Annotated in this window: 102 protein-coding genes (2 of these 102 only partly in view); 30 read left to right on the forward strand and 72 right to left on the reverse strand. The window is 69.7% G+C overall.

Annotation, left to right across the window (positions count from 1 at the left end; all coding sequences use genetic code 11):
- Positions 1-65, forward strand: partial view of an MFS transporter gene (locus ACZ6ZD_RS04795; RefSeq protein WP_465668387.1) — the 3' portion only. 1,306 nt of this gene lie to the left of the window's left edge; 65 of the gene's 1,371 nt are visible here — the last part of the coding sequence; the start codon falls outside the window, past its left edge; its stop codon occupies positions 63-65.
- A 53-nt stretch (positions 66-118) separates the two neighbouring features.
- On the opposite strand, the gene ACZ6ZD_RS04800 is transcribed toward ACZ6ZD_RS04795, so the two are convergent.
- The 17 genes from ACZ6ZD_RS04800 to ACZ6ZD_RS04880 form a co-directional block, all read right to left on the reverse strand.
- Positions 119-1,141, reverse strand: coding sequence for a polyprenyl synthetase family protein (locus tag ACZ6ZD_RS04800; protein ID WP_465668388.1), 1,023 nt, complete (start codon positions 1,139-1,141; stop codon positions 119-121).
- Positions 1,138-2,664 (reverse strand): NADH-quinone oxidoreductase subunit NuoN, encoded by a 1,527-nt coding sequence (nuoN, locus tag ACZ6ZD_RS04805; RefSeq protein WP_465672616.1) that lies wholly within the window; start codon positions 2,662-2,664, stop codon positions 1,138-1,140. Before nuoN ends, ACZ6ZD_RS04800 begins: the two co-directional genes overlap by 4 nt.
- 59 nt (positions 2,665-2,723) lie before the next feature.
- Positions 2,724-4,247 carry an NADH-quinone oxidoreductase subunit M gene (locus ACZ6ZD_RS04810; protein WP_465668390.1) on the reverse strand — a complete coding sequence of 508 codons (1,524 nt, stop codon included), beginning with the start codon at positions 4,245-4,247 and terminating at the stop codon, positions 2,724-2,726.
- Entirely contained in the window at positions 4,244-6,112 is a 1,869-nt protein-coding gene (gene nuoL / locus ACZ6ZD_RS04815; protein ID WP_465668392.1) for an NADH-quinone oxidoreductase subunit L, read from the reverse strand. The genes ACZ6ZD_RS04810 and nuoL overlap by 4 nt, the downstream gene beginning before the upstream one ends.
- 12 nt (positions 6,113-6,124) lie before the next feature.
- Positions 6,125-6,424: an NADH-quinone oxidoreductase subunit NuoK gene (nuoK, locus tag ACZ6ZD_RS04820; RefSeq protein WP_171674986.1), complete on the reverse strand. Its 300-nt coding sequence runs from the start codon at positions 6,422-6,424 to the stop codon at positions 6,125-6,127.
- Positions 6,414-7,187, reverse strand: coding sequence for an NADH-quinone oxidoreductase subunit J (locus ACZ6ZD_RS04825; protein WP_465672618.1), 774 nt, complete (start codon positions 7,185-7,187; stop codon positions 6,414-6,416). The genes nuoK and ACZ6ZD_RS04825 overlap by 11 nt, the downstream gene beginning before the upstream one ends.
- Before the next feature lie 35 nt (positions 7,188-7,222).
- Positions 7,223-7,777 (reverse strand): NADH-quinone oxidoreductase subunit NuoI, encoded by a 555-nt coding sequence (gene nuoI / locus ACZ6ZD_RS04830; protein ID WP_465668395.1) that lies wholly within the window; start codon positions 7,775-7,777, stop codon positions 7,223-7,225.
- Positions 7,770-9,095, reverse strand: coding sequence for an NADH-quinone oxidoreductase subunit NuoH (gene nuoH / locus ACZ6ZD_RS04835; RefSeq protein ID WP_465668397.1), 1,326 nt, complete (start codon positions 9,093-9,095; stop codon positions 7,770-7,772). The genes nuoI and nuoH overlap by 8 nt, the downstream gene beginning before the upstream one ends.
- Positions 9,092-11,521, reverse strand: a complete 2,430-nt coding sequence (locus tag ACZ6ZD_RS04840; RefSeq protein WP_465668398.1) for an NADH-quinone oxidoreductase subunit G — start codon at positions 11,519-11,521, stop codon at positions 9,092-9,094. The genes nuoH and ACZ6ZD_RS04840 overlap by 4 nt, the downstream gene beginning before the upstream one ends.
- Positions 11,518-12,819, reverse strand: a complete 1,302-nt coding sequence (gene nuoF, locus ACZ6ZD_RS04845) for an NADH-quinone oxidoreductase subunit NuoF (protein ID WP_465668400.1) — start codon at positions 12,817-12,819, stop codon at positions 11,518-11,520. Before nuoF ends, ACZ6ZD_RS04840 begins: the two co-directional genes overlap by 4 nt.
- Before the next feature lie 2 nt (positions 12,820-12,821).
- Positions 12,822-13,649, reverse strand: a complete 828-nt coding sequence (nuoE, locus tag ACZ6ZD_RS04850) for an NADH-quinone oxidoreductase subunit NuoE (RefSeq protein WP_465668402.1) — start codon at positions 13,647-13,649, stop codon at positions 12,822-12,824.
- Positions 13,650-14,987, reverse strand: coding sequence for an NADH-quinone oxidoreductase subunit D (locus ACZ6ZD_RS04855; RefSeq protein ID WP_465668404.1), 1,338 nt, complete (start codon positions 14,985-14,987; stop codon positions 13,650-13,652). It lies immediately after the preceding gene.
- Positions 14,987-15,694, reverse strand: coding sequence for an NADH-quinone oxidoreductase subunit C (locus ACZ6ZD_RS04860; protein ID WP_465668406.1), 708 nt, complete (start codon positions 15,692-15,694; stop codon positions 14,987-14,989). Before ACZ6ZD_RS04860 ends, ACZ6ZD_RS04855 begins: the two co-directional genes overlap by 1 nt.
- Positions 15,691-16,245, reverse strand: a complete 555-nt coding sequence (locus ACZ6ZD_RS04865; RefSeq protein ID WP_171674995.1) for a NuoB/complex I 20 kDa subunit family protein — start codon at positions 16,243-16,245, stop codon at positions 15,691-15,693. Before ACZ6ZD_RS04865 ends, ACZ6ZD_RS04860 begins: the two co-directional genes overlap by 4 nt.
- 1 nt (position 16,246) lies before the next feature.
- The gene (locus ACZ6ZD_RS04870; RefSeq protein ID WP_171674996.1) at positions 16,247-16,606 is read right to left on the reverse strand and encodes an NADH-quinone oxidoreductase subunit A; all 360 of its coding nucleotides are present in this window, start codon (positions 16,604-16,606) and stop codon (positions 16,247-16,249) included.
- A 95-nt stretch (positions 16,607-16,701) separates the two neighbouring features.
- The gene (locus ACZ6ZD_RS04875; RefSeq protein ID WP_465668409.1) at positions 16,702-18,015 is read right to left on the reverse strand and encodes a geranylgeranyl reductase family protein; all 1,314 of its coding nucleotides are present in this window, start codon (positions 18,013-18,015) and stop codon (positions 16,702-16,704) included.
- A gap of 153 nt (positions 18,016-18,168) precedes the next feature.
- A complete protein-coding gene (locus ACZ6ZD_RS04880; RefSeq protein ID WP_465668411.1) occupies positions 18,169-18,867 on the reverse strand; it encodes a demethylmenaquinone methyltransferase in 699 nt (232 codons plus the stop codon).
- Positions 18,868-18,939: 72 nt separating this feature from the next.
- Here ACZ6ZD_RS04880 and ACZ6ZD_RS04885 point away from each other — a divergent pair, with 72 nt between their 5' ends.
- Entirely contained in the window at positions 18,940-20,211 is a 1,272-nt protein-coding gene (locus ACZ6ZD_RS04885) for an isochorismate synthase (RefSeq protein WP_465668413.1), read from the forward strand.
- 2 nt (positions 20,212-20,213) lie between these two features.
- Positions 20,214-20,831: an MBL fold metallo-hydrolase gene (locus tag ACZ6ZD_RS04890; protein WP_465668415.1), complete on the forward strand. Its 618-nt coding sequence runs from the start codon at positions 20,214-20,216 to the stop codon at positions 20,829-20,831.
- Here ACZ6ZD_RS04890 and ACZ6ZD_RS04895 read toward each other — a convergent pair whose 3' ends face one another.
- Positions 20,832-21,671: a GNAT family N-acetyltransferase gene (locus ACZ6ZD_RS04895; protein WP_465668416.1), complete on the reverse strand. Its 840-nt coding sequence runs from the start codon at positions 21,669-21,671 to the stop codon at positions 20,832-20,834.
- Complete coding sequence (locus tag ACZ6ZD_RS04900) at positions 21,668-22,492, reverse strand: GNAT family N-acetyltransferase (RefSeq protein ID WP_465668418.1); 825 nt, start codon at positions 22,490-22,492, stop codon at positions 21,668-21,670. The genes ACZ6ZD_RS04895 and ACZ6ZD_RS04900 overlap by 4 nt, the downstream gene beginning before the upstream one ends.
- A gap of 55 nt (positions 22,493-22,547) precedes the next feature.
- Here ACZ6ZD_RS04900 and ACZ6ZD_RS04905 point away from each other — a divergent pair, with 55 nt between their 5' ends.
- The 4 genes from ACZ6ZD_RS04905 to mptB all read left to right on the forward strand — a co-directional run bounded on the left by ACZ6ZD_RS04905 (position 22,548) and on the right by mptB (position 26,662).
- Positions 22,548-23,165 (forward strand): PadR family transcriptional regulator, encoded by a 618-nt coding sequence (locus ACZ6ZD_RS04905; RefSeq protein WP_465668420.1) that lies wholly within the window; start codon positions 22,548-22,550, stop codon positions 23,163-23,165.
- An 82-nt stretch (positions 23,166-23,247) separates the two neighbouring features.
- Complete coding sequence (locus ACZ6ZD_RS04910) at positions 23,248-24,225, forward strand: ABC transporter ATP-binding protein (protein ID WP_465668422.1); 978 nt, start codon at positions 23,248-23,250, stop codon at positions 24,223-24,225.
- Positions 24,226-24,445: 220 nt separating this feature from the next.
- Entirely contained in the window at positions 24,446-25,210 is a 765-nt protein-coding gene (locus tag ACZ6ZD_RS04915; RefSeq protein WP_465668424.1) for an ABC transporter permease, read from the forward strand.
- A 39-nt stretch (positions 25,211-25,249) separates the two neighbouring features.
- Positions 25,250-26,662, forward strand: a complete 1,413-nt coding sequence (gene mptB, locus ACZ6ZD_RS04920; RefSeq protein WP_465668426.1) for a polyprenol phosphomannose-dependent alpha 1,6 mannosyltransferase MptB — start codon at positions 25,250-25,252, stop codon at positions 26,660-26,662.
- Here mptB and menD read toward each other — a convergent pair.
- From menD to menE, 3 genes are read right to left on the reverse strand one after another with little or no spacing between them, the layout of a single operon-like run.
- Entirely contained in the window at positions 26,610-28,250 is a 1,641-nt protein-coding gene (gene menD / locus ACZ6ZD_RS04925; protein WP_465668428.1) for a 2-succinyl-5-enolpyruvyl-6-hydroxy-3-cyclohexene-1-carboxylic-acid synthase, read from the reverse strand. The genes mptB and menD overlap by 53 nt on opposite strands.
- On the reverse strand, positions 28,247-29,173 hold the full coding sequence (locus ACZ6ZD_RS04930) for an o-succinylbenzoate synthase (RefSeq protein WP_465668430.1): 927 nt from the start codon (positions 29,171-29,173) through the stop codon (positions 28,247-28,249). The genes menD and ACZ6ZD_RS04930 overlap by 4 nt, the downstream gene beginning before the upstream one ends.
- Positions 29,170-30,234 (reverse strand): o-succinylbenzoate--CoA ligase, encoded by a 1,065-nt coding sequence (gene menE, locus ACZ6ZD_RS04935; protein WP_465668432.1) that lies wholly within the window; start codon positions 30,232-30,234, stop codon positions 29,170-29,172. Before menE ends, ACZ6ZD_RS04930 begins: the two co-directional genes overlap by 4 nt.
- A 63-nt stretch (positions 30,235-30,297) precedes the next feature.
- Between menE and ACZ6ZD_RS04940 the strand changes: the two genes are divergently transcribed.
- Positions 30,298-31,170 carry a 1,4-dihydroxy-2-naphthoate polyprenyltransferase gene (locus ACZ6ZD_RS04940; RefSeq protein ID WP_465668434.1) on the forward strand — a complete coding sequence of 291 codons (873 nt, stop codon included), beginning with the start codon at positions 30,298-30,300 and terminating at the stop codon, positions 31,168-31,170.
- Here ACZ6ZD_RS04940 and cds1 read toward each other — a convergent pair.
- Together cds1 and ACZ6ZD_RS04950 are read right to left on the reverse strand one after the other, a co-directional pair.
- Entirely contained in the window at positions 31,167-32,279 is a 1,113-nt protein-coding gene (gene cds1, locus ACZ6ZD_RS04945) for an L-cysteine desulfhydrase Cds1 (protein WP_465668436.1), read from the reverse strand. The genes ACZ6ZD_RS04940 and cds1 overlap by 4 nt on opposite strands.
- 67 nt (positions 32,280-32,346) lie before the next feature.
- Positions 32,347-32,934: a M23 family metallopeptidase gene (locus ACZ6ZD_RS04950; protein WP_465668438.1), complete on the reverse strand. Its 588-nt coding sequence runs from the start codon at positions 32,932-32,934 to the stop codon at positions 32,347-32,349.
- 140 nt (positions 32,935-33,074) lie between these two features.
- Here ACZ6ZD_RS04950 and ACZ6ZD_RS04955 point away from each other — a divergent pair, with 140 nt between their 5' ends.
- Positions 33,075-34,094: a M48 family metallopeptidase gene (locus tag ACZ6ZD_RS04955; protein WP_171675011.1), complete on the forward strand. Its 1,020-nt coding sequence runs from the start codon at positions 33,075-33,077 to the stop codon at positions 34,092-34,094.
- A 70-nt stretch (positions 34,095-34,164) separates the two neighbouring features.
- On the opposite strand, the gene ACZ6ZD_RS04960 is transcribed toward ACZ6ZD_RS04955, so the two are convergent.
- The 9 genes from ACZ6ZD_RS04960 to hemL form a co-directional block, all read right to left on the reverse strand.
- Positions 34,165-35,715, reverse strand: a complete 1,551-nt coding sequence (locus tag ACZ6ZD_RS04960) for an MFS transporter (RefSeq protein ID WP_465668440.1) — start codon at positions 35,713-35,715, stop codon at positions 34,165-34,167.
- Positions 35,716-35,767: 52 nt separating this feature from the next.
- Positions 35,768-36,373, reverse strand: a complete 606-nt coding sequence (locus ACZ6ZD_RS04965; protein ID WP_465668442.1) for a TetR/AcrR family transcriptional regulator — start codon at positions 36,371-36,373, stop codon at positions 35,768-35,770.
- 165 nt (positions 36,374-36,538) lie between these two features.
- Positions 36,539-36,790, reverse strand: coding sequence for a DUF4229 domain-containing protein (locus tag ACZ6ZD_RS04970; protein WP_465668444.1), 252 nt, complete (start codon positions 36,788-36,790; stop codon positions 36,539-36,541).
- A gap of 1 nt (position 36,791) precedes the next feature.
- Positions 36,792-37,979 carry a c-type cytochrome biogenesis protein CcsB gene (ccsB, locus tag ACZ6ZD_RS04975; RefSeq protein WP_465668446.1) on the reverse strand — a complete coding sequence of 396 codons (1,188 nt, stop codon included), beginning with the start codon at positions 37,977-37,979 and terminating at the stop codon, positions 36,792-36,794.
- Positions 37,976-39,547 (reverse strand): cytochrome c biogenesis protein ResB, encoded by a 1,572-nt coding sequence (resB, locus tag ACZ6ZD_RS04980; protein ID WP_465668448.1) that lies wholly within the window; start codon positions 39,545-39,547, stop codon positions 37,976-37,978. Before resB ends, ccsB begins: the two co-directional genes overlap by 4 nt.
- Position 39,548: 1 nt before the next feature.
- Positions 39,549-40,292: a cytochrome c biogenesis CcdA family protein gene (locus ACZ6ZD_RS04985; protein WP_465668450.1), complete on the reverse strand. Its 744-nt coding sequence runs from the start codon at positions 40,290-40,292 to the stop codon at positions 39,549-39,551.
- Between the two features lie 3 nt (positions 40,293-40,295).
- Entirely contained in the window at positions 40,296-40,862 is a 567-nt protein-coding gene (locus ACZ6ZD_RS04990; RefSeq protein ID WP_465672620.1) for a TlpA family protein disulfide reductase, read from the reverse strand.
- Positions 40,862-41,485, reverse strand: a complete 624-nt coding sequence (locus ACZ6ZD_RS04995) for a histidine phosphatase family protein (protein WP_465672622.1) — start codon at positions 41,483-41,485, stop codon at positions 40,862-40,864. The genes ACZ6ZD_RS04990 and ACZ6ZD_RS04995 overlap by 1 nt, the downstream gene beginning before the upstream one ends.
- Before the next feature lie 40 nt (positions 41,486-41,525).
- The gene (gene hemL / locus ACZ6ZD_RS05000; protein ID WP_465668452.1) at positions 41,526-42,848 is read right to left on the reverse strand and encodes a glutamate-1-semialdehyde 2,1-aminomutase; all 1,323 of its coding nucleotides are present in this window, start codon (positions 42,846-42,848) and stop codon (positions 41,526-41,528) included.
- Positions 42,849-43,048: 200 nt separating this feature from the next.
- Between hemL and ACZ6ZD_RS05005 the strand changes: the two genes are divergently transcribed.
- Positions 43,049-44,419 carry a lytic transglycosylase domain-containing protein gene (locus ACZ6ZD_RS05005; RefSeq protein WP_465668454.1) on the forward strand — a complete coding sequence of 457 codons (1,371 nt, stop codon included), beginning with the start codon at positions 43,049-43,051 and terminating at the stop codon, positions 44,417-44,419.
- 96 nt (positions 44,420-44,515) lie between these two features.
- Here the strand turns inward: ACZ6ZD_RS05005 and ACZ6ZD_RS05010 are convergent, their stop codons facing one another.
- Both ACZ6ZD_RS05010 and ACZ6ZD_RS05015 read right to left on the reverse strand, forming a co-directional pair.
- The gene (locus tag ACZ6ZD_RS05010; RefSeq protein ID WP_465668456.1) at positions 44,516-48,007 is read right to left on the reverse strand and encodes a S8 family serine peptidase; all 3,492 of its coding nucleotides are present in this window, start codon (positions 48,005-48,007) and stop codon (positions 44,516-44,518) included.
- 120 nt (positions 48,008-48,127) lie between these two features.
- Entirely contained in the window at positions 48,128-49,090 is a 963-nt protein-coding gene (locus ACZ6ZD_RS05015; RefSeq protein ID WP_465668458.1) for a TIGR03560 family F420-dependent LLM class oxidoreductase, read from the reverse strand.
- A 107-nt stretch (positions 49,091-49,197) separates the two neighbouring features.
- On the opposite strand from ACZ6ZD_RS05015, the gene ACZ6ZD_RS05020 reads away from it, so the two are divergent.
- On the forward strand, positions 49,198-49,950 hold the full coding sequence (locus tag ACZ6ZD_RS05020) for a hypothetical protein (protein ID WP_465668459.1): 753 nt from the start codon (positions 49,198-49,200) through the stop codon (positions 49,948-49,950).
- Positions 49,951-50,055: 105 nt separating this feature from the next.
- Positions 50,056-53,220: a glycoside hydrolase family 3 N-terminal domain-containing protein gene (locus ACZ6ZD_RS05025; protein ID WP_465668461.1), complete on the forward strand. Its 3,165-nt coding sequence runs from the start codon at positions 50,056-50,058 to the stop codon at positions 53,218-53,220.
- 42 nt (positions 53,221-53,262) lie between these two features.
- Here ACZ6ZD_RS05025 and ACZ6ZD_RS05030 read toward each other — a convergent pair whose 3' ends face one another.
- Genes ACZ6ZD_RS05030 through ACZ6ZD_RS05045 form a run of 4 tightly spaced genes read right to left on the reverse strand, consistent with a single transcriptional unit; the run spans position 53,263 to position 56,798 of the window.
- Positions 53,263-54,618, reverse strand: coding sequence for a glycosyltransferase family 4 protein (locus ACZ6ZD_RS05030; protein WP_465668463.1), 1,356 nt, complete (start codon positions 54,616-54,618; stop codon positions 53,263-53,265).
- A complete protein-coding gene (locus ACZ6ZD_RS05035; RefSeq protein WP_465668465.1) occupies positions 54,608-55,252 on the reverse strand; it encodes a hypothetical protein in 645 nt (214 codons plus the stop codon). The genes ACZ6ZD_RS05030 and ACZ6ZD_RS05035 overlap by 11 nt, the downstream gene beginning before the upstream one ends.
- Before the next feature lie 18 nt (positions 55,253-55,270).
- Positions 55,271-56,194 carry a GlxA family transcriptional regulator gene (locus tag ACZ6ZD_RS05040; RefSeq protein ID WP_465668466.1) on the reverse strand — a complete coding sequence of 308 codons (924 nt, stop codon included), beginning with the start codon at positions 56,192-56,194 and terminating at the stop codon, positions 55,271-55,273.
- Positions 56,195-56,198: 4 nt separating this feature from the next.
- A complete protein-coding gene (locus ACZ6ZD_RS05045; RefSeq protein ID WP_465668468.1) occupies positions 56,199-56,798 on the reverse strand; it encodes an isochorismatase family protein in 600 nt (199 codons plus the stop codon).
- A gap of 152 nt (positions 56,799-56,950) precedes the next feature.
- On the opposite strand from ACZ6ZD_RS05045, the gene ACZ6ZD_RS05050 reads away from it, so the two are divergent.
- Positions 56,951-58,231 (forward strand): aldose epimerase family protein, encoded by a 1,281-nt coding sequence (locus tag ACZ6ZD_RS05050; RefSeq protein WP_465668470.1) that lies wholly within the window; start codon positions 56,951-56,953, stop codon positions 58,229-58,231.
- Positions 58,232-58,295: 64 nt separating this feature from the next.
- On the opposite strand, the gene ACZ6ZD_RS05055 is transcribed toward ACZ6ZD_RS05050, so the two are convergent.
- From ACZ6ZD_RS05055 to ACZ6ZD_RS05110, 12 genes are all read right to left on the reverse strand, one after another.
- The gene (locus tag ACZ6ZD_RS05055; protein ID WP_465668472.1) at positions 58,296-59,687 is read right to left on the reverse strand and encodes a hypothetical protein; all 1,392 of its coding nucleotides are present in this window, start codon (positions 59,685-59,687) and stop codon (positions 58,296-58,298) included.
- 215 nt (positions 59,688-59,902) lie between these two features.
- Entirely contained in the window at positions 59,903-60,976 is a 1,074-nt protein-coding gene (locus tag ACZ6ZD_RS05060) for a Gfo/Idh/MocA family protein (protein ID WP_465668473.1), read from the reverse strand.
- A 60-nt stretch (positions 60,977-61,036) separates the two neighbouring features.
- A complete protein-coding gene (locus tag ACZ6ZD_RS05065) occupies positions 61,037-61,414 on the reverse strand; it encodes a hypothetical protein (protein WP_465668474.1) in 378 nt (125 codons plus the stop codon).
- Between the two features lie 42 nt (positions 61,415-61,456).
- Positions 61,457-62,239, reverse strand: coding sequence for a hypothetical protein (locus tag ACZ6ZD_RS05070; RefSeq protein WP_465668476.1), 783 nt, complete (start codon positions 62,237-62,239; stop codon positions 61,457-61,459).
- The gene (locus ACZ6ZD_RS05075; protein ID WP_465668477.1) at positions 62,236-62,373 is read right to left on the reverse strand and encodes a hypothetical protein; all 138 of its coding nucleotides are present in this window, start codon (positions 62,371-62,373) and stop codon (positions 62,236-62,238) included. The genes ACZ6ZD_RS05070 and ACZ6ZD_RS05075 overlap by 4 nt, the downstream gene beginning before the upstream one ends.
- A gap of 54 nt (positions 62,374-62,427) precedes the next feature.
- Positions 62,428-63,393 carry a porphobilinogen synthase gene (gene hemB / locus ACZ6ZD_RS05080; protein WP_465668479.1) on the reverse strand — a complete coding sequence of 322 codons (966 nt, stop codon included), beginning with the start codon at positions 63,391-63,393 and terminating at the stop codon, positions 62,428-62,430.
- Positions 63,394-63,416: 23 nt separating this feature from the next.
- A complete protein-coding gene (locus ACZ6ZD_RS05085) occupies positions 63,417-65,072 on the reverse strand; it encodes a bifunctional uroporphyrinogen-III C-methyltransferase/uroporphyrinogen-III synthase (RefSeq protein WP_465668481.1) in 1,656 nt (551 codons plus the stop codon).
- Between the two features lie 62 nt (positions 65,073-65,134).
- On the reverse strand, positions 65,135-66,016 hold the full coding sequence (gene hemC / locus ACZ6ZD_RS05090) for a hydroxymethylbilane synthase (RefSeq protein WP_465668483.1): 882 nt from the start codon (positions 66,014-66,016) through the stop codon (positions 65,135-65,137).
- Entirely contained in the window at positions 66,013-67,296 is a 1,284-nt protein-coding gene (locus tag ACZ6ZD_RS05095; RefSeq protein ID WP_465668485.1) for a glutamyl-tRNA reductase, read from the reverse strand. The genes hemC and ACZ6ZD_RS05095 overlap by 4 nt, the downstream gene beginning before the upstream one ends.
- The gene (locus tag ACZ6ZD_RS05100; protein WP_465668487.1) at positions 67,293-68,051 is read right to left on the reverse strand and encodes a redox-sensing transcriptional repressor Rex; all 759 of its coding nucleotides are present in this window, start codon (positions 68,049-68,051) and stop codon (positions 67,293-67,295) included. Before ACZ6ZD_RS05100 ends, ACZ6ZD_RS05095 begins: the two co-directional genes overlap by 4 nt.
- 138 nt (positions 68,052-68,189) lie before the next feature.
- Positions 68,190-68,468 carry a glutaredoxin family protein gene (locus tag ACZ6ZD_RS05105; protein ID WP_465668488.1) on the reverse strand — a complete coding sequence of 93 codons (279 nt, stop codon included), beginning with the start codon at positions 68,466-68,468 and terminating at the stop codon, positions 68,190-68,192.
- A complete protein-coding gene (locus tag ACZ6ZD_RS05110; RefSeq protein WP_465668490.1) occupies positions 68,465-69,910 on the reverse strand; it encodes a class I adenylate-forming enzyme family protein in 1,446 nt (481 codons plus the stop codon). Before ACZ6ZD_RS05110 ends, ACZ6ZD_RS05105 begins: the two co-directional genes overlap by 4 nt.
- A 375-nt stretch (positions 69,911-70,285) precedes the next feature.
- Here ACZ6ZD_RS05110 and ACZ6ZD_RS05115 point away from each other — a divergent pair, with 375 nt between their 5' ends.
- Together ACZ6ZD_RS05115 and ACZ6ZD_RS05120 are read left to right on the forward strand one after the other, a co-directional pair.
- The gene (locus ACZ6ZD_RS05115) at positions 70,286-70,858 is read left to right on the forward strand and encodes a sigma-70 family RNA polymerase sigma factor (RefSeq protein ID WP_238355311.1); all 573 of its coding nucleotides are present in this window, start codon (positions 70,286-70,288) and stop codon (positions 70,856-70,858) included.
- A 253-nt stretch (positions 70,859-71,111) separates the two neighbouring features.
- Positions 71,112-72,152, forward strand: coding sequence for a DUF5667 domain-containing protein (locus ACZ6ZD_RS05120; protein WP_465668492.1), 1,041 nt, complete (start codon positions 71,112-71,114; stop codon positions 72,150-72,152).
- Between the two features lie 66 nt (positions 72,153-72,218).
- Here ACZ6ZD_RS05120 and ACZ6ZD_RS05125 read toward each other — a convergent pair whose 3' ends face one another.
- The 4 genes from ACZ6ZD_RS05125 to ACZ6ZD_RS05140 form a co-directional block, all read right to left on the reverse strand.
- Positions 72,219-73,211 (reverse strand): hypothetical protein, encoded by a 993-nt coding sequence (locus ACZ6ZD_RS05125; protein WP_465668494.1) that lies wholly within the window; start codon positions 73,209-73,211, stop codon positions 72,219-72,221.
- A 26-nt stretch (positions 73,212-73,237) separates the two neighbouring features.
- Positions 73,238-74,404, reverse strand: coding sequence for a lysophospholipid acyltransferase family protein (locus ACZ6ZD_RS05130; RefSeq protein ID WP_465668496.1), 1,167 nt, complete (start codon positions 74,402-74,404; stop codon positions 73,238-73,240).
- Positions 74,397-75,404: an NAD-dependent epimerase/dehydratase family protein gene (locus ACZ6ZD_RS05135; RefSeq protein ID WP_465668498.1), complete on the reverse strand. Its 1,008-nt coding sequence runs from the start codon at positions 75,402-75,404 to the stop codon at positions 74,397-74,399. The genes ACZ6ZD_RS05130 and ACZ6ZD_RS05135 overlap by 8 nt, the downstream gene beginning before the upstream one ends.
- 66 nt (positions 75,405-75,470) lie before the next feature.
- Positions 75,471-75,572 (reverse strand): 30S ribosomal protein bS22, encoded by a 102-nt coding sequence (locus ACZ6ZD_RS05140; RefSeq protein WP_008356322.1) that lies wholly within the window; start codon positions 75,570-75,572, stop codon positions 75,471-75,473.
- Between the two features lie 109 nt (positions 75,573-75,681).
- Between ACZ6ZD_RS05140 and ACZ6ZD_RS05145 the strand changes: the two genes are divergently transcribed.
- The gene (locus ACZ6ZD_RS05145; RefSeq protein ID WP_465668500.1) at positions 75,682-76,359 is read left to right on the forward strand and encodes a class I SAM-dependent methyltransferase; all 678 of its coding nucleotides are present in this window, start codon (positions 75,682-75,684) and stop codon (positions 76,357-76,359) included.
- A gap of 2 nt (positions 76,360-76,361) precedes the next feature.
- Positions 76,362-76,574, forward strand: coding sequence for a hypothetical protein (locus ACZ6ZD_RS05150; RefSeq protein ID WP_465668502.1), 213 nt, complete (start codon positions 76,362-76,364; stop codon positions 76,572-76,574).
- An 88-nt stretch (positions 76,575-76,662) separates the two neighbouring features.
- On the opposite strand, the gene ACZ6ZD_RS05155 is transcribed toward ACZ6ZD_RS05150, so the two are convergent.
- On the reverse strand, positions 76,663-78,462 hold the full coding sequence (locus ACZ6ZD_RS05155; RefSeq protein ID WP_465668504.1) for an AfsR/SARP family transcriptional regulator: 1,800 nt from the start codon (positions 78,460-78,462) through the stop codon (positions 76,663-76,665).
- A gap of 55 nt (positions 78,463-78,517) precedes the next feature.
- Between ACZ6ZD_RS05155 and ACZ6ZD_RS05160 the strand changes: the two genes are divergently transcribed.
- Entirely contained in the window at positions 78,518-79,384 is an 867-nt protein-coding gene (locus tag ACZ6ZD_RS05160) for an alpha/beta fold hydrolase (protein ID WP_465668506.1), read from the forward strand.
- Between the two features lie 45 nt (positions 79,385-79,429).
- On the opposite strand, the gene ACZ6ZD_RS05165 is transcribed toward ACZ6ZD_RS05160, so the two are convergent.
- Entirely contained in the window at positions 79,430-79,645 is a 216-nt protein-coding gene (locus ACZ6ZD_RS05165) for a helix-turn-helix domain-containing protein (protein ID WP_012923942.1), read from the reverse strand.
- Positions 79,646-79,781: 136 nt separating this feature from the next.
- Positions 79,782-80,957, reverse strand: a complete 1,176-nt coding sequence (locus ACZ6ZD_RS05170) for an acetoin utilization protein AcuC (RefSeq protein ID WP_465668508.1) — start codon at positions 80,955-80,957, stop codon at positions 79,782-79,784.
- A 113-nt stretch (positions 80,958-81,070) separates the two neighbouring features.
- Here ACZ6ZD_RS05170 and ACZ6ZD_RS05175 point away from each other — a divergent pair, with 113 nt between their 5' ends.
- On the forward strand, positions 81,071-82,195 hold the full coding sequence (locus ACZ6ZD_RS05175; RefSeq protein ID WP_465668510.1) for a GDSL-type esterase/lipase family protein: 1,125 nt from the start codon (positions 81,071-81,073) through the stop codon (positions 82,193-82,195).
- On the opposite strand, the gene ACZ6ZD_RS05180 is transcribed toward ACZ6ZD_RS05175, so the two are convergent.
- Complete coding sequence (locus ACZ6ZD_RS05180; RefSeq protein ID WP_465668512.1) at positions 82,192-82,680, reverse strand: GNAT family N-acetyltransferase; 489 nt, start codon at positions 82,678-82,680, stop codon at positions 82,192-82,194. The genes ACZ6ZD_RS05175 and ACZ6ZD_RS05180 overlap by 4 nt on opposite strands.
- Before the next feature lie 331 nt (positions 82,681-83,011).
- Between ACZ6ZD_RS05180 and trpS the strand changes: the two genes are divergently transcribed.
- From trpS to ACZ6ZD_RS05195, 3 genes are all read left to right on the forward strand, one after another.
- Positions 83,012-83,977 carry a tryptophan--tRNA ligase gene (gene trpS, locus ACZ6ZD_RS05185; RefSeq protein WP_465668514.1) on the forward strand — a complete coding sequence of 322 codons (966 nt, stop codon included), beginning with the start codon at positions 83,012-83,014 and terminating at the stop codon, positions 83,975-83,977.
- A 13-nt stretch (positions 83,978-83,990) separates the two neighbouring features.
- A complete protein-coding gene (locus ACZ6ZD_RS05190; RefSeq protein WP_465668516.1) occupies positions 83,991-84,734 on the forward strand; it encodes an endonuclease/exonuclease/phosphatase family protein in 744 nt (247 codons plus the stop codon).
- Between the two features lie 63 nt (positions 84,735-84,797).
- The gene (locus ACZ6ZD_RS05195; RefSeq protein ID WP_465668518.1) at positions 84,798-87,542 is read left to right on the forward strand and encodes an AfsR/SARP family transcriptional regulator; all 2,745 of its coding nucleotides are present in this window, start codon (positions 84,798-84,800) and stop codon (positions 87,540-87,542) included.
- 12 nt (positions 87,543-87,554) lie between these two features.
- Here ACZ6ZD_RS05195 and ACZ6ZD_RS05200 read toward each other — a convergent pair whose 3' ends face one another.
- From ACZ6ZD_RS05200 to proC, 5 genes are all read right to left on the reverse strand, one after another.
- Positions 87,555-93,089 (reverse strand): RHS repeat-associated core domain-containing protein, encoded by a 5,535-nt coding sequence (locus ACZ6ZD_RS05200; RefSeq protein ID WP_465668520.1) that lies wholly within the window; start codon positions 93,087-93,089, stop codon positions 87,555-87,557.
- A gap of 96 nt (positions 93,090-93,185) precedes the next feature.
- Positions 93,186-97,832 (reverse strand): LamG domain-containing protein, encoded by a 4,647-nt coding sequence (locus ACZ6ZD_RS05205; RefSeq protein ID WP_465668522.1) that lies wholly within the window; start codon positions 97,830-97,832, stop codon positions 93,186-93,188.
- Positions 97,833-97,958: 126 nt separating this feature from the next.
- Positions 97,959-98,861, reverse strand: coding sequence for a TIGR03560 family F420-dependent LLM class oxidoreductase (locus ACZ6ZD_RS05210; protein ID WP_465668524.1), 903 nt, complete (start codon positions 98,859-98,861; stop codon positions 97,959-97,961).
- An 18-nt stretch (positions 98,862-98,879) separates the two neighbouring features.
- On the reverse strand, positions 98,880-99,458 hold the full coding sequence (locus ACZ6ZD_RS05215; protein ID WP_465668526.1) for a hypothetical protein: 579 nt from the start codon (positions 99,456-99,458) through the stop codon (positions 98,880-98,882).
- Between the two features lie 71 nt (positions 99,459-99,529).
- Positions 99,530-100,333, reverse strand: coding sequence for a pyrroline-5-carboxylate reductase (proC, locus tag ACZ6ZD_RS05220; RefSeq protein WP_465668527.1), 804 nt, complete (start codon positions 100,331-100,333; stop codon positions 99,530-99,532).
- Between the two features lie 99 nt (positions 100,334-100,432).
- Between proC and ACZ6ZD_RS05225 the strand changes: the two genes are divergently transcribed.
- Positions 100,433-100,918, forward strand: a complete 486-nt coding sequence (locus ACZ6ZD_RS05225) for a hypothetical protein (protein ID WP_465668529.1) — start codon at positions 100,433-100,435, stop codon at positions 100,916-100,918.
- Here ACZ6ZD_RS05225 and ACZ6ZD_RS05230 read toward each other — a convergent pair whose 3' ends face one another.
- Positions 100,919-101,848 carry a proline dehydrogenase family protein gene (locus ACZ6ZD_RS05230; protein ID WP_465668531.1) on the reverse strand — a complete coding sequence of 310 codons (930 nt, stop codon included), beginning with the start codon at positions 101,846-101,848 and terminating at the stop codon, positions 100,919-100,921.
- A gap of 167 nt (positions 101,849-102,015) precedes the next feature.
- On the opposite strand from ACZ6ZD_RS05230, the gene ACZ6ZD_RS05235 reads away from it, so the two are divergent.
- From ACZ6ZD_RS05235 to ACZ6ZD_RS05245, 3 genes are all read left to right on the forward strand, one after another.
- Positions 102,016-103,050 carry a DUF695 domain-containing protein gene (locus ACZ6ZD_RS05235; RefSeq protein ID WP_465668533.1) on the forward strand — a complete coding sequence of 345 codons (1,035 nt, stop codon included), beginning with the start codon at positions 102,016-102,018 and terminating at the stop codon, positions 103,048-103,050.
- 64 nt (positions 103,051-103,114) lie between these two features.
- On the forward strand, positions 103,115-103,618 hold the full coding sequence (locus tag ACZ6ZD_RS05240) for a SigE family RNA polymerase sigma factor (RefSeq protein ID WP_465668535.1): 504 nt from the start codon (positions 103,115-103,117) through the stop codon (positions 103,616-103,618).
- An 11-nt stretch (positions 103,619-103,629) separates the two neighbouring features.
- Positions 103,630-104,718 (forward strand): hypothetical protein, encoded by a 1,089-nt coding sequence (locus ACZ6ZD_RS05245; protein WP_465668536.1) that lies wholly within the window; start codon positions 103,630-103,632, stop codon positions 104,716-104,718.
- Positions 104,719-104,811: 93 nt separating this feature from the next.
- On the opposite strand, the gene ACZ6ZD_RS05250 is transcribed toward ACZ6ZD_RS05245, so the two are convergent.
- The gene (locus ACZ6ZD_RS05250) at positions 104,812-105,231 is read right to left on the reverse strand and encodes a very short patch repair endonuclease (protein ID WP_465672624.1); all 420 of its coding nucleotides are present in this window, start codon (positions 105,229-105,231) and stop codon (positions 104,812-104,814) included.
- A 121-nt stretch (positions 105,232-105,352) separates the two neighbouring features.
- Here ACZ6ZD_RS05250 and ACZ6ZD_RS05255 point away from each other — a divergent pair, with 121 nt between their 5' ends.
- On the forward strand, positions 105,353-106,516 hold the full coding sequence (locus ACZ6ZD_RS05255) for a DNA cytosine methyltransferase (RefSeq protein ID WP_465668538.1): 1,164 nt from the start codon (positions 105,353-105,355) through the stop codon (positions 106,514-106,516).
- Complete coding sequence (locus ACZ6ZD_RS05260; protein ID WP_465668540.1) at positions 106,509-107,282, forward strand: GIY-YIG nuclease family protein; 774 nt, start codon at positions 106,509-106,511, stop codon at positions 107,280-107,282. The genes ACZ6ZD_RS05255 and ACZ6ZD_RS05260 overlap by 8 nt, the downstream gene beginning before the upstream one ends.
- 55 nt (positions 107,283-107,337) lie before the next feature.
- Here ACZ6ZD_RS05260 and ACZ6ZD_RS05265 read toward each other — a convergent pair whose 3' ends face one another.
- From ACZ6ZD_RS05265 to ACZ6ZD_RS05290, 6 genes are read right to left on the reverse strand one after another with little or no spacing between them, the layout of a single operon-like run.
- Positions 107,338-108,063, reverse strand: coding sequence for an ABC transporter permease (locus tag ACZ6ZD_RS05265; RefSeq protein ID WP_465668542.1), 726 nt, complete (start codon positions 108,061-108,063; stop codon positions 107,338-107,340).
- Positions 108,060-108,782, reverse strand: coding sequence for an ABC transporter ATP-binding protein (locus ACZ6ZD_RS05270; RefSeq protein WP_465668544.1), 723 nt, complete (start codon positions 108,780-108,782; stop codon positions 108,060-108,062). Before ACZ6ZD_RS05270 ends, ACZ6ZD_RS05265 begins: the two co-directional genes overlap by 4 nt.
- A 40-nt stretch (positions 108,783-108,822) precedes the next feature.
- Positions 108,823-109,392 carry an HD domain-containing protein gene (locus ACZ6ZD_RS05275; protein ID WP_465668546.1) on the reverse strand — a complete coding sequence of 190 codons (570 nt, stop codon included), beginning with the start codon at positions 109,390-109,392 and terminating at the stop codon, positions 108,823-108,825.
- Positions 109,389-110,003 (reverse strand): TetR/AcrR family transcriptional regulator, encoded by a 615-nt coding sequence (locus tag ACZ6ZD_RS05280; RefSeq protein ID WP_465668548.1) that lies wholly within the window; start codon positions 110,001-110,003, stop codon positions 109,389-109,391. The genes ACZ6ZD_RS05275 and ACZ6ZD_RS05280 overlap by 4 nt, the downstream gene beginning before the upstream one ends.
- Entirely contained in the window at positions 110,000-110,851 is an 852-nt protein-coding gene (locus ACZ6ZD_RS05285; protein WP_465668550.1) for a sugar phosphate isomerase/epimerase family protein, read from the reverse strand. Before ACZ6ZD_RS05285 ends, ACZ6ZD_RS05280 begins: the two co-directional genes overlap by 4 nt.
- Positions 110,851-111,783: a Ppx/GppA family phosphatase gene (locus ACZ6ZD_RS05290; protein WP_465668552.1), complete on the reverse strand. Its 933-nt coding sequence runs from the start codon at positions 111,781-111,783 to the stop codon at positions 110,851-110,853. Before ACZ6ZD_RS05290 ends, ACZ6ZD_RS05285 begins: the two co-directional genes overlap by 1 nt.
- Before the next feature lie 87 nt (positions 111,784-111,870).
- Here ACZ6ZD_RS05290 and ACZ6ZD_RS05295 point away from each other — a divergent pair, with 87 nt between their 5' ends.
- Together ACZ6ZD_RS05295 and ACZ6ZD_RS05300 are read left to right on the forward strand one after the other, a co-directional pair.
- Positions 111,871-112,614 (forward strand): DUF3109 family protein, encoded by a 744-nt coding sequence (locus tag ACZ6ZD_RS05295; protein WP_465668554.1) that lies wholly within the window; start codon positions 111,871-111,873, stop codon positions 112,612-112,614.
- A gap of 62 nt (positions 112,615-112,676) precedes the next feature.
- Positions 112,677-113,244, forward strand: the 5' portion of a protein-coding gene (locus tag ACZ6ZD_RS05300; RefSeq protein WP_465668556.1) for a VOC family protein. Its footprint extends 65 nt past the window's final position; only the first 568 of its 633 coding nucleotides appear in the window; its start codon is at positions 112,677-112,679; its stop codon lies off the right edge, out of view.

Below are 113,244 nucleotides of genomic sequence, written 5' to 3' on the forward strand. Positions count from 1 at the left end.
TGCTCCTCACCGCAGCCCTGGCCCTGACCACGCACCGCCGTACCCGAACTCCCGTCGCCGTCTGAACGAGCAACGCCCGGCAGGTTCTCCTGGCCGAGCGTTTTGACGTGTGGTGCGACTAGACCGAGCGGGCTACGACGAGGTCGCAGAGGGAGTCGAGGGCTTGGCGGGCGGGGGTGTTGGGGAGGGAGGCGAGGAGGCGGCGGGCGTCGGCGGCTCGGCGGCGGACGTCGTCCTCGGCTTGGGCGAAGGCGGGGTGGGCGCGGAGCAGGTCGAGGGTTTCGGCGAGGCGGGCGTCGTCGGAGAGGTCCGATTCGAGGAGCTCGAGGAGACGGGCGTCGTCGGGGTTGGTCGGGTCGGCCTGGGCGCGGAAGATGAGGACCGGGAGGGTCGGGACGCCTTCGCGCAGGTCGGTGCCGGGGGTCTTACCGGACTGGCCGGAGTCGCCGGCGATGTCGAGGATGTCGTCGGCGAGCTGGAAGGCGACGCCGATCTCCTCGCCGAAGGCGCGCAGCGACTCCTGGATCTCGGCCGAGGCGCCGGCGAACCGGGCGCCGAAGAGGGCGGACGTCGCGATCAGCGAGCCGGTCTTGTCGGCGACCACCGAGAGGTAGTGCTTGAGCGGGTCCTGACCCTCGCCGACGCCGAGCGTCTCGCGGATCTGGCCCTCGACCAGCCGGCCGAAGGTGCGGGCCTGGATGCGGACCGCCTCCGGGCCGAGGTCGGCGACCAGGTCGGACGCGCGGGCGAACAGCCAGTCACCGGACAAGATGGCGACCGAGTTGTCGTAGCGGGCGTTCGCGGTGGCCGAGCCGCGGCGCAGCGCCGCCTCGTCCATCACGTCGTCGTGGTGCAGCGTCGCGACGTGGGTCAGCTCGACCACGACGGCGGACTTCACGACGTCATCGGACGCCGGGCGGTCGCCGAACTCCGAGGAGATCAGCACCAGCAGCGGCCGGAACCGCTTGCCGCCGGCCACCATGACGTGCTGGGCGGCGGCGGTGACGAACGGCGCCTCGGACTCGGTGGAGTCGCGCAGCGCCTGCTCGACCACCTCCAGCCCAGCGCGAACCCGGGCTTCGAGCGCCTCGTCGGCGAACGCGAAGCCCAGGCTCTCGGCCGGCAGCGGAGTCGGACTCAACGGATGAACTCACCCGCGCGGGCCGCCAGCTCGAGCACCGGTCCGGGGACCAGGCCGAGCAGCACAGTGGCGGCGAGACCGAGGGCGACCGCGGTCGTGGTCTGCCAGCCCGGCAGCACCACGTCGGGGGCGTCGGCCGGCAGATCCGAGAAGAACATCAGCACGATCACGCGGACGTAGAAGAACGCGGCGATCAGGCTGGACAGCACGGCGACGACCACCAGCGGCCAGGCGCCACCCGTCCACGCCGCGCTGAACACGGCCCACTTGCCGGTGAAGCCCGCGGTCAGCGGGATCCCGGCGAAGGACAGCAGGAAGAACGCGAAGATCCCGGCCAGCAGCGGCGACTTCTTGCCCAGCCCGGCCCAGCGGGACAGGTGGGTGGCCTCGCCGCCGGCGTCCCGGACCAGGGTGACGACCGCGAAGGCGCCGATGGTCGAGAAACCGTAGGTGACCAGGTAGAAGAGCACCGCCTGGGTCGAGGTGACGCCGTTGGTGACGCCGCTCCCGGCCTGCGCCAGCCCGACGAACGCGGTCAGCAGGAAACCCGCGTGCGCGATCGAGGAGTAGGCCAGCATCCGCTTCACGTCGCTCTGGGTGATCGCGACGATCGAGCCGACCACCATGGTGAGGATCGCGACGACCCACATCATCGGCGCCCAGTCCCAGCGGGTGCCGCCGAGGGCGACGTAGAAGACGCGCATCAGCCCGATGAACGCGGCGACCTTGGTACAGGCCGCCATGAAACCGGTGACCGGCGTCGGGGCGCCCTGGTAGACGTCCGGCGTCCAGGAGTGGAACGGCACCGCGCCGACCTTGAACAGCAGGCCGACCGCGACCAGGCCCGTCCCGGCCAGCAGGATCGCGTCGCCGCCGGTCTGGGTGGCCAGCGCGTCGGCGATCCCGCCGAGCGACATCGTCCCGGCGTACCCGTAGAGCAGTGCGATCCCGAACAGCAGGAACGCGGAGGCGAACGCGCCGAGCAGGAAGTACTTCATCGCGGCTTCCTGCGAGATCAGCCGGCGACGGCGCGCCAGCCCGCACAGCAGGTACAGCGGCAGCGAGAAGACCTCGAGCGCGACGAACAGCACCAGCAGGTCGTTCGCCGAGGCGAACAGCATCATGCCGCCGACCGCGAACAGCGTCAGCGGGAAGATCTCGGTGTGCTCGAGCCGGGCCGCCGTACCTTCACGCTCGGCCTCGGACCCCGGGACGGCGGCCGCCTGGCCGGCGAACGCGGACAGCCCGCCGTCCAGCGAGCGCTCGGCGAACAGCAGCACGCTGACCAGCGTCAGCGCCAGCAGGATCAGCCAGGTGAACAGCGCTGGGCCGTCGACCGAGATCGCGCCCAGCGCCGCGACCAGCTCCTTCTCGTCGGCGATCAGGAAACCGGTCAGCACCCCGGCGGCGATGATCGCCACCAGCGTGATCGCGAGCTGGACCAGGTGCCGCCAGGCCCGCGGCAGAAACGCCTCGACGATGACGCCGACACAGGCCGCGCCGAACACGACGAACAACGGCATCAGCTCGTTGTACTCGATCTTCGGCGCCACGAAGTCCGCCGAAGGCAGGATCAGGCCGATCACTTCTGTCCCTCCGTCACGGGGATCTGCGGAGCCTTGTCAGTGACACCGACACGCTGCATGGTCGACTCGACCGCGGGTTTGATGATGTCGACCACCGGCTTGGGGAAGATCCCGAGCCCGATGATCAGGACCACCAGCGGCACGATCGCGAAGATCTCCCGCTTGTTCAGGTCCGTGAGCTTCTCGATCCCGTCGCGGACCGGTCCGGTCATCGTGCGTTGGTACATCAGCAGGATGTACAGCGCGGCCAGGACGATACCGACGACCGCGATCACCGCGATCACCTTGTGCTTGCTGAAGACACCGGCCAGCACCATGAACTCGGAGATGAACGGCGACAGCCCGGGCAGCGCGAGGCTGGACAGACCGGCGAACAGGAACGTGCCGGCCAGCACCGGGGCCACCTTCTCGACCCCGCCGTAGTCCGCGATCCGGGCCGAGCCGCGCCGCGAGATCAGGTACCCGGCGACCAGGAACAGCGCCGCCGTGGAGAGCCCGTGGTTGAACATGTAGAGCGTCGACCCGACCAGGCCCTGCGACGTCAGCGCGAAGATACCCATCACGATGAAGCCGAAGTGCGAGATCGAGGTGTACGCGATCAGCCGCTTGATGTCGGTCTGGCCGATCGCCAGCAGCGCGCCGTACAGGACCGAGATCAGCGCCAGTACCAGGACCACCGGGGTGGCCCACTCGGACGCGTTCGGGAACAGGCCCAGGCAGAACCGGATCATCCCGAAGGTGCCGATCTTGTCCAGGATGCCGACCAGCAGCACCGAGGTGCCCGGCGTCGCCTCACCGGCGGCGTCCGGCAGCCAGGTGTGGAAGGGCACCATCGGCGCCTTCACCGCGAAGGCGAAGAAGAAGCCGAGGAACAGCCAGCGCTCGGTGTTCTCGCTCATGTCCAGCTTGACCAGGTCGGTCAGCAGGTACGACGGGTCGCCCGCGCGGGCCGACAGCACGTAGAGGCCGACCACCGAGGCCAGCATCAGCAGACCGCCGAGCAGCGAGTAGAGCAGGAACTTCACCGCGGCGTACGAGCGCTGCGCCCCGCCGAAGCCGCCGATCAGGAAGTACATCGGGATCAGCGTGGCCTCGAACAGCACGTAGAACAAGAAGACGTCGGTCGCGGCGAAGACGCCGATCGACAGCGCCTCCAGCGCCAGGATCCAGGCGAAGAAGGACTTCGAGGACCAGCGGCCGTTGTCGGCGTCGTTCCAGGAGGCGATGATCACGATCGGCGTCAGCAGCGCGGTCAGCACCACCAGGACGATCCCGACGCCGTCCAGCCCGAGCGCGTAGTTCGCGCCGAAGGCCTTGATCCAGGTGTGCGACTCGGCGTACTTCTCGGCGCCGTTCTGGTGGTAGCCGACGGCGACGATCGCCGTCAGCACCAGCGTCACCAGCGAGAACGCGAGCGCGACCTGCTTGGCCACCAGGGCCTTCGCCTTCGGCACCAGCATCGTCGCCAGTGCGCCCACGAAGGGCAGCAGCAGTAAGAGGGTCAGCCAACCGATTTTCACGACAACCTCACCGCGAGGAGGGCGACGACCACGAATGCGGCGCCGAAGACCATGCTGAGTGCGTAGGAACGGACGAAGCCCGTCTGGAACCGGCGCAACCGGCCGGACAGCCCGCCGAACAGCGCGGCCAGCCCGTTCACCAGGCCGTCCACACCGCGGTTGTCCAGCCAGACCAGCGTCCGGGTGAGGTACTGGCCCGGGCGCATCAGGACCGCCTCGTTGAGCGCGTCGCCGTACAGGTCACGACGCGCCAGGACCGTGAGCGGCGAGCCGGCCGGAGCCTCCCGCGGGATGTCCCGCCGGTACTTGGCCACCGCGATGACGATGCCGAGAGCAACAACCGCCAGGGTGATCAGCGTCATCACGATGATCGGCAGCGGCGGGTGGTGCTCCTCGTGCGCGCCGACGACCGGCTCCAGCCAGTGCTCCAGCCAGCCGCCGAGGGCCAGGACGCCGCCGACCAGCGACAGCAGCGCCAGGATGACCAGCGGCACCGTCATCACCTTCGGCGACTCGTGCGGGTGCACGTCCTTGGCCCAGCGCTTCTCGCCGAGGAACGTCATCAGCATCACCCGCGTCATGTAGAACGCGGTGATGCCGGCGCCGAGCAGCGTGCAGAGCCCGATCACCAGGTTGTCCGCGAACGCGGCCTCGATGATCTTGTCCTTGCTGAAGAAGCCCGAGAACGGCGGGATGCCGAGGATCGCCAGGTAGCCGAACGCGAAGGTGACGAAGGTGATCTTCATCGGCGTCCGCAGGGCGCCGTAGTGGCGCATGTTCACGTCGTCGTTCATCCCGTGCATGACGGAACCGGCGCCGAGGAACATGTTGGCCTTGAAGAAGCCGTGCGTGATCAGGTGGAAGATCGCGAACACGTACCCGGCCGGGCCGAGGCCCGCGGCCAGCATCATGTAGCCGATCTGGCTCATCGTGGAGCCGGCCAGCGCCTTCTTGATGTCGTCCTTGGCGGTACCGATGATCGCGCCGGCCAGCGCGGTGACGGTACCGACGATGACGACCGCGGTGGACGCCGCCTCGCTCTGCTCGAAGATCGCGTGCGAGCGGACCACCAGGTAGACGCCCGCGGTGACCATGGTCGCCGCGTGGATCAGCGCCGACACCGGGGTCGGGCCCTCCATCGCGTCCAGCAGCCAGGACTGCAGCGGCACCTGCGCGGACTTACCGCAGGCGGCCAGCAGCAGCATCAGGCCGACCAGCGTCGCCCAGGTGGAGCTCATCGACTCGGCGCCGGAGTTCACACTCACGAACGCCGAGGAGCCGAACAGCGCCCACATGCTCATCACGGCCAGCGAGAGGCCGATGTCACCGACCCGGTTCACCACGAAGGCCTTCTTGGCGGCGACCGCGGCGGAGTCCTTGTGCTGCCAGAAGCCGATCAGCAGGTACGACGCCAGACCGACGCCTTCCCAGCCGACGAAGACCAGCAGGTAGTCGGCGGACAGCACCAGCAGCAGCATCGCCGCGACGAACAGGTTCAGGTACGCGAAGAACCGGCGCCGCCGCGGGTCGTGCTCCATGTAGCCGATCGAGTAGATGTGGATCAGCGAACCCACACCGGTGATCAGCAGCACGAACAGGATCGACAGCGGGTCGATCAGCAGCGTGAAGTCGACCTTCACACTGCCCACCTGGAACCACTCGAACAGGCGGACCGTCTCGGACCGCTCCTCGCCGTGCTGCCCCTGCATCTGGACGAACAGCAGGACGCCGCAGACGAATGCGGCCAGCGACGCCGCGGTGCCGAGCAGGTGACCCCACGCGTTGGTGGCCTTGCCACCGAGCAACAGGATCGCCGCGGACACCGCCGGGATCGCGACCAGCAGCCACGTCAGCTCATGACTCATCGGTTTCAGACCTCAGTACTTGAGCAGGTTGGCGTCGTCGACCGAGGCCGAGCGACGGGTGCGGAAGATGGCCATGATGATCGCCAGGCCGATCACGACCTCGGCCGCGGCCACCACCATCACGAAGAAGGCGGCGATCTGGCCGTCGAGGTTGCCGTGCTGGCGGGCGAACGTCACGAACGCGAGGTTGGTCGCGTTCAGCATCAGCTCGACACACATGAACACGACGATCGCGTTCCGCCGGACCAGCACGCCGAGCGCGCCGATACTGAACAGGATCGCCGCGAGCACGATGTACGGCTCAGTCGTCACTGTTCTTCTCCTCCTTCACCACATGGTCCTCGCCCTCGGCGATCTCACGGACGGTCTCGACGTCCGCGCGCTCCTCGGACTCGGGGAACACGGTGCCACGAGCCTGCAGCACCCGGGACACCGAGGTCGGCGCGATCGAGCCGTCCGGCAGCAGGGCCGGGGTGTCGACGGCGTTGTGCCGGGCCAGGACGCCGGGCGTCGGCAGCGGGCCGGGGTGGACCCCCTGCTCGGCGTACTTACGCATCCGGTCCTCGGCGTGGTCGCGCTGGGTGCGCTTCTTGGTCAGCCGCTCGCGGTGCGCCAGCATCATCGCGCCGAGCGCCGCGGTGATCAGCAGCGCCGAGGTCACCTCGAAGACGAACACGTACTTACCGAACAGCAGCTGCGCGATGCCCTTGGGGTTGCCGTCCGGCTGCGCGTCGGCCAGGCCGACCGGGTTGCCGTAGATCGCGTTCCCGACCGCGGCGACCAGCAGGACGCCGAAGCCCAGGAAGGCCAGGCCGGCCAGCAGCCGCTGACCGCGGATCGTCTCGACCAGCGAGTCCGAGGCGTCGACGCCGACCAGCATCAGCACGAACAGGAACAGCATCAGGATCGCGCCGGTGTAGACGATGATCTGGACGGCGAACAGGAACGGCGCGTCCAGCGCGGCGTACTGAACGGCCAGACAGATCATCACGGTGGCCAGCAGCAGCGCCGAGTGGACGGCCTTGCGGACCAGGATCATCGCGATCCCGGCCAGCACCATCACCGGCGCCAGCATCCAGAACGCGACCTGCGGTCCGGTCACCAGGGAGATCACTTCTCGTCACCCCCGGGCGCTGCCGCCGCGCCGGTCAGGCCGCGGTAGTAGTCCTTCTCGGTGGTGCCCAGCTGCATCGCGTGCGGCGGCTCCTGCATGCCCGGGAGCATCGGCGCCAGCAGGTCCTTCTTCTCGTAGATCAGCGAGGCGCGGCTGGTGTCGGCCAGCTCGTACTCGTTGGTCATCGTGAGCGCCCGGGTCGGGCAGGCCTCGATGCACAGGCCGCAGAGGATGCAGCGCAGGTAGTTGATCTGGTAGACGCGGCCGTACCGCTCACCGGGTGAGAAGCGGGCGGAATCGTCGCCGTCGACGTTGTCCGCGCCTTCGACGTAGATCGCGTCCGCCGGGCAGGCCCAGGCGCACAGCTCGCAGCCGATGCACTTCTCCAGACCGTCCGGCCAGCGGTTCAGCTGGTGACGGCCGTGGAAGCGAGGCGCGGTCGGCTTCTTCTCGAACGGGTACTGCTCGGTGAAGACCTTGCGGAACATCGTCCGGAAGGTCACCCCGAACCCGGCTACCGGATCCCAGAGGGACTCTTTGACACTAGCCACGACGTGCTTCCTCGCTTCGGCTCGGAGTGTTGACGAGCGGTGGTGGCACCGGGAAGCCGCCGGCGAAGGCGTCGAACTCCTTGCCGTCGGTCTCGTCGGTCGTCTTGTCGGACTTCGGCTTCCCCGGGAAGGCCAGTGAGATCACCGCGAGGACGACGGCGATCGCGGCCGCGACCAGCAGCGTCGTCCGGCTGAAGGTGGTCTCCCGGCCGACCGCGCGGACCGTGGCGACGAGCAGGATCCAGCCCAGGGAGACCGGGATCAGGATCTTCCAGCCCAGCTTCATGAACTGGTCGTAGCGCAGTCGCGGCAGCGTTCCGCGCAACCAGATGTAGAAGAAGATGAAGGCCATCAGCTTGCCGAAGAACCAGAGCACCGGCCAGTAGCCGGTATTGGCCCAGTCGAACTGCGAGATCGGCCAGGGCGCCTGCCAGCCGCCGAGGAACAGCGTGGTGGCCAGCGCCGAGACGGTCGCCATGTTGATGTACTCGGCCAGGAAGAACATCGCGTACTTGATCGAGGAGTACTCGGTCAGGAAGCCCGCGACCAGCTCGCCCTCGGCCTCCGGGAGGTCGAACGGCGCCCGGTTGGTCTCACCGACCATCGAGACCACGTAGATCACGAACGACGGGAACAGCAGGAACGCGTACCAGCCCGGGATCGGGATGTCCGCGCCCAGGATGTTGACGCTCTGCGCCGAGGCCTGCGCGGCGACGATCTCCGAGGTGGACATCGAGCCCGCGAACAGGAAGACCGTGACCAGCGCGAGGCCCATCGCGACCTCGTAGGAGATCATCTGCGCGCTCGAGCGCAGCCCGCCGAGCAGCGAGTACGTCGAGTTCGACGACCAGCCGCCGAGCACGATGCCGTAGATACCGATCGAGGCGATCGCCATCACGTACAGCACCGAGACCGGCAGGTCGGTGAGCTGCAGCCGGGTGTAGGTGTCGGTGAACGGGATCTTCACCGTCGGCCCGAACGGGATGACCGCGAAGGTCAGGAAGGCCGGGACGGCGACGATCACCGGCGCCAGGACGTAGACGAACCGGTCCACGCCCTTCGGCATCAGGTCTTCCTTGAGCATCAGCTTCACGCCGTCGGCCAGCGACTGCAGCAGACCCGCGGGGCCGTGCACGTTCGGGCCGACCCGGTGCTGCATCCGCGCGACGACGCGGCGCTCCCACCAGATGTTGAACAGCGTCAGCACGACCAGCAGCACGAAGATGATCAGCACCTTGAGGCCGATCACCCACCACGGGTCGTTGCCGACGCCCGCATCCGGCGGCGGCGCCATCGGAATCGAGAGCAGCGAGGTCATGCGGTCCCTCCGGCGATCGTCACGATCGAACCGTGATCGGCGTGCAGAGAACGACGGACGTGCGAGTCGGCCGAGTTCGTCGGCAGCCAGACCACGTTGTCGGTCATCGGGGTGATCAGGACCGGCAGCCGGACCGAACCGGCGTCGGTGCTGACCACGAGCTCGTCGCCGTCGGTGACGCCGGCCCGGTGCGCGGTGGTCGGCGAGATCCGGGCGACCGGCTTGCGCGCGGTGGCCGTCAGGTGCGGCTCACCGTCGTTCGCGCGGCTGTCGTCGATCAGCATCCGCCAGGTCGCGAGCCGGGTGGAGTCGAACGCGCCGAGGGCCGGACCGGCCTGGTACGTCGGCTCCTGCGCGCGGTCGCCGTCCCAGCGGCCGAGCTCGTCGTACTCGCGCTTGGCGCCGGCCGGCGTGGTGAAGCCGAGCGCGGCGTCCATCTCCTGGGCCAGGGCGGCCAGGGCGCGGACGTCGGGCATCGCGGCCGGCACCTTGAGCACGACCGGGAACGGCCGCTCGCGACCCTCCCAGTTCACGAAGGTGCCGTCCTTCTCGGCCGGCGGGACGACCGGGAACACGACATCCGCGTGCTCGGTCACCTGCGAGTTGCGGACCTCGAAGCTGACCACGAACGGCGCGGCGGCCAGGGCGGCCAGCGCGGCGGCCGGATCCGGCAGGTCGTCGATCTCGACACCCGCGACGAGCAGCGCGCCCAGCGAGGCGGCCGACGCGAGGATCTCGCCGGCGTCCTTACCCGGCGTGGCCGGCAGGCTGTCGACACCCCAGGCGGCCTGCAGGTCGACGCGGGCCTGGACGTCGGAGACCAGGCGGCCACCGGGCAGCAGACCCGGCAGGCAACCGGCCTCCAGCGCACCGCGGTCACCCGCACGGCGCGGGATCCAGACCAGCTGCGCGCCGGTGTCGAGCGCCAGCCGCAGCGCGGCCGAGTAACCGCCCGGCACGCTCGCCAGCCGCTCGCCGACGATGATGACCGAGTTCGCGCCGAGGGCGGCCCGGGCCGCGGCCCCGGTCGCACCCGCGCCGGCGAGGTCGGCCAGGACGACCGTCTCCGTCCCCGGAGCAGCCTGGACGACGACGCCGTTCAGCTTCTCGACACCGCGCGACGCGAACGGCGCGACGGTGAAGACCTGCAGGCCGTTGGCCTTGACGCCCTTGCGCAGCCGCAGGAAGACCGACGGCGCCTCCTCCTCGGGCTCGAACCCGGCGAACAGCACCGAGCCGGCCTTCTCGAGGTCGGCGAACGTCGTCCCGAGACCGGTACCGGCCACCGCGGCGGCCAGGAAGTCGGCCTCCTCGGCGGAGTACGGCCGGGCGCGGAAGTCGATGTCGTTGGTGCCGAGCGCGACCCGGGCGAACTTCGAGTACGCGTAGGCGTCCTCGAGGGTCAGCCGGCCGCCGGTCAGCACGGCGGCGTTCCCGCGGGCCGCGGTCAGCTTGGCCGCGGTGTAGCCCAGCGCCTCCGGCCAGGAGGCGGGCCGCAGCACGCCGTCCTCGCGGATCATCGGGTGCGTCAGCCGGTCACCGGTGCTCGCGTAGTTGAACGCGAACCGGTCCTTGTCCGAGATCCACTCCTCGTTGACCTGCGGGTCGTCGCCGGCCAGCCGGCGCATCACCTTGCCGCGCCGGTAGTCGACGCGGATCGCCGCGCCGGAGGCGTCGTGCTCGGCCACCGACGGCACCGAGACCAGGTCGAACGGGCGGGAGCGGAACCGGTACGCCGCGCTGGTCAGCGCGCCCACCGGGCAGATCTGGATGGTGTTGCCGGAGAAGTAGCTCTCGAAGGGCTCCTTCTCGTAGATACCGACCTGCTGCAGCGCGCCGCGCTCGATCAGCGCGATGAACGGGTCACCGGCGATCTGCTCGGAGAAGCGGGTGCAGCGCGCGCAGAGGATGCAGCGCTCGCGGTCCAGCAGCACCTCCGAGGAGATGTTGATCGGCTTGGGGTAGGTCCGCTTCACCTCGGTGAAGCGGGTCTCGCCCTGGCCGTTCGTCATCGCCTGGTTCTGCAGCGGGCACTCGCCGCCCTTGTCGCAGACCGGGCAGTCCAGCGGGTGGTTGATCAGCAGGAATTCCATCTGACCGTGCTGGGCCTTGTCGGCGACCGGCGAGCTCACCTGGGTCCGGACCACCATGCCGTCGGCGACGGTGATCGTGCAGGAGGCCTGCGGTTTCGGCATCCCGCGGCCGTTACCGGCGTCGGTGATCTCGACCAGGCACTGGCGGCAGGCGCCGACCGGGTCGAGCAGCGGGTGGTCGCAGAACCGCGGGATCTGGATCCCGATCTGCTCCGCGGCCCGGATCAGCAGGGTGTTCTTCGGAACCTTGACCTCGATGTCGTCGATGGTGACGGTGATCAGGTCGGTCCGCTCCACCTCCGCGCCGGCCGGTGGGTTCGCTTGGATTGTCATGCGCTAGCTCCAGCGGTCGCGAAGACGGTGCTTGCCATCGGGTCGAGCGGGCAGCCGCCGTGCTCGAAGTGGGCCAGGTAGTCGTCCTTGAAGTGCTGGATCGAGCTGGTGATCGGCGCGGTGGCGCCGTCGGCGAGTGCGCAGAACGACCGGCCGGTGATGTTCTCGCTCAGGTCGAGCAGCTTCACCAGGTCGTCCTCGCTGCCCTTGCCGTGCTCCAGGCGCTCCAGGATCTGCACCAGCCACCAGGTGCCCTCACGGCACGGGGTGCACTTGCCGCAGGACTCGTGCTTGTAGAACTCCGTCCAGCGCAGCACCGCCCGGACCACGCAGGTGGTCTCGTCGAAGATCTGCAGCGCCTTCGTCCCGAGCAGCGAGCCGGCCGCGCCGACGCCCTCGTAGTCCAGCGGGACGTCGAGGTGCTCGTCGGTCAGCAACGGCGTCGACGAACCGCCCGGCGTCCAGAACTTCAGCCGGTGCCCCTCGCGGACGCCGCCGGCCAGGTCGAGCAGCTGCCGCAGGGTGATCCCCATCGGCGCCTCGTACTGGCCCGGGCGGGTGACGTGCCCGGACAGCGAGTACAGCGTCATGCCCTTGGACTTCTCGGTCCCCATCCCGGAGAACCAGTCCGCGCCGTTCTTGATGATGGCGGGAACAGAAGCGATCGACTCGACGTTGTTGATCAGTGTGGGGCACCCGTACAGACCGGCGACGGCCGGGAACGGCGGGCGCAGCCGCGGCTGGCCGCGACGCCCTTCGAGGGAGTCGAGCAGCGCGGTCTCCTCACCGCAGATGTACGCGCCGGCGCCGGCGTGCACGATCACGTCGAGGTCGTACCCGGTGCCGAGGATGTTCGTGCCGATGAAACCGGCGTCCTTGGCCTCCTGGACGGCCTGCTGCAGCCGGCGGACGACGTGCAGCACCTCGCCGCGGACGTAGATGAACGCCGTACTCGCGCGGATCGCGTAGGACGAGATGATCACGCCCTCGACCAGCGTGTGCGGCGAGGCCAGCATCAGCGGGATGTCCTTGCAGGTGCCCGGCTCGGACTCGTCCGCGTTCACCACGAGGTACTTCGGCTTCGGGTTGTCCTGCGGGATGAACGACCACTTCATCCCGGTCGGGAAGCCCGCGCCGCCGCGGCCGCGCAGACCGGAGTCCTTGACCGCGGTCACGACGTCGGCCGGCTGCATGGCCAGCGCCGTCCGGAGGGCTTCGTACCCGCCGGTGCGCTGGTACGAGGACAGCTGCCAGGCGTTGATCTGGTCCCAGTTGTCGGACAGTACCGGGGTCAGCATGGTCAGTCCTCCTTCCGGGAGTCGTCGCCGTTGACCGCCTGGGATTCCTTACCAGGCTGGTCGGAGGGGCGCGGACCGGCCGCGGCCTCCGGGGAGACCGTCGTCTCGGCGGCGCGGCCGTTACTGGCGCTGCTGCCGTTCGGGGCGGTCCAGTTCCGCTCGCGGGCCAGCCGGAGACCGGCCAGCGACGCCTTGCCGCCGGTCGGGCCCTCGTCGGCGCGGCCGTCCGGGAAGCCGGCCAGCACCCGCTCGGCCTCGCGCCAGGTGCAGATGGTGGCGCCGCGCGGCGACTTCACCTCGGCGCCTTCGCGCAGGTCGTCGACCAGCTGGGTCGCCGACTGCGGCGTCATGTCGTCGAAGAACTCCCAGTTCACCATCATCACCGGCGCGTAGTCGCAGGCGGCGTTGCACTCGAGGTGCTCGAGGGTGATCTTGCCGTCCTCGGTGGTCTCGTCGTTCCCGACGTCGAGGTGCTCCTTGAGCCGCTCGAAGATCAGGTCGCCGCCCATCACCGCGCAGAGCGTGTTGGTGCAGACCCCGACGTGGTAGTCGCCGACCGGGCGGCGCTTGTACATCGTGTAGAAGGTCGCCACCGCGGAGACCTCGGCGCCGGTCAGCCCGAGCACCTCGGCGCAGGCCTCGATGCCCTCGGGGGTGACCCGGCCTTCGACCGACTGCACCAGGTGCAGCATCGGCAGCAGGGCCGAGCGGCCGACCGGGTACCGGGCGGCCAGCTCGCGCATCTCCGCGATCGTGGTCTCGGTGATGTTCGAGTCACCGGTGCTGTACGGCACCGGCTTGTCGGTAGCTGTTGCGTGGTTCTCGGCCATCTATCGGTCCACTCCGCCCATTACCGGGTCCAGACTGGCGACGGCGACGATCACGTCGGCGACCTGGGAGCCCTCGCACATGATCGGCATCGCCTGCAGGTTTGCGAACGACGGGTCACGGAAGTGCACCCGGTACGGCTTGGTGCCGCCGTCGGAGACGACGTGCGCGCCCATCTCGCCGCGCGGCGACTCGATCGGCACGTAGGCCTGACCGGCCGGCACCCGGAAGCCCTCGGTGACGAGTTTGAAGTGATGGATCAGCGCTTCCATCGACTCGCCCATGATGTGCTTGATGTGGTCGAGCGAGTTGCCCATACCGTCGGCGCCGACCGCGAGCTGGCTCGGCCAGGCGATCTTCTTGTCGGCGATCATCACCGGCTCGCCGTCCATCTTCTCCAGCCGGTCCGCGCACTGCTCGACGATCTTCAGCGACTCCCACATCTCCTGCAGGCGGACGCGGAAGCGGCCGTACGAGTCCGAGGTGTCCCAGGTCGGGACGTCGAAGTCGTAGGTCTCGTAACCGCAGTAGGGCTGCGACTTGCGCAGGTCCAGCGCGTAGCCGGTCGAGCGCACCGTCGGGCCGGTGATACCGAGCGCCATACAGCCGGCCAGATCCAGGTAGCCGACGTCGTTCAGCCGGGCCTTGAAGATCGGGTTCGCGTTGCAGAGCTCGGCGTACTCCGGGAGGTGCTTGTTCATCCAGGTGATGTACTCGCGGATCTTGTCCAGCGCACCGGCCGGCAGGTCCTGCGCGACGCCGCCGGGCCGGACGAACGCGTGGTTCATCCGCAGGCCGGTGATCAGCTCGAACAGGTCCAGCGTCATCTCCCGCTCGCGGAACCCGATCGTCATCACTGTCAGCGCGCCGATCTCCATCCCGCCGGTCGCGATACAGACCAGGTGGCTGGAGATCCGGTTCAGCTCCATCAGGAGCACCCGCAGCACATTGGCCTTCTCCGGGATCTGGTCCTCGATCCCGAGCAGCCGCTCGACCGACAGGCAGTACGCCGTCTCGTTGTAGAACGGCGACAGGTAGTCCATCCGGGTGACGAAAGTGACGCCCTGCGTCCAGGAGCGGAACTCCATGTTCTTCTCGATACCCGTGTGCAGGTAGCCGATGCCGCAGCGGGCCTCGGTGACCGTCTCACCCTCGAGCTCGAGGATCAGCCGGAGCACGCCGTGCGTCGACGGGTGCTGCGGGCCCATGTTCACCACGACGCGCTCTTCGGGCTCCTCGCCGAGGCCGGCGACGACCGAGTCCCAGTCCTGACCGGTGACGGTGAAGACCTTGCCCTCGGTGGTGGAACGAGCGTCCGCGTACGGATCTGTAGTGGTCATCAGTTGTACGACCTCCGCGTGTCGGGCGGCGGGATGACGGCGCCCTTGTACTCGACGTCGATTCCGCCGAGCGGGTAGTCCTTGCGTTGCGGGTGACCGGGCCAGTCGTCCGGCATCTGGATCCGGGTCAGGGCCGGGTGGCCGTCGAAGACGATCCCGAAGAAGTCCCAGGTCTCGCGCTCGTGCCAGTCGGCGGCCGGGTAGACCGAGCAGACCGACGGGATGTGCGCGTCGCCGTCCGGCGCCGACACCTCGAGGCGGATCCGCCGGTTGTGGGTGATCGAGGCCAGGTGGTAGACCGCGTGCAGCTCGCGCCCGGTCTCCTGCGGGTAGTGCACCCCGCTGACGCCGGAGAACAGCTCGAACCGCAGGGTCTCGTCGTCCCGCAGGTGCTGGGAGACGCTCACCAGGTGCTCGCGCGCGACGTGCAGCGTGAGCTCGCCGCGGTCGACGACGACCTTCTCGATCGCGCCCTCGCCGGCCAGGCCCTCGAGTTTGTCGACGGCGCCGTCGAACCAGGAGCCGTACGGCTTCGGCGTCCCGCCGGGCAGCGCGATCTGGCGCTTCAGGCCGCCGAACCCGGAGGTGTCGCCGGTCCCGCGGACGCCGAACATGCCCTCGCGCTGACCGATGACCTCGGCCCCGGGCGTCTGCGCGTCACCAGCGGCGGACGTCGCCGGAAGGTTCTCCGGCTGGGTGTCGCTCATCGGAGGAGACCCTTCATCTCAATGGTCGGGGCCGCCGTCAGCGCGGCCGCCTCCTGCTCGTTCTGCAGGGCCAGCTTGTGCGCGCCGAGCTTGCTGTGCTGGATCTGGTCGTGGATCTTCAGGAACGCGTCCAGCAGCATCTCCGGCCGCGGCGGGCAGCCGGGCAGGTACATGTCGACCGGGACGACGTGGTCCACACCCTGGACGACGGCGTAGTTGTTGAACATGCCGCCGGACGACGCGCAGACGCCCATCGCGAGCACCCACTTCGGGTTCGCCATCTGGTCGTAGATCTGGCGCAGCACCGGAGCCATCTTCTGGCTCACCCGGCCGGCCACGATCATCAGATCGGCCTGCCGCGGCGAGGCCCGGAAGACCTCCATACCGAACCGGGCGGCGTCGTACCGCGGCGCGCCCGTGGTCATCATCTCGATCGCGCAGCAGGCCAGCCCGAAGGTTGCCGGCCACAACGACGCCTTCCGCATGTAGCCGAGCAGACCCTCGACGGTGCCCAGCAGTACGCCGGCCGGAAGCTGTTCCTCTAGACCCATATCAGTCCCACTCCAGTCCGCCGCGGCGCCAGACGTAGGCGTACGCGACGAAGACGGTGACGATGAAGATGACCATCTCGATCAACCCGAAGAGCGCCATCTGGTCGAAGGCGACCGCCCACGGGTAGAGGAAGATGATCTCGATGTCGAAGACGATGAAGAGCATCGCGGTGATGTAGTACTTCACCGGGAAGCGCCCACCGCCGACCGGCTGCGGCGTCGGCTCGATCCCGCACTCGTACGAGTCGAGCTTGGCCCGGTTGTAACGCTTCGGGCCGACCAGGGCGCTGGTCAGAATGCTGCCCAAGACGAAGAGCGCCGCGAGCACACCAAGAGCGAGAATCGGTACGTAGGGTTGCATCGCTTGGTGCTCCCTCCTTCAGCCGGTGGTCTGTGTGGTTTCAGCCGACACTGTGTTATCAGTACCGGAGTGACTCAGCTCACTCGCCCCGCCGATCAGGCGGCGGGAGCGACCTTCGTGAGCCCGTTGATGATCTTGTCCATCACGTCGCCGTCGCGCGGGTCGGTGAGGTTGGCCAGCAACTTCAGCGTGAACTTCATCAAGGTGGTGCGCGGCAGACCGTACTTCGTGCAGAGCCGCATCACCTCCGGATTTCCGATCAGCTTCACGAAGACCCGGCCGAGCGAGTAGTAGCCGCCCCACTCCTGCTTGAGCGCCTTCGGGTACGCCGACAGCGCACGCTCACGCTGGTTCGGCTGCCGGTGCAGCGCCTGGGCGGCGACCTCGGCGGCGAACATCCCGGACTCCATCGCGTACGGGATGCCCTCGCCGTTGAACGGGTTGACCATGCCGCCGGCGTCGCCGAGCAGCATCAGGCCGCGGGTGTAGTGCGGCTGCCGGTTGAAGCCCATCGGCAGCGCCGCCCCGCGGATCGGGATGGTCTGGAACTCGTCGCGGAACTGCCACTCTTCCGGCGTGTTCTTCAGCCAGGCCTTCAGCAGGTCGGAGTAGTCGACCTTGCCGAAGGCGTCGGAGGTGTTCAGGATGCCGAGACCGACGTTCACGGTGCCGTCGCCCATCCCGAAGATCCAGCCGTAGCCCGGCAGCAGGACCTTGCCGTTCGGCTGCTTCGGGTCGTCGGCCCACAGCTCCAGCCAGGACTCGAGGTAGTCGTCGTCGTGCCGCGGGCTGGTGAAGTAGGTGCGGACGGCGACGCCCATCGGCCGGTCGTCGCGCTTGTGCAGGCCCATCCCGATACTCAGCCGCGAGGAGTTGCCGTCGGCGGCCATCACCAGCGGCGCCCGGAACTCGACGTCCCCGCCGGCCCGGCGGCCGTTGTCGTCGACCGGCTTGGCGGTGACGCCGACGATGAAACCCTTGTCGTCGAGGATCGGGCCGGTCACGTTCGTCCGCTCCCGCAGCCGCGCGCCGGCCTTGACCGCCTGCCGCGCGAGCAGGTCGTCGAAGTCCATCCGGTTCCGGGTCAGGCCGTAGTTCGGGTGGCTGGACAGATCCGGCCAGTCGAGCTGCAGCTGATGCCCGGCGCCCTGGATCCGCAGCCCGTAGTTGCGGATCCAGCCGGCCTCTTCGGAGATGTCGATCCCCATGTTGATCAGCTGCTTGGTACCGCGCGGGGTGAGGCCGTCGCCGCACACCTTCTCGCGCGGGAACGCGGTCTTCTCCAGCAGCAGGACGTCGAGCCCCGCGTTGGCCAGGTGGTAGGCGGCGGAAGAACCAGCGGGTCCGGCGCCGACGACGATGACATCGGCTGACTCCGACTGCTGCCCGCTCGGCACGCTCTCGCTCATCTCATCCCGACCTGGAAGTTGGGGGCTGTCACGGCTCGTGAAGGGATTCACTAAGCCTGGTCATCCGACAGTCTAGGACTGCCTGACGCGGACACGAAACTCGCCCCAACCCCCTTGCAGACAAGCAAATTACGCGCCGTTTTCGTTGCGTAATTAAGCGGGCTTCACGGCCCGGTGGATGGCGACCAGACCACCGGTCAGGTTGGCCCACTGCACCCGGCCCCAGCCGGCCGCCTCGATCGTGCGGGCCAGCGGCTCCTGCGGCAGCCAGGCCCGGGTCGACTCGGCCAGGTACTCGTAGGCCTCGGGGTTGGTCGAGACCACCCGCGCCACCACCGGCACCGCGCGCATCATGTACTCCAGGTACGCGACCCGGAACGGCTTCCAGGTCGGGTGCGACTGCTCGAGGATGACGAGCCGGCCGCCCGGCCGGGTGACCCGGAGCATCTCGCGCAGCGCGACCGTGACGTCGTTCACGTTCCGCAGCGCCCAGGAGATGGTGACCACGTCGAAGGCCGCGTCGGCGAACGGCAGCCGCAACGCGTCACCGGCGATCAGGTCCAGCTCGGGGTGGTTGCGCTTGCCGACCCGGAGCATCCCGACCGAGAAGTCACACGACACCACCTCGGCGCCGGCCTCGCGCAGCTTGATACTCGACGCGCCCGTCCCGGCCGCCAGATCGAGGATCTTCAGTCCCTTCGCCGGCGCGATCGCGGCCAGCGTCGCCGGCCGCCAGACCAGCTTCTCCAGCCCCATCGTGGCCACCGCGTTGGTCCGGTCGTAGCCCTCCGCCACGTTGTCGAACATGGCGGCCACGGCGGCCGGGTCCTTGCTCAGATCTGCGCGCGTCACCTGTCTAGTTGATCACGGCCGCGACAGGCGCTGAAATTCGCTGGACATCCGGCGGTCGTACGCTTGCATCTCGTGAGCGCATCTCCAGGGAGCCAACCGGCCGTCGTGACCGCGCCGCAGCTCGTCGTCCGCAGCGTCGCGGTGGACGGCGTCGCGGAGCGGCTGATCGACCATCTGCCGGCCGCGGGCGGGCTGAGCTGGGTCCGGCGCGGGGACGGTCACGTCGGCTGGGGCGTCGCCGCGCGGCTCGATGTTGCTGGTGGCAACCGCTTCCAGGAGGCGATGCGCTGGTGGCAGCAGGTGGTCGGCGCGGCCGTGGTGCGCGACGAGATCGGCGTACCAGGCTCGGGACTGGTCTGCTTCGGCTCGTTCGGGTTCACCGACTCCGACCCCGGTGAGCTGATCGTGCCCGAGGTGATCGTCGGCCGCCGTGGCGGCACCACCTGGGTGACGACGGTCTCCCCCGCCAGCTCACTGGCCGCGCTGCCCGAGCTCGTCACCCACGAGCCCGCGCCGGTGCACGAGGTGACGTTCGCGGACGGCGCCCGCTCCGGCACCGACTGGTCGGGCATCGTGGCGGACGCCGTCCGCCGGATCACCTCCGGCGCGCTGGACAAGGTGGTGCTCGCGCGCGACCTGATCGCGATCGCCGATGAGCCGATCGACCTGCGCTGGCCGTTGCGGCGGCTGGCCGCGGCGTACCCGAACTGCTGGACCTTCTCGGTCGACGGGCTGATCGGCGCGACGCCGGAGCTGCTGGTCCGCCGGGAGAAGGGCCTGATCACCTCGCGGGTGCTCGCCGGGACGATTCGGCGGACCGGGGACGACGCGCACGACCTCGCGCTGGCCGCGTCGCTGGCCCGCTCGTCGAAGGACCTCGAGGAGCACGAGTTCGCCGTCCGCTCGGTCGCCGACGCGCTGAAGCCGCACTGCAAGTCGATGAACGTGCCCGAGACGCCGTTCGTCCTGCACCTGCCGAACGTGATGCATCTCGCGACCGATGTGGCCGGCGTCGCGAACAACGGCGCCTCGGCCCTCGGGCTGGCCGCCTCGCTGCACCCGTCGGCCGCCGTCTGCGGGACGCCGACGCCGGTCGCCCGCGACCTGATCGGCGAGATCGAGGGGATGAGCCGCGGCCGGTTCAGCGGCCCGGTCGGCTGGATGGACGCCGCCGGCGACGGCGAGTGGTGTATCGCGCTGCGCTGCGGTCAGGCCGACCCGGACGACGCGCGCAAGATGCGTCTGTTCGCGGGCGCCGGGATCGTGGCGGGCTCCGATCCGGACGCCGAGCTGGCCGAGACGAACGCGAAGCTGGTCCCGATGCGAGACGCACTAGGAGAGTGACTGTGAAGCTCACGAAGTTCGCGCATGCCTGTGTCCGGCTGGACAAGGACGGCAGGACACTGCTCGTCGACCCGGGCTCGTTCAGCGAGGACGCCGTCTTCGAGCGCGCGGACGCCGTCCTGGTCACCCACGAACACCCGGATCACCTGGACATCGCGCGGATCGCCGCCCTCGACGTCCCCGTCTACACCAACGCCGGCGTCGCCGCCCAGCTCACCGAGCTCGGCGACCGGGTTCACGTCGTCGAAGGCGGCCAGTCCTTCGAGGCCGCCGGTTTCGCGGTCACCGCCTACGGCCAGGACCACGCGGTCATCCTTCCCGAGTGGGGCGTCCCCTGCGCGAACGTCGGCTTCCTGATCGAGGACGCCGTCTACCACCCGGGCGACTCCTTCACCCGGCCCGACCGCGCCGTCCACACCAACCTGGTCCCGATCTCCGGGCCCTGGTTCGCCCTCCCGCCCGCCGTCGAGTACGCCCGCGCCGTCCAGGCGACCCAGCTGGTCGGCATCCACGACGGCCTGCTCTCGGAGATCGGCCTCGGCATGTTCCCGCGGTTCTTCAACACCGACGAGCGCCCGTACGTCCGGCTCGCGCCGGGCGACTCGACGGATATCGCCTGATCACTTGAAGGCGTAAGTGATCAGGTCCTGCAGGGGTTCGTAGCCGATGGCTGCGTAGATCTTGTTGGACGTCGGATTGGCCAGGTCGGTCATGAGGCAGACCTGGTTCCCGGCGGCGTGCAGCTGCTGGGTGACGTGGGCGGTGAGGGCGCTGGCGTAGCCGTGGCCGCGGTAGTCGGGCGGGGTGTAGACCGGGCCGATGCGGACGGCACCGAAGGCGGGAGCCTGGTGGCCGACGAGGGCGACCAGGTGGCCGTTGCAGTCCCAGATCCAGAGGCGGCGGTGCTCGGTGCGCTGTTCGAGCCAGCGGCGGTCGGCTTCGGCGCCTTCGGCGGCGTGGCCGACTTCTTGGCGGTAGGCGCCGAAGAAGGGGGTGAGGACGTCGAGGTCGGCCGGTTCGGCGAGCCTCGGCCTACCAACGGCGCGCTGCGGGACGAACGTGCCGAGTTTGTGCAGGCGGACGCGTTCGGACGGGACGAAGGCGCGGCCGGTGCGGACGGCGTACTGCTCGGCGAACAGGCGGGCCGCGTCGGCGGAGCCGATCACGCTCCGGGCGCGCGGGACGGCGTTCGCGAGGACGTCGACCACGTGCGGGACGAGGCCGGTCGGAAGCCCGGAGAGGTTGATCCCGCGGAGCGCCGTCCAGAAGACCGCTCCGAGCACCTCGCCGGCGGCGTTGTGGACCGAGACGAAGACCGGCGGCTCAGGGTCGTCGACCAAGCCGCGGACCCGATCGGCGACATTGCTCAGGATGGTCGTGTTGAGCACCGGATCGCGTTGCAGGAAAGGGAAGACGAGCTCGGCGAAGGCCGCCGGATCACGGGTGACGCGGACGGTCATTCGGTGAACTCCAGGACGGTGAAGTCGCCGACCGGGCGATAGCCGGCCTGGTGGTAGATCTTGTTCGAGGTCGGGTTGGCCAGGTCGGTGTAGAGACAGGCCTGGTTGCCGTCGGCAAGGATCTGGGCGGTGACATGGCTGGTGAGGGCGCCGGCGTACCCGTGCCGGCGGTGCTCCGGCGGGGTGTAGACCGGGCCGACCCGGCAGACGCCGAAGACCGGCCGATGGAACCCGGCCATACTGACCGCGACGCCGTCGACGTCCCAGATCCACATCGTGCCCTCGGTGAACTTGTGCTCGGCCCAGTCGCGGGTGTCGTCGCCCAGCTCGGGGAAGCCGTCGCGGCCCCACTCGGCGACCAGGTCGATCTCGCTCGCCCGCATCGGCCGTGGGGAGCCGGCGTCCGCGGCGAGCGGAGTCAGGTCGATCAGTTTGTGCAGCCGGGTCGCCATGTGCTGGTCGGCGCCACCGCCGCGCAGCTGCTGCCACCGGGCGGCGAACCGGGTCACCGACGGATGACTCCCGGCGACGCCGGGCACCTCGGTGAGCACCTCCGCGAAGGTGTCGGCGACCAGCTCGGCGAAGTCCTCGTGCAGGGCGCCCAGGTAGACGCCGCGACCGGGCGTGCGCATGGCGGCGCCGACGACGTCGCCGTCGTGGATCGAGAGGTAGTACGCCGGTTCGTCGTCAGCCGGGCGGACGCCGGTGGCGCGCTCGTGGACGTTGGTCATGATCACTGTGTGCAGCACGGGATCTTGTTGCAGTAAAGGGAAGACGGTCTCCGCGAAGGCGGCGGGATCGGAGGTGACACGGACGTCCATGGACCGGGAGACTACGCCTGCCAGGTGTCCAGCCGCGCGCAATTACACTGCGCGTATGTCCACGACGCGGTTGCTGCTGCTGGGGATCGTCCGGATCTTCCAGCCGGCGTACGGGTATCAGCTGCGCCGGGAGCTGCTGACCTGGAACGTGCAGGAGTGGGCGAACATCAATCCGGGCTCGATCTACACCGGCCTGCGGACGCTGGCCAAACACGGCTACCTGGCCGAGCTCGACGACGGCGAGCCCGGGCGGACGTCGTACCAGCTCACCCCGGCGGGCGACCAGGAGTTCTTCGCGCTGCTGCGGCAGCACCTGTGGACGGTCGACGGATTCCATCCGGACCGGATGCAGGCCGCGCTGAGCTTTCTCTGGACGCTGCCGCGTGACGAGGTGCTCGCCGCGCTGGACGAGCGGATCGGGCAGCTGGAGACCCGGCTGACGACGGCGCCGTCCGACGAGCGGCAGATCCAGGCCGATCCCAGCACGCCGAACCAGGTGGTCGAGATGCTCCGGATCGCGTCGGCGCGCGACCAGGGCGAGCTGGGCTGGACCCGCGAGTTCCGGGAGCGGATCGCGACCGGCGCGTATTCGTTCGCCGGCGAACCGCCGGACTGGAACCCCGATCCCGCGCTGATCGAGCAGTGGCGCGATCGGCCGGACACCACCGGCTGACGTCCCCCGATCGGGCTCGGGGGCGACCTTCGGGCCGGGATTCAACTTTGACTATTCAATGTTGATTGTGCAGACTGGCTACATGATGATCGAAGCTCGCGGACTCGTCCGTACGTTCAAGACCCGGCGGGGGCCGGTGCAGGCGGTACAAGGGGTGGATCTGGCGGTCGCCGACGGCGAGATCGTCGGATTCCTCGGGCCCAATGGCGCCGGTAAGACCACGACGATGCGGATGCTCGCGACGCTGATCCAGCCGACCAGCGGGACGGCGACGGTGGCCGGGTGCGACCTGGCGGCGGATCCGGTCGGCGTCCGGCGGCGGATCGGGTACGTCCCGCAGGGCGGGTCGACGCTGCCCGAGGCGATCGCCGGGGACGAGGTCGTCGACCACGCCCGGCTGTACGGCGTCCCGAAGGCCGAGGCCGCCGCGCGCGGGCAGCAGCTGTTCGAGGAGCTGGACCTACCGGGTCTGTGGCGGCGGCAGTGCCGGACGCTGTCCGGCGGCCAGCGGCGGCGGCTCGACATCGTGATGGGCCTGATCCACAACCCCGCGCTGATCTTCCTCGACGAGCCCACCACCGGCCTCGACCCGCAGGCCCGCGCCAACTTGTGGGAGCACATCCGCGGTCTCCGCGCCCGCGGCGCGACCATCTTCCTCACCACCCACTACCTCGACGAGGCCGACGCGCTCTGCGACCGCATCCTCGTCATCGACCACGGCCGCATCGCCGGCGCCGGCACCCCCGACGAGCTCAAACAACAGGTCTCCGGCGACGCCGTCCGCCTCGCTCTGGCCGACGCCGCGCAGGCCCCCGCGGTCGCGAAGATCGTCGCCGAACTGAACGGCGCCACCTCCGTCGAGACCACCGGCCCCACCGTCTGTTTCCGCGTCCCCCGCGGCGGCTCGGTCCTCCCCGCTCTCCTCCGTTCCATCGACGCCCAAGGCATCGAACTCGAAGCCGTCGAAGTCCACCGCCCGACATTGGACGACGTGTTCCTCACCATGACCGGCCGCTCCCTCCGCGACGAGAACACCCCGGCCAAGGAGGTCGCCGCATGACCACGAACCCAACAACCGGCACCACGTCCGCCGCGAGCGGCGCTTCCTCGAGCGGCGGGCCGGCACCCTCCGGCCTGCCGGCTGCACACGAACGCTGCTCCACCCACGCCGCGCGCAGCGCGCGCACGAGCAGTTCGCCGGGTGGTGGTCACCCGGCCTCCGGCGGTGGGCTCTTCGGCGGTTCGTCCGCGCGCGTCGGCGCGCGGGAGGAGGTCGCCGCATGAACGTGTTGCGGGATACGTGGGTTGTTTTCCATCGGGCGATGCGGTTGTCGGTGCGGAATCCGATGTGGTCGGTGCTGATGCTGAGTCAGCCGTTGATGTACTTGTTCCTGTTCGGGCCGCTGCTGAAGCCGTTGACGGCCGAGATCAGCCAGGGGGCGGCGACGAACGCGTACCAGGTGTTCATTCCGGGGCTGATCGTGCAGCTCGGGATGTTCGGGGCGATGTTCGTCGGGTTCGGGCTGATCGCGGAGTACCGGGCCGGGGTGATCGAGGCCGACCGGGTGACGCCGGCGTCGCGGATCGCACTGATGGCCGGGCGGGTGTTGCGCGATGTGGTCGTGCTGCTGGCGCAGTCGGTGCTGTTGCTGCTGGCCGCGCTGCCGCTCGGCCTTCGGGCGCCGTGGTCGGGTGTGCTGCTGTCACTGGTGATCGTGGCGCTGCTGGGCGCGACGTTCGCGTCGCTGTCGTACGCCGTCGCGCTGATCACCAAGAGCGAGGATGCACTGGCGCCACTGCTCAACGGCATCGCCATGCCGCTGCTGTTGCTGTCCGGCATCCTGCTGCCGATGCAGATCGGCCCGACGTGGCTGCAGCGGCTGTCCGACATCAGTCCGCTCAAGCACGTGGTGAACGGCGTCCGGGCGATGTTCCAGGGCGACATCGTCAGCAGTCCCGCGCTGTGGGGCCTGTTCTGGGTCGTCGTACTGACTGTGGTCGGTCTGGCAGTCGGTGCGCGGACGTTCCGGAAAGAGTCCGCTTGAGTTCACGAACACGTCGCACGGCCGGAGTAACGTCCGGCCGTGCGCTCGCCTTTGGTCCGTGGACTGGCGGGCTCCATCGTGGTCGCGCTCGCCAGTCTGGTGACCTCGGTGGTGCCGCCTTCGTCGTGGGTAGCGTCGTTCCCGATCACCAGTGACCTGCGCGCCACCCTGCCCGGCCGGATGGCCGGACTGTCGTTCATGGTCGCCGGGCTCGGCCTGATGGCCTGGGCCTGGTTGTCAGCCGGTCGCCAGGTGCTGGCCGGTCAACGGCCCCCACTGCTGCGGATGGCGACGTACTGGTCCCTGCCGCTGCTCCTGATCCCGCCGCTGTTCAGCCGCGACGCCTGGAGCTACGCGGCCCAGGGCGCGCTGGTGGCCGAGGGATTCGACCCGTACGCCGTTGGCCCCGGCGCACTGTCCGGCCACATCATCGAAGCCGTCGACCCGATGTGGATGCAGACGCCCGCGCCGTACGGCCCACTACCGCTCGCGTACGGCGGTCTGATGGCGAACCTGACCATGGACCCGTATGTGCTGATGCTGGCGCACAGACTGCTCGCAGTCGTCGGTGTCGTGCTGATCGCCTGGGCCATCCCCCGACTCGCAACCGCCTGCCGAGTCGACCCGGTCTTCGCGACCTGGCTGGTCGTAGCGAACCCAATGCTGCTCACCCACGGCATCGGCGCCGCCCACAACGACATGCTGATGCTGGGCCTGGCCTGCAGCGCTTTCGCACTCGCACTGACCGGCCACTGGGGTACGGCGGCCGTTCTGGCCGGTGTCGCGGCCGCAGTGAAGCTCCCCGGCGGTCTGGTGGCCATAGCCATCGCCGCGGTGATGAGCCCGCTGGCCGGGCGGATGCAACGCGTAGCAAGTCTCGCGATCGCCGGTGCGCTTTCGGTGCTGTCACTGGTGACCGTGGGCGCGCTGACCGGCGTCGGTTCGGGCTGGCTGGGAGCGCTCGACGTCCCCGGCCTGGTCCGCTCACCGTTCTCGATTGCGAACCTGGTCGGTGGCGCGACGTCCGGCATCCTGGGCTGGCTGGGCGAGGACACCGCGGCCGAGCAGTCACTGCAGATCGTCAGACTGGCCGGCATGCTGCTGGCCGTCACAGTGATCGCCGTACTCAGTCTGCGGTCGTCAATTCACTACGCGGCCCGGGCAGTCGGTATCGCGCTGCTGACGATCGTCCTGCTTGGCCCGACCGCCCACGACTGGTACTTCCTCTGGTGTCTGCCGTTCCTGGCCGTTGCGCGCCCGGGGCGCCGAGTGACCACCGCCATCACCGCGATCAGCCTGATCTTCACCATCGCCGCACCGCTGAACTCGTCCCTGCGCGGTGCGACGATTCCGATCCTCACCACGACCGCACTGGTCCTGGTGATCGTCGCACCACTGCTCAATCGGGCACGGACGCTGCTAGCAGCTCCGCGGCCAACTGTCGGTGTGTAGTCCGCGGTACGCGGGCCTCGATGACCTCCAGCCCGGCGACCGTGGGCGCCAGCGCGGCGCGGAGCGCGTCCGGCGTCTCGACCAGCTGGTACGGCGTCCCGCTGGCGGCGCACAGCGCGGAGAGGTCCGTGTTGTGCGGGGTGCCGAAGACGCGCTCGAAATGCGTCGAGTGACTCGGGTCGCCCTGTTCCAGGGTGGAGAAGATGCCGCCGCCGTTGTCGTTGACCACGACGATCCGCAGGTCCGGCCGAGCTTCGTCCGGACCGATGATCAGGCCGCTCGCGTCGTGCAGGAAGGCCAGGTCGCCGATCAGCGCGTACGTCGGCCCGGCGTTCGCCAGGGCGGCGCCGACGGCGGTTGAGATGGTGCCGTCGATCCCGGCCAGGCCGCGGTTCGCGACCGTGCGGATCGGGACGACCGGCGCCAGGTCGAGATCCCGGATCGGGTTCGAGGAGGCGACGACGAGCATCCCGTCGGCGCCGGCGGCCGCGCCGACGATCGCGGCGATGGTCGGTCCGGTCAGGCTGTCCGCGAGCACCTTGTCGATGGCCGGGCGAGCCAGCTGGTCGGCGTGCTGCCAGCTTTCCAACCAGTTGGTTACGTCCGGCCCGGAGACCTCGAGCCCGGTCACCACCGCGGCGGCGCGCCGGGCCGGGTCGACCCACGGTCCGGTCGGGGCGACCACGATCACCTCGACGTCCGGCCGGGCCAGCAGTTTCGCGACCGGCCGGGACAGCGTGGGATGCCCGAACACGAGCACCCGCTCGATCTCCGCCGCCAACTCACTTGCCTGGAGCAACAATCGGTACGCCGAGATCACGGCCGGACCGGTCCGCGCGCGACTCGACGGCTCGGCGAACAGCGGCCAGTTCCCCGCCTCCGCCGCCAGTCTGGCCGCCTGCGACGCACCGTCGCCGGCCACGACCACAGTCTTCGGGCCGGGCGCGACAGTCGACAGCTGCCCCACTGCGGCATGCACGGCCGTCCACGGGCCAGTACTGCGCCCGTCCAGCGGCTCTGGCCACTCGGGCCCGTCGGTCGGCACCAGCGGCTCTGTCAGCGGGCAGTTCAGCTGCACCGGGCCCGGGTCGGCCGAACGAGCGCCGGTTGCATTGGCCACGGCCCGCGCGACCTGCGAACGCCAGTACGCGACCTGACCGATCTCCTGCACCGGCGTCCCGAACTCGTGGAACAGCCGGACCGCTGAGCCGAACACCTTCAGCTGGTCGGTGGTCTGGTTTGCACCGGTCCCCCGCAGCGCAGGCGGCCGGTCAGCGCTCAGCACGATCAACGGCAGCCCGCTGTGCGACGCCTCCAGCACAGCCGGGTGCAGGTTGGCCACAGCCGTGCCGGACGTCGTAACGACCGGCACCGGCAGCCCAGTCCCCCGAATGAGGCCGATCGCCAGGAATCCCGCCGTCCGCTCGTCGATTCGGACGTGCAGCCGCAGTCGCCCGGCCCGGTCCGCCTCGGCCAGTGCAAGTGCGAGCGGCGCGCTGCGGGAGCCTGGGCAGACAACAGCCTCTCGGACGCCGCAGCGGATCAGTTCGTCGACCACTACGGTCGCAAACGCCGTGGACGGATTCATTCCGCACTCCTCTGTTGCACTCGACTCAGGCGCTCTTCCCACACCGCGGTCCGGTCCGCTGCGGCCCGGTTGGCATCCAGCTGGTCCGGCGTGATCCGTCGCACCGGCAGCAGACCATCCACCGGGAGCAGTGGCTCGCTGACCAGCTCGCTGGTGAACATGGCGACCGTGGCGAGCCCGCAGGCGTAGGGCAGTTCAGGTAACGCGGCGGCCAGCGCAACGCCGGCAGCGATCCCGACGGACGTCTCCAGCGCGGACGAGACCACGACCGGTAGACCGATCTGTTCCGCGATCTCGAGACAAGCGCGGACGCCGCCGATCGGCTGCACCTTGAGGACGGCGATATCGGCCGCGTCGAGCTTCTTGACCAGCAACGGGTCCTCGGCCCGGCGGATCGACTCGTCCGCGGCCACCAGGACCTCCGTACGCCGCCGGACGAGCGCCAGATCCTCGACCGCTGCGCACGGCTGTTCGACGTACTCGAGATCGAAGCGGGAGAGCTCCCGCAACGCGTGCACGGCTTCGTCCACCGACCACAGGCCGTTCGCGTCGATGCGCACCTGACCGGTCCCGATCGCGTCCCGGACGGCCTCGACGCGGGCGAGGTCGTCGGCGAGCGTCTGACCAGGCTCCGCCACCTTCACCTTGGCCGTCCGGCAGCCGGAAGCTCGGACAATCTCGGCCGCCCGCTCCGGCCCCACTGCGGGCACAGTGCAGTTCACCGGGACGACGTCGCGCACCGGCGCGGGCCAGCCGTCGTACGCCGCCTCCCGCGCGGCTCGCCACCAGGAGACCGCAGTGGCGTCGTCGTAGTCCAGAAACGGACTCCACTCCGCCCACCCGGCCGGCCCCTCGAACAGCATGCCCTCGCGGACAGTGATACCGCGGAACTTGTTCTTCAGGCCGATCGAGTAGGTGATCACAGCAGTGCCTGCCGATCCACTTTGCCGGAGGCAAGCATCGGTACGGCGTCCAGCCGGCGCACCTCCCGCGGGGCCCACGTCCGGGGCAGCACCTCGGCGACGAAGTCCCGTAGCTCGGCCAGACTCGGCTCACCGACGACGTACGCGACCACGCGCGTCCCCCACTCCGCATCGGGGATGCCGAGCACCACGGCGTCCTTCACCCGCGGGTGCTCCAGCAGCCGGGCCTGGACGGTCGGCAGGGTGATGTTCACTCCCCCGGAGATCACCACATCGTCGATGCGCCCGATGACTCGCAGTCGACCGTCTGTCAGCTCGCCGCGGTCCTGCGTCCGGAACCAACCGTCCTGCAGCACATCGGGCTGCAGCCGGTAGCCGGAGAACAAGGTGGTGCCCTTGATCAGGATGCGGCCGTCGTCGAGGTCGATCGTGGTCCCGGTCAGCGGCAGCCCGGCGTACACGCAGCCGCTTCCGGTCTCGGTCATTCCGTACGCCGGGATCGCGGTCACCCCGGCCTCGGCCGCGCGGACCTTCAGCGGCGCCGGTGTGGGCGCGCCGCCGATGATGATCGCGTCGAACGACCGCAACGCGTCCAGATCGGTCTCCAGGTACCGCGCTAGCTGAGTGGGCACCATCGCGGTGTAGCGGCGGGCGCCTGTCAGTTGCGCAGCGGACGCACTGAAGCTGTCCCCCAGCAGCACAGGCGATACACCGGCGAGCACGGACCGGGTCAGAATCTGCAGACCGCCGACGAAGTACGGCTTCATCGGGAGGAGCCATTGCCCCGGCCCGCCGAGCCTTTCGTGCGTTGCGCGCGCTGAGGCGAGCAGAGCGTCGCGAGAGAGCACTACGCCTTTCGGCTCACCCGACGACCCCGACGTGGCCAGGACGACGGCGCAGTCATCCGCTACCGGCTGCTCCGGGACCACTGCGCGGCGTACGCGGTCGGCAGCGGCCGGATCGTCCGGTATGGGCGCGAACGGCGCACCGCCATCCAGTACGTCGCGGAGCGCGGACAGCACGGCGTCCGGCGTACCGGGGACCAGGCGCAGGGTAGACATGTCAGTCCGAGCGTACGACCCGGCGCTCCGGCTCCGGGAACCCGGCTGACAGAATCATTGCCCATGGCCACCCCTGCCCAGTGGATCGAAGGCGCACGGCCGCGCACGCTGCCCGCAGCCGTCGCTCCCGTCCTCGTCGGTACCGGCGCCGCGGCGTACCTCGGCGGTTTCGTCTGGTGGAAGGCGCTGCTCGCCCTCGGCGTCGCGCTGATGCTGCAGGTCGGCGTGAACTACGCCAACGACTACAGCGACGGCATTCGCGGTACGGACGAGGTCCGGGTCGGCCCCCTGCGGCTGGTGGGCTCCAAGGTCGCCACACCGGGACAGGTGAAGACCGCAGCATTTACCTGCTTCGGTGTCGGCGCAGCGCTGGGCATCGTGCTCTGCGCGACCACCAGCTGGTGGCTGCTGGCCCTCGGCGCGGCCTCACTGGTCGGTGCGTGGTTCTACACCGGCGGTAAGCGGCCGTACGGCTACCGCGCGCTGGGCGAGGTCAGCGTCTTCCTCTTCTTCGGGCTGGTCGCCGTACTCGGTACGACGTACGTCCAGGCCGAGAAGGTGAGCTTGGTGGCCGTAGCGGGCGCAGTGTCGGTCGGTGCGATCGCCTGCGCGCTGCTGGTCGCCAACAACCTCCGCGACATCCCGACCGACACCGTGACCGGCAAGCGCACCCTGGCCGTCGTACTGGGCGCTGCGAACTCGCGGAAGCTCTACGCGGCACTGATCGCGCTGGCGTTCGTGCTGGCGATCGCCTCTGCTTTCTCCACTCCCTGGGCGCTACTGGCCTTCATCGCCGTACCACTGGCCATCAAGGCGACCCGCATCGTGCTGAGCGACGCCGTTGGCCCGGCGCTGATCCCGGTCCTGCAGGCGACCGGCATCACCGAGCTGGTGTACGCCGTCGGTCTCACCGCCGGCTTGTTCCTCGCGGCTTAGGGTTCGCGCCACTGGCCGGTGGTGGCAAAGGTCTCCAGCGTGGCCAGGTACGGCGTGATGTCGATGCCACTCGTGCGGAGCCAGGCGTCGTCGTAGTAGGTGTTGCCGTAGCGCTCGCCGCTGTCGCAGAGCAGCGTGACGATGGAGCCGCGGACGCCGGTCCGCTGCATCTCCGCGGCCAGCCGGAGCGAGCCCCAGAGGTTCGTCCCGGTGGAGCCCCCGACCAGACGGCCGGTGACCCGGGAGCAGAAGCGCATCGCGGCGATCGAGGCGGCGTCCGGCACCGAGATCATCCGGTCGACGACGCCGAGTACGAACGACGGCTCCACCCGCGGCCGGCCGATCCCCTCGATCCGGGACGGTCGCCCGGTCGCGAAGTCGTCGTCACCGGACTCGAACGCGCCGAAGAACGCCGAGTTCTCCGGGTCGACGACCGCGACCGACGTGTCGTGCCGCTGGTACCGGACGTAGCGGCCGATGGTCGCCGACGTCCCGCCGGTGCCCGCGCCGACCACCACCCAGGTCGGGATCGGGTGCCGCTCCAGCTCCAGCTGGCCGAAGATCGACTCCGCGATGTTGTTGTTCCCGCGCCAGTCGGTGGCGCGCTCGGCGTAGGTGAACTGGTCCATGTAGTGGCCGCCGGCCTCCTCGGCCAGCCGCTTCGCCTCGCCGTAGATCTGCCCGGAGCGCTCCACGAAGTGACAGCGCCCGCCGTAGAACTCGATCAGCTCGATCTTCTCCGGGCTCGTCGACGCCGGCATCACCGCCGTGAACGGCAGCCCCAGCAACCGCGCGAAGTACGCCTCACTGACCGCCGTCGACCCGCTGGACGCCTCGATCACCGGCGTCCCCTCGCGAATCCACCCGTTGCACAACGCGTACAGGAACAGCGACCGCGCCAGCCGGTGCTTCAGCGAGCCCGTCGGGTGCACCGACTCGTCCTTCAGGTACAGGTCGACCCCGAGTACGTCCGGCATCGGGAACACGTGCAGATGCGTGTCCGCGCTCCGGTTGGCATCCGCCTCGACGACCCGCACCGCCTCGGCCACCCAGGCGCGCGCCTTCTCGTCCCGCCGATCCACCTCACGACACACCCCGCTGTCACTCATGCGCAGCAGGTTAGGTGTTCCGTCAAGAAATGAGAATTCCAGGCGCGCGCCGGAGGGCTCGAAGAGCTCAGCAGTCGCGGATGCGGGCGTAGGTGTCGGGGCCGGGGTAGACGGCCCAGGTGCTGGTTCCGAACTTGGCGGCGACGACCGTGCCGTTGTGGATCTGTTCGTAGTGCAGGTGCGGGCCGCTGACGTTGCCGGTGTCGCCGACGCGGCCGATCTGGGTGCTGTTGCCGACCCGGTCGCCGACGCCGACGGCGCGGTTCTGGAGGTGGGCGTAGAGGGTGTTCCAGCCGTCGCCGTGGGCGATCTCGATGTAGTTGCCGTAACCGCCGGCGTCGAAGGCGGAGCGGACGACGGTGCCGGCCGCGCTGCTCTTGACCGGTTTGCCGAGGTCGTCGCGGCCGGCGCCCCAGTTGAAGTCGATCGAGTAGTACGACGGGCTGTGGCCGGAGCGACTGGCGCCGGACCAGGTCTCGTTGCAGCGGAACGGCACCCGGAGCAGCGGCCTGGCCAGGACGGCGTCGACAGACCGGGTCTGCTGCAGGGCGGCGCGTTCGGCCATGTAGCTGTGTGGGGCCGGTTCGGCGTTGGCAGGGAGTGCCGGGATCAGTGCGGCCAAGGTGGCGGCCGCAGCGAGGGCGGGGCGGAGCATGTGGTCCTCCAGGGGCGGTTGGAGAGTTGTGCGCCCAGCGTGGCCGTCTGTTGCAGCAAGCGGCAAGGAAGTCGGTCAGAGTCGGTCAGACCCCGCGGTCGAGCTACCTTGGGACGCACACCGACCTGTGGGGGCATGACATGACCGAGAACGGCGAGCGGCCGACGCGGCCGCGGGTGACGCTCACCGACATCAGCTCGCGGGCGTGGGAGCACCCGGCCGACCGGGGCGCTCTGGTGGCGCTGCGGCAGCTGAAGGGGTTCGACTTCGTACTGCGCAAGCTGTCGGGGCTGATCGACGAGCGGGCCGTGCGGCTGCAGTTCCTCGGTTCGGCGATCCGGGTGGACGAGCGGCAGTTCCCGCGGGTGCACCGGCTGTACACCGAGGCCGGCTCGACCCTCGACGTCCGGCAGCTGCCGGAGCTGTACGTGACCAACAGCCCGCTGTGGAACGCGTTCACGATCGGGATGGACCGGCCGATCATCGTCGTCAACAGCAGCCTGGTGCAGGGGCTCGACGAGGAGGAGCTGCGGTTCGTCCTCGGCCACGAGCTCGGCCACGCCCAGAGCGGGCACGCGCTCTACCAGTCGCTGCTGTTCTGGCTGATGCGGCTGACCGGTGCGATGAACTGGATGCCGATCGGCGCGCTCGGCATCCGCGCCATCATCGCCGCGCTGCACGAGTGGTCCCGCAAGGCGGAGCTGTCCGGCGACCGGGCCGGTCTGCTCGCCGTCCAGGACCCGGCCGTCGCGCTGCGGGTGCAGATGAAGCTGGCCAGCGGCGGACAGCTCGGCGAGCTCGACACCACGGCCTTCCTCGCGCAGGGCACGGAGTACGAGACCTCGGGCGACCTGCGCGACAGCGTGCTCAAGCTGCTGCTCCTGGAGGCGCAGTCGCACCCGCTGGCCGTCATCCGCGCCCACGAGCTGCGCCGCTGGGTCGACGAGGGCGAGTACACGACGATCGTCTCCGGCGACTACCCCAAGCGCCAGGACGACGCCACCGCCTCGATGTCCCAGGAGGCGAAGAACGCGGCCAAGTCCTACAGCGACGCGTTCGCCCGCTCCCAGGACCCGCTGGCCAAGCTCCTGCGCGATCTGGGCGACGGCCTCGGCGGCGTCCGGGATTGGGTCTCCGACAAGCTCCGCCCGCCGCGCTGAGCCTGCTGAACACGAAGAAGGACCCGCTCCCCTCCTCCCGGAGAGCGGGTCCTTCGGTTCGTGCGGGCGGTCAGCCGATGTGCACCGCGGGCTTGCCGTCGCCGGCAAGGTCCTTGTGCTTGACCGACAGGGCCACCAGGGTGATGATCGCCGATCCGAGGGCCAGGAAGGTCGACCACAGGAACGCGCGGGTGAATCCGTACGTCGTGGCGACCGCCGTGAACTGACCCTTGAGCGCCTCGATCTGCTGCGGCGACTGCCCGGCCTCGGCGGCCTTCTGCAGCCCCGGGGCCAGCTCGGTGAAGCGGTCCTTGATCGCGTTGGCCGAGATCGTGCCGAGCAGCGCCAGGCCGACCGCGCCGCCGATCTGCTGGACGGTGTTCAGGACGGCGGAGCCGACCCCGGAGTCCTCGTCGGCGACGCCGCTGACCGCGGTCAGCGTGAGCGGGACGAAGATCAGGCCCATCCCGAACGAGAGCAGCAGGACGTACGGCAGCAGGTGGGTCGTGTACGACGAGTCCACCTCGAGGCGGCTGAAGCCGAACATGCCGGCCGCGACGAACAGCCCGCCGGCGCCGGCGATCCAGCGCGGATCCATCCGGGCGATCAGCGCCGACGCGACCTGCGCCGCGACCACGATGCCGACACTGAACGGCAGGAACGCGAACCCGGTCTTGATCGCGCTGAAGCCCATGATGTTCTGTACGTAGATCCCGAGGAAGTAGAACATCGAGAACATCGCCGCGCCGACGACCAGCATCACGAAGAAGCTGACGCCGCGGGTGCGATCGGCGAGGATCCGGAACGGCATCAGCGCGTGCCGCGAGCGGGCCTCGATGAGCAGGAAGATCGCGATCAGCGCGAGCCCGCCGATGATGAAGAACAGCGTCCAGAAGTCGCTCCAGCCGTCGGTCGCGGCGTGCGTCAGACCGTAGACCAGACCGGTCAGACCAAGGGTGCCGGTGACCGCGCCAGGCAGGTCGAACTTGCCGGTCTGGCGGGCCGACTCACCCAGGAAGCGGAACGCGAGAACGGCGACGATCAGGCCGATCGGGGTGTTGATGAAGAACGTCCAGCGCCAGGACGCCTCGGTCAGCGCGCCGCCCAGGATCAGGCCGACCGCGGCGCCGGCTCCGGACATCGCGGCGTACACGGCCATCGCGCGGTTGCGCTCCTTGCCGGCCGGGAAGGTGGTGGTGATCAGCGCCAGCGCGTTCGGCGAGGCGGCCGCCGCGGCGACGCCCTGCAGGATCCGGCTGGCCAGCAGGACGGTCTCGTTCTGCGCGATACCGCCGATGAACGACGCCAGGCCGAACAGCACGACGCCGAAGATGAACACCTTGCGGCGGCCGAGGATGTCACCCATCCGGCCGCCGAGCAGCAGCAGGCCGCCGAAGGCCAGCGCGTAAGCGTTGACCACCCACGGCAGCGTCGCGTCGGTGAACCCGAGGTCGGTCTGGATGTGCGGGAGCGCGATGTTCACGATCGTGCCGTCCAGCACGACCATCAACTGCGCCATGCTGATCAGCGCGAGCGCGATCCCTAGGTTCTTGTGGCCGTGACCGCCCCCGGCGGACACCGCGTCGACCGGGCGGTCGCCCTTCACGACGTCTTCGGACATGTGTTTCCCCTCTTGCGCATACGTGCGGATGTGCGGACCGGCCCCTCGCCGGTCAGCTCGCCTGCGACCCCCGCGCCGCAGGCAGAATGACGTTGTCGATCACTCGGAGGATCAGGTCCTCGGTCGGGGCGATCCCGAGGACGTAGGCGTTGTGGACGACGATCGCGGGCAGCGTCATCGCGAGCAGTTCGACATCGGCGTCCGGCGCGATCTCGCCGCGGGCGGCCGCCCGAGCGTAGACACCCGACGAGATCGCGACCCGCGGCGCCAGGAAGCGCTCCTGGAAGGCCTTCTGCAGGTCGGCGTCGCGGTGCAGGGCGGTGATCAGGCCGGCGATCACCGACATCGGCATCTCGTCGGTGAACCCGCCGACGCCGCAGGACTGCGCGATCAGGTCGCCGCGCAGGCTGCCGGTGTCGACGTCCTGCGGGAGCGGGCAGCCCTTGCTCCGGCTGATCGCGTCGGCGACCAGGTCGGCCTTGGTCGACCAGCGCCGGTACAGCGTCGCCTTACTCGCTTTCGCCGCGGTGGCGACGGCGTCCATGGTCAGCCGGTCGTAGCCCAGCTCGGCCAGTACCGAGACGGCCGCCTCGAGGATCTCCTCCTCGCGGCCGCCTTCGACCCGGGGCCGCGGACGAGCTCCGACTGCATCGATCATGATCACCCTGAGTAAGCGTTCGGTTGCGGATAGAACGAAACGGTTTCGTTCCATCCATCAAGCTACGCCTCATGTGAACGGATGCACAAAGGATTTAGCACGTGGCATAGATCACCCTCCGTACCACTGGGTGCAGTGGTCCGGAGGGTGCGGGAACTACTGGGACTACTTGTCGTCCTCGGCCGCGCGGGCCTGCTCGAGGCGCTGGGTGATCCGGCCGGCCCGGGTCTCGATCTTGCCGGCCAGCCGGTCGCGGGCCGCGCGCAGGACGAAGATCGACAGGATCGACGAGATCAGCAGGGCGACCAGCAGCAGCGGGAAGATGCTCAGCTGGTCGCGCAGCGGGAAGTAGAGGACGGCGAACGCCGCGCCGAACAGGACGGCCCGCAGGCCGGTGTAGATCGCGAACTCCTTCATCTCAGACCCCGGCGTAGGAGTGCAGGCCGGAGACCAGCAGGTTCACTCCGACGAAGTTGAAGATGAAGACGAACCAGCCGACGATCGCGATGATCGCGGCCCGGCGGCCTCGCCAGCCGGCCGTCGCGCGGGCGTGCAGGTAAGCGGCGTAGACGACCCAGGTGACCAGCGACCAGACCTCCTTGGGGTCCCAGCCCCAGTACCGGCCCCAGGCGTACTCCGCCCAGATCGGCCCGGCCACCAGGACGCCGAACGTCCACAGCGGGAACGCGAAGGCGAGCACCTTGTACGCCGTCCCGTCCATCGCCTCGGCACTCGGCAGCCGGCGGAGCGACGCCGACATCGTCCCGCCCGCGAGCACCTTGCGCTCGGCACGCGCCTTCACCAGGTACAGCACCGAGACCAGCCCGCCGACCGTGAACGCGCCGCCGGAGATCGCCGCCGCGGCCACGTGGATCACCAGCCAGTACGAGTGCAGCGCCGGCACCAGCGGGCCGGCCGGCGTGTACAACGCCAGCGTCGCCAGCCCGAGCACCGCCGCCACCACCAGCGTGACGCCCAGCCCGAGCCACTGCAGCCGGTACCGCTGCACGAACACCAGATAAACGATCGCCACCGCCAGCGAAGCCGTGATGGAGAACTCGTACATGTTCCCCCACGGCACCCGCTCCGCCGCCAAGCCCCTCGTCAGGACTCCACCGAAGTGGAGGACGAACGCCAACCAGGTCAGCAAGAGCCCGATCCGGCTGGCCGCGTCCATCCGAGCAGAACGCGCGGCGCCTGCGGCGCCGGAGGAGGAAGAGGAGGCGCCGCTCCCGGTGGAACCGGGGGTGATGTCCTGGTCGGCCGAGCCGGCGCCGAGCGCCAAGCTTGCTCCTCCGGCGCCCAGCGTGTCGGCGGCCGAGCCGCCGACGACCGTCGAGCCCGGAGCGAGACGAGCCGTACTGCGCTCGTCGCCAAGCGTGTCGGCCGAGGCCGCCGAGCGGGAGCCCACCGCCGAGGTGGCGCCTACGGCGGCGGGAATCGCCGCATCGGCGGCGGCATCTTCCTTCACCTCGTCCGTCGCGCGGGCGACGGCGGTGCGGCCCATGGCCCATTCCATGGCGTGGGAGACCATGGCGATGGCGTAGATGACGGTGGCGGTGGGGATCAGCAGGTTGGAGACTTGCGCGTAGGTCTCCGGGCTCATGGTTTCTCCTGCGTGGTCGAGGTGAGGGCTGTGGTGATGGTGCGGACTTCGTCGGCGACGCCGCGGTCCGCGCCGCGGTCGAGACCCGCGACCTCGACCACGGTACGCCCGTCCTGCGTGCGGACCCGCACCCAGGTACGCCGGGGGTGGACGAACAGCGATCCCATCAGGCCGAGGATCGCGAGCATGATGCCGCCGAGCGCGACGTCGGTGCCGGGGGTGTGGCTGATCTGGATCTTCACCCAGGCGCTGTAGCCGTCGAAGGTGATCGAGCCGGCTTTGTCCGGCAGGTCGAGGCTGTCACCGGGTTTGAGCTGGAAGCGCAGCTTGTCGCCGTCCTCCCGCTCGAACTGGGTCAGCTTCGACTTGTCCAGCTGGTAGACCGACTCCGGCTTGCCGGTCTCCTTCTGCGGACGGCCGTAGAAACCCGTCATCACCAGCGCCGGATCCAGGTCGTCGGGGAAGACCGAGCGCGGCCCGCGGTCGTCGATCACCGCGGTCGGCAGGAAGAAGCCTTCGAAGCCGAGCGCCATCGGCCGTGCGTCCGGGGCCTTGATCACGCCGAACGAGGAGAAGTTGCCGTCCTGCGGCAGGAACGGCGCCGGCCCGGAGAACGCGACCTTGCCCTCGCCGTCCTTGACCGTCACCTTCGGCGCGTAGCCGTGACCGAGCAGGTAGACGCTGGAGCCGTCGAGTTTCAGCGGGTGGTTCACCCGCAGGTCGTACGACTTCTCCGGCCCGTCCGGCGACTCCTGGTACGTCAGCGCCGCGTTGAACTCGCGCGCCGCGCCGCGCTGCGGCCCGCTCTCCTGGAACTTGACCGCGAAGTTCTGGACGGTCAGCGAGAACGGCGGCAGATCGTCGTCCCCGGTGAAGGCCTGGCCGGAGGTGAAGTCGTCGTACTGCGCCACGGAGTTGGAGAAACCGTTGCCCTCGACAACGAGCACGGTACCGCGGTAGCCGAACAGCGAGCCCCAGGCGACGCCGAGCAGCGCGAGGATCAGCGAGAAGTGGAAGAGCAGGTTGCCCGCCTCGCGCAGGTAGCCGCGCTCAGCCGCGATCGCGCCGTCGTACTGCTCGACGCGGAATCGGCGCCGCTTCAGCTCCCGCGTCGCCGCCGCCAGGACGCCGTCCGCGGAGTCGACCTCGTAGGTCTCGTACGCCGAGAGCTTGTGCAGGTTGCGCGGCGGCTGCGGCGGCCGGGCCCGAACCGCCTTCAGGTACACGCCGAGCCGCGGTACGACGCAGCCGATCAGCGAGATGAACAGCAGCAGGTAGATCGCCGAGAACCACGGCGACTTGTAGACGTCGAAGAGCCCGAGCTTGTCGTAGAACGGACCGAGCTTGGGGTGCGCCTCGAGGAAGTCGGTGACCCGGATCGGGTCGACGCCGGTCTGCGGGATCAGCGATCCCGGCACCGCGCCGAGCGCGAGCAGGAACAGCAGCACCAGCGCGGTCTTCATCGAGGTCAGCTGCCGCCACGTCCAGCGCAGCCAGCCGACGAAACCCAGCGCGGGCAGCTCGGGCGGCGGCTCCGGCGTCGCCACGCGTTCCTTGATCTCTGTCATCTCACACCGCCGACCCGAAGTTGGAAACCCACTGCCGCAGGCCGGCGGTCATCGCATCCCACACTCCCGTCAGCAACAGCAACCCGACCATGATCATCAGTACGCCGCCGATCCGGATCACCAGCAGCTGGTGCTTGCGCACCCACGCGACCGCGCCAAGCATCCGCCGGAACGCCAGCGCCGCGACGATGAACGGAATCCCCAGCCCGAGGCTGAACACCAGCGCCAGCACGGCCCCGCGCCCGCCGCTGCCCTCGGTCGCGGCCAGCGTCATCACCGTTCCGAGCGTCGGCCCGATACACGGCGTCCAGCCGAACCCGAACAGGACACCGAGCAGCGGCGCGGCCGCGATCCCGACCGCGGGCACCCGATGCACCCGCAGGTCCTTCTGCAGGAACCCGAACCCGCCCAGGAAAACCAGACCCAGGACGACGGTCGCCGCGCCGAGCACGATCGTGATCGTGCGCTGATGGTCGATCAGCAGATCGCCCGCCGTCCCGAAGACCACGCCGGTCAGGATGAACACCGACGAGAACCCGGCGACGAACAACGCCGTCCCGGCCAGCATCCGGCCGCGCTGGTTCGAGCCGAGCTCGGCCGCGGACAGCCCGGTCACGTAGGACAGGTAGCCCGGCAGCAGCGGCACCACACAGGGTGAGAAGAACGAGATCGCGCCGGCCAGCACCGCGATCGGCAGCGCGAGCAGCATCGACCCCGTCATCGCGTCGGCGAACCATTGCCCCATGTCTCAGCCGGCGTCCTTGACCATGGCGACCAGGGTCTCCTTGTTCACCGGCCCGAGCACCCGGGCGGCGACCTTGCCCTGTTTGTCGATCACCAGCGTCGCCGGCACCGCGCTCGGCGAGAGCTTCTGCCCGCGGAACTTGAGCAGCTCCTTGCCGTGCGGGTCGTAGATGCTGGGGTACTGGACGCCGAACACCTCGACGAACTTCTTCGGCGCGGCGGTCTGCATGTCCCGGGTGTTCAGCCCGATGAACTGCACGCCGGAGCCGAGCTCAGCGGCGGCCGCGGTGAAGTCGGGGGCCTCCTCGCGGCACGGACCGCACCACGAACCCCAGACGTTCATCACGACGACCTTGCCGGCCGCGTCGGACAGCTTCCACTGCTTGCCGTCGAGCGTCGTCCCGCCGAACGCCGGCGCGGCCTTCCGCTCGGCCGGGGCGAACGTCGACACCCGGCCGCTGCCGCTGACGAAGCCGGTCTGGCCCTGCCGGTCGTTCGCCGCCTGCTGCCCCGAGCTGCACCCCGCGACCAGCAACGCACCCGCGAGAACCACCGCCGCCTGCCGGAACATCACGCGCCGCCGACGAACTTCTTCGGGTCCTTCACCGGTAGCAGGTCTTTCGCCGGCTCGGAGTAGCCGACCGACACGATCGACTCACCGTGGAAGGTGAACGACGTGACGGAGGCGAGGCTGCACTGGCGTTTGCGCGGGTCGTGCCACAGCCGGCGGCCCTCGATCGCGGAGCGCACGATCCAGATCGGCAGCTGGTGCGAGACGATCAGCGCCTCGTGCCCGGCGGCCTTCTGGCGCGCGGTCTCGATCGCGTCCCGCATCCGGCGGACGATCTGCTGGTACGGCTCACCCCACGAGGGTTTCACCGGGTTGCGCAGCAGCCACCAGGCGCTAGGGTTCTTCAGCGCGCCGTCGCCGACGCCGAACTTCTTGCCCTCGAACAGGTTCGCCGCCTCGATCACCCGCTCGTCGAGATCCGGCGTCAGGCCGAACGTCTTGGCGATCGGCTCCATCGTCTCCTGGGCCCGCTCCAGCGGCGAGCTGACCAGGTGGACGACGTCCCGGTTCTTGACGTGGTCGGCGACCCGCTCGGCCATCGCGCGGCCGAGGTCGGACAGGTGGAAGTCTGGGATCCGGCCGTAGAGCACGCCGGTCGGGTTGTGCACCTCGCCGTGACGCATCAGGTGCACGACCGTCGTTTCGGTCACCGCTGCCCTCTCATCAGTTCTGTACGGCGGCCGCCGCGCGGGCGGCCGGGACCAGGGCGGACTCGAGCTCGCCGAGCGCGTCGTCATCGATCGCACTACTCACGAACCAGGCCTCGAACGCGCTCGGCGGCAGGTAGACGCCGGCGTTCAGCATGGCATGGAAGAAGGCCGTGAATCGCGGCAGCACCTGGGCGTTCGCCCCGGCGAAGTCGCGGATCGGAGCCTGGTCCTCCGAGGACTCCACGAAGAAGACGCTGAAGAGGTTCCCGGCCGCGTTGATGACATACGGCACACCCTCCTTGTCCAGCGCGGTCGAGACCAGCCGCTGGATGGTCAGCGACGTCTCGTCGAGTTTGGCGTACACCTCGTCGGTGGCCAGCCGGAGCGTGGTCAGCCCGGCGGTGGTGGCGATCGGGTTCCCCGAGAGCGTCCCGGCCTGGTAGACCGACCCCTCGGGCGCGAGGTGGGCCATCACGTCGGCCCGCCCGCCGAAGGCCGCGGCCGGGAAGCCGCCGCCCATCACCTTGCCGAACGTCATCAGGTCCGGCCGGACGCCGTCCACGCCGTACCAGCCCGAGCGGGTGATCCGGAAGCCGGTCATCACCTCGTCGGAGATGAACAGCGCGCCGTTGGCCCGGCAGGTCTCGGCGAGGAAGCCGTTGAAGTTGTCGACCGGCGGGACGACGCCCATGTTGCCCGGCGACGCCTCGGTGATCACGGCCGCGATCTGGTCGCCGTACTCGGCGAACGCGGCGGTGACGGCGGCCTGGTCGTTGTAGGGCAGCACGATCGTGTCGGCGGTGGTCGCCTCGGTGACGCCCGGCGTCCCCGGGATGCCCAGCGTCAGGACGCCGGAGCCGGCCTGGGCCAGCAGCGCGTCGACGTGACCGTGGTAGCAGCCGGCGAACTTGATGATCTTGGCGCGGCCGGTGAACCCGCGGGCCAGCCGCAGCGCCGACATGGTCGCCTCGGTCCCGGACGAGACGAGCCGGACCTTGTCGACCGGCGTCCGCGCGACGATCTCCTCGCCGAGCAGCACCTCGGCCTCGCTCGGCGTCCCGAACGACGTCCCGCGGGCGACGGCGGCCTGGACGGCGGCGATCACCTCCGGATGCGCGTGGCCGAGCAGCATCGGCCCCCAGGAGCAGACGAGGTCGAGGTAGCGGTTCCCGTCGACGTCGGTGATGTGACTTCCGTCACCCTGGGTCATGAAGCGGGGGACGCCGCCGACCGCGCGGAACGCCCGGACGGGGGAATTGACCCCGCCCGGCGTGACGGCGGCGGCCCTGGCGAAGAGTGCGGCGGACTGCTCGGTGTGATCGGGCACGACTGCCATTCTCCCCGACATACCACCGAGTCGACTGGTGGGGCGGCTTTCGTCGTCCTCGAGGGGTTCCCACCGGAGTTGTTACGCGCGAGTATGGGTACTCGTCAGTCTGTGTCCGGTTCGTAACTCAGCGGACATCTGGACAGTTGACCAAATATCGGTTGCGTGGGGCGCGGCGCCTCACCGCAACACACGGAGGGGATTCATCGATGGCGAAGGGCAAGCGCCGCGCCACGGGGAGCGGGTGGCGGTCAGTTGCGCCGCTGATCCCGCTGGCGCTGTTCGCAAGCGCGTTCACGGTGAGCGCGACGGACGACCCGGCGGTGGCGACGGCCTCGCTGGAGCAGGGGATGTCAGGTAAGGACTCGGTCGTCGTGCCGAACACGCCGATCGCCGAGCCGGCCAACGTGCCGGTGCCGGGCAAGGTCGGCCACGGCGTCGACCCGGGCGAGCCGGAGAACCAGGTGGTCTCCGGGTTGTCCCGCAACGGGATTCCGAAGGGCGCGCTGAAGGCGTACTCGCGGACGCAGCAGCTGATCGGGCAGGCGGATCCGTCCTGTCACCTGCCGTGGACGCTGGTCGCCGCGATCGGGCGCGTGGAGTCGAACCACGGCCGCTTCGGCGGCAGCATGCTGAACAGCAAGGGCGTCGCCGTCCCGGGCATCTTCGGGCCGCGGCTCGACGGCGTCAGCACGGCCAAGATCACCGACACCGACGCGGGCGCCTTCGACGGCGACACCGCGTTCGACCGGGCGGTCGGGCCGATGCAGTTCATCCCGAGCACCTGGCGCGCGATGGGGGTCGACGGCGACGGCGACGGCGTCCGGAACCCGCAGGACATCGACGACGCGGCGATGTCGACCGGCGTCTACCTGTGCTCGGGGAACACCGACATGGCGCGTTCCGGCGATCTGAACAAGGCGCTGCTGCGCTACAACCACTCGCAGGACTACGCGAACCTGGTCACCAAGATCGCCAAGGCGTACGCGACCGGCAGCTGGATCGCGGTCGGCAACGGCACCGAGGGCGACGGTCAGGGCATCGACCGGGCCGGCGACCAGATCGGCGACCCGGATATCGACGCCCCGGCCGACCAGAACCTGCCGCAGGCGACCGATCAGAACACGTATCCGACGATCAAGCCGACCACGGGCCCGGTCCAGCAGCCGGGGAAGCCGGGTGCGAACCCGACCAAGACCCCGCCGGGGACGACGAAGCCGCCGGCCGGTAAGCCGACCCCGAGCAAGCCGCCGACGACCAAGCCCACGACCCCGCCGACCAGCAAACCCCCGACGAGTACGCCGAAGCCGCCGCCCCCGGGCGTGGCCACGCTGGAGACCGCGGTCGGGCTCATCGTCGGCTCGGTCGGCACGACCCTGCAGGAGCTCACGAAGGCAACGCAGTACTGCCAGAGCGAGATGAAGAAGGTGACGATCACCAACCCGACGCAGGCCCAGCTGCAGAAGTGCGTGACGGCCTACCAGACCGGCGGCGCGAAGGCCGTCGACCAGGTCATCCGCAACCTGCTGTCGCTGCTCGGGCTGCTCGGCGTCCTCGGCGGAGGAATCCTCGGGAGCTGATCACCCCTCGAACCGGCGCGCCTGCCCCCACCCCTCCTGGCGCGCCGCCGGCGACGCCACGGAGCAACTCCCCCCGGCTTCGTGGCGTCGCCCTTTTCACCAGGCGTTCTGGATCGTCTGCTTGATGCTGTTCCCGGCCAGGTCCGCGCTCGTGACGCGGAGACTCACGCCGCTCGCCGGCACCTTCGCCCGACCGGCGGCGTCCAGCGGGAGCCGTCGCCAGGTCTTACCGTCGGTGGAGATCTCGGCGGTGGTCCGGAAGATGCTCGCGCCGCGGTACCCCGGCTGATAGGCCGCCTTCAGCTCCAGCCGGTCGGCGGACCGGCGGTAGTCGACCTGGATCAGCGGCAGCACTCCACGGCCACGCGCCGAGTGGAATCGCCACTGGGTGTGCGTCGCGGTCGAGGTCTTGGCCCAGCTGTTCGGCCCGCGGCGCTGGTCGAGTGTCAGGTCGTACCAGGCTGCCTTCGCCGGGACGTCGAACTGCCCGGCCGACCAGTCCGCACTGCCGAGCTCGACCCCGTTGCTGCGCAGCTTCATCGCCGTCACGTCGCCCCGGTCACCCCAGCCGTAGACGGTCCGATCGCCGTTCACGTACTGCGGGATCGCGATCCGCAACGCATTCTCGAACCGAGCCGGCGGCCAGCCATCGGCCTCCTCACCAGCGGCAGCTGGGACGGCGGGCCGCATCAGCGGCTCCCACCAGCTCCGGCTCACCTGCGCACCGGGCCGGTACGCCCGCGGCAGCGTCGCCTCGATCCCCGACTCGTTCCACTCCCCCGCGGCTGTCTTCTCGTCCCACGTGACGCCGTTCAGATCGGTCGCCAGGTAGTCGGTCCGGGTGACCGGACCGCTGACGCCACGACTCGCCGTCAGGCCGGTGGCGATCCCGGGCAGGTGCGCGACGCGCTGATCGTCGTGCAGGAACCAGGCGTCGTTGCGCTGGTACGCCGTCGTCACCACCGCGGGCCGCATCTTCGCGAAGTCGTAGGTCAGCGGACCCCGCACGGACGACGGGCCGACGGCGAGGTCGTAGCGGTAGGTCGCGTCCCGCAAACCCGTTAGCTGCAAGGACGCCGGGCCCTTCTTCAGCAGCGCGAGCAGCTGCTTGCCCTGCTCGGCGCGGAGCAAGTAGAACGGGATCTCCTCGTCGGCGCCGGTCGACCAGAAGCCGGGCTCCTCGTTGTACATGAAGACGATCTTGGCGCCGGCGTCCTTCGCGGCCCGTAGCTGCTCGGCGACCCGCTCGTGGCCCTCGAACCGCAGCAGGACCGCTTTCCCCTTGCTACCAACCACATCGGCCGTCAGCGGCAGCCGCTCGGCCCCGACGTACGGCGTCCGGAACGAGCCTTTGTCCGGCGATGGCAGCCGGCCGAGGCCCGGGACGTCGACGGTCAGCTCGGGCTGCGCGAGATCCCAGCGCTGGACGACCTGGAAGGTGCCGTTGGCAACCTTCGCGAAATCCTGGACGAAGACGCCGTCGGCGACCCGGTTGTTGAACACCCAGCCGGAGACGGCGTTCCGCGCGCCGACCTGGCGGTTCCAGGCGATGCCGACACTCTGCGCCTCGGCCCGGCGTGAGGTCTTCACGGTCACCTTGTGCGCGCGGCGCGCGTCGAAGGTGTACGAGCGATCGCCGTCGATCCACTCGTCCGGGTCGCCGAGCAGGGTGACCGAGTTGGTCCAGTCGGCCTCGTCGACGCCCATCGCGTACGCCATCACGGCGTACCGGCCGGTCGGTACTTCGACCGTCTTGCTACCCGTCTGGTCGAAGGCGATCGCGGTGACGTCACCGGTCGCCTGGTTCCAGAGCTGGACGCCGCTCGCACCGGAGTTGGCCGGTTTGCCGTCGCGGCCGATCGCTTTGACCGTGACCTTGTTGAGCCGCCCGTCGGCGGCGAACCCGAGCCCGGTCCGGTACGACGTCGCGCCGCTGCTCGCTGTCAGGACGCCGGCGTACTTGGCCGGCCGGGTCTTGGCCCGATCGAGTGTCACGGTGGCGGACGCCGTCCCGCGCGCGGGAACGATCAGTTTCGCCGGGCTGACGCCGACGGCGGCCGCGACGCCGGACGCCGACTGCGCGTTGACCGACAGCCGCAGCGTCACCGGCCGGTTCGAGTTGTTGCGGTAGGCAATCTGTTGCTTACTCGCCGGGCCGAGGAACAGGTTGCCCGTGCTGGGCAGGATCGTCGGGTCGAGCGCCTTGGGGATGTCGATCCGGCCGAGCCCTTGCTCGTCGGGGCGAACGTTCTTGGTCGGGACGGCGGTCGTCGTCAGCGCGGCCTTGAGCTGGGCGCCGGTCCACTCCGGGTGCCGTTGCGCCAGGATGGCTGCGGCCCCGGCGACATGCGGCGTCGCCATCGACGTACCGGACATCGTTGTGTAGAAGCGATCCAGGACGTGACCGCCCGTCGTCCCGGCGGCGCGGGCGGCGGCGATCTCGGTGCCAGGCGCGGTGACCTCGGGTTTGATCGCGCCGTCGCCGAGGCGCGGGCCACGGCTGGAGTACTTGGCGAGACTGTTGTCGCGGTCGACGGCGCCGACGGTCAGAGCCTCGGTCGCCGCTCCCGGCGTCCCGACGGTCTCCTCGGCCCCGGCGTTACCGGCGGCGACCACGAAGAGCGCGCCGCTGGACTTCGCGAGCCGATCGACCGCCTGGCTCATCGGGTCGGTGCCGTCGGTCGGCCAGCCGCCGAGGCTCATGTTGACCACCTTGGCGCCCTGCTGGACGGCCCACTCCATCCCGGCGATCGCCTCCGAGTCCGAGCCGTTGCCGCTGTCGTCGAGCACCTTGCCGATCAGCAGGTCCGCGCCGGGCGCGACGCCTTTGCGCTGACCCGCGGACGCCGTACCGAGGCCGGCGACGACTGATGCGGTGTGGGTGCCGTGGCCGTGTTTGTCCTGGACGGTCTCGTTGGGGATGAAGCTCTGCGAGCCGACGACCTGCCGCGCGAGATCCGGGTGCGCGACGTCGTACCCGGTGTCGAGGACGGCGACCTTCACCCCGCGGCCGTCGTACCCGGAGCGCCAGGCGGACGGCGCACCGATCTGTTTCGTCGAGCGGTCGAGGGTGGCCCGGGTGCGTCCGTCCAGCCAGATCTTGGTCTGGTCGGAGGCGCTCTGCCAGAACGACTTGGCGTCGGTCTTGGCGACGCTGACCGCGCTGCTGCCGACGCTGCTGAGAGTTCGGCGGACGGCGGCGGTCTTCGGCGCCGGGCCGGTGACGATCAGCGGTAGTTGCTGCGTCGCCGCATCGTCGTAGCCCTGCGCGACGAGCTCGGTCAGATTGAACAGCCGCCGGTCCAGCCGGCCCGCGGTCAGCAGCGGGTACGCCGACGCCGGCACCAGGCTCAGGTCGCCGTCGAAGGAGCCGAAGTAGTACGGCTCGTCACCGATCAGCCGGGCCGAGGGCTTACCGCCGGGGCTGGTGCTGAGCTCGGCGACATCGCCGGTGACCAAAGTGATGCGGTGCGTAATCGCCCGCGTGACAGGCGCCGGAGAAGCCGATGCGGTGGTCGCCGACGTCAGGGAACCGGCGACCACCGCAGCAGCGAGGCCTAGCGCGAGGCTGGGAATTCGGGAAAGCACGGGGGGATCCTCCCGACGCCCCGACCCTCGCGAGGCCGTCGGAGAGAGCTTGACAGTCGGTAAGGGCCAACGGCCAGGCGAACTGTTGTCCTACCAGCGCCATGACCGAAAGTAGTCAGCTCACGCGAAGCGCTGGGCGACCCGCTCGACGCGGTCGACCAGGTCCAGGTCGTAGGCGACGCCGGGGATGTAGAAGATGACGTAGTCGGCGCCGGCCTCGAGCGCGGCCTCCACCTTGTGCGCGATCTCGTCCTCGGTGGTGATGTTGTTGTCCTTGGCGAACCGGTCCCAGCCGATCGGGCCGCGGGCGCGCTCGGTGGCCGCCTGCGGGTCGTCGCCCTTGTCGATCGGGAACACGTTGATCCCGGTCGACTTGATGATCTCGTCGTAGTCGCGGCCGAGTTTGTCGCAGTGCCCCTTGAGGATCGCGGCCTTCTCCCGGATCACCTCGGGGTTACCGCCGCCGATGTTCGCGGCGTCGGCGTACTGGGCGACCAGCTTCAGCGTGACCTGCGGACCGCCGCCGCCGATCCAGAATTTCGGCTTGGTGTTACCGGCCCCCTTGGGCAGGTTGATCGGGCCGTCGATCGAGTGGTGCTTGCCCTGGTAGACCGGGCGGTCCTCGGTCCACATCTTGTGGATGATCTCGGTGGCCTCGCGGAACGCGGCCATCCGCGGCTTCACGTCCTGCCACTCGTAGCCGTAGGCCTTCCACTCGTGCTCGTACCAGCCCGCGCCGATCCCGGCGTACAGGCGGCCGTGGCTGGCGACGTCGACGGTGGAGGCGATCTTCGCGTAGAGCGCCGGGTTGCGGTAACCGTTGCAGCCGACCATCTGGCCGATGTTCACCCGCTGGGTGTCGCGGGCCAGCGCGGCCGTCGCCGTCCAGCACTCGAAGGTCGTGTTGTCACTCGGCTCCGGCACGGTGTGGAAGTGGTCGAACAGCCAGATCGAGTCCCACGACTGCTCGTCGGCGCGCTTCGCGACCGCCGTCATCGCTTCCCACTGCTCCACCGGATCCGCGATCTGCGCGAGATCCATCTTCCAGCCCTGCGGTACGAAAATGCCGAAACGTGTGCTCATGGCCACCATCCTTTCCCTGGGCCCGGGTCGTGGTCCATCACCCTGGTCGCTGAATTCGTTCTCAATCCCTGCGGCAGAACTTCTGAATCGTTCGCGGCGTCGTACCGGTGAGACCACGGGAGGTAGCCATCACGTTCGACGAACTCTTCGACCTGGCCGCGCCGCAGATCACCGCCGGTACCCACGCGCGGGACGCGCCACCTGGCGAGGGCGGCCGGTGGCCGATCTCGGTCGTGTTCCGGCCGGACGGCCGGGTGGCCGACGTCCTGGACTCGCTGACCACGCAGGCCGCGCTGATCGCCGGCCGGCACCACTGGCAGACCGGGCGGCTGGGGTCGGCGCATCTGACGGTCCGCGCGCTCGAAGGTTTCCGCGCGGACGTCGCCGCCGACGATCCGGCCGTCGCCCGGTACGAGGCCGCCGTCCGCCGGGCCTGGTTCGGGGAGCCGGCCCGGTTCGCGGTCACCGGCTTGACGCTCACGCCGGGGTCGGTGATGGCGTGCGCCGTCCCGGTCGGGACGGTGGCGGACGAGTTCCTGGACCGGCTCGCGGTCGAGCTGGGGCCGGACGACTGGTTCGAGCGGTCGCACGGGCGGCGCGACATCTGGTACCTGAACCTGCTGCACTTCACCGGCGACATCATCGACCCGCACGGGCTGGTCAAATGGGCCGGCGACCGGCGGGCGCGGGACTTCGGGGAGGTGTCGATCGCGGCGCCGGAGCTGGTCCGGTTCCGGCTGGCGGACGGCGTCCGCCCGTTCATGCGACCCGAGCCGATCGGCCGTTATGCTCGGATTTCGGAGCTTTCTGCGCAAGGAAACGCCGGACCGTGCGACGGTGCTCGAAAGGGTCGCCCGTGAGAGCGCTCTAGTTCCGGAACCGGCGGGGTCTTGATCTGAGCGGCCCGGTGGCTGAGAGTCGGGCGCGACGCGGGCGCGCGCCCGCGCTGAGCTCAGGAGTCGCCCATGCCCAGGTGGCCTGTTGTCCGGAAGTCCCGAAGCCGAACGGCGGTGATCGCAGCCGCCGCCCTGCTGGCCGGCTCGCTGGTCACCCTGCCCGCCGCGGCCGATGACCCGGCGCCACTGACCCTCGCCGCCTTCGAGGGCGCCGAGCCGTTCGCGTCCCCGCCCAACCCCGGCATCTTCGGCTGGGGCAGTGACGCCGACGACCCGCCCACGATGCAGCTGCAGACCCGCGCCGACGCGCCGGCCGGCAACTCGGTCCTGGCCGGCACCTACGACATCAGCGGGTGGGGCGGTTTCACCCACGACATCACCTTCGACCAGAACCCCGGCGACTGGTCGAAGTTCAAGGGCATCCGGTTCTGGTGGTACGGCCAGAACACGGTCCAGACCGAGCCCGGCACCGGGAAGCGGATCTTCTTCGAGATCAAGGACGGCGGCGCCAACGCCGAGGCGTCGGAGCTGTGGAACACCAGCTTCACCGACGACTACCAGGGCTGGACGCAGATCGAGATCCCGTTCAGCGATTTCGTCTACCGCGGCGACTACCAGCCGGTCGGCGGGATCGACCAGATCCTGAACCTGAACCAGATGTGGGGGTACGCCTTCACGATGCCGGCCGGCTCGCCCGGCAAGTTCGAGATCGACCAGGTCGAGACCTACGGCAAGGCCGAGCCCGCCCTCAACTCCAGCATCAGCACGGACGCCGAGGTCTACCCGGTCAAGGAGGGCGGCAGCGCCCAGGTGAAGGTCGTGGTCTCGACCACGGCCAGTACGCCGCTCGAGGGCCCGGTCACGGTCGCCTACACCGCCAGCGGCGGGACGGCGGGCGCCGACGACTTCACCCCGACGTCCGGGACCCTCACCTTCCCGGCCGGTACGGCGTCCGGCAGCAGTCAGCTCGTCACCGTGCCGACCAGGAAGGACAAGTCGGCCGAGGTCGCGGAGACCATCCCGCTGAAGCTCACGGTCACCGGCGCGAAACCGCCGCAGACCGAGCCGCTCGTGGTGATCGACGCGCACGACCTGCCGTACCTGAACGCCAAGCTGCCGATCAAGAAGCGGGTCGACGACCTGCTCGGCCGGATGTCGCTGGCCGAGAAGGTCGGCCAGATGACCCAGGCCGAGCGGAACGCGCTCAAGTCCCGCAGCGACATCGCGACCTACGCACTCGGCTCGCTGCTGTCCGGCGGCGGTTCGGTGCCGACGCCGAACACCCCGGCCGCCTGGGCCGCGATGGTGGACAACTTCCAGCGCAGCGCGCAGGCCACCCGCCTGCAGATCCCGCTGATCTACGGCGTCGACGCCGTCCACGGTCACAACAACGTGGTCGGCGCGACGATCCTGCCGCACAACATCGGTATCGGCGCCAGCCGCGACCCGGACCTGTCCCGGCGGACCGGTGAGGTGACCGCGACCGAGGTCCGCGCGACCGGTATCCCGTGGGACTTCGCGCCCTGCCTGTGCGTCGTCCGCGACGACCGTTGGGGCCGCGCGTACGAGGGCTTCGGTGAGGACCCGGCGCTGGTGACCTCGCTGGCGACGGTCGTCACGGGGATGCAGGGCAAGGCCGACGGCAGCCAGCTGAAGAACAAGGACCGCGTGCTGGCATCGGCGAAGCACTACGCCGGCGACGGCGGTACGACGTACGGGACGGCGACCACCGGCGGCTACAAGATCGACCAGGGCATCACCCAGGTCAGCCGGGAGGAGCTGGAGCGGCTGCACCTCGCGCCGTTCAAGACCGCCCTCGCGCTCGGCGTCGGCACCGTGATGCCGTCCTTCTCCAGTGTCTCGATCGACGGCGGAACCCCGCTGAAGATGCACGGGCACGACGAGCTGATCAACGGCGTCCTGAAGGACCGGATGGGTTTCAAGGGCTTCGTGATCAGCGACTGGGCGGCGATCGACCAGCTGCCCGGGGACTACGTCAGCGACATCCGGACGTCGATCAACGCCGGACTGGACATGATCATGGTGCCCGCGCGGTACCAGGAGTTCACGTCCGGGCTGACCGCCGAGGTCAACGCCGGCCGCGTCCCGCTCAGCCGGGTGGACGACGCCGTCCGCCGGATCCTCGGTGAGAAGTTCAAGCTCGGCCTGTTCGAGCAGCCGTACTCCGACCCGGCGCAGCTCAGCACGGTCGGCTCGGCCAAGCACCGCGCGGTCGGTCGCGAAGCCGCGGCGAAGTCCCAGGTGCTGTTGAAGAACGAGGGCAACTTGTTGCCGTTGGCACCGAGCTCGAAGGTCTACGTCGCCGGGAGCAACGCCGACGACCTGGGCAACCAGCTCGGCGGCTGGAGCATCACCTGGCAGGGCCGCTCCGGCGCGACCACGACCGGGACGACGGTGCTGGCCGGGATCAAGCAGGTGGCGCCGTCCGCGACGTTCAGTGCGGACGCTTCGGCGCCGCTGACCGGCCATGACGTCGGTGTCGTGGTGGTCGGCGAACGCCCGTACGCCGAAGGTGTCGGTGACGTCGGCAACGGTCACGACCTGTTGCTCTCGGACGCCGACAAGGCCGCGGTGGACAAGGTCTGCGGCGCGATGAAGTGCGTCGTGCTGATCGTGTCCGGCCGTCCGCAGGTGGTCACCGACCAGCTCGGCAAGATCAACGCGCTGGTCGCGTCGTGGCTGCCGGGGACCGAGGGCGCCGGCGTGGCCGACGTCCTGTTCGGCAAGAAGCCGTTCAGCGGCCGCCTGCCGGTGAGCTGGCCGCGGACCGAGGCGCAGCAGCCGCTGAACGTCGGCGACGCGTCGTACGACCCGCAGTACCCGTACGGCTGGGGTCTGACCACCCAGGCCGCGGCTCGGCAGAAGCTGACCGAGGCGCGGAACGCCCTGCTGCGCAAGCACGACGCGTACGCGCTCGCGGCCGCTGTTTCGGCCGAGGTCGCGTTGCAGACCAAGGACTGGTCGGGCTCGAAGGCGCTGGTCGCACTGGCCGCGCTCGAGCAGTCGGCCCGGTTCCTGGACCGCAGCAAGGCCGACGGCTACGCCGAGGGTGATGCGGTCGTCGCCGCGGCGCGCTGGATCGCACAGAACAAGATCGGTCAGAACGTGACCGAGCCCGTCTCCAAGCTGACGGCGGACGCCGAGCACCTGGCCCTCAGCGGCCAGCTCGGCACCGCGGTCGCGAAGCTGGCGGCGGCGTACAAGACGAAGTAGCACTCGCGGGGCGGCCGGGAACTCCCCGGCCGCCCCGGCGGGTCACCTGCTCAAACCGCTGCTCGGGCCGGGATTGTTCGGCCGGTTCGGGCGCTCGCCCGTCGACTTCTCGATCGCGCTCTTGTGGACAGGCATCTGGAGCCCGAGGCGAATCGCGTTCTGCAGGTCGGGATCCAACGCGCTGTGCGCGGGGCCGTCATGTACGAGCCGCGAGCTGTTGACGAGCCCTTCGGCGGCCTTCTGCCAGCTGTAGTTGGTGATCAGGTGCGCGCGGAGCCGCATCGCCCGCTCCCGCTCCGCCGGTAGCGTCGCCAGGATCTCCTGCACGCGGTCGGCCCAGGCCGTCGTGTCATGACTGGACGCCCGCACGACCGACCCAGCGCCCAGCTCCCGCGGCACCCGCTGCTCGTCGGCCAGGAACATCCCGACGCCGGTGTTCATCTCGTCGACCAGAATCGGGACGCCGGCCCCGGCCGCCTCGGTCGCGACCAGCCCGAAGCCCTCGTGGTGCGAAGGCATCACGAACAGATCGGCGCCGTTGTAGTCGCGCTGCAGCTCGGCGGTGTCGTTGGTGAACTCCCGCAACCGCACCGAGTTGCCGCTCTGGATGTTGACGTCCAGCTGCGCCTTGGCCAGGTTCTCCGGTGGGACTCCGCGCATCGACAACTGAGCCGGGACGCCGCGGTCGCGCAGCTCGTTGATCACCTGGACCGCCTCGGGCCCACCCTTGAGCAGGTCGTCCATCCGGCCGGTGAGCAGCAACTCGTATCGGCGCTGGAAGGAGCGGTACACCGGCGGATCGAGCGGGACGACGCCCGGGATCAGCTCGTGCACCGGCTTGTCCAGCCGATCGCGCTGCAGCAGCTTCGCGGACTCCTCGGCGATCAGCGGCCCGACCCCGACGGTGAGATCGGCGCGCCGCATCCGCTCGACGTCCTCGCGGGCCTTGCGATCGGCGTGGGTGCCGTCGCCGTGCCGGGCGCGGCTGCCCTCCTCGGGGGACATGTGCATGACGTACGCCGTCATCGCGTTCGGGTAGTAGCGATCGCGCAGCTCGAGTGCGAGGTCGCCGGTGAAGCGGGCGTGGCCGACGATCAGGTCGACGTCCGCCGGGAGGCCCTCGCGGCTGAGCAGCATCTCCTGCTGGATGGCCAGCCGCTGTTTCGCGGTCTGCGTCGGGTCCGGCCACCGGTCGGGGTTCGTCGGGTGCAGGAGGTGCAGATTCGGGATGTCGGGGTCCTCGAACGCCTCCGGAAGCCAGACGTAGGCGCGATGACCGGCCTGGGCCTGACCGATCGCCAGCTCCCGCGTGACGGTGTGGCCGCCGGTGGTCGACGCCCAGCCGAGGCCGACGTTCAGGATGCGCAGCGGGCGATTGCCCCAAGGCTCAGTCCTCATGGAATTTCCTGCTCTCCAGGTCGGACCGCAGATCGACGATGCCCTGGATGTAGCGATCGCCGCCGACCAGCCGGCCTTCGAGCTGATCACGCATCAGCCGCGCCGCGAACTCGCCGAGCACCGACGTCAGCTCCATCACGACGCTGCGCGGGACGTGGGCGACCAGCGGATCCTCGGGATCGCCGATCCCGCGAGCGGCGTCCGCCAGGTACTGCGCGCGGGCGTCGAGCTCGACGGCGCGGCCGGCCGCCATCCCGTCGTCCACCCCGCTGCCGGGGGCGCCGTCGTAGTCCAGCGCGGTGAGGAGATGCCGGCGCGGATCCCGGGCTGGCCGGCCGGACGCCGGGTCGGCCGCCGCGCGCAGCTCCTGCGCACGTTGCCGGGAGTATCGCTCGAACTCCGCCTCCTCCAGCGCGCGGCGGAACCGGCGGTACTCCCGGTCGGCGACATCGGTGAGGCCGCAGACGGCGTCCCACTCGCGCTCGGCCGCGGCGAGCTCGGCGCCGGTGATCCCGGACGCCTTGAGGGCCACGATCTTCTGGCCGTGTTTGGCCAGCCAGCGGTTGTACTCGTACCACCCACGCTCATCGGTGGGGAACTCGTGCGGCTCGGCAGCCGAGCTGGGCATGTCCATTGCGGAATTTTAGGCGAATCAGGTCAGCGCCACCGCTCGGGAACGGAGGCGGCGGAGCATGCGGGCGTCCTCGAAGCCGACGGCGCGGGCCGCGGCCTCGATCGTGGCGCCGTGGCCGATCAGGTGTTCGGCCCGTTCGACGCGGAGCAGTTGCTGGTAGCGCAGCGGGGTGAGGCCGGTGGCTGTGGTGAACAGGCGGGTCAGCGTGCGTTCGCTGACGCCGATCCGGTCGGCGAGCTCGGCGAGCAGCAGGCGTTCGGCGTACCGGGCGTCGATCACGTCCTGGACGCGGTGGGCGAGATCGCTGAGGTGGCCGCGATGCCGCAGCATCACGCTGTCCTGCAGCTCGTCGCCGTTCCGCCGGGCGTAGACGACCATCTCGCGGGCGATCCGGGCGGCGGCCTCGGCGCCGCGCTCGACGGCGACCAGATGCAGCGCGAGGTCGATACCGCTGGCGATCCCGGCGGAAGTGATCACGCGGTCGTCCTCGACGTACAGGACGTCGCGGACGATGCTGCCGCGTGGATACCGCGCGGCGAGCTCCTCGGTCAGGTCGTGGTGGGTGGTGTAGCGGCGCCCGTCGAGCAAACCGGCCGCACCGAGCGCGTCCGCGCCGGAACAGACGCTCGCGACCGATCCGCCGGCGGCATGATGCGCGCGCAGCCGCTGCCGGACCGCAGGCCCGATCGGCGGCACCGGCAACAGCCGCGGCGACCGCCAACCCGGGACGACGATCAAGTCGCCCGGGCCGAGCTCCGGCCAGTCCAGCCGGGCCCGGACCGGGACTCCCTGCGCGGTGACGATCTCCTCGGTCTCGGCGACGTACGACGTCTCGTAGCCGTAGCCGAAGTCGTTCGCCGTCGTGAACACCTGGGCAGGCCCGGCCAGGTCGAGCAGGTGCAGCTTCGGCACCAGCAGGAAGACGACCCGGATGGTCCGCATCCGGTCAGGATGACACGAGGACGCCGGTCAGTTCGTCGATCGTCCGGATGGTGGCGAAGCGTCCCGCGAGCGCGTACTCCGTCCGTTCGGTGACGGTCTCCGCGGAGAGGGTGCGCGGGTCGGCGAGGATCTCGTCGACGGTCGCGTCGGCCGGTAGGTCCCAGTGCGCCAGCGGCATCGTGGCGGTCGCCTCGGTGACGAAGTCGACCTCGTAACCGAGGTCGGAGGCAATGCGGGCGGTGGTCTCGCAGCACTGCTCGGTGCGGATGCCGGAAACGACGACGCGGTTGACGCCGTGCTGGGTGAGCAGCTGCTGCAGGCTCGTGGTGGTGAAGGCGTTGTGCGCGGTTTTCATGATGACCGGCTCACCCACGATCGGCTCCAGACCTTCGATCAGCCGGACGTGACCGCCCGCCGGATCGAACGTCGTCCCGGTACCGGGCTCGGTGTGCAGGACCCAGACGACCAGCTCACCGGCAGCCCGCGCGTGCGCCACCAGCCGGTTGACCCGGTCGGCGATATCCGGCCGGTTCACCACCTGCCAGCTCGGGCGGACCCGGAACGATTCCTGGACGTCGACGACGAGAAGTGCGGTTCGGCTCATACCTCCATCGTCACCACCCGTCATCCCGGCCACCAGCCCCGATCCCGTCCGACCCCGGACCGATCCGGTCACCGCCCCCGGCGTCCACTACCAACGATGGAGAGGTCGGACGAATTCACACCGTTCCGAACTATTCCAAACACTGGACCGGAATGCTTACAGTGCGCGGGTCGGTGTGGAAACGCTCCCGCCGCAGCACGTCGATCAGTGAGGGGAACGCGATGCCCGAACACCTGCCCCGCCGTCAGGTCCTGCGGACGGCCGGAGCCATCGGCCTGGGCGCGGCCGCCGCCGGCGCCCTGACCGGACCAGCCGACGCCGCCGGCACTCCGGATAGGTTGGCCACCATGGGTGCACACCACGGCAAGCTCGAAATCGGCAAGGCTCCGTTCGGCACCACCCCGGACGGCAAGAAGGTGGACGTCTACACCTTCTCCAACGGCCGGGTGACGATCTCGATGCTCACCTGGGGCGCGACCATCCAGCGGGTCGAGACGCCGGACCGGCGCGGCCGGGTGAAGAACATCAGCCTCGGCTTCGACAACCTGCCGGACTACGCCGCCCTCAGCCCGTACTTCGGCTCGACCATCGGCCGCTACGGCAACCGGATCGCCAAGGGCAAGTTCTCGATCGACGGGAACGCCTACCAGATCCCGCTCAACAACGGCGAGAACGCGTTGCACGGCGGCACGCTCGGCTTCGACAAGAAGGTCTGGTCGGCCAAGATCGTCCAGTCCGCCAAGGCGGTCGGCGTCGCGTTCACGTACGTCAGCCCGGACGGCGAGATGGGCTTCCCCGGTGAGCTCACCAGCACGGTCACCTACACCCTCGACCGCGACGACGACCTGCGGATCGAGTACCACGCGACCGTCAAGGGCAAGCCGACGATCGTCAACCTGACCAACCACGTGTACTTCAACCTGGGCGGTGAGGGCAGCGGCCCGATCGACGGCCACGTCCTGCAGCTGAACGCGCCGAAGTACACCCCGGTCGACGCGACGCTGATCCCGACCGGCGAGATCGCGCCGGTGGCCGGGACGCCGTTCGACTTCACCAAGCCGACCGCGATCGGCGCCCGCCTGCGCGGCGACCACCCGCAGCTCGTCGTCGGCCGCGGCTACGACCACAACTTCGTCCTCGGCGGCAAGACCGGCGCCGACGGCCTGCGCTTCGCCGCCCGCTTCTGGGAGCCCGAGGACGGCCGCACGATCACCGTCCACACCTCCGAGCCCGGCGCCCAGTTCTACAGCGGCAACTTCCTCGACGGCACCTTCCGCGGTATCGGCGACCGCGCCTACCGCCAGGGCGACGCCTTCGCCTTCGAGACCCAGCACTACCCCGACTCCCCCAACCAGCCCAACTTCCCGTCGACGGTCCTGCGCCCCGGCCAGACCTACAAGTCGACCACCGTCTACAACTTCGGCACGAAGTAAGCACTTCGAGCTGAAACAGCAGCAGCCCGCACCGGCGATCGGTGCGGGCTGCTGTGTGTTCGGGTCAGTTCTGCGAGGCGGTGACGAGCCCCTGCTCCTCGTCGTACTGCTGGATGAAGCGGTTGGCCATCGGCTCGCTGGAGTTGATCGCGGCGGCGAGTTCCTTGGCGTTGCGCTCGCGGCCGGCGGGCCAGTCGGCGAGCAGCCCCCAGGCGCGGGCGCGCTTCTTCTCGAGCTCGGTGGGCTCGGGCTCGTCAGCCTTCGCCTCATCGGACTTCGGCTCGGCGGCCTTCGGCTCCGGCGTGGTGATCAGGGCCGGGGGCTGGGTGTCGCTGCTCGGCTCGGCGAACGGCGACGGGCCCTGCGGCTTCTGGACGACGGGCTCCACCTTGGCCTTGGGGGCGGTCGGCTTGAGCTTGCCGTTGGCGCGGACGACGTGCTCGCTCTCGTCCTCGACGACGACCGCCTCGGCGACCGGCTCGTCGCTGTTGCGGTCGTAGGGCAGGTAGTCGACGGCCATCAGCTCGCCGGTCATCGCCTCGCCCCAGGCGTCCTCGTCGCGCAGGTTCACGCCGGTGCCGGAGCCGCGCAGCTGCCGCGCGCGGGTCTCGCCCTCGACCACCCAGACCGCTGCCCGGACCTCACCCTCCGGGGCCGCCTCGGGCTCCGGCGGCGGCGAGATCGCCTTGGTCAGCTTGTTGGTGATGACCTCGTAGTTGATCCGGTCCTCGAGCATGCCGGCCAGCCGGTCCGGGTCGTAGGTCGTCTCGGCGATCTTCGCCAGCCGCTCGTCCTGGTGCTCGGAGCGGATGTACTCCGCGACCGTGCTCGCGATCGCCTCGCGCCGGGTCTTGTTGCGGATCTGGTGCCGCGCGGCGTGCAGGCTCTCGTAGAGGCCGTAGCCGTGCTCGATCGCCAGCGAGCGCGCCTGCCAGGTCACCTTCGGCTCGCGGGCCCACTGGACGACGCCGTACACCGGCGCGGTGGTCGCCATCTGACCGGCCCGCCGCAGCGCGTCCCGGCGCCGCGCCGAGCTGTGGATCAGCCACAGCACATAGGCGAACGCGGACAGGCCGCCGAAGCCGAAGGCGAGGAAGCGCTCCTCGGGCCGCCAGTGGCCGACGACGTTGAAGACGACCGCGATCACGGCCGCGAACAACGACATCGCCCGGTAGGCGTAGGCCGTCTCACCCTTGCGCCGGCGCAGGTCGGCGAGCGCGGCGGTGGCGACGCCGCCGAGCTCGAGGACCGCCACCGCCGGAGTGACGAGGACGATCTTGAGGAACGTCGAGAAACCGGAATCCGGCCACGGAATGTGGGTCACACCGGCCCACACCTGACCGACGAGGGCGGCCGCGGCCGCCGTTGCGTAGAAGGCGTAAGCGACTTTGTCCGCACCCGTGAGCGGTACGTTCGCCAGTTCGCCAGTACTGCTGGTGCTGGTGTTCTCCTGCAAGACGTGGTCTCCTGACCGGTTTGGGCACTCCGGCAGATCCATCGGTGACGGCGGTGCGGTGCTGTGGTACGGCGGCACGAGGCTACCGGTTCCCGGCCCCGATCGGGGAGGCGAACCCGGAAACATCCCAAACCTGCCCGCCACACCCAGCCCCACACGCAGGAAAACCCGCTCCGTCCCGCGACCTCGGTGTACGGACGAACGCTACACAGTACTCAGGTCCACGGCGCACCCACCTCGCTGAACAGGCTCAGCTCGGCGGCGGCGCGGTCGATCCAGTGCTCGACGTCGTGGACGATCGGGTGCCGGTCGGGGCCCGCGCCTTCCCAATGGAACAAGGGCTCCGGGATCGGGCGCGGGTCGGCGGCGAGGCGGATCGCCTCGACGACGCGGGTGAACCCGCCGGTCGCGGTGAAGGGACAGTAGAGGGGGACGGCGGGGTCGGCGCGATGGTCGATCAGGTTCTCGAGCAGGTCGGCTTGGCCGTACGTCGTCCCGTCGAGAGAGTTCGACGAGTAGCGCAGGACCGCTTCGCCCCGAGAGCCGTGAACTGTCACCGTCGGCTCGAGGTGTTCGGTCGCGCACAGGGTGACGGCGATCAGGATGCGGGTGCCGCGGGTGGTCGTGATGCGGACGGTCGAGGTGTCGTCGGACTCGATGTCGTTGGCGCGATAGAGGTCGGTCTCGACCTTGCTGATATCGGCGACTCCGGTCGATCCGTCCAACAGCAACGCGGCTGCGGTCGAATGCGCGAGTGGGTTGGTGACCGCGCCGTCCACGACCGGTACGCCGTCCAGCGTGCGGCGCCCCGCCCAGGGCGCGCGGTCGAAGTAGCTGCGCTTGCGCAACCACTTGCCGGTGGCACTGATCCCGCGAATCTCACCGAGCCGCCCATCCCGCATCATCCGCGCCAGCTCCAGCGTCGCGCCCGAACCCTGCGCCTGGAACCCAACCTGACAAGCGCGCCCCGTCTCCCCGATCACCGCCGCCAACCGCTCGAACTCCCCCAACGTCGCAGCCGGCGGCTTCTCCAGCAGCACGTCAGCCCCCGCCCGCAAAGCCACCTCCGCCAACGGCACATGCGTCTGAATCGGCGTACTGATCACAACAACATCCACCGACGTCCCAGCCAGCAACTCCTCAAGCGACGCAAACGCCGGAACACCCAGCCCTACCGGCGGCCGCGGGTCAGCCACCCCCACCAACTCAGCACACCGCAACGCATTCCGAACATGAGTAGCCCCATGCCCATGCACCCCCACAACCCCAACCCGAGCCTTCGTACCCACTCAAACCCCTCCCTCACCCAGCCAGCCGCGTCGACAGTCACACCACGACTAAACCTACGATTACCGCCGCCAGCGGCTGTCCACGGCGTCAAGGTGAGCTCTGAATCTGCGAGCGTCGGGTGCCGGCAGTGCGCCGGCTACTGCGTGCAGGAGCGCCTGGACGTCGTCGAGCGGTTTCCAGCACGTTGGATGACCGCAACAGCCCAGGTAGCAGCAGCTCTCGTAGTCCGGCTCGTCCACCCGTCCAGGTGGCTCTTGCGACTCACGTTCCCAGCGGCGTAAGGCGGCGTCGATCTCGCCGGGGACGAAGCGGGAGCTTTCGAGCTTGGCGATCGTCGCCCGGCCGTACGGCGAGATTCTCAGCCAGGTCAGACCAGAGGTCTTGGTGCGGCGGCGCGCGGCTTTCGCGCGGAGCTCTGCCGGACGCCTACGCGGCATCGGCCTTTCTGTGCTCGCTCATCCGGCAATGGTGCCACAGAGCTAGTAGCCGCGGAGGCGGGAGGTGATTTCGGTTTCGGCGGGTTTGTGGGCTTCTTCGGTGGCGGCGGGCTGGTGGCGCTGGGCTTCCTTGGCGGTGGTGTAGGCGCCGGCGTGGAAGGCTCGGGCGAGTTCGGCGTCTTGGGCGGTCGCGGCGGCGTTGCCGTCGTGGGTGTCGAGGTCTTCGGCGAGTTCGCGGACGCCGGAGCGGGTTCGCATGAGGTCTCGGTCGACGTCGCTAGCGGTTTCGCGGACGAAGGTGGGGCCGGGCTCGTTGCGGTGCTCGATGAGCTGACCGAGGGACTCCTGGGCGCGACCGATGCGGGTGTTGGCGCGGTCGAGACTGTCCTGGGCGGAGTGGACGGCGTTGTCGAAGCCGTTCAGCCGGTGGGTGAGGCGATCCATCAGCTCGCGGTCTTGTTCGACGGGGAGCTGTTGGAGCTCTTCGAGGGCCTGGCGGCCGACTCCGAGGCCGGTGGTTGCGCTGTCCAGGCGGTCGCGGATCTCGCCGACGAGGTGGCCGCCGTTCTCGAGCCGGCGGTCGATCTGGTCGGCGACGTACTGGGCGTTCTGCAGGAAGGGCCGGGCCTGGCCGGTGGCCTCCATCTTGCTCGCCTGGAGCGGGAGCTCGAAGATCTCGTCCTCGGCGCGGCGCAGGGCGGTGTTGAGCTCGTGCGTCGCGTCGGCGGCGTGGCTCAGCTTGAGGCGGGCGTCGTGCAGCGCGCTGGCGGCGATCTCCGCCAGCTCGGCGGCGCGGCGCTGCGGCTCGAGCGACGGGGTGCTCACTTGTCGAGCTCCTCGTCGGCCGCCAGCGCGTCGCGCAGGGTCGCCTCGAGGGTGTCGAGCTCGGCGCGCGCCGCTTGCAACTCCGCGCGCGCGGCCTCCAGGCCGTGGCTCGGCTCGGTCGGCTCCGTGGACACCTGAACCACACTCCTCTAGGACAACCGGGAACAACTACTCCGGTTGAGCCTAGATCAGCGGCGGGCCAGGAGCTCGGCGGCCTCGGTCGCCCAGTAGGTGAGGATCTGGTCGGCGCCGGCCCGCCGGATCGACGTCAGCGTCTCCAGGATCGCCCGCTCCCGGTCGATCCATCCGTTCGCCGCGGCGGCCTCGACCATCGCGTACTCACCGGAGATGTTGTACGCCGCGACCGGCACGTTCACGTGGTCGCGGACCTGCCGGATGATGTCCAGGTAGGCCAGCGCCGGCTTCACCATCACCAGATCCGCCCCCTCGGCGATGTCCAGGTCGGCCTCGCGGAGCGCCTCGCGCGCGTTCCCGCCGTCCTGCTGGTAGGTCTTGCGGTCGCCCTGCAGCGTCGAGTCCACCGCCTCGCGGAACGGCCCGTAGAAACTCGACGCGTACTTCACGGCGTACGCGAGAATCACGGTGTCCAGGTACCCGGCCGCGTCCAGCGCCTTGCGGACGACGCCGACCTGCCCGTCCATCATCCCGGACGGGCCGACGACATGCGCCCCGGCGGCCGCCTGCGCGACCCCCATCTCGGCGTACAGCTTCAGCGTCGCGTCGTTGTCGACCCGGCCCGCGGCGTCCAGGACGCCGCAGTGCCCGTGCGAGGTGAACTCGTCCAGGCAGAGATCCGACATCACCAGCAGCGCGTCACCGGCCTCGCTGACCGCGTCCCGGATGGCGACGTTCAGGATGCCCTCCGGATCGAGGCCGCCCGAGCCGGTCTCGTCCTTGTGCTCCGGGACGCCGAACAGCATCACGCCGCCGAGCCCGGCCTGGGCCGCCTCGGCGACCGCCTTCCGCGCGGTGTCCCGGGTGTGCTGGTAGACACCCGGCATCGAGCTGATCGCGATCGGCTCCCGCGCGCCTTCCCGGATGAACATCGGCAGGATCAGCTGCCGCGGCTCCAGCGTGGTCTCCGCGACCAGCCTGCGCATCGCCGCCGACGACCGCAGTCGGCGGGGCCTCACCTCCGGGAATCCAGTCACTTCAGTCAGCTCTTCCTGCGAGAACCTGCACGACGTTCGGACGGACGGGTGACGGGATCGCCCGCTGCCACCATGGTGTCACGGCGTTCCGCGCCGAACCGGGCGAGTGCCTCGGCCAGCTCCTCCGCGGACGGCGACTCCGCCATCGCGTCGACCCGCAGGCCGTGCTCCTCGGCGGTCTTCAGCGTGGCCGGGCCGATCACCGCGATCACCGTCGACGCGTGCGGCTTACCGGCGATGCCGACCAGGTTCCGCACGGTGGACGACGAGGTGAACACGACCGCGTCGAACTTGCCGGACTTGATCGCCTCGCGGGTCGGCGCGGGCGGCGGAGCGGCCCGGACGGTCCGGTACGCCGTCACGTCGTCCACCTCCCAGCCGAGATCGGTCAGGCCCGCGACCAGCGTCTCGGTCGCGATGTCGGCGCGCGGCAGGAACACCCGGTTGATCGGGTCCAGCAGCTCGTCGTACGGCGGCCAGTCCTCGACCAGGCCGGCGGCGGACTGCTCACCGGTCGGGGTCAGATCCGGCCGGATGCCCCAGGCGGCGATCGACTCGGCGGTCTTGTCGCCGACCGCGGCGATCTTCAGCCCGGAGAAGGCGCGCGCGTCCAGGCCGTACTCGTCGAACTTCTCCCGGACCGCCTTGACCGCGTTCACCGAGGTGAACGCGACCCACTCGTACCGGCCCTCGACGAGCCCGCGGATCGCCTTGTCCATCTGCTGCGGGTTGCGCGGCGGCTCGACGGAGATCGTCGGCACCTCCTCCGGCATCGCGCCGTAGCGGCGCAGCCGGTCCATCAGCGGGCCGGCCTGGTCCTTGGTGCGGGGCACCAGGATCCGCCAGCCGAACAGCGGCTTGGTCTCGAACCAGGACAGCGCCTCGCGCTGTTCGACCACGGCGCCGACGATGACCACGGCCTCGCCGACCACCTTCGCGGCCCGCAGGTCGGCGACGATCGTCTCCAGCGTGCCGACCACGCTGGTCTGGGCGGTCGTCGTCCCGCCGACGGTCGCGGCGACCGGCGTACCGGCGTCGAAACCGGCCTCGACGAGCGCGGCGACGGTCTCCTTGAGGACGTCGGTCGCGTTCAGCAGGACGAGCGTCTGCTTGGCGTGCAGCCGGCTCAGGTCGAGTTTGGCCTCGGCCAGGTCGAGGACGGTGACCTCGCGGTCGTTCTTCATGGTCAGCGGGATCCCGGCGTACGTCGGGACGGCGCTCACCTCGCTGACACCGGGGATCACGTTGAAGCCGATCCCGGCCTTGCGGCAGGCGGCGGCCTCCTCGGCGCCGCTGGAGAACGTGAACGGGTCGCCGCTGAGCAGCCGGACCACGTTCGCCTGGGCCTTGGCGGTCTTCACCACCAGGCGGGCCCGGGCGGCGACCTTCAGCGCCCGGCTGCCCTCGGCGCCGGAGCCGTCGATCACCTCGACGCCCTCCTTGCAGTACGTCAGGAACGCGTCGTGTTCGGGGCCCTCGACAACGACCGCGTCGGCGCCGGCGAGCACGTCGCGCCCGGCCAGCGTCAGCAGCGACGGGTCACCGGGACCGACGCCGACGAATGTGACGTGGCCGAGTGGTTTGGCCTGCTTCACCGCGGCGGCCTTCACTTGCTGAGGTGTCGCGGATGCCGCGGTGGCCGCTGTCTTCGCAGTGCTCACGTCTGCCTTCGCCCTCGTCGTCCTACTTGTCTTGGCTGTGGTCGTACCTGGTGCAGGTGGTGTCATATCCGCTCCAGCAACTCGTTCGCCAACGCCTTGCCGAGGGACTCCGGGTCGTCGACCGCTCCGTTCGCGGACAGTCGCCGGACGCCGTCGTCCTGGCCGAGCGCGCCCCGGAGCCAGAGCTCGGGGCCGTCCTCACCCTCGACCACCTCGGCGAGCGCTCCGACCGGAGCCGTGCACCCTGCCTCGAGTGTGGCCAGCATTTGCCGTTCCGCCGTCACCGCTGCCCGGGTGGCCGGGTCCTCCAGCGGGGCCAGGGCGGCCAGTACCGCGGTGTCGTCCGCCCGGCACTCGATGCCCAGGGCACCTTGTCCGGGAGCGGGCAGCACCTGGATCGGATCCAGGGTCTCGGTCACCTCGGCGAGCCGTCCCAACCGCGACAACCCTGCCCTGGCAAGCACCACCGCGTCCAATTTGCCTTCGGTGACGAATCTGATCCGGGTGTCCACGTTGCCGCGGATCCCGGTGCACCCGACGCCCAGGCCGAGCGCGTCGAGCTGCGCGACGCGGCGCGGCGAACCCGTGCCGATGACGGCGCCCGGGGGCAGCTCGCCCAGCGTCAGGCCGTCGCGCGCGATCAGTACGTCCCGCGGGTCCTCGCGGACCGGGATCGCGCCGAGCGTCAGGCCCTCGATCGGAGCGGTCGGCAGATCCTTGAGCGAGTGCACCGCGATGTCGATCTCGTCGGCCAGCAAGGCGTCGCGCAGCGCGCTGACGAAGATGCCGGTCCCGCCGATCTGCTCCAGCGGCGCCTTGTTCACGTCACCGGTCGTGGTGATCAGCACCAGCTCGACCTCGTGACCGAGGCCCCGCAGCTCGTCGGCCACCAGCGTCGCCTGAGCGGTCGCCAGCGCGGACCTCCTGGTCCCCAAGCGGATCATGCGTGCTCACCTCCACGCGCCTTCGGCGTCGTCACCGCGTCGACGGTCGCCTGGTCCAGGGCGAACAGCTCGCGCAGAGCGTTCGCGTACGTCGGTCCGCCGGGATCCGCGGCCAGCTCCTTCACGCGGACCGTCGGGTTGTGCAGCACCTTGTCGACCACCCGGCGGATGGTCCGGGCGACCTCGTGCCGCTGGGCGTCGTCCAGGCCGGGCAGCCGGCGCTCGAGCCGGGCCAGCTCGGCGTCGACCAGCTCGCTGGCCATCGCGCGCAGGGCGACCACGGTCGGCGCGACGGACGCCGCCCGCCGGGTCGCCTCGAACGCGCCGGTCTCCTCGTGGACGATCCGGCGGACGTCCTCGATGTCGTCCTCACTACCGCCGGCCGTGCCGGCCAGGTCCGCGAGGGTGACGAGTGTGACGCCCGGGATCCGCGCTGCCTCGGGAGCCACGTCGCGCGGCAGAGCGACGTCCAGGACGCCGAAAGCCCTGCCGTCACTGGCGTTCCGGATCATCTCGGCGGTCAGGACGACGCCGCGGGCGCCGGTGCAGGAGACGACCAGATCGGCGTCGGCGAGCGCGTCCGGGACCTGCGCGAGCTGGATCGCCGTCCCGCCGATCCGCTCGGTCAGCGCGACCGCGCGCTCATAGTTGCGGTTGGCAATGGTCACGCTCCGCGCGCCGCCGTTGATCAGCGTCTGCGCGGCCAGCGAGGCCATCGAGCCGGCGCCGACGATCAGCGCCCGCCGGCCCTCGAAACCGCCGACGGCGTCCAGCCCGGCGGAGACCACCGAGCGGCCGGCCGAGTCGATCCCGGTCTCGGCGCGGGCCCGCTTGCCGACTCGCAACGCGTGCTGGAACAGGGCGTTCAGCTCGGTGCCGATCGTCTCCAGGTCCTGGCCGACGCGCAGCGACTCCTTCACCTGGCCGAGGATCTGGCTCTCCCCGACGACCATCGAGTCCAGCCCGACGGCGACCTGGAACAGGTGCGCGACCGCGCCCTCCTCGAAGTGCACGTACAGGTGCTCGGCCAGATCGATCAGCGGGACGCCGGTGATGTCGGACAGGATCGCGGTGACCTCGTCCATCCCGGCGTGGAACCGGTCGACGTTCGCGTAGACCTCGGTGCGGTTACAGGTCGCCAGGACGGCGGACTCCGTCACGGCCGGCGTGTGCTGGACGGCGAGCGCGAGCTTGGTCGCGGCGTCCGGATCCAGGGCGACCCGCTCCAGCACGGTGATGTCCGCGGACCGGTGGCTGATGCCGACGACGAGATAACTCATGCGCTGACACCCCCGCCCACGGCCGGCAGATCAGGGGTCAGACCGTTGGACGTCGGCAACTCGGGCACCTGGGGGAGCGCCACCTCTCCGGACTTGCGTTGTTCGTGGTACGCCAGGATCTGCAACTCGATCGAGAGGTCCACCTTGCGGATGTCGACGCCGTCGGGCACGGACAGCACCACGGGCGCGAAGTTCAGGATGCTGGTCACCCCGGCCGCGACCAGCCGGTCGCAGACCTCCTGGGCCGGACCGGCGGGGGTGGTGATGACGCCGATCGAGACCCGGTCGGCCTCGACGATGTCCTCCAGCTCGGCGAAGTCGCGGACCTCCATGTCGCCGATCCGCTCGCCGACCAGGTTCGGGTCGGCGTCCAGCAGGGCGACGATGCGGAAACCGCGCGTCCCGAAACCGGAGTAGTTGGCCAGCGCGTGGCCGAGGTTTCCGATCCCGACGATGACGACGGCCCAGTCCTGGGTGACGCCGATCTCGCGGGCGATCTGGTAGCGCAGGTACTCGACGTCGTAGCCGACGCCGCGGGTCCCGTAGGAGCCCAGGTAGGACAGGTCCTTGCGCAGCTTCGCGGAGTTGACGCCGGCCGCGGTGGCCAGGTCCTCACTCGACGCGGTCGCGATACCACTGTCCGACAAGGCGGTCAGCGCCCGCAGATAGACCGGCAAGCGCGCGACAGTCGCCTCGGGAATGCCGCGTTCGGTCCTCGTCGGCGGGCCGGGGCGACGGCTGCTGGCACGCGTCACAATTCTCCTGGGGGTGGATCTCATCCGCCGCGTTCAGTACCCTGCGGCTCCTCTTACTCTAGGAGCTTGTGAACGTGAGAACAAAATCGGCGAACCCCGAGGTGACAGCAGTCACGTGAGAGCGGTGTGGTACACGCGCTAACGGCCCCGGCGGCGGAGCCGATCGAGCAGGCCCGGTTTCGGGGTCCCGAGCGCCTTGCGCAGCCGCTCCGCGTCGACGCGCCAGAAATCGTGCTGCGCGCCGTCGACGAACGTCACCGGGATCTGCTCGCCGTACTCGGCGTACAGCCGCTCGTCCTGGGTGATGTCGACCTCGGACCAGTCGGCGCCGGTCTCGGCGCAGACCGCGACGACCACGGCCCGGGCGTCGTCACACAGGTGACACCCGGGTTTGGTGTAGAGGGTGACGCGGCTCAACTCTCCGCCCGGAGGCGGCCCTTGGCGACCTTGCCGGTGACGGAGTGCGGGAGCTGGTCGACGACCTCGATCTCGCCGGGGCATTTGAACCGGGCCAGCCGGGTGGCGGCGTACGCGGCGACGGCCCCGGTGTCGAGCGTGACGCCGGCCTCGGGGACGACGAACGCCTTGATCGCCTCACCGGTCTCCTCGGCCGGGACGCCGATCACCGCGGCCTCCAGGACGCCGTCGGCCGCGACCAGCACGTCCTCGACCTCACTGGGGAAGACGTTGAAACCGGACACGATGATCAGCTCGCGGAGCCGGTCGACCAGGAACAGGTCGCCGTCGCCGTCCAGGAAGCCGACGTCGCCGGTGCGGTACCAGCCCGCGCCGTCCGGGCCGTCGGCGCCGTCCGGCCAGTAACCGGAGAAGAGGTTCGCGCCGCGGATCAGGATCTCGCCGGGGTCGTCGCCCTCGACGTCCTCACCCTGCTCGTCGGCGATCCGGACCTCGACGTTCGGCAGCGCGCGGCCGACGGAGCCGGGCTTCGGCTCGTGCTCGTCGAGGGTCGTGGTGACGCCCGGCGAGGCCTCGGTCAGGCCGTAGCCCTGGTGCACGTACAGGCCGGTGACCTGCTCGAAGCGGTCGGCCAGGGTGCGATCGAGCGCGGAGGCGCCGGTCAGCACCACCTTGACCCCGGCGAGCGCCGTCCCGAGCTCCTCCTGGGCCAGCAGCGCGTGCAGGGCCGGCGGCGCGAGCGGGAGCCGGGTGACCTGGTGGGTACGGACCAGGTCGAGTGTGTGGGCGGCGTCGAAGCGCCGGTCGATGACCAGGGCCGCGCCGGTGGCGACCGTCCAGCCGAGGACGGCGTTCAGGCCGAAGGCGTGGAACATCGGCAGTACGCCGAGGACGACGTCGTCCGGGCCCATTCGGTCGGGGCCGAGGGCGGAGAGATTCTTCACGTTGGAAATCAGTGCGCGGTGCGTGAGCATCGCGGCGCGCGGGTCGCCACTGGTCCCCGAGGTGTACAGCAGGACCGCGAGGGTCTCCGGGTCGATCGTCGACTGTAACGGAGCGTCACCGACGAGCTCCCCCGGCGCCGTCGTCCGGACGCCCTCGACGAGCCCCATCAGCTCCGCGTCGGCGATCGCCAGGCGGGCCCCGGAATGCTCGACGACGGTCGCCACCTCGGGTCCGGTCAGACCGGTGTTCAGCGGCACGGCGACCAGGCCGGCGCGAAGAACGCCCAGGTAGGAGGTGACGAACTCGATGCTGTTGGCAAGTAACAGCAGGACCCGGTAACCGGGTACCAGACCGGCCGCGGCGAACCCCTTCGCGGCCTGGTCGACGGCCGCGTCGAGCTCGGCCCAGGTCAGCCGCCGGTCACCGTCGACCAGCGCGACCCGATCGCCGTGACGTCGCGCTGTGTCACGAAGCAGGTCCGCGAAATTGATGTCCACCCGCTGAGTCTGCCACGCCTGGTTCCGGTGTCCGGGAACCGGTCGGCTCGCGCGGAACGGTTGCAGCAGAGCGTGACGGGAGATATACAAGTGATCTCGCGGATCGTGCTTCTGCTGAACCTCACACTGCAGAAACCCGTTCCGCGCGGGGAGACCATGCGCGACAACCCCACAGCAGGCTGCATTGCGTCATCAGGTGGTGACGGGAGCAGTCCGCTGGCGCATTCGTGACGAACGACCGACGGGAAGGCGGCACGCCACAAGCTGTTGACAGCGAGTGCTGCAGGCATGACGCTCAGTGCTCGTGTTGTCGATCAGCCGCTGTGGCCATGCGCGGATGTGTCAGACGACGTGTCTTTCGAACGGGGAGAGATCTTGACGACGCCGGAGCCAAGTCCGGACGGGATGCGACGGGCCGAGCTCGTCGATCGCGCTCAGGCTGGAGACGTCGGTGCCTTCGGTGAGCTCTACGACGAGTACTCGCTCACCGTCTATCGCTACATTTACGCTCGGGTGTCCTCATCGGCGCTCGCCGAGGACCTGACCAGTGAGACGTTCGTCCGGGCGCTGCGCGCGCTGGACTCGTTCCGCTGGCAAGGCCGGGACTTCGGCGCCTGGCTGGTGACGATCGCCCGGAACCTGATCACCGACCACTACAAGTCCGGCCGGGTCCGGCTCGAGGTGGTCACGGACGAGATCGAGACGCACGACCGGCAGACCGAGGGGCCGGAGGTCGACGTCCTGGCCGCCGCCACCGCCGAGGTACTGCGGGACGCCGTCGCGAACCTGCCCGACGAGCAACGCGACTGCCTGACGATGCGGTTCTTCGCCGGTTTGTCGATCGCGGAAACGGCCAGGGCGCTGGAGAAGTCCGAAGGCGCCGTCAAGCAACTGCAACTGAGGGCCGTCCGGCACTTGGCGAAGGTTATCCCCAAGGACTTGAGGTGAGGCGGATGACAACGAATGTCTTCCGTAACCCGTCAGCGAGTTTCCTCGTTCTCTCTCATGAGGACCCGTCGGTAATCCCGGCCGGCCATTGAGGAGAACGAACATCATGAGTGACCTACACAGGGCTCGAGCGCGCGCGGAGACCTTCGCGCACGCCGTTGATCACGGGCCCCGTCACTCTTCGCGACTGAGCGATGACCCGGAGCTAGTGGAGGCTGTAGAGCTCGTCGGACGGCTGAGGACCGCCGGCGCAGTGGCACCCCGCCCGGAGTTCAGCGCCGAGCTACGGCACCGCCTGCTGGAACAGGCGGCCGCCCGCGCGGCGACGACGACTCCGACGATGGTGCGCAGCATCCCGGAGAGCCCCGAAGACCCACCCAGTGGCGAGGACGTCGACGCGTCCGTGACAGATATCCGCCATCGTTACGGCCGGCGCATCCGGCTCGTGGCCAGTACCGCCGCGCTCGTCCTGCTCGGGGGTGGCATCGGTTCTGCCGCCGCCGCTCAGCAGGCGATGCCCGGTGACACCTTGTACGGGATGAAGCGCAGTATCGAGAACGTGGCGACCAACGTGGGGATCGGCGACGACTCCCGCGGCCGGCGCGATCTCGAGCACGCCAAGACCCGGCTGTCCGAAGTCCAGGCGCTCGCCGAAGCCGGCGGCTCCGTGGCGACCATCAACAGCACGCTGGACGACTTCTCCGCGCAGGCCCGCAAGGGCGTGTCCCGGTTGGTCGCGTCGTACCAGCAGGACGGCGACCAGAGCTCGATCACGGCGGTCTCGGCCTTCATCACCAGCGCCCGCCAGGGGCTCGGTGAGCTCGCGCCGAAACTGCCGCCGGAGTCGCTGAAGTCGGCGGTCGAGGCCCTGGCCACGATCGACCAGCTGGCCGGGCACACGACGGCCGCCTGCCCGAAGTGCGACAAGCCGAAGCCGGCGAAGAACCAGCCGGCGGTCCCGACCGTGGTCGACGAGCCGGGGAAGAAGCCCTCGGCGAAACCGTCCGCCTTGCCCTCCAGCAAGCCGACCAGCGGTTCGCCGAGTGCCAAACCCAGCACGACGCCGCCGCCGGTCCCGAACACGACGATCGTCGGCGAGCAGCAGAGCCCGCCGCCGACCAACCTGAAAACCCCGCCCAACCCCTCGGCGTCCAAGCCCACCGGCACCCCCTCGGGCCCGCCGACGGCAACCCCGTCGACAACCCCCTGGCCGTGGCCCTTCCCGACCTCGAGCCTCCCCCCACTGATCAACATCCCCGGGCTGCTGCAAACCTTGCTGCCACCCTGGAAGTGACTCAGTACCCCGAAGAAGCCCGGCCCCCGGCCGGGCTTCTTCCTTTTTCTGGTAGTGGATCCGGGCCTAGTAGTGGATTCGGGCTCGGACGGCGCGGTGGTCGGAGTAGTTGGCGGCGTGGTCGGCGCCGGTGAAGTGGGCGTCGGCCTGGCCGGCCTCCTCGAAGGTGATCGTGTGGACGGCGGTCACGTTCGGCAGGCCGTTGGGCTTCTTGGCCCAGAGGTAGTCGATCCGGTTGCTGCCGCCGATCGTCCAGTTGTTGTTGAGGCACTGACCGCGCGGAGCGGTCACCTGGCCGCAGTGGTCGTACATGACGTCGCGGAACCCGCCGGCCGCGCCGAGGTCGCCGTTCGTCTGCCGGTACCAGCCCTTCCAGTCGCCCGGGCTGCCGGCGGTGATATTCGCGTCGCCACCCCAGATCATCAGGTCGCCACCCCAACCGGAGACCTTCTCGGACGCCTCGCGGGCGTTCTCCGCCGCACACGGATGCCCGCCGCTGTTGTTGGTCGGCCAGTGCGTCGACGCGACGGTGACATTCTTGTCGGCCAGGTTGTCCCGAAGCTTCAGCCGGATCGCCTCCGCCCGGCTCTGCCCGGTGTTCTCGCAGCCGTTCGTACCGTCCCGGTCGGCCTTCCAGGTGTCCTCCTGGAGCACGTCGAACCGGCCGGTGTCGAAGATGATCGCGGTGGTCTGCTGTTTCTTCTCACCGTTGCAGCGGGCCGGCTGTTCCGGCGGCTGCGGGTTCGCGATCCGGCCGGCGTAGTCGCGGTTCAGCTTGGCTTCCATGGTGTTGATCAGCAGGGTCAGCTCGTCGCGGTTGCTGATCTGCTGCACCAGGAAGATGTCGGGGGCGGGGTCGGCGCGCTTCATCGCGAAGATGAGGTCCTGCCAGTCCCCGGGGCAGTCGGCCGTGGTCGTCTTCAGGTTCTCCACGTTGTTCGTGTAGACGTTGACGTAGTCACGGCGCGGCGCCTCGGCGGCGGTCACGGTTGCCGGCGCGGACACCAGCAGGCCGACGCCGAGCGCGGCGGCGGCCAAGGGGCGGAATGAGACAGACATGTCCGCAGGCTAATGCCGCCCCGGAGTCAGAAGAAGACGCTGCGGCGCTGGACGAGCAGGGTGTAGAGGGTCTGCTGGATGGTTTCGCGGACCTGGTCGGTGACGTTGAAGACGAGCATCGGGTCGTCGGCGGCGCCGTCCGGGAAGTCGTCGGTGCGGATCGGCTCGCCGAACTCGATCAGCCACTTCGACGGGAGTGGGACCATGCCGAGCGGGCCGAGCAGCGGGAAGAAGGGCGTCACCGGGATGTACGGGACGCCGACCAGGCGAGCGAGGGAGGCCAGGTTCCCGACCAGGGGGTAGATCTCCTCGGCGCCGACGATCGAGCAGGGGACGATCGGGACGCCGGTGCGCATCGCGGCCGAGACGAACCCGCCGCGGCCGAAGCGCTGGAGCTTGTACCGCTCGGAGAACGGCTTACCAAGACCCTTGAACCCCTCGGGCCAGACGCCGACCAGGTTGCCCTGGCTGAGCAGGCGCTCGGCGTCGTCGTTCCCAGCGAGCGTCGCGCCGCCCTTGCGGGCCAGCTCGCCGACGAACGGCGTCCGGAACACGAGGTCGGCCGCGAGCGTCCGCAGCGGACGGCCGGTGTGGTCGGCCACGATCAGCTGGGTGATCAACCCGTCGAGCGGCATCGTCCCCGAGTGGTTCGCGACGATCAGCGCGCTGCCCGTGTCCGGGATGTTCTCCACCCCACGCACCTCGACCCGGAACCACTTCTCCGCCAACGGCCGCAACAACGGCAACAACACCTGATCGGTCAGATCCGTGTCGAACCCGAACTCGTCAACCTCATAAGCCCCCGTCAGCCGCCGCCGCAAGAACGCCAGCCACTCCGCGACCCGCCGCTCCCCCTCGTCCCCGAACAACTCCCGAACCCCACGCTCGAGCGCCGCAAAATCAAGCTCACCCAAGAACCCCGCCGGATCAACCCCCCGATCCCCGACCCGCGCACCGCCACTCTCCGCCGTACGCACGCCGTCGGCATCCGGCGACTGCCGGTCCGCCACGGGCACGTCGTTCACCGGCAGCTCGGTGACCGGCTCCTCGGTGACGGCAGGCTTCTTCTTCGGCTTCTTGGGTTTGGCGGTGGGGCCGGCGAGGGAGCGGGCGGCGGCTGAGGGGGTGGTGCGGCGGTTGCCGCGGCCGGGGCGGCCGGCGGAGCCGATGGGGATGATGTCGGCGTCAGCCACGGAGCGCTCCGAGGCCCATCGAGAGCAGGGCGGAGGCCTGGCCGGTGAGGCCGGGGGTGAGGGAGGCGCGGAAGTCGTCGAAGGCGGCGGCGGTGGTGTACTTCGGCTCGAAGCCGAAGACGGTGCGCATCCGGGTGGTGTCGACGGCCCGGCCGTAGGTCAGGAAGGTGATCTGGTCGGGTGAGAAGTCCGCGAGGCGGGCCCGGCGGACGACGGCCGCCGTACTCGAGGCGGTGAAGGAGGGCAGCCGGAGGACCGGGCGGCCGAGCCGGCGGATCGCCTGCGAGAGCACCAGGACGCCGTCACCAGCGAGGTTGAAGGTGCCGGGCAGCTCGTTGACGGTCGCCCGCCGGATCGCGTCGATCCCGTCGTCCTCGTGCAGGAACTGCAGGCGCGCGTCGTACCCGAACACGGTCGGGACGACGGGCAGGCCGAAGTAGCGGGTGATCGGGGAGTCGGTCTTCGGGCCGATCCAGTTCGCCATCCGCAGGGTGGTCACGCAGACGTCGGGCCGGCGCCGGGCGAACCCGCGCACGTACCCCTCGACCTCGACCGCGTCCTTGCTCAGGCCGGTCTGATGGATCGCCCGCGGCGCCATCTCCTCGGTGAACATGGCCGGATCCCGCGGGCCCGCGCCGTACACCGTGGTCGACGACTTCACCACCAGCTTGGCCACGCCGGGCGCCTTCTGACAGGCGGCGAGCAGCTGCATGGTGCCGATGACGTTGATCTCCTTCATCGACGACCGGCCGCCGGCGCTGCCCGGGGTGGCCACCACACCGGTGTGGACGACGGTGTCGACGTCCTCAGCGGCGATCACTTTCGCGATCACGGGGTTGCGGATATCGGCCCGGACGAACCGGACCCGGCCGAGCTCGGCCCGTGGCGGCACCACGTCGACGCCGAGCACCGTGCCGATCGACGGATCGTCGGCCAGTCTCCGCGCACAACGAGCACCGGCGTCTCGCGAGACGCCGGTCACCATCACCACCTGTGCCACAGGAGACCCCCAGCCAGACAGCAACCCCACTTGCCGCCGCACCGAACCGGGGGCGGCGGGAACTGCCTACTTGCCGAGCTTGCGGCGCTGAACCCGCGTCTTCTTCAGCAGCTTGCGGTGCTTCTTCTTCGCCATACGCTTGCGGCGCTTCTTGATTACGGAACCCACAGTGGACCATCCAAACTCAAAGAGAACGTCGGTGCAGCTTACCCGTAGGTCACCGCGTGGACCTAAAGGAGTCCCTGGGTAGGGTGGAGATCACGTCTGGGGAGGCAAGTTGAGCACTGCTGCGAAGGCCAGGTACGACGGTCTGGCCGACTGGTACGACGACCGCTTCGTGATCGGAGCCGAGCCCCATCAACCCGGGCTCCTGGAGTTGCTCGGGCCGGGCTCCGGGCCCTGTCTGGACATCGGCTGCGGTACCGGCCGCAACTTCGAGACCATCCGCGCCAGCGGCCGCGAGGTCGTCGGGCTCGACTACTCCACCGACCAGCTGCGCCTCGCGCGCACCCGCACCGACGGCCCGCTGATGGTCGGCGACGCGGCCGCGCTCCCGTTCACCGACGAGTCGTTCGACACCGCGATGGTGATGTGGATCTCGACCGACGTCGACGACTTCGCCGCCGTCCTCACCGACGCCGCCCGCGTCCTCCGCCCCGGCGGCGCGCTGATCGTGTACGGCGTCCATCCCTGTTTCAACGGGCCGCATGTCGTCTACAACGAGGACGACGACAGCCGCACCATCCACAACACCTACCGCCGGCCCGGCTGGCACGACCCGGCCCCCTGGTGGGGCGAGGACGGCATCCGCCACCACATCGGCATGAGCCACGTCCCCCTCGCCCACTACCTGAACGCCCTCCTCGCCACCGGCCTCACCCTCGAACACTTCCTCGAACCCGAAGGCCCAGTCATCCCGCACAGCCTCGCCGTCCGCGCCCGCAAACAGGCCTAGACGTGGCGTACGCCGTCTTCGTCGCCGGCCTGGCCGCCGTCCTCGCGGGGCTCACCTGGTTCGCCAAGTGGGCCAAGGGCCGCGGGTCCGACGGCGTGGCCGGCGCGGTGGCGGCGTACGAAGAGGCCTACCGGCCCACCTCGCATCACGCGCACCAAGAGCAGCGCGCCGCCGCCGAGCGGCGCGCTGAGCACGGCTCCCCCGACGACCTCTGACCAGGCGACCGTAAGGACAGGAGGTAGTGGGGGATTCGGGCCGCTGTGGTGGGGGGTTGAGCGTGGGGCGGGCGGGTACCTCCTGTTGTTAGTGCAGGAGGTCGGCGATGGGGCCTAGTGTGAGCAGGCCGGTTTGGGCGCCGGCGTGTTCGGTGGCCGCGGGTGCCAGGGCGGCTCGGGCGCGGTCGAGGGCCGGTGCCGAGCCGGCCGTTCGGGCTGCGTGGGCGATGAGGGCCCAGTAGGCCTCGAGGAATACGCCGGGTGGCGGGTCCGGGATGTGGAGCAGCAGGTCGGCGGCGCGCGATTGGTTGCCGTTGGCAAGTTCTAGAATCGGTTGCAGCCAAGGGGTGTGCGGCCCGTAGTCGGCATCCGCGATCGGTTCGCCGCGCCGGATGGCCTGGGTAGCGAGGGCGAGTTCGAGTAGGCCGTCGTGGAGACCGGGCATGGCGGCGGTTGGGTAGGCGGCGACGCGGTCGTAGTTGTCGGCGCGGAGCGCGGCGTACCAGCCGGTGAAGACGCCGACGAGTGGCGCGTCGTGGCGCGCAGACAGTTCGTCGGCTGCCGCGGCATGCCGGTCCGCGGCGCTGTAATCGGCAACAGCACAAGCCGACTGGAGCCGGATCAGCCGACCGAGCACCTCGTACGCCGGGAGCGCATGCCGCGACGCGAGGTCGACGAGCTCGGTGCCGATCGCATCACGCGTGGGCGCCTGCCCGGCTTGGCGAAACGACTGCATGTAGACGCCGTTCAAAGCGAACGCGAGGACGGCCGGATCGTCGAGCTCCCGAGCAAGCCGTTCGGCCTCACCGGCAGCTGCGAGTGGGCGCTCGCTCGTAGAACCCCTTGATTCCAAGGCGATCGTCGCCAGCAGCCGAGCCCGCACGGCAGGATGATCCTGCGTCGGCAACACCCGCTCCGCAGCCCGTACGACGGCCGCCGCATCCGCCTCGTCGTCGGACCGCGTCCAGTTCGCCGGTACGTCGTACGCGCCGATCACCCGGGCGACAAGATCCGGGTCACCCAGCTGCTCAGCCGCGGTGATTGCGGCCAGCCGATGCTGCCGAGCCTCCTGAAGCCCACCCGACACCGCGATGCTGCGCACCAAGCCGACAGTCGACTCCAGCCGAGCCTTCGGACCCACAGTCCGCTCGTACGCCGACCACACCGACCGAGGCTCCAGATGCGCAGCCTGGTTGAGGATGTCGGCCTCCAACTGCACCAATCCCGCATTCGGGTCAATCCCCAGCTGCGACACCAGCATGTCCCGAGCCCGCCGCAGTACGGCGAGGGCGTCAGCCTGGCGACCAGTGCGGTACAAGCTGAGCGCCAGCAGCCGCCACCCCTCCTCCCGCCACGGGTGTTCGATCACATGCGCATCCAGCCCGGCCGCCACCTCCGCCGCCCGACCGGCAGCCAGGCGCTCTTCGGCCAACCGCTCCACGGCCAGTAACCGCAGCTCCGTCAGCCGGGCCCGCTCCGCTCGTGTCCAGGCCTCATCCGCGAAATCGGCGTACGCCGGACCCCGCCAACAGCGCAGCGCATCCGCGAACGCGCCAGCGGTGACAGCAGCTTCGAAACGCACGGCGTCCACGCGGTCGGTCCGCAGCGCATATCCGGGCCCCTCAGTCACCAGGACCCGAGCCGGTGTGCGCGGCGCCCGGTCCGGCTCCAGAGCTCGGCGGAGCGCGGCGACGAACGTCCGCACTGCGCTCAGCGCGCCGTCCGGAGGGTCCTCCCAGAGGTCGGCCACCAACCGCGTCGCCGGGACGACTCTGCCGCGAGCGATGATCAGCCGGGCCAGCACCGCCCGATGCCGCGGCCCTTTGAGCTCCACCGGCTGGCCAGCGTCGTCCCAGGCCACCACCGGCCCGAGCACCCCAAACTCCACCCGGTCACCGTAGCGTGCTCATCCAGCGCTCATCCGGCTCAGAAACGCTGGTCCGGTGAAGATCAACGGATTCGACTACCACCAGCTCCCGGGCATCGACGGCGTCACTCTGAACGTCGCAGTCGGCGGCTCCGGCTCACCGATCGTCCTCCTGCACGGCTTCCCGCAGACCCACCTGATGTGGCGTCACGTCGCCACCGATCTGGCCGCGCAGCACACCGTCATCTGCCCGGACCTCCGCGGCTACGGCGACAGCTCCAAGCCCGCCGAGGGCTACTCCAAACGCGCTATGGCCGCCGACATCGTCGAGGCGGTCCGCGCGCTCGGCCACTCCAGCTTCGCCCTGGCCGGCCACGACCGCGGCGCCCTCGTAGCCTTCCGCGCCGGCCTGGACCACCCGCAAGCAGTCACCCACCTGCTCATCCTCGACGTCCTGCCCACGCTCGACATGTGGTCCGTCATGCACGGCACCTCAGCCGCAGTCGGCTTCCACCTCTACCTGATGGCTCAGCAGCCCGGCCTCCCCGAGCAGCTCATCGCAGGCGCCCCAGACGCCTTCTTCGGCCACTTCCTGGACAGCTGGACCAAGAGCCCCGACGCGATCCCCCAAGACATCCGGACGGCGTACATCAACGCCTGCCGGGACGCCGTCCCTTCGATCGTCGCCGACTACCGGGCCTCCGCCACCGTCGACGTCACCCACGACGAAACCGACCGGGACGCCGGCAGCCGGCTCCAGATGCCGGTCACCGTCATCCAGCAGGACTGGGGCGCCGCCCTCGGCTTCGACGCCCAGGCGCTCTGGAAGGCGTGGGCCCCCGACCTCGACCACCAGCTGACCACCGCCGGTCACTTCCTGGCCGAGGAGGACCCGGGCGCGGTCGCCGCCGCGATCGAGCAGCTCCTGACGCGGCGGACATGACGAGGCGGCCGGCCCCTGATCGGGATCCGGCCGCCTCTCTCGTGGTTATCCGGCCTGGAAGAAGGCGCCCTTGAGGTAGTCGTGCACGGCGTCCTCGGAGACCCGGAACGAACGACCTACCCGGACTGCGGGCAGCTCACCGGAGTGCACCAACCGGTACACGGTCATCTTGGACACGCGCATGGCCGTGGCGACTTCGGCCACGGTCAGGAACTTCACCTCAGCGAGCGGCTGCTCACCACCGGACTTCTTTGATGCCATTTGCGCACCGCACTTCCAGCACGGATCGTGCGCCGGCTTCCCCTCCGGCACCTCCGTCCGTGCATATACCGAGGGTAGTGGCTGTTGGTGCGAATGGGAAAGAGGGGGACTCGTGTGACTCGATCCGGCGCCGGATTCAGTACGTCGGATCGAGGCCGAGGAGCGGAAAACTGACGTCCCGGGTCGCCTTGATCGAGCGGTCCAGCCAGCTGCCGGGGTTGTAGCCGCTCGACCAGTCGACGTACTCCGGGTCGCGGCCGTCGGTCATCCGCAGCGGCGCGACCCGGCCGAACCGGATCTGCACCTCCTCGCGCCACGCCTCCGGCACCGGGGTCTGCGGGTCGACCGGCTTCCCGGCGACGATCGCCAGCAGGTGGCTCCAGGCGCGCGGGACGACGTCGATGATCGCGTAGCCGCCACCGCCGGTCGCGACCCACTTCCCGCCGGTCAGCTCGTGGGCCAGGTCGTGCAGGGCCAGGTACGCCGCCCGCTGGCCGTCGACCGTCTTGGTCAGATGGGCCAGCGGGTCCTCGACGTGGGAGTCGCAGCCGTGCTGAGTGACCAGGATCGACGGCCGGAACGCGCGCAGCACGTCGGGCACGATCGCATGGAAGGCCCGCAGCCACCCGGCGTCCCCGGTCCCGGGCGGGAGCGGGATGTTGACCGCAAAGCCTTCGGCCCCGGGCCCACCGGTCTCGCCGGCGCTCCCGGTCCCCGGGAAGAGCGTGGTCGGCGACTCGTGCAGGCTCACGGTCAGCACCCGCGGGTCGTTGTAGAAGACCTCCTGGACGCCGTCGCCGTGATGGACGTCGACGTCGACGTACGCGACCCGCTCGGCGCCGTTGTCGAGCAGCCACTGGATGGCGATCGCCGGGTCGTTGTAGACGCAGAACCCGGAGGCCCGGTCGGGCATCGCGTGGTGCAGACCGCCCGCCACGTTCGCCGCGTGCAGCACCTCGCCCTGCCAGACCGAGCGCGCGGCCTCGACGCTGGCGCCCGCGATCCGCGCGCTCACGTCGTGCATCCCCGGGAAGCAGTAGGTGTCGTCCGTCCCCAGCCCGTGCCGCTCGTCCGGGACGTCGGGGTTCGCCCCGGCCCGCCGGACCGCCTCGACGTACTCCGCCGTGTGCACCGTCCGCAGCAGGTCGTCGTCGGCCACCGGCGCCGGCACGACCGTCAGCTGGTCCAGGATGCCGAGCTCACGCGCCAGCCGGATCGTCAGCTGCACCCGGATCGGGCTCATCGGATGCCCGCGCCCGAAGTCGTACGCCGTCAGCCCGTCGTCGTAGACCAGTTTCGCCTCACCGCTCATGCTCCCGACCTTAACGCGCCGAGTTCCTTCGGGGTCGGTCGAAAGGATTGCCGGTCCCCGGCGGCCAGCTCACGATCGGGTGGAATCCCCGCCCGATCGTGAGGAGATATCTGATGCGTGCGCTCGTTCGCGCCCTGCCCGCGCTGCTCGGCGTGGCCGCCCTGATCGGCACCGCCGTCACGGCCGATTCCGGCGCCCGGTCCGCTGCCGCCGCCGGGCCCGCCGTCCCGATCAACCGGGCGACGCCGACCAAGATCATGCCGCTCGGCGACTCGAACACCGGCGGCGCGGACGCGCCCGGCGCGGCGTACCGGGCGGACCTGTACCAATTGCTGCGGGCCGACAACCGGCCGGTGGATTTCGTCGGCTCGCTGGCCAGCGGCCCGGCCGGCCTCACCGATCGCGACCACGAGGGGCACGGCGGCTGGACGATCGGCCAGATCCAGGACAACGTGGTCGGCTGGCTGAACACCTACCGGCCGGACGTGATCACGCTCCAGATCGGCACCAACGACATGTACGACGACGCCGGGGCGGGCGCGGCGCCGGGCAAACTCTCGGCACTTGTCGACACGATCACCGCGACGCTGCCGGAGACCCGGGTCTTCGTGACCTCGATCCCGGTCCTGCAGGACCCGGCCCACCACGCCCGGGTCGCGGCCTTCAACTACACGATCCCCGGGATGGTCGCGGCGAAGGTTGCCGCCGGCAAGAAGGTCGACTACGTCGACGCGAACTCCGGCCTCTTCCACCCCTACGACTTCCTGGAGATGTGGCACCCGAACTACGGCGCCGCCTCGAAGGCCGCCGTCCGCTGGTACGCCGCCCTGACCGGGCAGCAGGTCACCCGCCTGGAGGCCGAGCAGACCGCGAACGCCGTGATCAGCGGCGCGCCCACCCGGCGGACGCAGATCATCTCGGCGTCCGGCGGCGGCAAGGTCGGCTACATCGACCTGCCGGACAGCTTCGTCAAGTTCACCTTCGAGGTCGGTGCCGCGGGCAACTACCGGATCCGGGCCCGGGGCGCGAACGGGATGGGCACCGACTGCACGCACAAGGTGAGCGCGAACGGCGGTCCCCAGCAGACCATGCTCTACAAGTCGTACGGCTGGGACCTGCTCGGGACGTCGAAGGTCGACCTGCCGCTGGTCGCGGGGAAGAACACGGTCACCTTCCTGAAGGGTGAGTGCTACACCGAGCTGGACGCGATCGACATCAGCCTGGTGCCGACCGCCTAGAGGGTCTGGGCCATCAACGTCAGCGGGCGCGTCGAGTCGTAGAAGGTGTCGACGCGCCCGGTCGATTCGAAGCCGGCCCGGCGGTAGAAGGCCGCGGCGCGCGGGGCGGCGTCGTACACCCAGAGCAGCAGCCGCTTGTACTGCTGCTCCCGGGACCAGATCAGCAGCGCGCTCGTCAGCTCGTCGGCAACGCCGGCGCCGCGGAACTCCGGATCGACCCACATGGACAGCATCAGCGCGGCGTCCGGATCGCGCTCGTCGGGCCCCGCCGGGACGCCGAGCACCATCCCGGCCGGGCTGTCGCCGGACTCGGCGAGCAGCGTCACCTTGTCGGCCGGCCGGAGCCGGGCCCGCCAGTCGGCCTCGGTGAGCGCGACCGATTCGCCGTATGTCTGGTAGAAGGACCCGGGCGCCTCGAGCAGGGCGCGCAACCGCACCGCGCGCAGGATTTCCCAGTCGTCCTCGGTCAGCCGCCGTACCGTCATGGCTTCATCCTGACAAAGCGGACCTGGGCCCGGTTCGGCGGGCGGCGCAACACCCCTCCCAGGCTGCGCCGGCCCGCCCGAGCGCTGGGTCAGCAGCGGGTCCAACGATCCGTTCATCGGTTCCGGACTGCAAAGCGTTACAGATTTTGCAGATCAGGTGCAGACCGATTGCTTTCCGTGAGCTACAGTCGAGATGTGAACACGAACTTGCAGCAGTGGTGGGCCGTCTAGGGCGGTCACCCGGCGTTCACACGCACCCAGAGGCCGTCTCCGCCGAGACGGCCTTTTTCGTGCGCTCGGTGGGGTCTCCCACTCACCGAAAGGCACTGACATGACCTCGCTGTCCGGCATCACCCCGTCCGGCCGCCTGACCCTCGGGAACCACCTGGGCGCGCTGCGCCGGTTCACCGACCCGGACGGGTTCTACTTCGTCGCGAACCTGCACGCGATGACCACCAAACACGATCCCAAGCGGCTCGCGGCGCTCACCCGCGAGTGCGCGACGCTGATGCTGGCCGCCGGGATCCCGCCGGGGACGGTCTTCGTCCAGTCCGACGTCCCGACGCACGCCCAGCTCGCCTACCTGCTGGAGTGCACGTCGTACGTCGGTGAGCTGTCCCGGATGATCCAGTACAAGGAGAAGGGCGGCCGCCCGATGACCCGGGCCTCGCTGTTCACCTACCCGTGCCTGATGGCCGCCGACATCCTGCTGTACGGCGCCGAACGCGTCCCGGTCGGCGGCGACCAGGACCAGCATGTCGAGCTGGCCCGCGACGTGGCGCTCCGGTTCAACCGCGAGTACGGCGAGACGTTCGTCGTCCCCCAGCTGCACAAGGCCGCGCTGGCGACCCGGATCAAGGACCTGGCCAACCCGACGGCCAAGATGAGCAAGTCCGACACGGACGACGCGGTCGGCACCATCCGGCTGCTCGACCCGCCGGACGTCATCCGCCGCCAGATCATGCGGGCGCGGACGGACTCCGGTAGCGAGATCCGCCACGACGAGGAGAACCAGCCCGGCGTGACCAACCTGCTGGAGATCCTGGCCGCGTGTACGGACGGCGATCCGGTCCAGCTGGCGGCGGCGTACACGTCGTACGGCGATCTGAAGCTGGACGTCGCGGACGCCGTCCTGGCCGTGGTCGAGCCGCTGCAGAAGGAGTACGCGCGGCTGGCGACCGATCCGGGCGCGATCGACCAGCTGCTGGCGCAGGGCCGCGATCGGGCGCTGGCGGCGAGCACTCCCCGGCTCCAGGCCGCGACCCGAGCCATGGGGTTGGCAGGCTGCGCCCCATGAAAGGCTGGATGCCATGAAGCTCCGCGCCGCCACCTTCAACCTCCGCAACTCCTCCGCTCCGGACGGCGACAACGCCTGGCCGGTCCGGAAACAGGCAGCGGTGGCGGCGATCGAGCTGCTGGACGCCGATGTGGTCGGGCTGCAGGAGGTGCTGCCCGACCAGCTCGACTACCTGCGGCTGCAGTTTCCGAAGTACCAAATCGTCGGTGTGGGCCGGGACGACGGTCAGAGCGCCGGCGAGCACGCAGCGATCATGGTCCGGTCCGGTGACTGGCGGATCGACCGGTTCGAGACCCGTTGGCTGTCCGACGACCCCGGGACGCCGGGATCGGTCGGCTGGGATGCGGACCTGACCCGGGTCGCCTCACTGGTCTGGCTGCGGCACCGCAACGGGACGACGGTCGGCGTCCTGAACACCCACTACGACCACGCCGGCCAGGTCGCCCAGCTGCAGTCGTCCCGGCTGGTGGCGAAATGGGTGGCCGGCGACCTGCCGTGGATCGTCATGGGCGACCTGAACGCGACGCCCGACTCCCCGCCGCTCAAGGCGCTGACCGACGCCGGACTGCGGTACGCCGTCCCGATCGAGGCCGGCGGCAGCTGGCACGACTTCACGGGCGCCGAGGACGACGAGCGGATCGACCACATCCTCGTCGGCCCTGCCTGGACGATCGTCGAGGCGGCCGTCTCACACTTCCGCCCGAACGGGCACCTGCCCAGCGACCACTGGCCCGTGATGGCCACGCTCAGCCTGTGAATCCGGTCTAGTCGCCGTTGGAAACCGGTCTCTCAGCACCCCGAAATGAGGTCTGATAGAGGCATGGACGCTGACGAGGAGCTCTGCTGGCGGGTTCTCGGCGCGTGGGAGGTCGGGACCGCCACGACCGAGCTGGCGCTCCCGCCCGGCCAGCCCCGGGTGATCCTCGCGGCGCTGCTGCTGTCGGTGAACCAGCCGGTCAGCATCGACGTCCTGGCCGATCAGGTCTGGCCCGAGCAGCCGCCAGCGCGGCCGCAGGGCACGCTGCACACTTACGTGTCCCGGCTGCGGCGGGTGCTCGGCGGCGATCGGATCGAGACCGACCTGGCCGGGTACCGGCTGCGCGCGGACGAGAGCCGGATCGACCTGTACAAGTTCCGTGCGCTGGTCGAGCAGGCGAGAGGCGCGGACGCTCCGGACGTGGAGCTGCAGCTGCTGCGGGCGGCGCTCGCGCTCTGGCGCGGCCGGCCGTTCGGCGACCTCACCTCGACCTGGCTGGACCGGGACGTCGTACCGCGGCTGACAGACGAGTGGTTCGCCGCGACCGAGCGCCGGATCGACCTGGAGCTCGCCGCCGGCCCACCGGGTGCGCTGGTCGCGGAGCTGACCGAGCTGACCCGGCAGTACCCGACGCGAGAGGCGCTGTGGTTCCGGCTGATCGACGCGCTCCGCCGGGCCGGCCGCCGCGCTGAGGCCCTGGACCGGTACCACCAGGTCCGCACGATCCTCCGCGACGAGTTCGGGATCGACCCAAGCGTGGAGCTCGACGATCTGTATCGCTCCATGCTCGACAGCGGCGTCCGGCGTCCGGAGCCGATCCGGCAGCTGCCGCACGACATCCGCACGTTCGTCGGCCGCGACGAGGAGCTGGCCGCGCTCGACGTCCTGGATCGTGAGCAAGTGCCGGACGACGCCACCCGGATCATCACCATCGACGGCGCGCCCGGCACCGGTAAGACGTCGCTCGCCGTGCACTGGGCGCATCGGAAGGCAGCCGAGTTCGAGGATGCGCAGCTCTATCTGAACCTGCGCGGCTACGGCGCCGGCGATCCGATCGGCCCGGCCGAGGCGGCGGCCGTACTGCTGCGCGCGCTCGGCGTCGCCGGGGAGCGGATCCCGGCCAAGGTCGAGGAGCGATCGGCGCTACTGCGCAGCACCCTCGCGGGCCGCCGCGTACTGCTACTCCTGGACAACGCGCGCGACGCGGAGCAGATCCGGCCGCTGCTGCCCGGATCGGGCAGCCTGGTCGTCGTCACCAGCCGCAACCAGCTGCGCAGCTTGGCGATCCGGGACGGCGCACGCCGGTTGACCCTGCAGCCGATGGCGCCCGAGCAGGCAGTCGAGTTGCTCGCGGCAACTATCGGCTCGGAGCGGGTGGCCGCTGAGCCGGATGCGAGCCGCGAGCTGATCCAGCTCTGCGATCGGCTCCCGCTGGCGCTGGCGATCGTGGCCGAGCGGGCCCAGCGGGCCGGGAGCCTGGCCGACGTCGTCCTCGCGCTCGGCGACGCCCAGGCCCGGCTGGCCCAGCTGGACGCCGGAGATCCGCAGTCCGATCTGTCGGCCGCGTTGTCCTGGTCGTACCGGGCGCTGCCTCCGGCGTCCGCTCTGATGTTCCGTCTGCTTGGTCTGCATCCGGGCGACGACATCGGGCTACCGGCCGCGGCTGCGCTCGCTGGGCTGCCAGCGGGGGCGGCGAGGGCCGCGCTCGACCACCTGGTCGCCGTCCACCTCGTCGTCCAGCGCCAGGCCAACCGATACGAGATGCACGACCTGATCCGGCTCTACGCGACCGAGCTCGCCGCCGACGAGCCGGACGCCGACGCGGCTCTCGACCGGCTGGTCGACTGGTATCTGCACACCGCGCTCAGCGCTGACACACGGCTGCAGCCGTTGCGGCTACGCGATTTCGCGGAGCTGCATCAGCCGCGGACGGCAGCGCCGGAGTTCGCCACGGTGCCCGAAGCCATTGCCTGGTTCGAGCGCGAGTACAACTGCTTGCGCGCGATCACCACCTGGTCGGCCGCGAACGGACGCTCGGCGTACGCCTGGCGGACAGTGCTCGCGATGGCGACGTTCCTGGACAACCGGATCACCTGGTCCGACGGCCTCGCCTTCTTCGAGCTGGCCGTCACCGCGGCCGGCGCCGACGACACTGCGCGCGGCTTCGCGCTGAACGCGATCGGCTGCTTCCATTTCGACCAGGACGACTGGCCAGGGACGGAGCGCTACCTCACCGAAGCCTTGACCTGTTTCGAAGCCGTCGGCCACAGCCGCGGCGAAGCGATGGTCCTCGGCAACCTAGCGATCGTCCTCGCCGAACTCGGCCGCCCCGAGATCGCCGTCGACCACAGCGAACGCGCCATCCGCCTCTGCCAGCAGAACGGCTACACCCGAGGCGTCGCCGTCAACCTCGACAACCGCGGCGTCGCCCTCGCCGCCACCGGCCGCTACCTAGAAGCCGTCGAAGCCCACCTAGAAGCCGACCGCCTCAACGCGGGCGACCTGGTAGCCGACGCCTACAACCAACAGAACCTCTCCCGCGCCTACGCCGCCCTGCACCGCCCCACCCCCGCCATCCGCGCCGCCTGCCGCTCCGTCCGCCTCTTCCGCCGCATCAACAACCGCCGCTGGGAAGCCGGAGCCCTCATAGACCTCGCCAAACCCCTCCTAGCCGCCCACCACCCCACCCTCGCCGCCACCACCCTCCACACCGCCCTCGCCATCCTCACCGACTTCGCCGACCCCCGAACCCCCGAAGTCCAAACCCTCCTCGCCGCGGCTACCGATCACCGATCTAGTGACCGGTAGCCGCGCCGGCTGTCAACAGCCCGCGTAGATATTCGCGCAGGGGTTGGGATCGCCGCCCTTCTGGAACTTAAACATGTACTCCGACGAGGATTCGCCGCGGCTCCCGTTGTAGGACAGGCCGCCCAGCTTGTCGCCGAGCCCGATGAACTTCTCCAAGCTCTTGAAGCGGCCGCCCAGCCCGAGCCCCGGCCCGACCCCGATGCCGACACTCCACGGCGGTTCCACACCCGGGTGATCCGGGTCGGGGTCGCTGCGCCCGACCTCGGCCGCGAGCGTCGCCGTACCGGCCTTGATGTCACCGCCCAGCGCGGTCTCCATTCCGCCCAGCGCCGGGACGTTCGCGTCGGCGACCTTCAGCCCGAAGGTCAGTCCCATCCCGAGCCCCGGGCCGGCGAACTTCTTCTCCCCGAGCGTGACGCCGATGCCTTCGCTGTCGATCATCACGCAGTTCTCCCGCGCGATCCCGACGAAGGCCTGGGCGCTCGCGCCGAAGCAGAATCCGAACGAGAACCCCTTCTCCGGCTTCGGCTTCTCCGGCGGCTCCCACTTCGCGACCGGGCCTTGGTGGCCGCGGCGGCAGTCGCCGAACTTGTTGCAGGACGGCTGTTTGGCGGCGGGGGCGCCACCCCGGTGACCGCGACGGCAATCGCCGTGCTTGTTACAGGACGGCTTGCTTTGATTGATTCGCTTGCCGTTCTTGTCGACGTCGGGGGTGACGCCTGGCTGGCCCTGCCATTTGTCTTCGCGGTAGTGGCCGATGTGATCGTCGGCGGAGCGGGCCAAGCCGGTGGGGTCGGCGGTGTTGATCGGGCCGTTGCCGGCGTACGAGTAGCCGTCGAGTTGCTGGGGGTCGCTGAGGACCATCAGCGGGTCGACCGAGAGGAAGCGGCCGGTGTCCTGGTCGTAGGTGCGGGCTCCTAGCTGGGTGAGGTTGGTGGTGGTGTCCTGGATGCCACCGACGAAGCCCTTGGTACCGGGGAAGTCGGGGGTTTCGCCGCGGGTGGCTCCGAAGGGGAGTTCGCGGCGGCGGGTGACCGCGTGGGTCTGCGCATTGATGGTGAGCCGCTGGGTGCCGTGGTGGTCGTTGGCCAGCCAGGACAGCCCTGCGGCCGTACGGACTGCCACGGTGGCGCCGGCGTGGTCGTAGTACCGGGTCGCAGTGAGCTTGCCGGCTTTGTCGAGGTGAAGCTCTTGGCCGCCCAGGTAGAGCGTGCTGCCCTTGGCGTCGCGACGGATCAGCCGGATGCCGTCGGCCGCGTAGACCGAGCTGCTGTCGTCGACCGTCTCGACCTTGTTGTCGTGGGTCCAGGTGAGGGTTTGGTCGCCTCGCTTCACTGTGTTGCCGTTGGCGTCGTAGCTGTAGTTGGTAGTGGAAGTGCCGGTGCTGATGGCAGTCACCGCGTGCGGCCGCGGCTGGCCCGTGGCCGGGTAGGTGTAGGTGCGGGTGCTGTCACCAGCAGCCGTGTGCTGCACCTCGGTACGGCGGTTGCCAGCCAGGTCGTAGCTGTAGCTGTGCCAGTACGGCGCAGGCCCCGAAAGCCCAGCTGTGGTTGGGTTTGCGTCACACCCACTGCCCGGCGTCCACGCCTCGGTGAGGCGCTGCACGTGGTCGAAGCGGTAGCACTGGACGTCGTCCGTCGTGTCCGGAGCGCTCTCGGTGATCGCAGTGATCGCACCGATTGGGTTGCGGGTGTATCTGGTGTCCGACTGCAGCGGCCGCGGCACTTCGGCGTCGACGACCGTTCGGTTCACCATGCGGGTGTTGTCGTCGTAGTACGTCGTCAGCCAAGCCCGCTTGCCGGTTTCACCGAGGTGGACGCGCTGCTGCTCGCCGTACTTGGTGTACTGCGTGTTCAGCACGTACTCCGCAGCGCCGTGTGTCTTGAGCGGCTGGCCGTTGTCGTCGTAGCTGTAGAAGACCGACTCCTCCGGCAGGTCACCTGCCTTCGGGTAGGTCTCGCTCTCCAGGCTGCCGTCGCTGTTGTAGGTCCGGGTGGACGTGTAGGTGCCCTTCAGCGCGCCTTCGTTGTCCGGCACGGTCACCGTTGTGCGGTGCGGCAGGTAGAGCGCCGTGTACGTCTTGACCCCGCTCACGTACGCGTTGCCCTTGCTGTCGTATCGGGTCGCAGTGGCCAGCATCCCCTTGGCCACAGTGTCGTACGTCCACTCAGCCAGCTTGCGCCCGGACAGCGTCTCGGCTGTCGTGCGACCGAGGTCGTCGTACGTGAAGGCGACGGTCTGCTCCCGGGCATCGGTCCGGCTGATGACTCGGTTCGCGTTGTCGTACTGCGCAGTGCTGACTCCGCGGTCCGGATCCTTTGCAGTGGTCCTTCGGCCGCGCAGGTCGTAGGTGTATTCCCAGCGGTTGCCGGCTGCGTCTGTTACTGCGGCGAGTTGGTTGGCTGGGGTGTGTTGGTACTTCGTGGTGTCGTGTGGGCCGGATGGGGTTGCGCCGCGGTACTGCCACAGTTCGGTGGTGCGGCCGCGGGCGTCGGTGATGGTTGTGGTGGCGGTGCTGCCGTCCGGTGGGTCGACGTGGACGCGGTCGCCGCCGTAGCGGGTGCTGGTGCGGAACTTCTCGGTCGGGCCGCCGTTGAAGATCGACTCGACGGTGCGGCCGGCGCCGTCGTACTCCGTTACGGTCAGGCCGGGGGCCTCGTTGTCGTTGGCGATCCAGAGGTTGGTGTCCAGCGCCGCGTCGTTGAAGAACGGCTGGGTGGACTTCCAGACCCGGCCCTGGGAGTCGTACCGGGTGTCGGTCAGCAGGCGGCCACCGCCGTCCGCTGGGGCCTGTACCTGGCGTGGGCGCAGCAGGCCGTCGTACAGGGTGTTCGTCGAGACGTAGTTGCCCTTCGGGTTCAGGCGCTCGGTGATGACGACGTTCGGCTTGTCGTTGCGCACCAGGTAGGTGTGCTTGACGTTGGGCGACTTCGGCTCGCTGCCGCCCCGCGGCCGGTTCGGCAACCAGACGGCGGTTACGCGCCCGAGAGCGTCGTACTGCGTCTCTGTCACCTTGTTGTTCGCGTCCGTGGCACTGATGGGGTTCCCGAACGCCGGGTCGACCACGGTGCTGCTCGCATGCCCCAGGGGGTTGGTCTGCACGATCTTGGTCGCCGGGCCGCCAGTCGCGGGTGTGTACGCCGTAGTGGTCGCTTTGCTCAGCGCATCCCGGCTTTCCGTCACTCGGCCGTACACGTCGTGCTTCGCTGTCCCGGTCATCGTGTAGACCGGCTCGGCCGGCGTCCGCTCGGACATCTCCTCGACCTTGGTCGCGGCACCGCGCACCGGCGGCTTGCCCGCCTCCTGGCCGTCGTACGACGTCCGTACGTCGGAGATCGCGTGCTGCGGGAAGGTCGGCATCAGCCCGCACTTCACGGCCACTGTCTCGACCCGCGTGGGCAGGTCCAGCAGCCAGGCCGAGGTGTTCCGCGCGTACGTCGTCTTCGTGCAGCGGTCGTCGCCCGGCTCGGCGACGTTGCCCTGATCGTCAACCTGGGTGGGCAACCCGCGATCGTCGTACGACGTGACGGACTTCGTGGTCTGCCAACCGCGGCCGCCGTCCAGCGCGACCAGGTTCCGCACAGTCCCGGCACCCACGAGGTACGCGTTGTGCTCGCCACGCGTCGCCGTCGGGCCTTGCCAGACCGGCTCGGTGATCGATTTGTCCACCACGGTGTCGGAATTGCCCAGGTAGGTGATGCTCTCGAGTCCGAAGCCGCGCAACCAGTCGTGGTCGGTGTGACTGCCACCTTCGGAGTCTGGCACCGCCACCGGCTTGCTGCCACCGGTCGGGGTAGCGCGGTCGCCGTTCATGCCGCGGAAGAAGCGGCGCTCGGTCAGCGTGACCGGGCCGGCCGGATCATTCGGCACACCGGTACGGATCTTCACCTTGCCGTAGCCGCGGTAGTCGTTCCAGGACTTCTTGTCCGGCGGTGTGAACTCGGACTGGTCGTAGTGCCAGGCAGCGCCGTCCAGATACTCGTAGCTGGTCTCCTGCTGCGGGTTGGCGCTGATCCGGTCGGACTGCACGACCTTCGCCACCACGTACTTGTGGAAGTAGTCGGTGCGCTCGGCGTAGTCCTTGTTCTTCTTCCAACGCGCTGGATAGCAGCGTTTGGTGTTCGACTCCGGGTTCGTCGGCCGCGCAGTGCAGTCCGGCGCCGCATAGGTCACCGACGTGACTCCCCCGGCCTCCGAAACGATGCCGGTCAGCCGGTAGCGCAGGATCGGCGACAGCGGCTCGGCCTGCGGCACCCGGTTCGCGTAGACGGCTCCCTCGAACACCACCGGCGGCAGTGCGATCGAGCCACCGACCAGTCCGGTGTGCTTGATGGATTTCAGCCACAGCGCGGCCTTGTCACCGTCACCGGGCTGCGGGAACTGCTGGTTCAGCTCCCAGCGATCGACATCGGTGTACGCCGAACCCCGCAGTACCTGCGTAGTCACCGTGGCAAGCCGCTTGGTGCTCCAGAACGTCGGTGCGTACTGGTCCTTGCAGGTGGCCGCCTCACAGCGCGCATCCAGCGGGACGTCCGGGAAGTTCTCCTTCTTGTCCAGCGTGCAGATGCTGCCCGGTACACACCGCTCAGCGGTGCCGAACAGCACCCGGCCGGTCGCCTGTCCGTTGACGGCGCTGTTCAGGCCGTAGTCGATCCGGTCCAGCCAGCCGGCCCGGTCGTAACCGACCGCGGCGTCCTTGAGGTTGCGGCCGTACGAGTTCGATTCCACCTGGTACTGCAACAGGATCTGATTGCCGAACGGGTCGACGATCTTGTCCAGGTTCCAGCGCCAGGCCTGCTTGCACCAGGACGCGTCGAACGTCGCCTTGTTACAGGGCTCACCGGTGTCGTCGCCGAAGACCGGAACGGTCCACGTCGACTTGGCCTCCGGACGGGAGCCGAAGAAGTACTGCGTTCCGTCGACGGTGGTGATCTTCCAGGACTCGCCGTTGTCGTCGCCGTTGCCGGCCGTGGTCAGGCGCTCGATCCGGGCGCCGTCGTCCTGCTTGGACCGCCAGCCGTTCGCACCGGCGATCAACATCCCACCGCCGCCCGGGTACGACGCGGTGGCGTTGTCACTGCGCCAGCACAGGTCGCCGACCTGCTGGCCCTTGTTCGAGCCTTCCTTGTCGTCAGAGCAGCCGCCGTAGGTGCGCTCGATGAAACCCAGGTCGAGGTCCCAGCCGTCGCCGATCCAGGACGGCTGGTTGTTGGTCGCGCTGGTTCGGCCGTCGACGCTCCCGGAGGAGTACGAGATGGACAGGGCCGGCTGCAGCCCGCCAGGCGCAGGCGGCACCCGCAACGGGTAGCTCCAGTTGAAATCGCCGGTGTGGGCCGAGACGTCCCAGTTCGCGGACGGCGCGAGCGGAGTGGCGCTCAGATTGCTGGAGCCGTCTTTGGCTGCGGGCTGACCCGGTTCCTGGTTGCCTTCCAGGGCGTCACTGGTCGCCGCGTCGGTGTCCCGTGGCGTGATCGATTGACCGGTCACCCCGACGGAGTTCGTCGTCGGCAGGTTCGGCGAGGACGGGCCGCCGGTAGCGGCTGCCATTCCCGGTGCCGGTCCGGCGAGTCCCGCTGCGACTACGAGCGAGGACACGAGGGCGGTTATTACGACATGTCTGCGCATTGAGGGTTTCCTCAGCGGTCAGCCGGCCAGAGCCGGGTAGGAGTCGTACAGGTTCTCGATGCGGGCCTTGTCCAGCCGGCCGGCGTACAGACGGACGTCGTCGACCTCGCCCGGCCAGAACTCGGCAGGAGCGCCCGCCAGCAGGCCACGGCCGAGCTGCAACCCGCCGGACGCCGTCCAGGGCGTGTTGAGCACACCGACGCCCTGACGATTCGAATCGACGTAGAGCCACAGCTGCTTGGCCGTCGCGTCGTACACACCGGCCAGGTGCACCCAGCGGTCCAGGTCGGATTCCATCGCGGACACCGACGCCTTCGTCACCGTCCCGTTGGCCTCCGGCATCTCGAAGATCCAGGCGCCGAGCGGATGACTGTCCCGGTCGGTGAAGTGGCCGAGCCGGAACTTGCTGGTCTGACCGCCGTCCAGGCTGGCTGCGGTCAACCGGCAGGAGAACTCGGCTCCGGGGTCGCACACCTTGCGCAGCCGGACCCAACTGGACACGGTGAAGCTCTTCGAGGTGTCGATGTCCACACCGGTCGTCGAGACCGAGTCGTTCTGCCCGTCGAAGCTCAGGGCGTTTCCGACCCGGCCGGGCACACGGGTCGGCCCGTTGAGTGTTCCGCCGCGGCTGCCGACGGAGTCCGCCATGCCGTTCCCACTGGTCTCGTCCAGGGCCCAGTTGTGTGCCAGGTTGAGGTCCCGGCCTGCCAGGGCGACCAGCTCGCTCTCGGCGAGCACCCGGTCGTGGACGCGGACGTCGTCGATCGCACCCGGGAAGGACGTCTGACGGTTCCCGTTCCATCTGCTGCCACCGATCGTGAGCTGACCGGCTGGGTAGTCCCAGGTATGCGTGTACGCCGCTGTGGCGCCGAGAACGCCGTTGACGTGGATGGCGAGCTGTTTGCGTTCGGCGTCATAGCTACCGACCACGTGTTGCCAGACACCGGCCTGAGCCAGCGGACCGATCGCTCTGGCACCGGAATTCCCGGCGTCCTTCACGTCGGCGCCGGACATCGCGAACGTCCAGTGACCCTTGTCCGTCAGCTGCAGGTGGAACGAGCTGACCACTGCGCCGTCCTGGGCCAGCGGAACCCACCAACCACCGATGCGGTCCGGTTTGAGCCAGGCGCTGACCGAGAAGCTCTGCTTCACGTCCACCGCGTGCGGCGCCTCGACAACGGCGTCACCGTTCAGCTGGATCGCCTTGTCCGCCGGGTTCGGCATTGCGGTCTGACCGGCGGTCCAGGTCGCCGGACCGCGCACAGCGCCATCGCGGTGGTTCTCCGACGCGTCCGTCGTGTTGCCGTCCAGCTTCCAGGTCGCCGCGGTCGCGTCGACACCGGCCTTCAGGCCACGGACCTCTTCGAGTGAGATGACTCGGTTGTACGCGCGGACCTCGTCGATCATGCCCGGCCAGGAGCTGGTCGGGTTCCCGTTCCAGCGGCCGCGACCGATCCGCATCGGCCCGGTGGCGTCGAAACCGCCGACGCGCGGCGCCGTACCGGCCGGAGCACCGTCGACGTAGAGCCGGATCGTCTTGGCGGCCGCGTCGTACACCGCGGCGACGTGCGTGAGCCGACCAACCTTCGCCGGCACGGTGGAGACCACCATCTCGTCCGCCGGGCGGTTCACCGCGTCGGCCGACGGCGTGTAGAGCTCCCAGACCCCGCGGCCCTCCTGCTGGCGGTACCAGAGGAAGAAGCCGCTGACGTTCGCGCCGTCCTGGGCCAGGACCGGTACGGTCCAGCCAACCTGCGGAGCCTTGTCGAGCCGCACCCAGGCAGCGACTGAGAAGCTCTGGTCGGTACGGACCACCGGCCCGTCCGTCGCCGCCTGGTCGTCGACGCCGTCCAGCAGCACACCACGCCCGACAGCACCATCGCCCAGCGCCGCACCCCCTTGCAGCGCAGCGGTGGCACCGCCGTCCACCTGGTTGGCGGTCTTGTCGTCCTTGGCCTCTTCAAACGCCCAGTGCGCCGTCTGGACGTCGTCCCGCGCAACCGCCGTCCGGACGTCGTCGTCGGTCAGCGCCCGGTCGTACGCCTTCACCTCGTCGATCGCACCGGACCACGGGTCGCACGGACTCGTACCGCACTGCTGACGCCCGACCACGAACGGTCCGGAGCCCTGCCACGGCACGAAGTCAGCCGGTAGCGCCTGCTCGGCGACCCGGGCGCCGTTCACGTACAGCCGGAGCTTCTGGGCCCCCCGGTCGTAAACACCGGTGACATGTGACCAGCGGTCGAGCTGTGCGGGCGCACTGGCGATAGCCAGGGTTCCTGGCGGATTGATGGCGGTTCCGTTGTGCAGGAGCATCATCGCCCACTTGTTGTCGCGGAACTGCAGGTAGAAGCCGCTGTTGTTGGGCACGCCATCCTGGCTGGCGATCGCCATCACCTGACCGGCCCTGGTGGGCTGCGGCTTGACCCACGCCGACACCGAGAAGCTCGCATCGGTCCGCAGCGTGTTCGGAGCGGTCATGTTGGTCGTGTGCTGCGCGCCGTCCAGCTGCAGCCCCAGACCGATCGCACCGGGCGCGTACTTCGCCGTACCGTTCAGAGTGCCGTCCCGGTCGCCCAGACTGGCCCTGTCCTTGGTGTCACCCTCGAACGACCACTGCGCGAGCGGACCGCGGCCTTCCCGGACGTAGAACCGGTACGTCGTGATCGGCCCCGGGTTACCGGCCCGGTCGACGCTCCGGACGAACAGCTCCTGCGGACCATCCTGAGTCGGCGTCACTGACACAGTTGCCTTTCCGCCGAGCGCATCCGCGGCCACCGGGTTGGTGGGCGGTGTCTGCTGGCCCCACAGGTAGTGGTCGACATCCGCGGTCCCCGGGTCCGGCTGGCCGTTCTTGAGCTCCCGCTCGATCCGGAACTCACCAGGCACCCCGACGGCACCATGCCAGCGGTTGTCGTCCTTGTAGAGCGTCCCGGTCACCTTCGGCCCGGCGGACGGCGCCGTCCGGTCCACCACGAACGGTCCGGGCCCGTTCGTCGGCGGACCGGCCTCGAACCGCGCACCGGTGTTCTCGTCGACGTCCCAGCCACGGACGTTCCAGCTCACCTTCTTGCCGTCAGCAAGGGCGATCTGGGTGTCGTGCATCGAGCCGTTCGCCTGCAAGGAGCCGAAGCGGCTCTCGGTCACGCCATCGGTCGTGATGTCCCACTGCGGCAGGACAGCGTTGCCGTCCGGGTCGGACAGGCCGGCGATCAGCCGGACCGAGCTGCCGTTGAGGTACGGCGTCCCCGCACACCACTTGCACGGCGCCGCCAGCGGCGGGTCCATCCGGACACTGCCCGGCGGGTTCGGCGCCGCGTTGAACCGGACCCGCAGCTTGACGTTGTGCGCCTCGTACTTACGCCAGAACGCCTTGTCGCCCTCGTCGACGGACTGGATGATGTACGTCGACGGGTGCGTGCGGTTGATGTGGTCCTTCGGCAGCGCGAAGGAGAATTCCTTACGGCCGTCGCACGCGCTGGGCACCATGGCGTCGGCGATCCACCAGCCGGTCGGCGCGTTCGACCATTTCAGCCCAGGCCCGATCTGGCTGGTTCCCAGAACCATCTGCTTGCGCGGGTTGCAGTCTCCGGTCGAGAACACCGGCGCGTCCAGCCAGACCCCCATGATCGTCTTACCGACCAGGATGTTCTGGAACTGCGTGTCGAACTGGAAGTACGACCGCATCACGCCGATGCCGTTGCATTCGGCGAAATCACACCGGCCGACCTGGGCCACGTTCGAGCCGCCCGGGCTGGAGTTGTCCCAGCCGCTGTTCGGCTTCCCCGAGGACACCGACGTCCAGTACGCCTTGCCGTACGTCGCCCAGTTCGGGTCGACGATGATCGGCAGCTTGGCCGCCGGGTCGCGCATCAGCTTCACATCCGGCGTGATCGTCAGCGACGACGTGTCGACGGCGACGGCCGCGATCGCGCGGCGGGCCGGCGTACCGGAGTCCCACATCGCCGACGGCGGCGCGTGGAAGACGACAGCGCCCGCCTTGTCGCGGGCCTCGAGCGCACCGGTCTTGGTCGCGGTCACCGTCAGCCCCTCGGCCTTCAAACCGAGCCGGACCGACTCGAGCTGCCGAGCCGCCTCATGGGTCTTGACGACCAGGTGCTGGGTGTAGCCGGTGCGCTCGGCCTTCAGCACCAGATCGACGTCCGGGCGGACATCGCGGTACGTCGCCGTCGCGCCGTCCAGCTCGGGGGCCGGCAGCACGCCGGGCCAGGTCAGGGTGATCCGGCTGCCGGTCTTGCCGTAGCGGATCATCGGGCCGGTCCCACCGCCGGAGAAGGCGACGCCGGCCGCGGTCGCCTTGGCGACCAGCATGCCGTCGGCCGCGCGCGCGAGCGTCGGGTCGATCTCGGCCCAGCCGTTGCCGCGGCGGACGCGGACCGGCCCGGGCGACAGCTCGGCGATCGAGGTGCCATCGGGCTGCGCGAAGACGGTTCGGTCGGCGGTGCGGAGGCCGGTGACCTCGACCGGACTGCCCTGTTTGCGGGCCGCGCGGGTCGCGCCGGCCAGGTCGGCCACCTCGGCGATCTTGGCTTCGGCGGCGGGCGCCGTCCGGGATGCTTCGGCGGTCGTGGTCGCCGATATCAGTGGTGTGGCCAGAGCTAGCGCCAGCAAGGTGGCGAGGCGCCGGGTAAGACGTGATGGCACGGAGAACCCCCAGGTCGCGGAAACGTGCGCGACCCGGGGAGCACTCCCCCGGCCCGCGTGCGATCAGGATGGCGGCCGGTACCTTGACCGATCCTCACCGCGCGACGGGCCCGTGAAAGGCGGCGGTCAGAGCTTGGCGAAGACCTCTTCGCGGAGCCGCTCGAGCTTCTCGAAACGCTCGGCGCCGGAGCCGAGCCAGTGGTCCGGGACGAGCACCTCGTCGATCCCGGCGGCCGGGTACTGGGCGACGGTGTCGAGGACCTCCTGGGCCGAGCCCATGATCACGTGCAGCCCGCGGGCCTCGAAGTCCTGCTTGCGGGCGATCGCCGCGGTGTCACCCGGGGCCACGACCTCCAGGAAGGTCTGCGCGGAGCGGCGGACGGACTGCGGGTCGCGGTCGATCCGCGCGCAGTGCTCGGCGAACACCTTGCCCTTGTGGACGGCCAGCTCCGGGCGGCCCCAGTGGTTCCACTCGTCGGCGTACCGGGCAACGATGCCCAGGGCAACCTTTTCGCCGGCGGCGCCGATCAGCACCGGCAGCTTGGCGGGCTTGGGCTCCAGCGGCGCGCCCGCGAGCTGGTAGTAGGCGCCGTCGAACGTCGTCCGCTCCTGGCCGAGCAGGCCGGTGATCACCTGGCAGGCCTCCTCGAACCGGGCCAGCAGCTGCTTGGTCGGCGGCAGCTCGATGCCGTAGACCTCGTGCTCGTTGACCTGCCAGCCCGCGCCGATCCCGAGCACGAACCGGCCTTCGCTGATCTGGTCGATGGTCGCGGCCTGGTTCGCCACGACGGCCGGGTGCCGGTAGGTGTTCCCGAGCACCATCGACCCGATCCGGACCCGCTCGGTCCGGGCCGCCAGCGCCGCGATCAGCGCGAGACACTCGTGCACCGGAGCCGACAGGTCGTCGCCGTTCTTCATGAAGTGGTCGGCAACCCAGACGCCGTGCCAGCCGGTGCGCTCGGCGTACTCGGCCCCTTCGAGTACCTCGGTCCACGTCCGCCCGGCGTTCGGCCACAGAGAAAAGTCCATGACCTCGAGACTATGTCGTCAGACGATGTGCCAGCGCGTCAGGAAGGCGCCGATGGACAGCACCAGGTAGGTGAGCACGAACAGCGCGCCGATGCCGGGGCGCGGGGTGGCGCGGCGGCGCGGGCGGCCGGCGGCCTGCTGCCGCAACGCCTCCATCACGGCGGCGACCTCGGCCACGCGGTCCTTGGGGATGCCGTTGATCTCGTTCTCGTCCTGGCCGCGGGTGAGGACGACGTTGTCGTCGCCGACCTCGATCTTGTCGACGTCCTGCCAGGGCAGGCTGCGGATCAGCATGCTCGTCCGCGCCTTCAGCCCGGACGGCGTCAGCATCACCCGGTAGAGCACGACCCCGCCGGCGATCCGGACGACGGACGCCCCGATCACCACCAGCAGCGCGACCGCGAGCATGTCGCGGGCGCCCATCCAGAGCCACGAGTTCAGCACCGGGACCGCGACGAACGGCGTCACGAACAGCGCCCAGGCCCACCACGGCGCCCGGTCCAGCGGCACCCGCCACGGCAACTCCGGCAGCTGGGTAGCGGGCAGCGGAGCAGCGGCGAGCTGCTCGGGGCTCTGCTGCTCCGAACGATTACCCATGGAGATGAATCATCCTTTTGACCCTGGCAGGTACCTGCGGCGCCAGGATAACGCCACCGGAAGCTGAGGTGTTATTCGGCAGCCAGATCGCGCGAACGATTGCGCGCCGCCTCGATCGCGGACAGGAACGCGGCCCGGACCTTGTGGTCCTCCAGCTCCCGGACGGCGGCGGCCGTCGTCCCGCCGGGCGACGTCACGCGCTCGCGCAGGACGGTCGGGTGCTCACCGGTCTCCCGCAGCAGCTTGGCCGACCCGACGACGGTCTGGACGACGAGGTCGGTCGCCGTCCCACGCGGCAGGCCCATGTGGACGCCGGCCTCGATCATCGCCTCGACGACGAAGAACAGGTACGCCGGACCCGACCCGGAGATCGCGGTCACCGCGTCCTGCTGCTTCTCCGGCACCCGGAGCACCCGGCCGGTCGCGGCGAGCAGCCCTTCGGCCAGCTCCAGATGGCTCTCGTCGCAGTGCGCGCCGCGCGAGATCGCCGCCATCCCCTCATCGACCAGCGCAGGCGTGTTCGGCATCACCCGCACAACCGCCACGCCCTCGGGCAACCGCGACTCGATGAACTTCGTCGAGATCCCCGCAGCCAGCGACACCACCGTCTGCTCCACCCGCACCACCGGCGCAATCTCGCCGAGCAGGTCGGGCATGTCCTGCGGCTTCACCACCAGCACCAGCGTGTCCGCCTTGGACGCCGCGTCCACGTTCGAGACGACGTCCACCCCGTACCGCTCGCGCAACTCCGCGGCCCGCTCCTCGCGGCGCTCGGTGATCAGCAACTCCTCCGGTCGCCGTCCGGCCCGAATCAGCCCCGACAACAACGTCTCGCCCATCACGCCCGCACCGAGAATCGCCACCTGTGCACTCATGCCCACAGGTTACTGACGAACTGCCCCGGCCCCGCCGCAGTTGTCCACCGACCGGTACATAGGATGTCCTATTTCCAGCCGCCCACCGAAGGACCGCCCATGCGCATCCGCCGTACCCTCGCCACCGCCGCCGCCACGCTGCTCCTGCTCGCCGGAGGTTTCGGCACGGCGTACGCCGACGACCAGGACGCCGACGATCTCGACGCCGGCACGCCGACCAGCCCTACGATCGCCACCACTGCCCCGATCACCCCCAAGCTCCAGGCCGAGCAGCCCAACTTCCAGACCTGCCGGTTGTTCGGCACCTACTGGGGTGAGACCTGCTTCCAGTGGGTCGGCGACCTGCAGTGGGTGCGGGACCTGCAGGAGAACGGCTGGGCCACGGTCTTCCACGTGCAGACCAACTACGACAAGAACCGGTACTGCCAGGCGCTGCCGAAGGCCAAGGGCTGGGCCTACTGCAACTTCGACCACAAGGAAGGCAAGTGCGTCCGGTTCCGCTCGTACGAGCTGAAGGCCGGCGAGACGCGCAACTTCACCGTCTGGAGCCCCTGGTACGGCACCGAGTACGGCTCGCCGTGCTGATTACTTCTTGCTGATCAGGGAGCGGGCGAAGAACTGCAGGTTCGCCGGCCGCTCGGCCAGCCGGCGGACCAGGTAGCCGTACCAGTCCTCGCCGTAGGGGATGTAGATCCGCATGGTGTGGCCGAGGCCGGAGAGGCGGAGCTGCTCCTCGGGGCGGATGCCGTAGAGCATCTGGTACTCGAAGGAGCCCGGCTGGCGGTTGGCGCGGTCGGCCAGCGAGCCGGCGATGGCGATCAGCCGCGGGTCGTGCGAGGCGATCATCGGGTAGCCGGTGCCGTTCATCAGGATCTTGAGGGCCCGGACGTACGCCTTGTCGACCTGGCGCTTGTCCTGGAAGGCGACCGACTCGGGCTCCTTGTAGGCGCCCTTGCAGAGGCGGACGCGGGAGCCGGCGTGGGCCAGGTCGCGGCAGTCGGCCTCGGTCCGGCGCAGGTAGGCCTGCAGGACGGCGCCGGTCTCCGGGAAGTCCTGGCGCAGCTCACGCAGGATGCCCAGCGTGGAGTCGGTGGTGGTGTGGTCCTCCATGTCGAGGGTGACCGTGGTGCCGGCGTTGCGGGCGGCGTGACAGATCGTCCGCGCGTTCTCCAGGGCGATCTTCTCGCCGTCGCCGGGCAGCGCCTGGCCGACCGCGGACAGCTTCACCGAGACCTCGGCGTTCATGGTCAGACCGGCCTCGGAGAGCTTGCGCAGCAGCTCCAGGTACGCGTCGACGGTGGCCGTCGCGGCGGACAGGTCGGTGACGTCCTCACCGAGGTGGTCGAGGGTGACGTTCAGGCCCTGGCTGACCAGCTTCTCGGTGGCCAGCACGGCCTCCGGAGCGGTCTCGCCGGCCACGAACCGGGCCACGATGCCACTGGACACCGGCATGGCCGAGACGGCCTTCTTGATCTGGGGGCTGCGGGACATGCCCAGCAGGACTCGCCGAAGCACTTACGTTTCCTCCTCCGAATGCCACCCGGCCCCGTGATTGCCAGTGGTGTCAGCAGGTTACGTGCCTGAACCGGACGCTCCCTAATCGTGTGGCCGGAACCACACCAGCAGGCGTACTGGTCCGATCACGGACAGTGCCCGATCCCCTCGTCGGAGAGGATGGGGCCATGCCCATCTTCAAGCGTCGCAAGTCGGCAGCCGTGGAGGCCGACCCGATCGGCGCGTTCTGGACCTGGTGGACCGAGGGCGGCGCCGCCGAGCTGGCCGACGCGGTGAACGACGGCTGGCCGGCCGAGCTGACCGCGACGTTCGGCGACCGGATCAGCCGGATCCACCCGGAGCTGGACTGGGAGTTCGGCCCCGGGCTGCACGCCCGGCACGCGCTGATCGTGACCGCCGCCGGCAACCCGGCCCGCCGCGCCGTCGCCCGGCGCTGGCTGCGCACGGCGCCGGAGTCCGACCAGCTCTGGGAGTACGCCGATCTCCGCCGGCCGCGGCCGACCAAGACGATCCGGTTCGAGGGCCTGCCCGAGGTGCCGATCGAGAAGTCGGTCGTGGTCGCCGAGCCGGACGCGTCGTCCATCCACGTCGGCGTCTACCACCCCGCCTTCCCCGAGCTGCCGCCCGCGGCCCGGCAGCGGGTCACGTTCCTGATCCTCGACCTGGCGCTCGGCGAGGAGCTGGTAGAGACCTGGATCGGCGCGATCGAGACGCTGGAGACCGCGCCGCCGGAGGCGGAGCCGATCGGCACGCTACTGCCGGCCGTCGCCGAGTTCGCCGCCGCGCACACCCTGGAGGACGGCAGCCCGGCCTGGAAGATGCTCGAGGGCACCCGGGACGGCGAGCGGCTGATCGCGACCGCGGAGTACCCGCTGCGCTCGATCCGGCGTCCGCACCTGGACACCCACGTCGAGATCGCCGTCGGCTACCCCGTCGTCCGCGACGACGGCCTGCCCGAGGCCGAGATGCTCGACGAACTGCGCGCGTTCGAGGACCACCTGACCGACCGCCTGGGCGGCTCCGGCAACCTGCTCGCCCACGAGACCTCCGCGGGCAGCCGCCTGCTGCACTACTACATCGACGGCAACACCCCGGCCGCCGCGCAGCTCCGCGCCGCGACCGCGGGCTGGACGCACGGCAAGGTCGCCGTCACCGTCAGCGCCGATCCCGCCTGGGAGAACGTCGCGCATCTTTCCGGTTGATCGGCATGCAACCCCGACGGCCGCCCTTTCCGTCTTGAGGCGGACAAGGAAGAGGGAGGCACGGATGAGCGAGCGGGACCAAGCGTTCGTCGAGTTCGTGGAGACGGCCAATCCGTCGCTGCGAAGAACGGCGTACCTGATCAGCGGCGACCGGCACAAGGCCGACGACATCGTCCAGGACGCGCTGTACAAGCTGTACCTGTCCTGGCCGCGGATCCAGCGGGTCGGGAACCCGTTCGCCTACGCCCGGCGAATGGTCGTCAACGCGGCGTACGACGGCGGCCGGCGGCCCTGGCGGCGTGAGGTGGCGATCGCCGAGGTGCCCGACCGGGCCGGGAGCGCCGACTTCACCAGCGGGCTCGCGTCCCGCGACGAAGTCCTGGTGGCCCTGCGCGCCCTCGGGGCCCGGCAGCGCGCCTGCGTCGTCCTGCGTTACTACGAAGACCTGTCCGTCGAGCAGACCGCCGAGATCCTCGGCTGCTCCCAGGGCACGGTCAAGAGCCAGGCCGCCCGCGGCCTCGAAACTCTCCGCAAAGCCATGAACCTGCGACCGAGCCCGGCGCTGTGAAGGAGGACCCCATGTACAACGACCCCGAAGTCAGCGCCGAACTACACCGCGTCGCCGACGCCGAACCCCTGCCCCCCTTCGACACCACCGCCCTCCTCACCCGCGGCCACCGCGGCCGCCGCCGCCGCAAACTCGCCGGCGCCGGCGGCCTCCTAGCCACCGCCGCCGCCGTAGCCCTCGCCGCCACCGTCATCCCCGGCATCAGCTCCGCCAACAACACCCCCAACGTCGCCGCCACCCCGAACCCGGACTTCTCCGCCGTCCCCGGTATCCCGCGGGGCGAGGACGGCGCCGCCCAGCGCATCTCCGCCGCGGAAGCCAACCGCCGCTGCGCCCTGCGCTACCCGAAGATCGGCAAGCTCGAAGGCAAGGGCGAGTTCCGCTCCGTCTCGTCGAGGATGGTGGACCTGAAGGGCGCGAAGCGCGACCGGAACGGCGGAGTCACCGTGGTCGGGCCGGGCGCGGTACAGGGCTCTTGCACGATCCCCGGCGGCGACAAGCCGTCGGCAGAACTTGTCGCAGCCGCCGCGGCGGACCGGATTCCCAGCACCCCGGAAGGGCAGCTGCGGAACTGCTCGGTGGAGGCCTGGGTCGACATGACCAACTGGAAGATCACCATCTCGGACCAGCTGCGGATCAAGGGCACCGACAAGGGCTACAGCCGGGCCCAGCTGATCGCGACGTCGCCGTCCGGGCGTACGGCGATCGCCTGCAGCCTGCCCCTGGACGCCGGCGTGGTCGGCACCGGCTGGGGCACCCACGCACTCAAACTCGACGACCTCGGGACCGACTACCCGCGCATGATGTGGCCCGACGGGACGCTGGGTAAGCACATCGCCGCGATCCTCCCCGAGGGCGGGAACTGTGACGGCCCGGTCTGCGGGCTCGCGCTCCCGACCGGTTGGGGCCGCGCTCCGGCCGGAACGGCCAAGGTCGTCGTCCAGGTGGGCAACGGCCCGAAGTACGACGCGCCACTCCAGGACGGCTGGTTCGCCTTCACCGCGATCGACAAGACCCGGCACACCGACAAGGACAAACTGACCGTCCGCGCCTACGACAAGGACGGCAAGATCCTCGACAAGCTCTACCCCGAAGACTGACCCACCTGAACCCCGGCGCCTGCGCGCCGGGGTTCAGGCTGTGCGGCGGTTGAGGGTGGCGGCGCTACGGTCGCCAGGACGACTCGGGCAGCATCAGGAAGACTGGCGCCTCTGTGTCACCCGGCTCGCCCTTGCCGACATCGGCGTGAGGGCAGCTGCAATAAGATCCGCGCCCTCCGTGGCGCCGACGTGTTCCCAGATGCGGACGACGGTCCAGCCGGCAGCGCGCAACGCAGCGTCGTACCTGCGGTCCCGATCGACATTCCGAGCGAGCTTCGCGGCCCAGTACGCGGCGTTCGCCTTCGGCATCGGACCGCGATGTTCGGGGCACGAATGCCAGAAGCACCCATCGACGAAGACGGCCACCTTTGCGCGGGTGAACACGATGTCCGGTCGCGGCTTCACGTCGCCCAGGAGCAGTCGGTAGTCCTTACGGAATCGAAAACCTCGCCGATGGAGCTCCGACCTCAGAACGAGCTCGGGTTTGGTGTCCGTCCGCCTGTTTGCGAGCATGCTCGCCCGACTACCCGGACTCGACGCCCACGACTCGGAGACCACCTGGTCAGGCTACATCTCGGTGCGAACACGACAGTCGGTCCGCTGGACTGTCCGCAGCCGCGGATAGGCTGACGCCATGGACAAGGTAACGCCGATCGACACAGCGAGGCCGCGAGCTCTGGAGTTCTTCGCCGGCATCGGCCTCGCTCGGATGGGACTGGAGTCCGCTGGATTCCGGGTCGTGTGGGCGAACGACTACGAACCCGATAAGAAGGCGATGTACGAAGCCCAGTTCGGCGAGTCGGACGAGCACTCGTTCGCGCTCGGAGACGTCGGCGAGGTGCAGGTCGACGACCTGCCCGACAAGGCTGCCCTCGCCTGGGCTTCTTCGCCATGCACCGATCTGTCGATCGCCGGCGCGCGGGCGGGTCTCGCCGGAGTCGAATCCGGAACGTTCTGGCATCTCGTTCGATTGCTCAGCGAGCTGGGCAGCGAGCGACCCGAGATCGTCGTACTCGAAAACGTCGTCGGGCTTGCCACCTCGCACGGAGGTGAAGATCTGGCAGCTGCGATCCGCGCCTTCAACGACCTCGGCTACTCGGTCGACGTGCTTTCTATCGACGCCCGCCGATTCGTACCGCAGTCACGGCCTCGACTTTTCATCGTCGGTGCTCAGAATCCGCCGGACGACGCACCGGAGCCGAATTCTGAACTCCGTCCTGATTGGCTGCAGTGGGTCTACGGCGACGAAAGCCTGCGAACGCACCGGGCCGCGCTCCCCACACCTCCAGCGCCGAAGACTGAAGGGCTCGGGGGCGAGATCGAGGAAATGCACGGCTCCGATGAGCGCTGGTGGGACGCGAAGCGCACCGAAGCGTTCGCGTCGTCGCTGTCGCTCACGCAGACCGAGCGAGTCATGGCGCTCAAGCGCGAGAAGGGCGTGAAGTACCGCACTGCCTATCGCCGGACCCGAAAGGGCATCCCAGTTTGGGAAGTTCGCCCGGACGACATCTCAGGTTGTCTGCGTACTGCGCGCGGGGGCTCTTCGAAGCAGGCAGTCGTCCGCCTCGGAAACGGACGTCTTCAGGTGCGCTGGATGACTCCACGCGAGTACGCAAGACTCATGGGAGCCGGAGAGTACGACCTCAGCGCGGCGCGCAACAACCAAGCGCTCTTCGGCTTCGGCGACGCAGTTGCGGTGCCCGTCGTGTCCTGGCTCGCCGAGAACTATCTGATGCCGCTCGTACGAGGCCAGTTACTCCCCGGCGCGCACACCGAAGCCGAGGTCGCGCATGGCTAGCCGGGGGATCGCGAGCTACAACGACCCGGACAAGAAGCCCCCGCCCAAGAAATCGATGCCGACGCGATTCGTGCAGGATTTCCGTCAGCTACTGTCCGAGGCTTTCGACACCGTCGATCCTGTAAGTCACAAGAAGCTCACCAGCTGCATAGGCATTTACGCCTTCTACGACTACGACCGTGAGCCGATTTATGTGGGCCAGACGTGGGAAAACTTTGGCACCCGGATCGGCAGACACCTTCGAGGCCAACGGTCGGACACTATCGCCTACCGCATCCTCGACCCCTTCGAGGTCGCAGAGGTTGAGCTGTATCCGGTCGAAGCGCTGAGGACCGATCCGGACAAGAAGCGGAAGCTCGACGCAATCGAGTACTCGGTCTACGTCCAGGCAATCAGACGCTCGAAGTACAAGGCGATCTTGAACGAGAAGATCCCGCCGTTCTCGGCAGAAGTTGATCTACCCGATTCCTATCGTTTCACGCTCATCCCCGATGACCAGCGCGAAGACCGAGAGCACCCTGATGTTCGCATCGCCCGTCGAGCAGAGACGCTAGCTCGGGTAGCCGCCGTCGCTCATGAGCGCGGCGAGGTGTCGGCCGGCCTGCGGCGCGTCCTCGTCATCCAGGCAGTTCGTCTGGCAGACCTCGCGGCCGCGCGCCTTGCCTACGCCGAAGGGCGTGCGCGCCCGGCGGACGACGCCATCAACGTCAGCGCTCTCGTCGGCAGCGTGATGGCAGAGCGCGTCGACGCCGACGACCCGGACTGAGTCCCGCCGGAACATGTGTCGCCGAGCGCCGGTCCACTCTTGGACCGGCGCTTCGTCAGGCTGTGCGGCGGTTGAGGGTGGCGGCACCGAGGGTGAGGGCGGCGGTGACGAAGGTGAGGACGATGAGGAGGTCGGGGGTGGGGTTGTTGCCTTGGGCTACTTGTTGGACGGCGTCGACGGCGTAGGAGAGGGGGAGGACGTCGGAGAGGGTGTGCAGGAGGGTGGGGAGGTGGTCTCGGGGGAGGAGGAGGCCGCAGAGGAGGAGCTGCGGGATCATGACGGCGGGCATCAGTTGGACGGCTTGGAACTCGGTGGCGGCGAAGGCGCTGGCGAAGAGGCCGAGGGCGGCGCCGAGGATGCCGTCGAGGACGGCGACGATGCCGAGTTGCCAGGCGGGGCCCTGGATGTCGAGGTCCAGGGCGAGTAGGGCGATCGAGACGACGGCCAGGGCCTGGATGAGGGCGATGACGGCGAAGGCGAGGGCGTAGCCGAGGAGGAAGTCGAGTTTGCCCATGGGGAGGGTGAAGAGGCGGGACAGGGTGCCGGTGGAGCGTTCGCGCAGGGTGGCCACCGAGGTGACGATGAACATGATGATCGCGGGGAAGACGGCCAGGAGCGGGCCGCCGACGCGGTCGAAGGTGGCGGGGGCGTCGTGGAACATCCACCACATCAGCGTGACCAGCAGGGCGGGCAGGACGATGAGCATCGCGACGGTGCGGTGGTCGCGGCGGAGCTGGGCGAGGACGCGGGTGGCGATGGCGAGGGTGACGCGCGGTGTCATCGGGACGCCGCCTTCCGGTCGATGAGGGTGAGGAAGGCCTGCTCGATGTCGCCGGTTCCGGCTGTTTCGAGGAGGGCCTGCGGGGTGTCGTCGGCGAGGAGCTCGCCATCGCGCATCAGCAGCAGGCGGTCGCAGCGGACGGCCTCATCCATCACGTGACTGGAGACGAGCAGCGTCGCGCCGCCGTCCGCGAGCCGATGGAAGAGCTCCCACAGGTCGCGCCGCAAGACCGGGTCGAGCCCGACGGTCGGCTCGTCCAGGACCAGTAGTTCCGGCTCCCCGAGCAGCGCGGCCGCGAGTGAGGCGCGCGAGCGCTGGCCGCCCGACAGCCGGTCGACGCGGACGTCGGCGTACGCCCCCAGATCCACCGCGTCGATCACCCGGACGACGTCGTCCGATGGGACGCCGAGCACCGCCGCGAAGAAGCGCAGGTTCTCGGAGACGCTCAGATCGCCGTACACACTGGGCTCCTGGGTCACGTACCCGATCCGGCCGCGCAGCTCGGCCGCGCCGGCCGGCGAGCCCAGCACCGAGACGTCACCGGTCACCTTCGCCTGCAACCCCACGATCGCCCGGATCAGCGTCGTCTTCCCACACCCCGACGGCCCCAGCAACCCCGTCACGGATCCGGCCCGCAGGTCGAACCCCACCCCGTGCAGCACCTCCCGCCCGCCGCGCACCACCACGACGTCACGGCAACTCACCGCGTTTCTCATCATGTGATGAATTTAGCCATCGCGGAACCCCGATGGCAACAGCTCAGACCAGCCGCTGCCCCGTCGCCGCGACCAGCCCCGCAAGCGCCGGATCGCCGTACGCCGCTCGCAACTCCGCGAACCGCGCGGCCTTGGCCGCCCCGAACCGGCCGACGATCACCTCGTAGCTGTCGCCGCTGACGAAGACCGGCGGCGTCCGCTTGCTGTGGAACTTGTCGGCGTACATCACCAACTCCTCCTCCGGCGTCCGCGGCAGGTAGTCCGCGACCGGGATCGGGAGCTGCTGCCGGCGGACGTCGTCCGCCGTGATCCCCACCCCGGTATGACACGAGGCGAATCGGCAGATCTCCTCCGGAAAACCCAACCCAGCAAGGGTTTCGTGCCCCAGGACGCCGTGCCGGACGTACGCCTGCCCGTCGACGCGATACACGCCGATGTCGTGCAGCAACGCGCCCGCGCGGACCAGATCGGTGTCGACGTCCAGCCCGGCGAAGAACTGCTCCGCGATCGCGCAGACCAGCTCGCAATGCCGATGGACGGATTCGAAGGCGTCCCGGGTCGGCGCCGCGTCGCGGTGCAATGCGCGGATGTCGGCGTCGGTCGGGATCGTCATCCGGTCAGGTGGTGTTGCAGGACCGGCGCCAGCCGATCGATCACCGTCGGCAGGTCGGCGGAGGCGACCGGCTCGAGCTCAACGAGGTAGCGGGCGATGGCCAGGCCGATCAGCTGGGTGGCGACCATGCTGGTGCGCAGGTGGGCGTCGGGGACGCCGAGGGAGCGCGAGACGGGCTCGATGATGAGCGAGGTGATGCCCTCGCGCATCATCCGGGCGACCTCGTCGTTCCCGACGACACTGCGGAAGATCGCCTTCATCCGCTGCTGGCCGTCGTCGGTGGACTCCCAGACGCCGAGGAAGACGGTCGCGATCCGGCGGCCGAGCTCGTCGCGCGGGCCGTCGAGGATGGCGGCGGCGATACTGCGCGGGTCGACCGGGAGCGCCATCGCCTCGATGAACAGCTCGTCCTTGCCGTCGAAGTAGTGGTGCACCAGGGCCGCGTCGACACCGGCCGCCCGCGCCACCGCGCGGATCGAGGTGGCCGTGAATCCGTTGTCCGCAAAGGTTTTCCGGGCCGCGCGGAGGATCTCGCCGCGGGTGTCCGGGCCGCCGGGGCGGCGGCCGGCTCGCGTCGTACGCGGGGACGCCGGCGTACGACGCGGGCTCATGGCGTGAGCTCCGAGATCTCCCCCTCCGGCGTGACCGCGAACGACGACCGGCGGTTACCGCGGACGAAGTGCTTACGGGTGAACTCCAGCGACTCGACCAGGTCGATCTCGCGCTCGGCGCGACTGGTCGAGCGCCGGGTGTTGATCTCGATCACGATGTGACCGCGGAAGTCCTGGTTGGCCAGCGTGTTCAGCAGATCGGCGGCGCGCTGCGTGCCGCGGCCGGGGACGAGGTGCTCGTCCTTGGCCGAGCCGGTGCCGTCGGTGAGGTGGATGTGCTTGAGCGTCTTGCCCATCGTCGCGGCCAGCTCGACGCAGTCCTGCTCGGCGGTCGACGAGTGCGACAGGTCCAGCGTGGTGTGCGCGTAGGTCTGCTCGGTCGGGTCCCAGCTCGGGGCGTAGGCCTGCAGGCCCTTGCCCGGGGCACGCCACGGGTACATGTTCTCGACGGCGAAGATCACGCCGGTCTCTTCCTCGAGGCGGGCGATCCCCTCGACGAAGCCGCGGGCGTAGTCCCGCTGCCAGCGGAACGGCGGGTGCACGACGACGACGTCCGCGCCGAGGTCCTTGGCAGCCTCGGCGGAGCGCTCGAGTTTGCCCCACGGGTCGGTACCCCAGACCCGCTGCGTGATCAGCAGGCAGGGCGCGTGGATCGCGAGCACCGGCAGCTGGTGGTAGTCGACGAGCCGCTGGACGGCGTCGATCTGGGTGCTCAGCGGGTCGATCCCGACCATCACCTCGACGCCGTCGTACCCGAGCCGGGAGGCGAGCTCGAACGCGCTCGCCGTGGACTCGGGGTAGACCGACGCGGTGGACAGACCGATCGTGGCGGTCGCGCGGGCGGCCATCACCGGGGCTGCAGCCGGTCGAGCTGGGAGAGGATGACGCCCTCCCGCAGAGCCCACGGGCAGACCTCGAGCGCGGACAGGTCGAACAGGTCCATCACCGCGTCCGCGACCAGCGCACCCGCGACCAGCTGCGAAGAGCGGCCGGCGGACACCCCGGGCAGCTCGGCGCGCTCGGCGGCCGACATCGTGATCAGCTTCGGCGTCCACTCGCTGAGATCCTGGCGGCTCAGCGAACGTGCGACGTACTGGCCCTCGTCGGACGGCGCCGCCCCGCAGATCCGCGCCAGCGACCGGAAGGTCTTGCTGGTCGCGACCGTCCGCTGCGGCTTACCCGCGCGCAGGACGCCGCCGGCCACCGCCGCCATCTCGACCCGGATCCGCTTCCGCAGCGCGCGTACCTCGTCCTTGTCCGGCGGGTCCTGGGTCAGGCCCTCCCGGGTCAGCCGCCCGGCGCCGAGCGGCACCGAGACCGCAACCGTCGGCTCCTCGTCCGAACCGGCCGCGATCTCCAGCGAGCCGCCGCCGATGTCGAACACCGCGAGCCGCCCGGACGACCAGCCGAACCACCGGCGGACGGCGAGGAACGTCAGCCGCGACTCGTCGACGCCGCTCAGCGTCCGCAGGTCGACCTCGGTCTCCTTACGGACCCGCTCCAGCACCTTCTCGCCGTTCGGCGCCTCACGCAACGCGGACGTCGCGAACGCGAGCACCGACTCGCAGCCCTTGTCCTCGGCCAGCTCGGCCGCTTCCTTGATGAACGCGACCAGCTCGTCGGCGCCGGAGTCGGCGATCCGGCCGTCCTTGTCCAGGTGCTCGGCCAGGCGCAGCTCCGTCTTGTGCGAGTACGCCGGTAACGGCGCGGCACCGCGGTGCGCGTCCACCACCAGCAGGTGGACGGTATTGGATCCCACATCGAGTACGCCGAGCCGCATGACCAACAAGTTACTCGACTACGGGTGGAAGAGTTGTTTCGGAGTTGTCGTTCGCAGTTCTTGCGCACGGGCGCGTAGGCTTTCGGGGTGCCCGAGGTTTCTCTTGATTTTCCGCGTGCGTGGGTCGAGTTCACCGATCCCGACGACCCCGACCAGGTGTTCCGCTGCGACCTGACCTGGCTGGCCTCCAACTGGACCTGCATCTTCGGCGGCGGCTGCAACGGGATCTACAAGGGCCGGCCGAACGACGGCTGCTGCACGCTCGGCGCGCATTTCTCCGACGACGAGGACGAGCAGCGGGTCAAGGCGTACGTGAAGGAGCTCGGCAAGGAGGACTGGCAGTTCCGCAAGGAGGGCCGGCGCAACGGCTGGGTCGAGACCGATGACGACGGCGACCGCAAGACCCGGGTCTTCGAGGGCGCCTGCATCTTCCTGAACCGGCCCGGTTTCAACGGCGGGATGGGCGGCTGCGCGCTGCACGGCCTCGCGCTGGACAAGGGCGTCCACTTCGTCGAGACCAAACCGGACGTCTGCTGGCAGCTGCCGATCCGGCGGACGTTCCGCGAGGTGGAGCGGCCGGACGGGACGACGTACACCGAGGTCGGGATCGGCGAGTACGACCGGCGCGGCTGGGGTCCCGGCGGTCACGATCTGGACTGGTACTGCACCGGGAACACCGAGGCGCATGTCGCGGTCGAGGCGGTCTTCGAGTCGAGCAAGGTCGAGCTGCAGACGCTGATGGGCCACAAGGCCTACGACATTCTCGCCGACCTGTGCCGCCAGCGGCTGGAGTCGGCGCGCCCGCTGCTGCCGCACCCGGCTTCGCGCTGAGCGACACGCACCGACACCCCGGATCCACGCCAACGCGCGGATTTTGGGGCAAGAATGCTGGCATGCGTCTGGATCATCTGTCGTACGCGGCCGGCCCCGATGGGTGTCTGGCGACGGTCGAGCGGCTGTCCGCGCTGCTGGGGGCAGAGTTCGTGGACGGCGGGGTGCACCCGCGGTTCGGCACGATCAACCACATTCTCGCGCTGGAGAACGATCGGTACATCGAGGTGGTCGACGTCCTCGACCACCCGGCGTCCGACAAGGCGCCGTTCGGGCAGGCCGTCCGCGCCCGCAAGGAGCTCGGCGGCGGCTGGCTGGGCTGGGTGGTCGCGATCCGGGACATGCCGCGGATGGAGCGCCGGCTCGGCCGCGAGGCCGTCCCCGGGAACCGGCACCGGCCGGACGGGCTGAACCTGACCTGGCGGCAGATCGGCGTCAAAGGCCTGATCGCCGACCCGCAGCTGCCGTTCTTCATCCACTGGGACGACCTGGCCGAGCACCCGTCGGTCGGCGGTAAGGACCTGCGGCTGACCGCGCTGGAGATCGCCGGCGACCCGGTCCGGGTCACCGACTGGATCGGCCACCCGGCCGACCATCTGCTCGACGACCTGGACGTGAAGTGGGTCGGCC

It is taken from the genome of Kribbella sp. NPDC104218 (assembly GCF_055584105.1).

What these genes read in the sequence shown, in the direction of transcription:
- ACZ6ZD_RS05030 (WP_465668463.1), bottom strand. Translation starts at nt 54,618, where the DNA reads ATGAGGACTGAGCCTTGGGGCAATCGCCCGCTGCGCATCCTGAACGTC.
- ACZ6ZD_RS05190 (WP_465668516.1), top strand. Translation starts at nt 83,991, where the DNA reads ATGAAGCTCCGCGCCGCCACCTTCAACCTCCGCAACTCCTCCGCTCCG.
- ACZ6ZD_RS05015 (WP_465668458.1), bottom strand. Translation starts at nt 49,090, where the DNA reads ATGAGCACACGTTTCGGCATTTTCGTACCGCAGGGCTGGAAGATGGAT.
- nuoE (WP_465668402.1), bottom strand. Translation starts at nt 13,649, where the DNA reads ATGGCCGAGAACCACGCAACAGCTACCGACAAGCCGGTGCCGTACAGC.
- ACZ6ZD_RS04855 (WP_465668404.1), bottom strand. Translation starts at nt 14,987, where the DNA reads ATGACCACTACAGATCCGTACGCGGACGCTCGTTCCACCACCGAGGGC.
- proC (WP_465668527.1), bottom strand. Translation starts at nt 100,333, where the DNA reads ATGAGTGCACAGGTGGCGATTCTCGGTGCGGGCGTGATGGGCGAGACG.
- ACZ6ZD_RS05200 (WP_465668520.1), bottom strand. Translation starts at nt 93,089, where the DNA reads ATGGCAGCCGCTACCGGCGGCCCGTCCTCGCCGAACCTGCCGACGACG.
- ACZ6ZD_RS04985 (WP_465668450.1), bottom strand. Translation starts at nt 40,292, where the DNA reads ATGGGGCAATGGTTCGCCGACGCGATGACGGGGTCGATGCTGCTCGCG.
- ACZ6ZD_RS05195 (WP_465668518.1), top strand. Translation starts at nt 84,798, where the DNA reads ATGGACGCTGACGAGGAGCTCTGCTGGCGGGTTCTCGGCGCGTGGGAG.
- ACZ6ZD_RS05275 (WP_465668546.1), bottom strand. Translation starts at nt 109,392, where the DNA reads ATGACGATCCCGACCGACGCCGACATCCGCGCATTGCACCGCGACGCG.
- ACZ6ZD_RS05005 (WP_465668454.1), top strand. Translation starts at nt 43,049, where the DNA reads ATGGCGAAGGGCAAGCGCCGCGCCACGGGGAGCGGGTGGCGGTCAGTT.
- ACZ6ZD_RS05180 (WP_465668512.1), bottom strand. Translation starts at nt 82,680, where the DNA reads ATGACGGTACGGCGGCTGACCGAGGACGACTGGGAAATCCTGCGCGCG.
- ACZ6ZD_RS04960 (WP_465668440.1), bottom strand. Translation starts at nt 35,715, where the DNA reads ATGTCCGAAGACGTCGTGAAGGGCGACCGCCCGGTCGACGCGGTGTCC.
- ACZ6ZD_RS05255 (WP_465668538.1), top strand. Translation starts at nt 105,353, where the DNA reads ATGGACAAGGTAACGCCGATCGACACAGCGAGGCCGCGAGCTCTGGAG.
- ACZ6ZD_RS04865 (WP_171674995.1), bottom strand. Translation starts at nt 16,245, where the DNA reads ATGGGTCTAGAGGAACAGCTTCCGGCCGGCGTACTGCTGGGCACCGTC.
- ACZ6ZD_RS04860 (WP_465668406.1), bottom strand. Translation starts at nt 15,694, where the DNA reads ATGAGCGACACCCAGCCGGAGAACCTTCCGGCGACGTCCGCCGCTGGT.
- ACZ6ZD_RS05225 (WP_465668529.1), top strand. Translation starts at nt 100,433, where the DNA reads ATGCGCATCCGCCGTACCCTCGCCACCGCCGCCGCCACGCTGCTCCTG.
- ACZ6ZD_RS04910 (WP_465668422.1), top strand. Translation starts at nt 23,248, where the DNA reads ATGATGATCGAAGCTCGCGGACTCGTCCGTACGTTCAAGACCCGGCGG.
- ACZ6ZD_RS04875 (WP_465668409.1), bottom strand. Translation starts at nt 18,015, where the DNA reads ATGAGCGAGAGCGTGCCGAGCGGGCAGCAGTCGGAGTCAGCCGATGTC.
- ACZ6ZD_RS05270 (WP_465668544.1), bottom strand. Translation starts at nt 108,782, where the DNA reads ATGATGAGAAACGCGGTGAGTTGCCGTGACGTCGTGGTGGTGCGCGGC.
- ACZ6ZD_RS05285 (WP_465668550.1), bottom strand. Translation starts at nt 110,851, where the DNA reads ATGGCCGCCCGCGCGACCGCCACGATCGGTCTGTCCACCGCGTCGGTC.
- resB (WP_465668448.1), bottom strand. Translation starts at nt 39,547, where the DNA reads ATGACAGAGATCAAGGAACGCGTGGCGACGCCGGAGCCGCCGCCCGAG.
- ACZ6ZD_RS05215 (WP_465668526.1), bottom strand. Translation starts at nt 99,458, where the DNA reads ATGGGTAATCGTTCGGAGCAGCAGAGCCCCGAGCAGCTCGCCGCTGCT.
- ACZ6ZD_RS04895 (WP_465668416.1), bottom strand. Translation starts at nt 21,671, where the DNA reads ATGACCGTCCGCGTCACCCGTGATCCGGCGGCCTTCGCCGAGCTCGTC.
- ACZ6ZD_RS05175 (WP_465668510.1), top strand. Translation starts at nt 81,071, where the DNA reads ATGCGTGCGCTCGTTCGCGCCCTGCCCGCGCTGCTCGGCGTGGCCGCC.
- ACZ6ZD_RS05245 (WP_465668536.1), top strand. Translation starts at nt 103,630, where the DNA reads ATGTACAACGACCCCGAAGTCAGCGCCGAACTACACCGCGTCGCCGAC.
- ACZ6ZD_RS04990 (WP_465672620.1), bottom strand. Translation starts at nt 40,862, where the DNA reads ATGTTCCGGCAGGCGGCGGTGGTTCTCGCGGGTGCGTTGCTGGTCGCG.
- ACZ6ZD_RS05045 (WP_465668468.1), bottom strand. Translation starts at nt 56,798, where the DNA reads ATGAGCCGAACCGCACTTCTCGTCGTCGACGTCCAGGAATCGTTCCGG.
- ACZ6ZD_RS05265 (WP_465668542.1), bottom strand. Translation starts at nt 108,063, where the DNA reads ATGACACCGCGCGTCACCCTCGCCATCGCCACCCGCGTCCTCGCCCAG.
- cds1 (WP_465668436.1), bottom strand. Translation starts at nt 32,279, where the DNA reads ATGAGTGACAGCGGGGTGTGTCGTGAGGTGGATCGGCGGGACGAGAAG.
- ACZ6ZD_RS04970 (WP_465668444.1), bottom strand. Translation starts at nt 36,790, where the DNA reads ATGAAGGAGTTCGCGATCTACACCGGCCTGCGGGCCGTCCTGTTCGGC.
- ACZ6ZD_RS05095 (WP_465668485.1), bottom strand. Translation starts at nt 67,296, where the DNA reads ATGAGTTATCTCGTCGTCGGCATCAGCCACCGGTCCGCGGACATCACC.
- hemL (WP_465668452.1), bottom strand. Translation starts at nt 42,848, where the DNA reads ATGGCAGTCGTGCCCGATCACACCGAGCAGTCCGCCGCACTCTTCGCC.
- ACZ6ZD_RS04825 (WP_465672618.1), bottom strand. Translation starts at nt 7,187, where the DNA reads ATGCTGGCGCCGGTGATGGTGCTGGCCGGGATCGCGATGATCCTGGTC.
- ACZ6ZD_RS04940 (WP_465668434.1), top strand. Translation starts at nt 30,298, where the DNA reads ATGGCCACCCCTGCCCAGTGGATCGAAGGCGCACGGCCGCGCACGCTG.
- ACZ6ZD_RS05250 (WP_465672624.1), bottom strand. Translation starts at nt 105,231, where the DNA reads ATGCTCGCAAACAGGCGGACGGACACCAAACCCGAGCTCGTTCTGAGG.
- ACZ6ZD_RS04905 (WP_465668420.1), top strand. Translation starts at nt 22,548, where the DNA reads ATGTCCACGACGCGGTTGCTGCTGCTGGGGATCGTCCGGATCTTCCAG.
- ACZ6ZD_RS04900 (WP_465668418.1), bottom strand. Translation starts at nt 22,492, where the DNA reads ATGGACGTCCGTGTCACCTCCGATCCCGCCGCCTTCGCGGAGACCGTC.
- nuoH (WP_465668397.1), bottom strand. Translation starts at nt 9,095, where the DNA reads ATGACCTCGCTGCTCTCGATTCCGATGGCGCCGCCGCCGGATGCGGGC.
- ACZ6ZD_RS05280 (WP_465668548.1), bottom strand. Translation starts at nt 110,003, where the DNA reads ATGAGCCCGCGTCGTACGCCGGCGTCCCCGCGTACGACGCGAGCCGGC.
- ACZ6ZD_RS05025 (WP_465668461.1), top strand. Translation starts at nt 50,056, where the DNA reads ATGCCCAGGTGGCCTGTTGTCCGGAAGTCCCGAAGCCGAACGGCGGTG.
- ACZ6ZD_RS05260 (WP_465668540.1), top strand. Translation starts at nt 106,509, where the DNA reads ATGGCTAGCCGGGGGATCGCGAGCTACAACGACCCGGACAAGAAGCCC.
- ACZ6ZD_RS05240 (WP_465668535.1), top strand. Translation starts at nt 103,115, where the DNA reads ATGAGCGAGCGGGACCAAGCGTTCGTCGAGTTCGTGGAGACGGCCAAT.
- ACZ6ZD_RS05125 (WP_465668494.1), bottom strand. Translation starts at nt 73,211, where the DNA reads ATGTCTGTCTCATTCCGCCCCTTGGCCGCCGCCGCGCTCGGCGTCGGC.
- ACZ6ZD_RS04840 (WP_465668398.1), bottom strand. Translation starts at nt 11,521, where the DNA reads ATGACAATCCAAGCGAACCCACCGGCCGGCGCGGAGGTGGAGCGGACC.
- menD (WP_465668428.1), bottom strand. Translation starts at nt 28,250, where the DNA reads ATGAATCCGTCCACGGCGTTTGCGACCGTAGTGGTCGACGAACTGATC.
- ACZ6ZD_RS04950 (WP_465668438.1), bottom strand. Translation starts at nt 32,934, where the DNA reads ATGCTCCGCCCCGCCCTCGCTGCGGCCGCCACCTTGGCCGCACTGATC.
- ACZ6ZD_RS05290 (WP_465668552.1), bottom strand. Translation starts at nt 111,783, where the DNA reads ATGCGGCTCGGCGTACTCGATGTGGGATCCAATACCGTCCACCTGCTG.
- ACZ6ZD_RS04995 (WP_465672622.1), bottom strand. Translation starts at nt 41,485, where the DNA reads ATGCGTCACGGCGAGGTGCACAACCCGACCGGCGTGCTCTACGGCCGG.
- nuoN (WP_465672616.1), bottom strand. Translation starts at nt 2,664, where the DNA reads ATGCCGTTGTTCGTCGTGTTCGGCGCGGCCTGTGTCGGCGTCATCGTC.
- nuoL (WP_465668392.1), bottom strand. Translation starts at nt 6,112, where the DNA reads ATGAGTCATGAGCTGACGTGGCTGCTGGTCGCGATCCCGGCGGTGTCC.
- ACZ6ZD_RS04870 (WP_171674996.1), bottom strand. Translation starts at nt 16,606, where the DNA reads ATGCAACCCTACGTACCGATTCTCGCTCTTGGTGTGCTCGCGGCGCTC.
- menE (WP_465668432.1), bottom strand. Translation starts at nt 30,234, where the DNA reads ATGTCTACCCTGCGCCTGGTCCCCGGTACGCCGGACGCCGTGCTGTCC.
- trpS (WP_465668514.1), top strand. Translation starts at nt 83,012, where the DNA reads ATGACCTCGCTGTCCGGCATCACCCCGTCCGGCCGCCTGACCCTCGGG.
- ACZ6ZD_RS05170 (WP_465668508.1), bottom strand. Translation starts at nt 80,957, where the DNA reads ATGAGCGGTGAGGCGAAACTGGTCTACGACGACGGGCTGACGGCGTAC.
- hemC (WP_465668483.1), bottom strand. Translation starts at nt 66,016, where the DNA reads ATGATCCGCTTGGGGACCAGGAGGTCCGCGCTGGCGACCGCTCAGGCG.
- ACZ6ZD_RS05165 (WP_012923942.1), bottom strand. Translation starts at nt 79,645, where the DNA reads ATGGCATCAAAGAAGTCCGGTGGTGAGCAGCCGCTCGCTGAGGTGAAG.
- ACZ6ZD_RS05050 (WP_465668470.1), top strand. Translation starts at nt 56,951, where the DNA reads ATGCTTACAGTGCGCGGGTCGGTGTGGAAACGCTCCCGCCGCAGCACG.
- ACZ6ZD_RS05040 (WP_465668466.1), bottom strand. Translation starts at nt 56,194, where the DNA reads ATGCGGACCATCCGGGTCGTCTTCCTGCTGGTGCCGAAGCTGCACCTG.
- ACZ6ZD_RS05035 (WP_465668465.1), bottom strand. Translation starts at nt 55,252, where the DNA reads ATGGACATGCCCAGCTCGGCTGCCGAGCCGCACGAGTTCCCCACCGAT.
- ccsB (WP_465668446.1), bottom strand. Translation starts at nt 37,979, where the DNA reads ATGAGCCCGGAGACCTACGCGCAAGTCTCCAACCTGCTGATCCCCACC.
- ACZ6ZD_RS05065 (WP_465668474.1), bottom strand. Translation starts at nt 61,414, where the DNA reads ATGCCGCGTAGGCGTCCGGCAGAGCTCCGCGCGAAAGCCGCGCGCCGC.
- nuoF (WP_465668400.1), bottom strand. Translation starts at nt 12,819, where the DNA reads ATGCTGACCCCGGTACTGTCCGACAACTGGGACCAGATCAACGCCTGG.
- ACZ6ZD_RS05210 (WP_465668524.1), bottom strand. Translation starts at nt 98,861, where the DNA reads ATGGACTTTTCTCTGTGGCCGAACGCCGGGCGGACGTGGACCGAGGTA.
- ACZ6ZD_RS04915 (WP_465668424.1), top strand. Translation starts at nt 24,446, where the DNA reads ATGAACGTGTTGCGGGATACGTGGGTTGTTTTCCATCGGGCGATGCGG.
- ACZ6ZD_RS04955 (WP_171675011.1), top strand. Translation starts at nt 33,075, where the DNA reads ATGACCGAGAACGGCGAGCGGCCGACGCGGCCGCGGGTGACGCTCACC.
- ACZ6ZD_RS05235 (WP_465668533.1), top strand. Translation starts at nt 102,016, where the DNA reads ATGCCCATCTTCAAGCGTCGCAAGTCGGCAGCCGTGGAGGCCGACCCG.
- ACZ6ZD_RS04965 (WP_465668442.1), bottom strand. Translation starts at nt 36,373, where the DNA reads ATGATCGATGCAGTCGGAGCTCGTCCGCGGCCCCGGGTCGAAGGCGGC.